The 115,343-nt window shown below is 63.7% G+C and carries 96 protein-coding genes (2 of these 96 running past the window's edge); 60 read left to right on the top strand and 36 right to left on the bottom strand.

Annotated elements, in window-relative coordinates; genetic code table 11:
- Nucleotides 1-376, bottom strand: the 5' portion of a protein-coding gene (locus U5782_RS19070; protein WP_322045417.1) for a LysR substrate-binding domain-containing protein. The gene continues 566 nt to the left of window position 1, outside the view; the window shows 376 of its 942 coding nt (coding positions 1-376); its start codon is at nt 374-376; its stop codon lies off the left edge, out of view.
- Nucleotides 377-631: 255 nt separating this feature from the next.
- On the opposite strand from U5782_RS19070, the gene U5782_RS19065 reads away from it, so the two are divergent.
- Both U5782_RS19065 and U5782_RS19060 read left to right on the top strand, forming a co-directional pair.
- Nucleotides 632-1,690 (top strand): porin, encoded by a 1,059-nt coding sequence (locus U5782_RS19065; protein WP_322045416.1) that lies wholly within the window; start codon nt 632-634, stop codon nt 1,688-1,690.
- 151 nt (nt 1,691-1,841) lie between these two features.
- The gene (locus U5782_RS19060; protein ID WP_322045474.1) at nt 1,842-2,507 is read left to right on the top strand and encodes a GntR family transcriptional regulator; all 666 of its coding nucleotides are present in this window, start codon (nt 1,842-1,844) and stop codon (nt 2,505-2,507) included.
- A gap of 84 nt (nt 2,508-2,591) precedes the next feature.
- On the opposite strand, the gene U5782_RS19055 is transcribed toward U5782_RS19060, so the two are convergent.
- The 8 genes from U5782_RS19055 to U5782_RS19020 form a co-directional block, all read right to left on the bottom strand.
- Nucleotides 2,592-3,731 (bottom strand): porin, encoded by a 1,140-nt coding sequence (locus tag U5782_RS19055; protein ID WP_322045415.1) that lies wholly within the window; start codon nt 3,729-3,731, stop codon nt 2,592-2,594.
- Between the two features lie 121 nt (nt 3,732-3,852).
- Nucleotides 3,853-4,437: a flavin reductase family protein gene (locus tag U5782_RS19050; protein ID WP_322045414.1), complete on the bottom strand. Its 585-nt coding sequence runs from the start codon at nt 4,435-4,437 to the stop codon at nt 3,853-3,855.
- 37 nt (nt 4,438-4,474) lie between these two features.
- Nucleotides 4,475-5,149, bottom strand: a complete 675-nt coding sequence (locus tag U5782_RS19045; protein ID WP_322045413.1) for a 4-carboxy-4-hydroxy-2-oxoadipate aldolase/oxaloacetate decarboxylase — start codon at nt 5,147-5,149, stop codon at nt 4,475-4,477.
- The gene (locus tag U5782_RS19040) at nt 5,146-5,823 is read right to left on the bottom strand and encodes an RraA family protein (protein ID WP_322045412.1); all 678 of its coding nucleotides are present in this window, start codon (nt 5,821-5,823) and stop codon (nt 5,146-5,148) included. The genes U5782_RS19045 and U5782_RS19040 overlap by 4 nt, the downstream gene beginning before the upstream one ends.
- A 3-nt stretch (nt 5,824-5,826) precedes the next feature.
- A complete protein-coding gene (locus U5782_RS19035; protein WP_322045411.1) occupies nt 5,827-6,489 on the bottom strand; it encodes an RraA family protein in 663 nt (220 codons plus the stop codon).
- 16 nt (nt 6,490-6,505) lie between these two features.
- On the bottom strand, nt 6,506-7,510 hold the full coding sequence (locus U5782_RS19030; protein WP_322045410.1) for a protocatechuate 3,4-dioxygenase: 1,005 nt from the start codon (nt 7,508-7,510) through the stop codon (nt 6,506-6,508).
- A gap of 25 nt (nt 7,511-7,535) precedes the next feature.
- A complete protein-coding gene (locus U5782_RS19025) occupies nt 7,536-8,549 on the bottom strand; it encodes an amidohydrolase family protein (RefSeq protein WP_322045409.1) in 1,014 nt (337 codons plus the stop codon).
- A 62-nt stretch (nt 8,550-8,611) separates the two neighbouring features.
- A complete protein-coding gene (locus U5782_RS19020; protein ID WP_322045408.1) occupies nt 8,612-9,574 on the bottom strand; it encodes a PDR/VanB family oxidoreductase in 963 nt (320 codons plus the stop codon).
- A gap of 305 nt (nt 9,575-9,879) precedes the next feature.
- Between U5782_RS19020 and U5782_RS19015 the strand changes: the two genes are divergently transcribed.
- The 15 genes from U5782_RS19015 to U5782_RS18945 all read left to right on the top strand — a co-directional run bounded on the left by U5782_RS19015 (nt 9,880) and on the right by U5782_RS18945 (nt 24,819).
- Complete coding sequence (locus U5782_RS19015; RefSeq protein WP_322045407.1) at nt 9,880-11,019, top strand: glycosyl hydrolase; 1,140 nt, start codon at nt 9,880-9,882, stop codon at nt 11,017-11,019.
- Nucleotides 11,020-11,140: 121 nt separating this feature from the next.
- A complete protein-coding gene (locus U5782_RS19010) occupies nt 11,141-12,370 on the top strand; it encodes an acyl-CoA dehydrogenase family protein (RefSeq protein ID WP_322045406.1) in 1,230 nt (409 codons plus the stop codon).
- Between the two features lie 14 nt (nt 12,371-12,384).
- Nucleotides 12,385-12,723, top strand: a complete 339-nt coding sequence (locus U5782_RS19005) for a hypothetical protein (protein WP_322045405.1) — start codon at nt 12,385-12,387, stop codon at nt 12,721-12,723.
- A gap of 67 nt (nt 12,724-12,790) precedes the next feature.
- Nucleotides 12,791-14,044, top strand: coding sequence for a Rieske 2Fe-2S domain-containing protein (locus U5782_RS19000; protein WP_322045404.1), 1,254 nt, complete (start codon nt 12,791-12,793; stop codon nt 14,042-14,044).
- Nucleotides 14,045-14,051: 7 nt separating this feature from the next.
- The gene (locus tag U5782_RS18995) at nt 14,052-14,846 is read left to right on the top strand and encodes an amidohydrolase family protein (RefSeq protein ID WP_322045403.1); all 795 of its coding nucleotides are present in this window, start codon (nt 14,052-14,054) and stop codon (nt 14,844-14,846) included.
- A 35-nt stretch (nt 14,847-14,881) separates the two neighbouring features.
- Nucleotides 14,882-15,985, top strand: coding sequence for a medium chain dehydrogenase/reductase family protein (locus U5782_RS18990; protein ID WP_322045402.1), 1,104 nt, complete (start codon nt 14,882-14,884; stop codon nt 15,983-15,985).
- A 50-nt stretch (nt 15,986-16,035) separates the two neighbouring features.
- Entirely contained in the window at nt 16,036-16,884 is an 849-nt protein-coding gene (locus U5782_RS18985; protein WP_322045401.1) for an amidohydrolase family protein, read from the top strand.
- 1 nt (nt 16,885) lies between these two features.
- Entirely contained in the window at nt 16,886-17,608 is a 723-nt protein-coding gene (locus tag U5782_RS18980) for a GntR family transcriptional regulator (RefSeq protein ID WP_322045400.1), read from the top strand.
- A 179-nt stretch (nt 17,609-17,787) separates the two neighbouring features.
- Complete coding sequence (locus U5782_RS18975) at nt 17,788-18,837, top strand: aromatic ring-hydroxylating dioxygenase subunit alpha (RefSeq protein ID WP_322045399.1); 1,050 nt, start codon at nt 17,788-17,790, stop codon at nt 18,835-18,837.
- Nucleotides 18,838-18,868: 31 nt separating this feature from the next.
- Complete coding sequence (locus tag U5782_RS18970) at nt 18,869-20,440, top strand: FAD-dependent oxidoreductase (RefSeq protein WP_322045398.1); 1,572 nt, start codon at nt 18,869-18,871, stop codon at nt 20,438-20,440.
- 68 nt (nt 20,441-20,508) lie between these two features.
- The gene (locus tag U5782_RS18965; protein WP_322045397.1) at nt 20,509-21,882 is read left to right on the top strand and encodes an MFS transporter; all 1,374 of its coding nucleotides are present in this window, start codon (nt 20,509-20,511) and stop codon (nt 21,880-21,882) included.
- 70 nt (nt 21,883-21,952) lie between these two features.
- Nucleotides 21,953-23,125 carry a mandelate racemase/muconate lactonizing enzyme family protein gene (locus tag U5782_RS18960; RefSeq protein WP_322045396.1) on the top strand — a complete coding sequence of 391 codons (1,173 nt, stop codon included), beginning with the start codon at nt 21,953-21,955 and terminating at the stop codon, nt 23,123-23,125.
- Nucleotides 23,126-23,291: 166 nt separating this feature from the next.
- The gene (locus U5782_RS18955) at nt 23,292-23,798 is read left to right on the top strand and encodes a hypothetical protein (protein ID WP_322045395.1); all 507 of its coding nucleotides are present in this window, start codon (nt 23,292-23,294) and stop codon (nt 23,796-23,798) included.
- A gap of 14 nt (nt 23,799-23,812) precedes the next feature.
- Nucleotides 23,813-24,001, top strand: a complete 189-nt coding sequence (locus U5782_RS18950) for a hypothetical protein (RefSeq protein ID WP_322045394.1) — start codon at nt 23,813-23,815, stop codon at nt 23,999-24,001.
- Between the two features lie 32 nt (nt 24,002-24,033).
- On the top strand, nt 24,034-24,819 hold the full coding sequence (locus U5782_RS18945) for a GntR family transcriptional regulator (RefSeq protein WP_322045393.1): 786 nt from the start codon (nt 24,034-24,036) through the stop codon (nt 24,817-24,819).
- A gap of 21 nt (nt 24,820-24,840) precedes the next feature.
- On the opposite strand, the gene U5782_RS18940 is transcribed toward U5782_RS18945, so the two are convergent.
- On the bottom strand, nt 24,841-25,821 hold the full coding sequence (locus tag U5782_RS18940; protein ID WP_322045392.1) for an aliphatic sulfonate ABC transporter substrate-binding protein: 981 nt from the start codon (nt 25,819-25,821) through the stop codon (nt 24,841-24,843).
- 329 nt (nt 25,822-26,150) lie between these two features.
- Between U5782_RS18940 and U5782_RS18935 the strand changes: the two genes are divergently transcribed.
- The 3 genes from U5782_RS18935 (at nt 26,151) to U5782_RS18925 (ending at nt 29,879) form a co-directional block, all read left to right on the top strand.
- Complete coding sequence (locus U5782_RS18935) at nt 26,151-27,653, top strand: sugar ABC transporter ATP-binding protein (RefSeq protein WP_322045391.1); 1,503 nt, start codon at nt 26,151-26,153, stop codon at nt 27,651-27,653.
- Nucleotides 27,654-27,664: 11 nt separating this feature from the next.
- Nucleotides 27,665-28,723, top strand: a complete 1,059-nt coding sequence (locus U5782_RS18930) for an ABC transporter permease (RefSeq protein ID WP_415914364.1) — start codon at nt 27,665-27,667, stop codon at nt 28,721-28,723.
- A 160-nt stretch (nt 28,724-28,883) separates the two neighbouring features.
- Nucleotides 28,884-29,879, top strand: a complete 996-nt coding sequence (locus U5782_RS18925) for a substrate-binding domain-containing protein (protein ID WP_322045472.1) — start codon at nt 28,884-28,886, stop codon at nt 29,877-29,879.
- Nucleotides 29,880-30,052: 173 nt separating this feature from the next.
- On the opposite strand, the gene U5782_RS18920 is transcribed toward U5782_RS18925, so the two are convergent.
- Nucleotides 30,053-30,964, bottom strand: coding sequence for a LysR family transcriptional regulator (locus tag U5782_RS18920; RefSeq protein WP_322045390.1), 912 nt, complete (start codon nt 30,962-30,964; stop codon nt 30,053-30,055).
- A gap of 108 nt (nt 30,965-31,072) precedes the next feature.
- Between U5782_RS18920 and U5782_RS18915 the strand changes: the two genes are divergently transcribed.
- From U5782_RS18915 to U5782_RS18870, 10 genes are all read left to right on the top strand, one after another.
- A complete protein-coding gene (locus U5782_RS18915; protein ID WP_322045389.1) occupies nt 31,073-32,353 on the top strand; it encodes a CoA transferase in 1,281 nt (426 codons plus the stop codon).
- Nucleotides 32,346-33,485: an acyl-CoA dehydrogenase family protein gene (locus U5782_RS18910; protein WP_322045388.1), complete on the top strand. Its 1,140-nt coding sequence runs from the start codon at nt 32,346-32,348 to the stop codon at nt 33,483-33,485. The genes U5782_RS18915 and U5782_RS18910 overlap by 8 nt, the downstream gene beginning before the upstream one ends.
- A 37-nt stretch (nt 33,486-33,522) precedes the next feature.
- The gene (locus tag U5782_RS18905) at nt 33,523-34,272 is read left to right on the top strand and encodes an electron transfer flavoprotein subunit beta/FixA family protein (RefSeq protein WP_322045387.1); all 750 of its coding nucleotides are present in this window, start codon (nt 33,523-33,525) and stop codon (nt 34,270-34,272) included.
- A gap of 14 nt (nt 34,273-34,286) precedes the next feature.
- Nucleotides 34,287-35,219, top strand: a complete 933-nt coding sequence (locus U5782_RS18900; RefSeq protein ID WP_322045386.1) for an electron transfer flavoprotein subunit alpha/FixB family protein — start codon at nt 34,287-34,289, stop codon at nt 35,217-35,219.
- A gap of 103 nt (nt 35,220-35,322) precedes the next feature.
- A complete protein-coding gene (locus U5782_RS18895; protein ID WP_322045385.1) occupies nt 35,323-36,756 on the top strand; it encodes a cytosine permease in 1,434 nt (477 codons plus the stop codon).
- A 348-nt stretch (nt 36,757-37,104) separates the two neighbouring features.
- Nucleotides 37,105-38,298 carry a non-hydrolyzing UDP-N-acetylglucosamine 2-epimerase gene (gene wecB / locus U5782_RS18890; RefSeq protein ID WP_415914363.1) on the top strand — a complete coding sequence of 398 codons (1,194 nt, stop codon included), beginning with the start codon at nt 37,105-37,107 and terminating at the stop codon, nt 38,296-38,298.
- Between the two features lie 161 nt (nt 38,299-38,459).
- Nucleotides 38,460-40,781 carry a cellulose synthase gene (locus U5782_RS18885; RefSeq protein ID WP_322045383.1) on the top strand — a complete coding sequence of 774 codons (2,322 nt, stop codon included), beginning with the start codon at nt 38,460-38,462 and terminating at the stop codon, nt 40,779-40,781.
- Between the two features lie 62 nt (nt 40,782-40,843).
- On the top strand, nt 40,844-42,955 hold the full coding sequence (locus U5782_RS18880; protein WP_415914369.1) for a glycosyl transferase family protein: 2,112 nt from the start codon (nt 40,844-40,846) through the stop codon (nt 42,953-42,955).
- Nucleotides 42,952-45,453 carry an NfrA family protein gene (locus U5782_RS18875; protein WP_322045381.1) on the top strand — a complete coding sequence of 834 codons (2,502 nt, stop codon included), beginning with the start codon at nt 42,952-42,954 and terminating at the stop codon, nt 45,451-45,453. The genes U5782_RS18880 and U5782_RS18875 overlap by 4 nt, the downstream gene beginning before the upstream one ends.
- A 14-nt stretch (nt 45,454-45,467) precedes the next feature.
- Nucleotides 45,468-46,376, top strand: a complete 909-nt coding sequence (locus tag U5782_RS18870) for a hypothetical protein (RefSeq protein WP_322045380.1) — start codon at nt 45,468-45,470, stop codon at nt 46,374-46,376.
- A 72-nt stretch (nt 46,377-46,448) separates the two neighbouring features.
- Here the strand turns inward: U5782_RS18870 and U5782_RS18865 are convergent, their stop codons facing one another.
- Nucleotides 46,449-47,249: a phosphodiesterase gene (locus U5782_RS18865; protein ID WP_322045379.1), complete on the bottom strand. Its 801-nt coding sequence runs from the start codon at nt 47,247-47,249 to the stop codon at nt 46,449-46,451.
- 216 nt (nt 47,250-47,465) lie between these two features.
- Nucleotides 47,466-48,620, bottom strand: coding sequence for a porin (locus tag U5782_RS18860; RefSeq protein ID WP_322045378.1), 1,155 nt, complete (start codon nt 48,618-48,620; stop codon nt 47,466-47,468).
- A 256-nt stretch (nt 48,621-48,876) separates the two neighbouring features.
- Between U5782_RS18860 and U5782_RS18855 the strand changes: the two genes are divergently transcribed.
- The 3 genes from U5782_RS18855 to U5782_RS18845 all read left to right on the top strand — a co-directional run bounded on the left by U5782_RS18855 (nt 48,877) and on the right by U5782_RS18845 (nt 51,441).
- A complete protein-coding gene (locus U5782_RS18855; RefSeq protein ID WP_322045377.1) occupies nt 48,877-49,074 on the top strand; it encodes a hypothetical protein in 198 nt (65 codons plus the stop codon).
- A gap of 285 nt (nt 49,075-49,359) precedes the next feature.
- Nucleotides 49,360-50,193, top strand: a complete 834-nt coding sequence (locus U5782_RS18850) for a hypothetical protein (protein ID WP_322045376.1) — start codon at nt 49,360-49,362, stop codon at nt 50,191-50,193.
- 315 nt (nt 50,194-50,508) lie between these two features.
- Nucleotides 50,509-51,441: a hypothetical protein gene (locus U5782_RS18845; RefSeq protein ID WP_322045375.1), complete on the top strand. Its 933-nt coding sequence runs from the start codon at nt 50,509-50,511 to the stop codon at nt 51,439-51,441.
- Nucleotides 51,442-51,482: 41 nt separating this feature from the next.
- Here the strand turns inward: U5782_RS18845 and U5782_RS18840 are convergent, their stop codons facing one another.
- Entirely contained in the window at nt 51,483-52,790 is a 1,308-nt protein-coding gene (locus U5782_RS18840) for a helix-turn-helix transcriptional regulator (protein WP_322045374.1), read from the bottom strand.
- Between the two features lie 41 nt (nt 52,791-52,831).
- Between U5782_RS18840 and U5782_RS18835 the strand changes: the two genes are divergently transcribed.
- From U5782_RS18835 to U5782_RS18820, 4 genes are all read left to right on the top strand, one after another.
- Nucleotides 52,832-54,310 (top strand): MFS transporter, encoded by a 1,479-nt coding sequence (locus U5782_RS18835; protein ID WP_322045373.1) that lies wholly within the window; start codon nt 52,832-52,834, stop codon nt 54,308-54,310.
- Between the two features lie 245 nt (nt 54,311-54,555).
- Nucleotides 54,556-56,916 (top strand): TonB-dependent hemoglobin/transferrin/lactoferrin family receptor, encoded by a 2,361-nt coding sequence (locus U5782_RS18830; RefSeq protein ID WP_322045372.1) that lies wholly within the window; start codon nt 54,556-54,558, stop codon nt 56,914-56,916.
- A 31-nt stretch (nt 56,917-56,947) separates the two neighbouring features.
- Entirely contained in the window at nt 56,948-58,024 is a 1,077-nt protein-coding gene (locus U5782_RS18825) for a hemin-degrading factor (protein ID WP_322045371.1), read from the top strand.
- A gap of 254 nt (nt 58,025-58,278) precedes the next feature.
- Nucleotides 58,279-58,749, top strand: coding sequence for a Fur family transcriptional regulator (locus tag U5782_RS18820; RefSeq protein ID WP_322045370.1), 471 nt, complete (start codon nt 58,279-58,281; stop codon nt 58,747-58,749).
- Between the two features lie 25 nt (nt 58,750-58,774).
- Here the strand turns inward: U5782_RS18820 and U5782_RS18815 are convergent, their stop codons facing one another.
- Nucleotides 58,775-59,803 (bottom strand): GNAT family N-acetyltransferase, encoded by a 1,029-nt coding sequence (locus U5782_RS18815; RefSeq protein ID WP_322045369.1) that lies wholly within the window; start codon nt 59,801-59,803, stop codon nt 58,775-58,777.
- Between the two features lie 169 nt (nt 59,804-59,972).
- Nucleotides 59,973-60,689 carry a CerR family C-terminal domain-containing protein gene (locus U5782_RS18810; protein ID WP_322045368.1) on the bottom strand — a complete coding sequence of 239 codons (717 nt, stop codon included), beginning with the start codon at nt 60,687-60,689 and terminating at the stop codon, nt 59,973-59,975.
- A 127-nt stretch (nt 60,690-60,816) separates the two neighbouring features.
- On the opposite strand from U5782_RS18810, the gene U5782_RS18805 reads away from it, so the two are divergent.
- The 3 genes from U5782_RS18805 to U5782_RS18795 are packed head-to-tail and all read left to right on the top strand — an operon-like array spanning nt 60,817 to nt 65,023.
- The gene (locus U5782_RS18805; protein WP_322045367.1) at nt 60,817-61,953 is read left to right on the top strand and encodes an HlyD family secretion protein; all 1,137 of its coding nucleotides are present in this window, start codon (nt 60,817-60,819) and stop codon (nt 61,951-61,953) included.
- Nucleotides 61,954-61,969: 16 nt separating this feature from the next.
- Nucleotides 61,970-63,544: an MDR family MFS transporter gene (locus tag U5782_RS18800; RefSeq protein ID WP_415914368.1), complete on the top strand. Its 1,575-nt coding sequence runs from the start codon at nt 61,970-61,972 to the stop codon at nt 63,542-63,544.
- An 18-nt stretch (nt 63,545-63,562) separates the two neighbouring features.
- Nucleotides 63,563-65,023, top strand: a complete 1,461-nt coding sequence (locus U5782_RS18795; RefSeq protein WP_322045365.1) for an efflux transporter outer membrane subunit — start codon at nt 63,563-63,565, stop codon at nt 65,021-65,023.
- A 70-nt stretch (nt 65,024-65,093) separates the two neighbouring features.
- On the opposite strand, the gene U5782_RS18790 is transcribed toward U5782_RS18795, so the two are convergent.
- On the bottom strand, nt 65,094-67,070 hold the full coding sequence (locus U5782_RS18790) for a secretin N-terminal domain-containing protein (protein WP_322045364.1): 1,977 nt from the start codon (nt 67,068-67,070) through the stop codon (nt 65,094-65,096).
- On the opposite strand from U5782_RS18790, the gene U5782_RS18785 reads away from it, so the two are divergent.
- The 7 genes from U5782_RS18785 (at nt 67,069) to gspK (ending at nt 73,559) form a co-directional block, all read left to right on the top strand.
- Complete coding sequence (locus tag U5782_RS18785) at nt 67,069-67,527, top strand: hypothetical protein (protein ID WP_322045363.1); 459 nt, start codon at nt 67,069-67,071, stop codon at nt 67,525-67,527. The genes U5782_RS18790 and U5782_RS18785 overlap by 2 nt on opposite strands.
- Before the next feature lie 324 nt (nt 67,528-67,851).
- Nucleotides 67,852-68,184: a hypothetical protein gene (locus U5782_RS18780; RefSeq protein ID WP_322045362.1), complete on the top strand. Its 333-nt coding sequence runs from the start codon at nt 67,852-67,854 to the stop codon at nt 68,182-68,184.
- Entirely contained in the window at nt 68,111-69,841 is a 1,731-nt protein-coding gene (locus tag U5782_RS18775) for an alkaline phosphatase family protein (protein WP_322045361.1), read from the top strand. Before U5782_RS18780 ends, U5782_RS18775 begins: the two co-directional genes overlap by 74 nt.
- A gap of 108 nt (nt 69,842-69,949) precedes the next feature.
- Entirely contained in the window at nt 69,950-71,383 is a 1,434-nt protein-coding gene (locus tag U5782_RS18770; protein WP_322045360.1) for a cytochrome-c peroxidase, read from the top strand.
- Nucleotides 71,364-71,801, top strand: coding sequence for a type II secretion system minor pseudopilin GspI (gene gspI / locus U5782_RS18765; RefSeq protein ID WP_415914362.1), 438 nt, complete (start codon nt 71,364-71,366; stop codon nt 71,799-71,801). Before U5782_RS18770 ends, gspI begins: the two co-directional genes overlap by 20 nt.
- Nucleotides 71,779-72,459, top strand: coding sequence for a type II secretion system protein J (locus U5782_RS18760; protein WP_322045359.1), 681 nt, complete (start codon nt 71,779-71,781; stop codon nt 72,457-72,459). Before gspI ends, U5782_RS18760 begins: the two co-directional genes overlap by 23 nt.
- A gap of 2 nt (nt 72,460-72,461) precedes the next feature.
- On the top strand, nt 72,462-73,559 hold the full coding sequence (gspK, locus tag U5782_RS18755) for a type II secretion system minor pseudopilin GspK (RefSeq protein ID WP_322045358.1): 1,098 nt from the start codon (nt 72,462-72,464) through the stop codon (nt 73,557-73,559).
- Nucleotides 73,560-73,586: 27 nt separating this feature from the next.
- Here gspK and U5782_RS18750 read toward each other — a convergent pair whose 3' ends face one another.
- Nucleotides 73,587-74,195: a VC0807 family protein gene (locus U5782_RS18750; protein WP_322045357.1), complete on the bottom strand. Its 609-nt coding sequence runs from the start codon at nt 74,193-74,195 to the stop codon at nt 73,587-73,589.
- A gap of 278 nt (nt 74,196-74,473) precedes the next feature.
- On the opposite strand from U5782_RS18750, the gene U5782_RS18745 reads away from it, so the two are divergent.
- Nucleotides 74,474-74,905 (top strand): hypothetical protein, encoded by a 432-nt coding sequence (locus U5782_RS18745; RefSeq protein WP_322045356.1) that lies wholly within the window; start codon nt 74,474-74,476, stop codon nt 74,903-74,905.
- A gap of 214 nt (nt 74,906-75,119) precedes the next feature.
- A complete protein-coding gene (locus U5782_RS18740; RefSeq protein WP_322045355.1) occupies nt 75,120-76,247 on the top strand; it encodes an aminotransferase class V-fold PLP-dependent enzyme in 1,128 nt (375 codons plus the stop codon).
- A 55-nt stretch (nt 76,248-76,302) separates the two neighbouring features.
- On the opposite strand, the gene dinB is transcribed toward U5782_RS18740, so the two are convergent.
- Entirely contained in the window at nt 76,303-77,460 is a 1,158-nt protein-coding gene (dinB, locus tag U5782_RS18735) for a DNA polymerase IV (protein WP_322045354.1), read from the bottom strand.
- Between the two features lie 387 nt (nt 77,461-77,847).
- Here dinB and U5782_RS18730 point away from each other — a divergent pair, with 387 nt between their 5' ends.
- Complete coding sequence (locus U5782_RS18730; RefSeq protein WP_322045353.1) at nt 77,848-78,750, top strand: LysR family transcriptional regulator; 903 nt, start codon at nt 77,848-77,850, stop codon at nt 78,748-78,750.
- Here the strand turns inward: U5782_RS18730 and U5782_RS18725 are convergent.
- Entirely contained in the window at nt 78,747-79,928 is a 1,182-nt protein-coding gene (locus U5782_RS18725; RefSeq protein ID WP_322045352.1) for an iron-containing alcohol dehydrogenase, read from the bottom strand. The two genes, U5782_RS18730 and U5782_RS18725, sit on opposite strands and share 4 nt — an antisense overlap.
- Before the next feature lie 188 nt (nt 79,929-80,116).
- Between U5782_RS18725 and U5782_RS18720 the strand changes: the two genes are divergently transcribed.
- Nucleotides 80,117-80,761, top strand: a complete 645-nt coding sequence (locus tag U5782_RS18720; RefSeq protein ID WP_322045351.1) for an MAPEG family protein — start codon at nt 80,117-80,119, stop codon at nt 80,759-80,761.
- A 77-nt stretch (nt 80,762-80,838) separates the two neighbouring features.
- Here the strand turns inward: U5782_RS18720 and U5782_RS18715 are convergent, their stop codons facing one another.
- The 7 genes from U5782_RS18715 to U5782_RS18685 form a co-directional block, all read right to left on the bottom strand.
- Nucleotides 80,839-81,957: a polyamine ABC transporter substrate-binding protein gene (locus U5782_RS18715; RefSeq protein WP_322045350.1), complete on the bottom strand. Its 1,119-nt coding sequence runs from the start codon at nt 81,955-81,957 to the stop codon at nt 80,839-80,841.
- Between the two features lie 223 nt (nt 81,958-82,180).
- Nucleotides 82,181-82,498 (bottom strand): hypothetical protein, encoded by a 318-nt coding sequence (locus U5782_RS18710; protein ID WP_322045349.1) that lies wholly within the window; start codon nt 82,496-82,498, stop codon nt 82,181-82,183.
- 67 nt (nt 82,499-82,565) lie between these two features.
- Nucleotides 82,566-82,928 (bottom strand): cupin domain-containing protein, encoded by a 363-nt coding sequence (locus tag U5782_RS18705; RefSeq protein WP_322045348.1) that lies wholly within the window; start codon nt 82,926-82,928, stop codon nt 82,566-82,568.
- A 99-nt stretch (nt 82,929-83,027) separates the two neighbouring features.
- Nucleotides 83,028-83,246, bottom strand: a complete 219-nt coding sequence (locus tag U5782_RS41655) for a hypothetical protein (RefSeq protein WP_415914361.1) — start codon at nt 83,244-83,246, stop codon at nt 83,028-83,030.
- Between the two features lie 76 nt (nt 83,247-83,322).
- Nucleotides 83,323-85,794, bottom strand: a complete 2,472-nt coding sequence (locus U5782_RS18695) for an NfrA family protein (protein WP_322045346.1) — start codon at nt 85,792-85,794, stop codon at nt 83,323-83,325.
- Complete coding sequence (locus tag U5782_RS18690; RefSeq protein ID WP_322045345.1) at nt 85,791-87,974, bottom strand: glycosyl transferase family protein; 2,184 nt, start codon at nt 87,972-87,974, stop codon at nt 85,791-85,793. The genes U5782_RS18695 and U5782_RS18690 overlap by 4 nt, the downstream gene beginning before the upstream one ends.
- The gene (locus U5782_RS18685; protein WP_322045344.1) at nt 87,971-90,205 is read right to left on the bottom strand and encodes a cellulose biosynthesis cyclic di-GMP-binding regulatory protein BcsB; all 2,235 of its coding nucleotides are present in this window, start codon (nt 90,203-90,205) and stop codon (nt 87,971-87,973) included. Before U5782_RS18685 ends, U5782_RS18690 begins: the two co-directional genes overlap by 4 nt.
- Nucleotides 90,206-90,986: 781 nt before the next feature.
- Here U5782_RS18685 and bcsA point away from each other — a divergent pair.
- The 3 genes from bcsA to U5782_RS18670 are packed head-to-tail and all read left to right on the top strand — an operon-like array spanning nt 90,987 to nt 98,402.
- The gene (gene bcsA / locus U5782_RS18680; protein WP_322045343.1) at nt 90,987-93,305 is read left to right on the top strand and encodes a UDP-forming cellulose synthase catalytic subunit; all 2,319 of its coding nucleotides are present in this window, start codon (nt 90,987-90,989) and stop codon (nt 93,303-93,305) included.
- Complete coding sequence (locus tag U5782_RS18675) at nt 93,302-95,650, top strand: cellulose biosynthesis cyclic di-GMP-binding regulatory protein BcsB (RefSeq protein ID WP_322045342.1); 2,349 nt, start codon at nt 93,302-93,304, stop codon at nt 95,648-95,650. Before bcsA ends, U5782_RS18675 begins: the two co-directional genes overlap by 4 nt.
- Nucleotides 95,631-98,402: a cellulose synthase subunit BcsC-related outer membrane protein gene (locus U5782_RS18670; protein WP_322045341.1), complete on the top strand. Its 2,772-nt coding sequence runs from the start codon at nt 95,631-95,633 to the stop codon at nt 98,400-98,402. Before U5782_RS18675 ends, U5782_RS18670 begins: the two co-directional genes overlap by 20 nt.
- Nucleotides 98,403-98,477: 75 nt before the next feature.
- Here U5782_RS18670 and U5782_RS18665 read toward each other — a convergent pair whose 3' ends face one another.
- The 3 genes from U5782_RS18665 to phnX are packed head-to-tail and all read right to left on the bottom strand — an operon-like array spanning nt 98,478 to nt 101,995.
- Complete coding sequence (locus tag U5782_RS18665; RefSeq protein WP_322045470.1) at nt 98,478-99,929, bottom strand: MFS transporter; 1,452 nt, start codon at nt 99,927-99,929, stop codon at nt 98,478-98,480.
- A gap of 60 nt (nt 99,930-99,989) precedes the next feature.
- On the bottom strand, nt 99,990-101,114 hold the full coding sequence (psrA, locus tag U5782_RS18660) for an iron-containing alcohol dehydrogenase PsrA (protein WP_322045340.1): 1,125 nt from the start codon (nt 101,112-101,114) through the stop codon (nt 99,990-99,992).
- On the bottom strand, nt 101,111-101,995 hold the full coding sequence (gene phnX / locus U5782_RS18655; protein ID WP_322045339.1) for a phosphonoacetaldehyde hydrolase: 885 nt from the start codon (nt 101,993-101,995) through the stop codon (nt 101,111-101,113). The genes psrA and phnX overlap by 4 nt, the downstream gene beginning before the upstream one ends.
- Before the next feature lie 181 nt (nt 101,996-102,176).
- Here phnX and U5782_RS18650 point away from each other — a divergent pair, with 181 nt between their 5' ends.
- On the top strand, nt 102,177-103,052 hold the full coding sequence (locus U5782_RS18650; RefSeq protein WP_322045338.1) for a LysR substrate-binding domain-containing protein: 876 nt from the start codon (nt 102,177-102,179) through the stop codon (nt 103,050-103,052).
- 603 nt (nt 103,053-103,655) lie between these two features.
- Here the strand turns inward: U5782_RS18650 and U5782_RS18645 are convergent.
- Nucleotides 103,656-104,315 carry a glutathione S-transferase family protein gene (locus U5782_RS18645; protein WP_322045337.1) on the bottom strand — a complete coding sequence of 220 codons (660 nt, stop codon included), beginning with the start codon at nt 104,313-104,315 and terminating at the stop codon, nt 103,656-103,658.
- Nucleotides 104,316-104,574: 259 nt separating this feature from the next.
- Here U5782_RS18645 and U5782_RS18640 point away from each other — a divergent pair, with 259 nt between their 5' ends.
- Together U5782_RS18640 and U5782_RS18635 are read left to right on the top strand one after the other, a co-directional pair.
- The gene (locus U5782_RS18640; protein ID WP_322045336.1) at nt 104,575-105,945 is read left to right on the top strand and encodes a polyhydroxyalkanoate depolymerase; all 1,371 of its coding nucleotides are present in this window, start codon (nt 104,575-104,577) and stop codon (nt 105,943-105,945) included.
- A gap of 76 nt (nt 105,946-106,021) precedes the next feature.
- A complete protein-coding gene (locus U5782_RS18635; RefSeq protein ID WP_322045335.1) occupies nt 106,022-107,245 on the top strand; it encodes a GGDEF domain-containing protein in 1,224 nt (407 codons plus the stop codon).
- Nucleotides 107,246-107,252: 7 nt separating this feature from the next.
- On the opposite strand, the gene U5782_RS18630 is transcribed toward U5782_RS18635, so the two are convergent.
- On the bottom strand, nt 107,253-108,014 hold the full coding sequence (locus U5782_RS18630; protein ID WP_322045334.1) for a YkgJ family cysteine cluster protein: 762 nt from the start codon (nt 108,012-108,014) through the stop codon (nt 107,253-107,255).
- 314 nt (nt 108,015-108,328) lie between these two features.
- Here U5782_RS18630 and U5782_RS18625 point away from each other — a divergent pair, with 314 nt between their 5' ends.
- The 3 genes from U5782_RS18625 to U5782_RS18615 all read left to right on the top strand — a co-directional run bounded on the left by U5782_RS18625 (nt 108,329) and on the right by U5782_RS18615 (nt 111,793).
- Complete coding sequence (locus tag U5782_RS18625; RefSeq protein ID WP_322045333.1) at nt 108,329-108,763, top strand: phosphate-starvation-inducible PsiE family protein; 435 nt, start codon at nt 108,329-108,331, stop codon at nt 108,761-108,763.
- A 306-nt stretch (nt 108,764-109,069) separates the two neighbouring features.
- Complete coding sequence (locus U5782_RS18620; RefSeq protein ID WP_322045332.1) at nt 109,070-110,020, top strand: choline ABC transporter substrate-binding protein; 951 nt, start codon at nt 109,070-109,072, stop codon at nt 110,018-110,020.
- Between the two features lie 117 nt (nt 110,021-110,137).
- On the top strand, nt 110,138-111,793 hold the full coding sequence (locus U5782_RS18615; RefSeq protein ID WP_415914360.1) for an APC family permease: 1,656 nt from the start codon (nt 110,138-110,140) through the stop codon (nt 111,791-111,793).
- A 243-nt stretch (nt 111,794-112,036) separates the two neighbouring features.
- On the opposite strand, the gene infA is transcribed toward U5782_RS18615, so the two are convergent.
- The 4 genes from infA to betB all read right to left on the bottom strand — a co-directional run.
- Nucleotides 112,037-112,306 (bottom strand): translation initiation factor IF-1, encoded by a 270-nt coding sequence (gene infA, locus U5782_RS18610; RefSeq protein WP_322045469.1) that lies wholly within the window; start codon nt 112,304-112,306, stop codon nt 112,037-112,039.
- A 462-nt stretch (nt 112,307-112,768) separates the two neighbouring features.
- The gene (locus U5782_RS18605) at nt 112,769-112,972 is read right to left on the bottom strand and encodes a cold-shock protein (RefSeq protein ID WP_065064791.1); all 204 of its coding nucleotides are present in this window, start codon (nt 112,970-112,972) and stop codon (nt 112,769-112,771) included.
- Nucleotides 112,973-113,239: 267 nt separating this feature from the next.
- On the bottom strand, nt 113,240-114,961 hold the full coding sequence (gene betA, locus U5782_RS18600) for a choline dehydrogenase (protein ID WP_322045331.1): 1,722 nt from the start codon (nt 114,959-114,961) through the stop codon (nt 113,240-113,242).
- 32 nt (nt 114,962-114,993) lie between these two features.
- Nucleotides 114,994-115,343, bottom strand: the 3' end of a protein-coding gene (gene betB, locus U5782_RS18595) for a betaine-aldehyde dehydrogenase (RefSeq protein ID WP_322045330.1). It continues 1,120 nt past the right edge of the window; only the last 350 of its 1,470 coding nucleotides appear in the window; its start codon lies off the right edge, out of view; it ends in the stop codon at nt 114,994-114,996.

Here is a 115,343-nt window from a genome sequence, read left to right as displayed (position 1 = left end):
GGCTTTCCACGATGCGCAGCCGCACGTCGGGATAGCGCTCGCGCATGGCCTTCATGAAGGACAGGCCGAGTACGCCCGCGGTGCTGGGCGCCATCCCCACGCTTACGTGGCCCGAGAGACGGGCCTGGCGTGCGGCGTGGGCCGCATCGTCGACGTGACGCAACGCCAGTTGCGCCTGGCGCCAGAAGGCGAGTCCTGCATCGGTTGGCACCACGCCGCCGGAGGTGCGCTGGAGCAGGCGGGTTGAAAGCTCGCTCTCCAGGCGGCTGATCTGCTGGCTCAAGGCCGACGTCACCACGCCGAGTTCCAGCGCGGCCTTGCCCATGCTCCCGTGCTCCACAACGCTCACGAAATAGCGCAGTTGTCGAAGTTCCATTGAATGTCTCTGCGTTGAAAGTGCCGATGACGGCACGCGCCGGCAATCGTATGAAGACGCGCCTGTGCGAGCGACCGGCGTAAACCACTACGCGCGTGATTCTCCATTGACCCGTCAGGCCGGTTTGACTACGATTAAAGTATTCAAAAAAGAATACTTTCTAAAAGTATGAACCGCTGGTGTCACGGAGCGGGCTGTCCTTTTGATCGACGTGACGTCCAGTGTCTGACAAAAGTTTGGAGACAGGAGACGGAATTGCACAAGAAAATGGCGGGATGCATTATCGGCGCGCTGCTTCCCTGCGCCGCGTACGCGCAGTCGAGCGTGACGCTCTACGGTGTCGCCGATGTCTTTTACGGCTACTTCAAGAACTCGACCACGAGTGCCAGCAGTCTGAATTCGGGCGGCGCGGGCGGCTCGCGTTGGGGGCTGCGCGTGAAGGAGGATCTCGGCGGCGGGTTGTCCGCGATCGCCGTGCTCGAGAGTGGCTACAACATCAACAACGGGACGTCAGGAGAGGGCGGTCGACTGTTTGGCCGCCAGTCGTATGTGGGTGTCGATAGCCCCTACGGATCGTTGATTGCCGGGCGTTTGCAGACCGAAGGCTATACGTGGGGCGTGACCTTCGATCCCATCTTGATGGCCGCGGGGTCAGTGCTGGGTTCGATGACAGGAGAGGAGCCCAGGCCGTGGATCTTCAACCCACTGCTCGACCCCGCGCGCGAGGACAACGCGCTGCAGTACGCGTCGCCCACCTGGCACGGCATCAGCGGCACCTTGGGCTATTCGTTCGGCTCGAATCAAGGTGCCGCAACCAATACGAAGTACGAGATCGGCACGCTCTGGTACACGAACGGCGGGCTGGTCGCCAGCTATGGTCTCGGCCGCAGTCTCACGGTGGCGCCCGGCGCCGACAGCAACACGCTCGAGCAGGCGCTCGGCCTGAAATACAGCTTCAAATGGGTCTCGCTCTACGGCACCTATCAGTGGCGGCGCAATAACCCGGGCTACACCGACAAGGCGTGGCAAGTCGGCTTCAACGTGCCGACCGGGACGGTTGGAGCCCTTGGCGTTGCCTATGGCGGACTGAGCGACGAAAACGAGGCAACGCCGGGCAACTGGAGTCTGCGCTCGTTCGCGCTCAGCTATACGTACTACCTCTCGAAATCGACAACGCTCTATGCCTTCTACAAGAAACTCCTGAACGGCGGCGTGGCGACGCAGTCGATCTATCCGCCCGGCGGTCTGCCACGGCCGACGATGCGCGACGAAAACGTCTCGGCATTGGGCATCGGCATGCAGACGCGTTTTTGAGCGACCTGTGAGCATCGGCGCTGCGTCGGGATTCTCCGACGCAGCCAGCCGCGATGCCATCGTGTGCCGGGCGTCATACAAAAGAAATCCTGCCGCCCGGCAATCCAGATATAATTCCAGATTGTATAAAATTTCGGGATTGACGGGCATCGTGGCAACTGCAGAGCTCAACGGGATCGACCTCCCGTCCCAGATCGCGGCGGAAACCCGCAAACTGATCAATCGCGGCACCCTGGCGCCGGGCCTTCAGTTGCGTCAGTCCGATCTCGCTGATCGTTTCGGCATCAGCCGCGTGCCCGTGCGCGAGGCGCTCAAGCTGCTGGCGGCCGAAGGCATCATCGAGCACGACGCGAATCGTGGCTTCTTCGTCGCGCAACTATCGAGCGACGAAGCGCGTCAGCTTTACCGCATGCGTCATCTGCTGGAAGCGGAACTGCTTGCCACCGTCGTGTGGCCGACCCCGGCGCATCTGAAGCTGCTCGAGGCGATGGTGGAGGAACTCAACCACCTGCTCGCCACGGGCTCGCGCGACGCCTGGATCGAGCGCCACCGCGCATTTCACGACGCCATTTTCGATCTCTCCGAAAACAAGGTCCTCAAGCGCGAGGTGCTCAGGCTCATGCGCCTGACCGATCGTTATCGCTCGTTGGCGACGGATATTACCTCTCAGGGCGCGCACCTCGACGCGCACATCGAAGAGCAGTTGATCAAGGCATTGGCCACGCAGAACCGGCAATTGCTGCTGGACGCCTACGACAAGGGCCGCTCCATCGTCCTGACGGGGCTTATGGCGGTGTTGCAAGCGCGCGGCGTGTGACGGCACTCACGGCACTCTCGGCGCAGCCGCGCTGTTCCTGCACGAGGCGCGAAACCGCGCCTCGTTTCCCGCAATTCCGCAACTTCAGAACCGCACCAGCATCCCCAACGCGATCACCGACTGGATATTGCCCGCCGCCACGGTGTTGCCGATTTCAGCCGCATAAGCGCCATTCGTGCGCTGAAACACGCCAGTCAGATAGATCGAAGTGAGCTTCGAGAGCGCGTGCGTCAACTGCAACGCCGCCTGATTGACGGTCACGTTCTTCAACTCGCTATTGCCGTTGGAGTACGTGTACGCCGCGCCCAGATTCCAGTCGAACGCGAAGTCGTAGCCCACGCCCGTCGCCAGCGCATAGATTCGCGCGCCGGTGTAGGTATTGCGCGCCTGGCTGTACATCGCAGTCAGCTTGAAATCGGCGATGCGGGTGCGTACGCCCGCGATCAGATTGGCGATGCCGCCATGACCATCGTTCACCGGGCTGAAGTTCTGCTCGGTGTAGACGACCGCGGCGCGCGTCTCGTGTGCGTGCCAACTCAAGACCGCGCTCTTGCCGGAGCCGTTCGAGAAGTCGCCCGCCACGCCGCCGAAGCTGTACATCGCGCCCACTGAAAAACCGGCGTATTCGTCCGATACCACCTTGACGGCATTGGACATGCGCTCCCCACCTACACGGTCCCAGTTGATCGCGCCGAGGCCGGTCGGCACACCGTTGGTGATGATGGGCGCGTACGGGCCGCCAGAGATCGCCGCGCCGATCTGCGCCGGTCCTTTGACCCCCAGCAGATCCGCGCCGAAGCTCCCCGTGCGGAAGTTCAGCATGCCGCCCGCGATGCCGGTGGCTGGGTCGATACCGCCTATCAGGAAGTAATCGAAGCTGAAGTCGTTCTGCTGTCCCATGCGGATGCTGCCCAGGCCGGTCTGCCGCAAGCCGACCCACGCGGAGTTCTCGAACAACGCGCCATGCGATTGCGGCGACAGGCTGCCATTGCTCAGTCCGATCATCGAATCGAGGCTGAAGTTGGCGCTGAGGCCGCCGCCAAGATCATCGGCGCCGCGGAAAAAGATCTTGGTGGGAAAGATTGCGGAATCCTGCATCTGGACGAGGCGCGAGCCATTCGAATCGCGGTAGCCGGCTACGCTTTCGTCCAGAAAGCCGCCGATTGTGTACGTTGCTTGCGCACGCGCCGCAGGCACGGTGACAGCGATTACGCTTGACATCATTAGGATGCCTGAAAGTGGATGATGCCTCCACATGCCTTTCCGAAACATGGTGTCTCCTCACTTTGTCTTTCGCTTTATGTCGTGATTGAAGTCGTGTGCCGGTTTTGTCGATGGTTCTTGTCTACGGCACGGCGGTGTGTTGCCATGAATCGGCAACGGGTGATGCATCGGGATCCCAGTTCGAGATCCAGAGCAGATCGGCAACGGGCAAGGTTTCGGCTGAAGCGAACGAGCCGTAGCCGCCATGCGCGTAAAGCAACGGTGGCTGTTCCGCATGAGCGATTTGAACGGCGCTGATGGCGCCGAACAACACCAGATGGGTGCCTGCTTCGATCACGCGGTCGACGCGGCAATCGAAGCTGGCCAGCGCCTGAGCAAGCACGGGCGCGCCGGTATCGAGCGTGATCCAGCGGCCTTCGGCGAACTTGTCCTCGGGCGCGAGCGGACTGGCGAAGCGATTGGCCAGCGCCGTGCCTGCTTTCCCGAGCACGTTGACCGCGAAACGCCCCGCCTCGCGAATCGCGCCGGCCGACGCGCTGCTGCGGTTCACGCAGACCAGCAAGGTGGGCGGCGCCGCACTCACCGAGCAAACGGCGGTGGCGGTCAGCCCACTGCGCTGGCCGTCGCCGGAGCAGGTGGTCACGAGGCAGACGTGCCCGGTGAGGCAGCGCATGGCCGCCTTGAATTGCGTGATGTCGATGGTCATGGTCGGTTCCGGCCTTACGAAATGCTGCAATGTGACGTCATTCCCAACCGAAGATGCCGAGCGTTGTCTCGCCCGCCTTGAGGCGGCGAAGTTGCCCGGCTTCTGCGGCTTCGCGCGCGTGGCCCGCTTCGATAGCACGGGCCGCATCCTGGCGAGCGATACAGACCACGCCGTCTTCGTCGCCGACGATCAGATCGCCCGCGTGCACGGTGACGTTGCCCAGGCGCGTCGGCGCGTTGATCCAGCCGCGCGCGCCAAAGTCTTTGCCCGTGCCCTGGATCGACAGGCCGCGCGCGAAGACCGGGAAGCCGATCTGTTCGAGCAGGCTGCGATCGCGCACGCAGCCGTCGATCACGAGTCCGCCTAGCTGGCGGACCTGGCTAGCGGTCGACATGACCTCGCCCCAGTAGCCATATTCGTAGGCATCGGCCACGCAGACGACGAGCACGTCGCCGGGCTGGGCGGCGTAGATTGCACGATGCAACCAGAGGTTGTCGCCGCCGGGGGCATGGACGGTGACGGCCGGGCCGCAAATCCGGAAGCCGGGCGCAACCGGCTTGATCGCCGCGGGCAGGGCGCCGCGCTTGCCTGCGGCTTCGTGCAGCGTGGCGCTTGGCAGCGCGCGGGCGGCCTCGATCAATTCGACGGCAACACGCTGGATATCGCGTTGTGTCGTCTGCGCGGGATCGAAACGCTGAAGATCGGCACTCATGCGGCCTCTCCCTGCGTACGCGTTTGCAGCTGGTGATATTTGTGCTGGCGGCGTGCCTCGTCCAGCCGCATGCCCGACGCCACCGCCGCGCGGATCGCATTTTCGGCGGCCTCGATTTCTTCCGCAATGGCGAGAATACGTTCTTCGTGCTCCTGAGCAATGGCCACGAGCCCATCGGCGTCGCCGCGCAGCAGATCGCCAGGCGCCACCCGCACATCGCCGATATTGACCGGCACATTCACGCCTTCGACCTGCACGCGATCCTTGCCGGTGCGCATCCAGTGATCGCGCGAATACACCGGGTAGCCGAGCGACAGACACAGATGCACGTCGCGATTGATGCCGTCGATCACCGTTCCGGCGACGCCACGGCGATGCGCGATCTCGGTCATGATGTCGCCCCAGACGGTCGCGTCGGTGCGTCCGCCGTTGTCGAGCACGACCACGGCGCCCGGCGGCACATCGTCGATAAAGTCCCCCACGGTGCCCGGCGGCGTGGCGGCGGGGCCGTAGAGCACCGTGAATGCGCGGCCCGCCATCCTGAACGCGCTATCGCGCGGCTTGATCATGCGGCACTGCCCGTTGATGCCCAGGCGGTCCATGGCGTCGCTGAGCGTTGCCGTATCGAGCCGCGCGGCACGCGCGACGTTCTTGTCTTCCTTGATCGCTTCCATGGTTCAGTCCTTGAGCATGAATTCGTAATTGCCGCCCATCACCTGGCTCATGGGCGTATGCGCCAGCACGGCCTTGGCCATGCGGGCTTCGCGTGCGACGATGGCTTCCGCCGTTTCCAGTACGCGAGCGATGTCCGCCGCGCGGATGAAGATGACGGCACTACGGTCGGCTACGACGTAATCGCCTGGCGCGACGGCCACGCCGAACGCCTCGATCGGCACATTGGTCGCTTTTTCGACGATGCGCCCGCGCGCGGTGCGGGCCGTGAAGGCATTGGCGAAAACCGGAAACTGCATCTCGCGGGCTTCGTCGATGTCGCGAACCGGACCGTCCGCGATCACGCCTGCAATGCCCTTGACCTTCGCGCCGAGCGACAGCAGGCCCCCCCAGCTTCCCGCTTCGATGCCGGTGCGCTGTTCGACGACGATCACGTCGTCCGGCCCGCCGATCTCGATTGCCGTGGTGCCAAGATGGCGCGGCTCGCCTGGTGCGGGTGCGCCGGTGCCGAGCTTGACGGTGATGACGCGACCGGCCACACGCGTGTCGCCCGCGGCTTGCTGAACGCCGCTCACCACGCCGCCCAGTTCCAGTTTGTCGAGCGCATCCGAGACGGCGCAGCAGTCGAGCCGCCGCAGACGCCGGACGATTTCGTTTTCTTGTGTCATAGAATGTGGTCCTCGATCAGAGCGGCTGTTGTGGACGCCAGCACGCGAAGCCCATGGCATTGCCGGTGCCGGCTTCGGTGCGATAGCAGGGGATGTAGTCGACCACTTCCATGTCGAAGCCGAGTTCATCCATGGCGCCTGCAACCGGGATCCAGTTCTTGATCTCCGATGTGCCAGCCTGGAAGATGGCTTCGCCCAGGGCCTCGACGGGTGCGGGATCGTGCGCCTTCATGGCTGCGAGAATTGCGTGGTCCACGCGTTCGTCGATGACGAAGTGCGTGAGACCGCCCGAGGCGATCACCGCGACGCGCCGGTCGCTGTCCCACGACGCGATGGCTCGCCCGAGCGCCCGTCCAAAGTCATAGCAGCGCCCAACGCCCGGCTGGTTCGGGGGATAGAAGGTGTTCACCAGCACCGGGACGGTGGGCACCACGCGGTCCTTCATCAACTGGCGGAACACGAAGCCGAACGCATGCGGCGTTTCCGTTTCCGAGAGCCGCTTGAGCGCGGCCACATCGAACTGCTCGGCAATCGTCGATTCGATGATGTGACGTGCGAGCGCCGGCACGCCGTCATACGTCGCGGCTGGCGGCATGTAGCCCGGCATCGCATGCGCGACGCCCAGCGGCAGCCTGGCGAGTTTTTGCTCGCTGATCATGTTGTTGACGATGGTTTCGCCCCACATGACGCTGAACGCGGGCACGCAGGTATCGTCGAAGATTTCCATCTGATCGTTGCCGACGATCACCACGACATCCGGACGCGCCTCGGCGAGAATCTGCGACATGCGCTCGATCGCGGCGAGACAGGCGGCGTGACGTTTGCTCCACATCACGGGCGTGATTTGTTCATGCAGGTTTTCTGCGCGCCGGTACTCGACGAGTTCGTCGAACTGCCACTGCCGGCCTTCGAAATGGTGCGTGCTGCGCCGGTCGTCGGGCACGCGCGAGCCCCACGTGTGCGGCGGCGTGACGAGCATGGGGCCGTGCGACGTGCCCATGCCCAGGACGATTTTTGCCATTGACAAGCTCCGTTGGGTGGGCCGCTTAGCGATACGCTGCGAGGTCGAGGTTGAACAGATCGCGCGCGTTGCCGAAGAAAATCGCGTCCTTGTCTTCGGGCGACAGCCAGTCGAAGCCCTGAATGAATGGCTTGATATCGTCGAACGTCTTGCCCGTGGCGGGATTCACGACCGAGCCGACACCCGGACATTCCGCGCCGAACAGGCAGCGGTCGGCACCGACCGTCTTGATCAACAGGCGCAGCGATTCTTCGGAATACAGAACGGTGTCGTAATAAAGATTGCGCATACCGGCCAGAAAATCGCGGCCCGCGCGCGCCGCACCCGACTGGAAGCGGCCAATCTGGTAGGGAACGGAGCCGCCGCCGTGCGACACGAGGATCTTCAGCTTCGGAAAGTCCTTGAAGACGTCGGAGTTGACCAGACCGAACACGGCGATGGTTTCTTCGTTGATGAAGTGCACGGTGTACGGCGAGCGGGCCGAATGCGAGCCCGTGGCGTGAATGTGCGCGGGCACGTCCAGTTCGCAGAGCTTTTCGTAGAGGGGATACCAGTAGCGGTCGCCCAGCGGTGGAGCTTCGCTGCCGCTGTTCTCGAACGGATCAGGATTCAGCAGCACGCCCCGAAAACCCAGTTCTTTGACGCAGCGCGTCAGTTCGGGAAGTACGCCTTCGATCGGCTCGCCGGCTACTTGCGGCAGACCGCCAATGCCGATAAATCGTTTGGGCAGCAGCTTGACGGTACGCGCGATGATGTTGTTCGTCTCTTCTGTGAACCAGTGCACGAGCTTGCCCGGCTTCTGGCTGTGCATCATCTGGAAGGGGCGCGGCGAGAGCAGTTGCACGGTGGTGCCGACGCGATCGAGCATGTCGATGTGGCCAGCCGGGCCCATTTCCTTGCGATTGGCGTAGTGAAGGATCTCTTCGTCGCTGACTTCCGGCATCTTGCGGCCGTGTTCGCCGCGATGCGACAGGATATGCGCCTTGTAGACCCACAACTCGGCGGGCGGGCTGACGTGGCCGTGGCAATCAATGATCATCTGATGTCTCCTTGGGAAGGTAGGGCGTGCGGGTCCTTTGCGGGCCTCGCGTGCCAGGTTCGTTAGAGGTCGAGGACCAGCCGGTCGCCCTTGCATCCGGAGCAACAGATGATCATCGTGTTGTTGGCGGCTTTCTCCGGATCGGAGAGGATGGCGTCGCGGTGATCGGGCCGGCCTTCGAGCACGCGGGTCTCGCAGGCGCCGCATACGCCTTCTTCACACGAGTAGGCGACGTCGATACCCGCTTCGCGCAGCACGTTGAGGATGGTTTTTCCGCCTGGTACTACGAACGATTGGCCGCTGCGTCTTAGCTCCACTGTGTAGCCGCCGTCGAGCGCCGCTTCCTGTTTCGCCGTGAAATATTCGACGTGCACCTGCGCGCGCGGCAGCTCGCTCGTGGCGGCTTCGAAGGCCGTGAGCATCGGGCCTGGGCCGCAACAGTAGAAGTGGGTGCCGGGCGGTTGATCGCGGGCGATGGCGGCAATGTCGAGCACGCCGCCGGCTTCGGCGTCGACGTGCAGATGCATGTCCGCGAAACCTTCCAGTTCATCGACGAAGGCGGCGTCGACGCGCTCGCGGCACGAGTAATAGAGCGACATCGACCGGCCGAGCGCTTTCAGGCGGCGCGCCATGCACAGAATCGGCGTAATGCCGATGCCGCCGCCGATCAGGACCGTGTGTCCGGCATCTTCATCGAGTGGGAAGTTATTGCGCGGCGCTTCGATCTGCACGAGATCGCCGGGGCGCAATTGCTCGTGCATGTACTGCGAGCCGCCACGGCTTTTCGCATCGCGCTTGACGCCCACCTGGTAGGAACGGGGATTCGTGCTGCCGTCGAGCAGCGAGTATTGCCGCACGAGGCCGTTGGGCAGATGCACGCCGATATGCGCGCCGGGCGCACCTGAGGGCAGCGGTGCGCCGTCCGGGCGCTCGAAGGCATAGGCCAGGGTATCGCGCGCCAGATAGTGAATCGACGCCAGACGCAGCGTCATCAAATCGTCAGCACGGGCTAGTGGGGCATTCATGGCTGTCTCCATTTCCAGTGGTCCGTTTCGAACCGCTCGACGGCGCCGACCTCTCTAACGTCGGTCATCGCGCGTCATCTCGTTCCCTCCCTCGCTTAAAACCGCTACTGGTTTTCGCTGAGTCGGGTTTGTTGACTCGAAATTCTTTTTTGCATATTATTTCGACTAACACGAAAAAAGTCAAAGACTCCCGGCAAGGGAAATCCCGAGGATCCCTGAACGGGTCCAGTCGGGAGCCAGTCCGGGGTAATCGCGGTTTGGCGGGGGCGAGCCTCGTCGGGGCGCATCCATAGGAGGAGAAAGAATTGATCGCAATCCTGTCTTGTAACGGCGGCACCGTGACCCACGGCGAAGGTCCGGCCACAACGCTGCTGGTTGCGACCTTGCGGGGCATGCAGGTGTTCGAGCGAGCGAGTGCGCACGAAGCGTGGCGCCTGACGCGCACTGCACTGGCGCATCTGCATGTGAGCGCGTTGCTCTATGAACCCGGGTCGAGGTTGTTGTTTGCTGGCGCGCATGGCGCGGGCGGCTTGTGGGTCAGCGAGGATCTCGGTGTGACCTGGACGCCGCGCGGCGAGGGCATCAAGAGCGCGCACATCTACACGCTGGCCGCGCAACAACGTGAGCAAGGGATCGTTCTGTATGCCGGCACCGAGCCGTCCGCGCTGTATCGCAGCGACGACCTTGGCCGCCAATGGACGGAAATCGCCGAGATGATGGGCGTGCCAGGCCAGGACAAATGGACCTTTCCGCCGCCGCCGCACGTCGCGCATGTCAAGAACATCGCCTTTCATCCCGACGAGCCGCAAACGCTTTATGTCTGCATCGAGCAGGGTGCGCTGCTCAAGACGGTCGATGACGGCCGCACGTGGACCGAGCCACGCAGCTACGAATCCGCGCAAGACAAGTTCTATCACGACAATCACCGCGTACTGATCCGCCGCTCGGACCCCGCGCAGCTTTTCATGTGCGGCGGCGAAGGACTGCACTACAGCGCGGACGCGGGCGAAACGTGGACGCATCTCATGACACGCGCCGACGCGATCGGCTATCCCGACGCGATGTTTATCGATCCGCGCGATGAGAACGTGCTGTATCTCGGCGGCCCCGGCAATGCGCCGCGCGAATGGGCCACGCGGCGCAGCGCCGACGCGAAGGTGCTGCGCAGCACCGACTCTGGCGTGACCTGGCAACCCATCCGCAATGGTTTGCCGGACGAGATCGTCGGCAACATCGAAGGCATGGGCCTCTATCACTGGGGCGACAGGATCATGCTGCTCGCCGGCACCGCGACCGGCGAGGTCTATGCGAGCGAGGACGACGGCGCGAACTGGTACGCGGTGGCGACCGGACTGCCGCCGATCTCGAAGGGCGGCCACTATCGCTGGTTCCTCGACGTGGCTGCTCGCGAGAAAGTCGAAGACAAGATGCGCGCAGGCGAATAACGATTTATCCAGATCGATAGGTAGTCCTGTTTAAACAAAGAACTTATGCAGCACGGTTGTTGACGGCGGGGCGTCGTGCCCCGGCCGCTACGTTCCAAAGCGCTCACCAAGGAGACAAACTGTGAGTACATCCCCCGCGACCCCCATCGCTCACGACGAGGCGCTCACGCTGCCTCGTCTCGCCAGTCATGATGAAGCCGTCGCCGTGGCGCGCTCGATGCACGAGCGCATTCGATCGCGCGCCGGGCGCACCGAAGCCGAGCGCATCGTGCCGGCCGAGACCATTGCCGAATTGCGCGAGTCGGGTCTGTTCAACGTCGTGACGCCCAAGCGCTTCGGCGGCTCCGAACTCGGCTTCGCGACCCTTGTGGAAGTGACGGCAGAAATCGCTTCGGCCTGCGGTTCTACTGGCTGGGTCTATGGCGTGCTCGCCGGCCACAGCTGGATGCTCAATCTGTTCCCGCTCGAAGCGCAGCGCGACGTGATGGGCGACGCGCGCACACTCACGGCCACCGTGTTCCGCCTGGGCGGAACCGTGACCGAAGTGGAGGGCGGCTATCGTCTCGTCAACGGTGACGGGCGCTTCTGCTCGGGTATCGATCACGCGCAATGGGTGATCGTCGGCAATGCCGTGCAGCGCGAGAACGCACCGCCGGAGCCGCGCTTTTTCGTGGTGCCGCGCGCGGACATCGAGATCGTCGATGACTGGCATACGGCCGGCATGCGCGGCACCGGCAGCCGATCGATCCGTATCGCCGAAGCGTTCATTCCCGCGCATCGCTCGGTATCGGTAAAGGAAATGATGTCGGGACAGGAACCGGCCGCTGGGTCGGTGAGGGCGCCGATCTACCGCATGCCGTTCCAGAACGTGACGCCTTTCTCCCTGATTGGCGCGCCGTTGGGCATGGCGCGCGCCGCCGTTCGTTCGTTTTCCGAAGGGCTCTCGCCGCGCCTGAAATCGTTCGACAGCGAACAGATGGCCGAGCAGTCCGCGACGATGGCCCGGCTCGCGGTGTCGGTCGCCGAACTCGATGCCGCTTTCGCGCTGGTACGCGAGGACGCGCGACGCGTCGATACGGCGGAGGACCCGAAGGCCATCACGGCGCTCGAATGGGCGCGCGTGCCGCGCGACTGGGCCTACGCGGCCCAGACAGCGCGCAAGGCCGTCAATGGTCTGTTCGAGGCGGCGGGCGGCACGGGGATCTACAACACGTCGGAATTGCAACGGGTCTGGCGCGATACGAACTCCGCGGCGCAGCACTTCGCTTTCACGTGGGATAGCGCCATGACGAACTACGGCCGCGCCGCGCTCGATCTGCCGCCGTCGAAGTTCGGTCCGAAAGGCCGATAAGGACGAACACGGCCATGACGCTTCACGACCTCTACACGGATGCAGCCATGCACGCCGACGACCTCACTTCCATCGACGACTACTCGGCCGCGACCTTGCGCGCGTTGGCCGAACGCATCGCTGCGTCAACGGAAGTCGAACACATGATCTACCGCGAGTCGGAACTCGACGAAGTCTGGCGGCTGCTCGACGCCGACGTGGCCGCGGCCGCACGCAACGGTCTGAACGACGCGCAATTACAGCGCTTGCTGTCGTTGCGCGAACTCGTTATCGAGGCGCACGACCTGGTCGGCAACGACTCTGATACGCGAGGCGCCTGCGAGCGGCTGGCGCGGGCCATCGCCCTGGTTTGACCGCGCGCGTCGACACGCATCGACGGCGTTCCCCACATCCCCAATTGAATGCAGGCAGGAGACAAACATGCTTTCTCGCGAAGACAACACCCTTCTCACGCAGGTTAGTCGCGGCACGCCGACCGGCGATCTGATCCGTCGCTTCTGGATTCCGGCGCTGCTGGCCTCGGAGATTAGCGAGCCGGGCGGCAAGCCGGTGCGGCTGCGCCTGCTTGGCGAAGATCTCGTCGCGTTCCGCGACACAGACGGCAAGGTTGGACTGCTCGACGAGCAATGCCCGCATCGGCGCGCCTCGCTCGCACTCGGCGACAACTCGGAAGGCGGCCTGCGCTGCCTCTATCACGGCTGGAAGTTCGCCACGGATGGCACTTGCCTGGATACCCCCACTGAGCCTGCGGGTTCGGCATTCTGCTCGCGCATTCGCGCGCTCGCTTACCCGACGCGTGAAGTCGCAGGCGTAATCTGGACGTACATGGGCGACGCGGCGCACGTTCCGGCATTCCCGGAATTCGAATTCCTTGCGTATCCGGCGGAAAACGTCGTGCCGTTCAAGGTGCTCGAAGACTGCAACTACGCTCAGGCGGTGGAAGGCACCATCGACTCGGCGCATGCGGGCGTGCTGCACCGCGAACAGCCGTGGAGCGCGCCGGCGAAGTACGACCACGAGCGTGACCTTCAACCGAAGATCGAAGTCGAGTACACCAAATACGGGCTGCGCTATGCGGGCGTGCGCAATTTCCGCGAGGAGGGCAAGCTGCACGCGCGCGTGACCGAGGTCGTGTTGCCGTTCTTCACCTTGATCCCGCCCGATGGATTCGGTGTCCGAAAGAATCGCCGCATGGCGAATGCCTTCGTGCCGCGCGACGACGAATCGACGTGGCACATCCAGTGGTTCTTCGACGAGACGCAGCCAGTCGATGTGGCTTACCGCATCGAGGAAGGCGGGCATTGGGTCGATGAAAACTTCCGCAAAAAGCTCAACATCGACAACTGGTACGAACAGGACCGCGAAGCCATGAAGACCGCATCGATGTCGGGCATCAAGGGCATTCTCACGCAGGACCATGCGGTGAGCGAAACGCAGGGTCGCATTCTCGACCGCACGAAGGAGCATCTTGGCACCTCGGATGTGGCGGTCGTCGCGTGGCGCAGGCAAATGATCCGCACCGCGCGGGCGCTGGCCGAGCGCAACGAGGTCCCACTCGTGCTGAGCGCGCCGATCCCGTGGCAGCAGATTCGCGCGGCAACCGTGATTTTCTCCAACGAGCGGACGTGGAAGCAGGAAGTGCCGCTCAATCCCGATGTGGCCTTGACGGCCTGAGGCGGCGATGGTCGTCGATAGCCATGCGCACGTCTCGCCGTGCTGGTACGAGCCGGTCGAGACGTTGCTGCATCACATGGACCGGCACGGTGTCGAAACCGCCGTGCTGACGCAGCTGATCGGGCAGGCCGACAACAGCTATCAGCAAGCGTGTGTCGAGCGTTACGGCGCGCGATTCGTGAGCGTGGTGTGGGTCGATGCGCAAGCGCCGGACGTTGGCGCAATGGTCGAGCTCCTGGCGCACGCGGGCGCGGCGGGCGTGCGCTTGCGTCCCGGCTCCTGCCTGCCCGATGGCACCTTGCCCGAGGTCTGGCGTGCCGTGCAGTCCTGCGGGTTGCCGGTGAGTTGCGTGGGCTCGGCAGAAACATTCGCCGCACCCGCGTTCGCCGGATTGCTCGCGGCTCTGCCGGATGTTCCGGTCGTGCTGGAGCATCTCGGCGGCACGAGCGCACCTGTCGAGACCGACGCAGCGCTGGCGCTGCGTCAGGAAGTTTTCCGGCTCGCGCGTTTTCCGAACGTCATGGTGAAGCTGCCGGGCCTGGGCGAACTCATGCCGCGCGCGGCGACCGCGCTGCGCGACGGCGAGGCGTTCGGCGGCCAGAGCCATCCGCTGGTGGCGCAAGCACTGGCGGCGTTCGGGGCACACCGGGTGATGTGGGGCAGCGACTTTCCGGTGGTGAGCGCGCGCGAGGGCTATGGCAACGCGCTGAAGTTGGCCCGGGCGAGTCTCGCGGGACAGCCTGCAAATGTGCAGGACGCCGTTTTCTGTCGCAACGCGCTGCGGGTATTTGGTGCGCGTTGACGTCGGTACAGATCATTCAGGAACGGAGACAAACGATGACAAAGAAAGTTTGGGCGGCGGTCAAGACTGCCGCGGAGACCACGGAACTGCGCCAGTTCGATTATCCCGAACTGAAACCGGATACCGGCATTCTGCGCGTGGAAGCGAGCGGGGTGGGCGGCAGCGATCCGGAGGTGTACCGCAAGCCGGATCACGCACCCGTGATCATGGGCCATGAAAACGTGGGGACGCTGGAAGCCGTCGGATCGATCGCGGCGCGGCGCTGGGGGGTGAAGGCGGGCGACCGCGTGGCGCTGCATGAATATCTGCCTTGCTGGCACTGCGAATGGTGCATGAAAGGCGACTTCCGCCTGTGCATGGAAGTCGACTTCTTCAACGTCAAGGACCGGCTGAACACACTGCGCTTCGGTATGTCCACGTGCGAGATCGCGCCTCATCTGTGGGGTGGCTACGCGCAATACATGCATCTACCGCTGAACACGGTCATGCACAGGATTCCTGACGACATGCCCGCGAATCACGCAACGCTGGCCGTGCCGTTCGGCAATGGCGTGCAGTGGGCCTGCAACGATGGCGGTGCGGGTCCGGGCAAGACCGTGCTGGTGTTCGGCCCCGGCCAGCAAGGGCTAGGGTGCGTGCTTGCGGCCAAGGCGGCAGGCTCGTACACGGTCATCCTCGCTGGCATGACGCGCGACCGCAGCCGCCTCGACCTTTCCTTGCGCATGGGCGCCGATCACGCCATCGACGTGCAGGATCAGAACCTCGAAACCGAGGTCATGCGCATCACTCAGGGTCGCGGCGTCGATGTAGTGGTCGATACCACGGGTGACCCCGACGGGACGGTCGCTGCGCAGGCGATCGCGCTCGCAGCCAAGGGGGCGTATCTGAGTCTCAATGGTTTGCAGCAGCAAGTGCCCATCGGCGAGATCAAGAAGCGCTACCTGACCGTGCGCGCGCCGCGCGGCCGCAGCTACGGCGCCGTCGAGCTTGCCCTGCGTTACATCGCTTCGGGCCGGTATCCGCTCGATGAAGTGTGCTCGCACACCTTCGGTCTCGCGCAGACGCACGAGGCCATTCTGGCCACGGCTGGACGCGGTGTCGAAGGCGCGGTTCATGTCTGCGTGGACCCGTGGCGGTAAGCCGCCAGACATCGCATCGACAACCGCATAGACAACACATAGGATTGCAAATGATTGACAGTCACGCCCACCTGATTGCTTCTGACCCGGCGCGTTATCCGCCATCGCCTTTGAGCGGCACGCTCGAAGATGGCGCGCTCGATAATCCGGTCACCGCCGAGCGCCTGATTGCGTTGCTCGACGCTCAGGGGATAGAACGTGCACTCGCCGTGCAACGCGCCCATATCTACGGTTTCCACAACGACTACGTCTGTGATGCCGCCGCCGCTTACCCCGATCGTCTGCGCGCGCTGTGCATGGTCGACGCGCTTGCGCACGACATCCGCGAAACGGTGCGCTATTGGTTGCGCGAACGCGGCTCCGTGGGCATCCGGCTGACCGAGCCGCACAAGGGCGCGGATACGAGCTGGTTCGCGTCGAAAGCGGCCTTGCGCGCATGGGAGACAGTCGCCGAACTGGGCGGCTCCGTGCGCCTGCATTTTTATCGCTGGAATCGCGAGGCCGCGTTGCAAGCGCTGCTGCCGGTGCTCAAGTCGTTCCCGGATACACCTGTCGTGCTTGACCATTTCTCGAATATCGCGGGCGAGTCGGGCGCGCCGCACTACGGCGTGGACGAGGCGTTGCTCGCGCTCGACGACGAGCCGAATGTCTATCTGCTGTACTCGATGATCAATCTCGGCAAGCTGGCTTCGCTGGACCTTCCGGCGGCGCCCGTGGTCGAGCGGGTGGTGCGGGCGTTTGGCGCGCAGCGGGTCATGTGGGGCTCCGACGTCGCCCAGTCGAAGGGGAACTACGCCGATATGGTCTCGCTGGCCAGGGCCTCGGTGGCGTCGTTATCGGCGGCGGAGCAGCAACACGTGCTGCACGACACGGCGAGCGCCGTGTACTGGGAGCGCTGACATGCTGCGCGGCGCACGCGTCGACGGCGAGGCGGCGGACTGGGTTGCGGCGGTCGAGGTGGCGATCTTGCCCGATCGCCGCACGCCCGACCTGCCGTCGCAGATTGCAGCGGGCATCCGCGAGATGATCAACGACGGCCTGATCGCACCCGGTGCGCCGCTGCCCCAGCTTCAACTGGCCGAGCGCTTCAACGTGAGCCGTGCGCCGGTGCGCGAAGCCTTGAAACTGCTCGTGGCCGAAGCCGCCGTAGAGCATGACCCGAATCGCGGCTTCCAGGTCGCGCTACTGTCGAGCGTCGAAGCGCGGCAGATCTACCAGATACGCCGTCTTCTCGAAGCCGAGTTACTACTCACGGTGCGTTGGCCGACGCATGCGGAGCTGACCGTGCTGCGGGACGATCTCGGCATCCTCGATTCGGGCCTGGCCGTGGCGGCGCGAGCCGACTGGTTGCGCGCGCATTGCCGCTTTCACACCTTCGTATTCGGGCTATCGCCGCAACGCGTGATCGCGCGGGAAGCGATGCGCCTGATGCGCCAAACCGATCGCTACCGGGCACTCGCACCCGCATCGTCATGGGGCGCGGGCTTCCCGGCCACACCTGAGCATCACATCGTCGAGGCCCTCGCAGCGCAGGATCGCGAGGCCTTGCTGGCCCACTTCCATACGGATCGGCGCGAGGTCGAGCGGCATCTGCTGGCCTCGCTCGAAGCGCGCGGCCTCTGAGCACCATCGAGTTGCGGGTATACCCCCCGGCATGAGTTCTTGTGTCGTGCTTTGACTCCGCATAACATGATGAATACTAAATTGAATACTATTTGACGGATTCGAGCATTGCCCGGTCATCGAGCTGGGCCCCAGATACGCCGGCCAGTTGGCCGCATCAATCGAACAGGAGACAAACGATGTTCCTTCGGAATTGCTGGTACATGGTGGGGTGGGCGGCGGACTTTTCCGCCGACGCGATTGTGCCGTTCACCGTGATGGACGAGCCGCTCGCGATCTACCGCAAGTCGGACGGCACGCTGGCCGCGCTGGAAGACCGCTGCCCGCATCGCCTCGTGCCGCTGACGGTCGGCCGCAAAGAGGGCGACGAACTGCGCTGCATGTACCACGGCCTGAAATTTGCCGCCGATGGCCGTTGTACCGAGATTCCCGGCCAGGAGCGGATCTCGGCCAAGGTCTGCGTGCGTGCCTATCCGATCGAGGAGCGCCATGGCGCTGCATGGGTCTGGATGGGCGACCCGCAAAAGGCCGATGCCGCGCTGATCCCGCCGATCATCGGACCCGACAACGCGGATTGGGCGATGGTCTGCGCGAGTTTCGACATCGACGCCAACGCCGAACTCATCGCGGACAATCTGCTGGATCTCTCGCACGCCCCCTTCGTGCACGAATCGACCTTCGGCGGCAGCGACATGAAATCGCTCAAGCTCATGAAGGAAGGCGAAACGAAACGCGGCATGGCGGTGCTCGAACGCGGCGTGCAGGCGGACCGCTGGCACGCAGGCCGCCAGGCCAACCCGTACTTTGGCGCCGTGCCTTCCGACGACCGCGTGGTCAGCACCTTCCTCGTGCCGGGCGTGTTTATTCTCACGATTCACTCGTACGCCCCCGGCATCCAGACGCGCCTCGTCGATGGCGACGCCACGGAAGCGCCGATCTTCGCGCGTTGCACGAACCAGATGATCACGCCGGTCAGCGCGACGAAGTCGAAGTTTTTCTACAACTTCGGCCCGTGGGCAAATGCGGCCGACCTCAAGGCGCATTGCTTCGGCATCGCCGATGCGGCGTTCCAGGAGGACAAGGCGATCATCGAAGCGCAGCAGGATCTGATCGACCGCTCGCCTGGCAGCAAGATGATCATGCTCGCCATGGATGCGCCGGTGCTTCGCTACAACGAAATCTACAACCACCTGCGTTCGGCCGAGCAACCGGTCGCCGAAACCGCGTGAGTGTACCTGGCCATTCGTAGCGAGAGAGTCGATGCAAAACAATGAACTGACGGTGACGTGGTCCTCGCCCCGCTGGGATCTGGAAGCCGATATGGTGGTCGTGGGCTATGGCGGCGCGGGCGCGACCTTCGCCCTGAGCGCGGCCGAGCAGGGCGCCGACGTGCTGGTGCTCGAAAAGGGCGAGCGTGGCGGCGGCAACTCCGTGTGCGTCGCGGGCGGTCTGATCATGACGTCGAACGACGAGCAGGCCACGTTCGATTACATGAACTGGCTGTGCGCCGGGCAAACCGAAGAGAGCGTATTGCGGCACTTCGTGGCTGGCCTGAAAGCGATTCCCGCGTTTCAGCACAAGCTTGGATTGCCGTTGAAGGACAACCCGAAGCCCTTTAGCGCGCCGGGATTCTTCCCCGAGTTTCCCGGTGCGCCGGGAAGCGAAAGCGTGCAGGGCATGAGCGTGGTGTCGGCGCCAGGCGGCGCAGGCCTGTACAACGCGATCGCGGCCGTTGCCGAGCAGCATGGCGCACGCGTGCGCTGCAACACCACCGTGAAGCGCCTCGTGCAGCATCCGGTGACGCGGGAGATTCTCGGTGTCGAGGCGCGCACGGCGGACGGTGAAACGTTGGCCATCAAGGCGCGCAAGGCAACCGTGCTAGCGAGCGGTGGCTTCGAAGCGGATGATGCGATGTGCCGGCAATTCATCACGCCATGCCCGATCTATTTCCTCGGCAGTCCGAATCTCACCGGCGACGGCATTCGCATGGCTCAGGCCGTGGGTGCGCAGCTTTGGCACATGAACGCGGTGGCAGGCCCGTTGAGCTGGGGCATCAAGTCGAAGCGCGGCCATGTGTACGTCACCTACGACCTGAACCGCATCGCCGGGTTTGGCTACAACTCGGGGGCGTTCAAGGATGGCGGCAGCCTGCTCTGGGTGGATCGCAACGCCCGGCGCTTTCATAACGAAACGACCGACACGGCAGAAGTGCGCCACGGCCTCGCCAACCGCGACACGTGGCTGGCCACGACGGCGGACGTGCCGGAATTCAGTCACGTGCCGGTGTTCCAGATCTTCGACGAGAAGGTCAGGGCAGGCGGCGCGGCGATGACGACGCTGAATTCCCGAACCCCTGCCTGGAGCGCGGACAACCTCGCGGAACTGGAGGAAGGGTCGATTGTGCGCGCGGAAACGCTGGAGGAACTCGCGCTCAAGTGCTGCTGGCCCGATATTCCGGGCGTGGCGCGCGCGGGACATCTCGACGCGGAAGTGCTCAAGGACACCATCGTGCGCTACAACGCGCAATGCGCGCAAGGCGAGGACCTGGACCATGGGCGCAGTACGTTTCTCGTGCCGCTCGACAAGGGGCCGTACTACGCCATCGGCCCGATGTTCCCGACGTATCTCAACACGCACGGCGGTCCGAAGCACGACGCGCATCAGCGCGTGCTGGACCACGAAGACCGGCCGATTCCGCGCCTCTATGCGATTGGCGAATGCGGCTCGCTTTGGGGTCCTTACTACAACTCGATGGGCGATATTGCCGAGTTCATCGTATCTGGCACGACTGCGGCGCACGCGGCGCTCGAAGAGCGAGAGTGGGACCGCTAGGCATCCCCCGGCATTCCCCACACAAGAAGCAGGCGACACAAAAGAACACCGCTTCAAAGGAGACAGCAATGTACGAGAACCCGACGGCGCACGACGCGCCGTCTCGCTCCGCCGATCGCCCCGGCGACGCTCATGCAGCATCAGCATCAGGCCGCCATGCCGTCGCCGCAGGCGGCTGGCCGCTGCTCGTGATCCTCACGATCGTGTATGTCGTGTCCTTTATCGACCGCGGGGCTATCTCGCTCGTGGTCGGGCCGATCAAGCAGGATCTCGGCGTATCGGATTTGCAGGTGAGTTGGTTGCTGGGGCTGTCGTTCATGCTGCTCTACAGCGTGCTGGGCATTCCGGCGGGCTACCTCGTCGATAACTGGCGCCGCAAGCGTCTGCTCGGCGGCGCGATGCTGCTGTGGTCGACGGTGCAGATTCTGTGCGGATTGAGCCAGACCTACGCGCTCCTGTTCCTCACACGCATCGGCCTGGGTGTGGGCGAAGCGGTGTTGCCGCCGGCCGCCGCGTCGATGATCCGCGACGCGTTTCCGCCCGAGCGGCGCGGCCTCGCGTTCGGCATCTACAACATCGGGCCACTGCTGGGCACGGGCCTCGCCCTCGTACTCGGCGGCTATCTGTTGAAGTTCGCGGCGGCCGGGCATCTCGCCGGAATTCCGCTGCTGGGCATGCTCAAGCCGTGGCAATTCGTGTTGGTGGTGCCGGGTCTGCTGGGCATACCGCTCGCGCTCATGCTCTGGCTCGTGCGCGAACCGGCGCGCCGCGATGCCACGAGCGTCGATAAGGTCAGCTACGGCGATGCCCTGCGTTTCGCGTGGGCGCACAAGAGCGTCTACCTGCCGCTCTGGATGGCGATCTGCCTGTATGGCATCGCCATCGGCAGCCAGATGGCGTGGCTGCCGGAAATCATCGCGCGCACGATGGGCTATAGCCGTCCCGCGATCGGCCAGACGCTGGGCGCGGTCGGGTTGATCGCCTCTCCCGCGGGACTGCTGTTGTGGGGCAGCGTGGCCGATCGTCTGCGCAAGCGCGGCATGGTCGATGCGCCGGTGCGCGTGGCGATTGCATCGACGGCCATTGCCGCGCTCGTCACGGCCGCGTTCCCGTGGATCCAGTCGGCGCAACTGGGCATCGTGGCGTATGCCGCGCAGACCTTCTTCTTCGCGGTGTTCGCGGTGGCGGGCGGCGCGACGATGGCGAATCTCACGCCCGGCAACATGATGGGCAAACTCACCGCCCTCTATTACCTCGTGACGAACCTGTTCGGGCTCGCGCTTGGGCCAACCGTTGTCGCCCTCGTGGCGCGCGCGCTGTTCGTGGGACCGAACGCGCTCGGTCATGCCTTCGTGGCCTGTTACGTCGTGGCCGTCGCGTTGGCGATTGTCATGCTGATACGCGTGAGCCGATCCATTCGCCTACGTGCTGCCGTTGCCTGAGTGAACCGTCGTGGCGCGCGGCCTCGTTGCGCGTGCCACCGCCATGCAAATCCAGTTCTTCTTTTTCGCCATGAAAATTACCCGAGTCGAATGCATTCCCCTGTCGATGCCGCTCAAGAAGCCGCTTCGCCTGCCGAACGTGACGATCACCTGCCTGAACACCGTACTGCTGCGCCTTTATGCCGATTCGGGCCTCGTGGGCGTGGCGGAGTCCGGCGACACCTCGTCCTGGTATCGCGGCGAAAGCCAGGCGTCGATCGTCAGCATGATCTGCGACGTGTTCGCGCCGCGCATTCTGCTAGGCGAAGATCCGCACAACATCGAAAAGATTGTCGGCGCGATGGACACGCTGGCGCGCGACAACAACCAGGCCAAGGCACTGGTCGATTGCGCCTTGCACGACCTCAAGGGCAAGGCGCTGGGCGTGCCGGTCTATGACCTGCTGGGCGGGCGCACGCGCGAAGCGGTGCCGCTGGGTTGGGTGTTGTCGGCGGGCGAACCGCAGCAGGTGGCCAGCACCGCTGTCGCCGGCAGAGAGGCAGGGTACTCGGCCTTCAAGCTGAAGGTCGGGCGCGGCACGTTCGACAACGACATCGCGACCGCGGCGGCCGTGCGCGAGGCGCTGGGCGACGGCGCGCGCATCATGCTCGACGCCAACGGCTCGTGGAACTACGAAGAAGCGCTGCGCACGATACGCCGGCTCGACCGCTATCGGCTCGACTTCGTCGAACAGCCGTTGCCGCATTGGGATCGCGATGGCATGTCGCGTCTGCGCGAGCGCGTCGAAACGCCGTTGTATGCCGACGAGGGCGCGCAGGAACTCCATCATCTGCGCGAAATCGCCGAGCGGCGTAGCGCCGATGGCGTGATCCTGAAAGTGCAGAAGGTCGGCGGCCTGCTCAAGGCCCAGCGCTTTCTGGCCGTGTGCCGCCTGTACGACTTGCCGGTGTTTTGCAGCACGCTGATCGGCTCGGGCGTCGAGGCGTGCCCCAGCACCCATCTGTGGGTCGCCAATCAGTGGGCCTGCCAGTTCATGAGCGAGAGCGCCGGGCCGCTGGCCGTGCACGCCGCCTGGAATAGCGAGGACATCCCGCAGGGTGAGGACCTCGCAGTGGGCGGGCAACGTTTTCAAGGCGGCTACGCGTATCCGAACGATCGCCCGGGCTACGGCGTGGAGATCGACGAGGCGCTGCTTTCGCGCATCCGCACGCCGGGACGGCCAGCGGTCAGCGTGGGGGAGTAAGTGTGCAACCCGGTTCGTTGGGAAGCTGGACAGCAAGGCCCGGCTTTCCACGCGCGCTCTACCGGCGTGAGGCTTCGCAAGTGGCACTTACGACCGGCGTTTCCAGCAACACAGGTTTTCAGACTCAGGTTTTTAGACTCACTAACGAGCAATCAGGAGACATAGCATGAACAGCGCCAGCACCTCGCCATGGAAGTACGTCGTCATGTGGCTGCGGCTTTACTTCGGAGCCCACCTCTTTTTCTCGGGCATCCGCTATATCACGTCGGGTTACGTGCCGCCTATTCCCGGCGCCGGCGGCGCCTACGTGGCGGCGGCCACCACGATCCATTTGTATCCGGCCGTCAAATACATGGAGTTCGTGTTTGGCACGATGCTGCTGACGAACCGCTTCGTGCTGCTCGCGCTCATTCTGGAAATGCCCACCACGGTCACGATCTTCTGGCTCAACACCTTCGTCGTCGCCACGCCGAGACAGCTTTTTTCGGGGCCGCAGGAACTGTTGATGAACGGCTTGTTGCTGCTGGCTTATAGCGGGTACATGGCATCGGCTTTTCGCCCCACGCTCAAGCCCATGTGGCTGTGGGACGGCTGGAAAGGCTATTTCCAGAACGACGCAAGCGGCCAGACGCTCAGCCAGCCGCTTCCTTCCGCACGACATGGCAAGGCTTGAATCAGGAGATCGAGATGAAAAAGGAAACGGGAATCGCGGTGGGGATTTGCTTGCTGCTGACGGCAGCGGCGTGTATCGGATCGACGGGGCTTGGGTACGCCGACTATCGACCGCTGCGCAATTTCGACTATTTCGGGCTTGGCGTGTCGTGGCTGATGTTCATCATCTTCCTGATCCGCGATCGCCGCGCGGGTATTGCTTGATGTCGGCCCGATGTTGATCTGATGCACGCTTGATGCAGCGCCTGTCCGCAGATCGTCGCGCCTTGCGGACAGGCGTGATTAAGCCGCCCGCCAATAGCGGCGGTAAAATGCGGATATCGATGCATTCAATGGCTAAAGAGACGACGACATCCGTGAGCAAAATCGAATTGAAGGACATCGATATCCCCGCGCAGGTGGCCGAGGATATCCGCAAGCTCATCAATCTGGGCACGCTCTCGCCAGGACAGCAACTGAGGCAGTCGGAACTGGCCGAGCGCTTCGAAATCAGCCGCGTGCCGGTCCGAGAAGCGTTGAATCTGCTCGCGGCGGTAGGCGTCATCGTGCACGACCCGAATCGCGGCTTTTTCGTGGCCCCGCTGTCTTCTGGTGAAGCCGCGCAGCTTTATCGCGCGCGGTTCCTGATCGAGCGCGAGCTGTTCCTGTCGATGGACTGGCCGGACAAGGCGCAGACCGCCACGCTCGACGCGATGCTGGCGAAGCTCGACGAATACTTGAGCGGGCGGCAACGGGCGGCGTGGATCGAGGAATACTACGCGTTCTATGCCTGCCTGTTCGACTTGTCGCCGGAGAAGATCATCCGTCGCGAAGCGTTGAGGCTGATTCGCCTGACCGATCGCTATCGCGCCCTGGCGACCGAAGCCAGCCGCCCGGACGAGGCCATGCACGCCCACCTCGAACGGGCCTTGCTGAATGCCATCGCAAAGCAGGATCGCGAGCAGTTGATGCAGACGTATTCAGTCGAGCGTGAAGGGATCAAGGATGCCGTCATGACGGTGCTGATCGCGCGCGGACTGTAATTATTGCCGCATTTTCGACGCTTAAACAAACACCTCGGGATAAACGAAGCGCGCGACATCGACGCGCTCCTTCACGAGCCCGAGTTCATAAAACGTCTCGACGATATCCTGTTGCTCCTTCACGATATCGGGCGTCACGGCAACGGTCGTATAGTGGCGGCGTTCGGTCGAGAGCTTGAGCACGTCGGGGCGCACGCCTAATTGCGGCGCGAGCAGGTTCGCGGTTTCCTGCGGATGGCTCTGCGTCCACGTATTCGCCTTCGCCAGTTCCTGGAACAGTACGCGGATCACCTGCGGGTTCTGCTTGACGAACTCGGGCCGCGCCAGATGGAAGGTGCGGTTGTTCGACAGACCCGTGCCGTCACGCAGCAGGCGCGGCGACGTGGCCAGTTGCTGGCCCGCGAGAAACGGGTCCCAGAGACCCGCCGCATCGACATTGCCCGAGAGATAGGTCGCGCTTACATCGGCTGCGCTCGTGAGGTAGACCGGCTGGATATCGCCGTACTCCAGACCCGCCTCGCGCAGCGCACGCACCAGCAGATATTGCACATTCCAGCCGCGCCCGATCGCCACCTTCTTGCCTTTCAGTTCGCGGATCGAGTGAATCGGCGAATCCGCCGCCACGAAAATGCCGATGCCCTTGGGGTAGGGCTGCTCCGCGCCCAGATAAACGGCGTTCACGCCTGCGGCATTCGCGAAGGCGGACGGCGCATCGGCGGCGTGGCCGAAGTCGAGTGCGCCTGCGTTGAGCGCTTCCGTGAGTTGCGGTCCCGCCGCGAACTCGGCCCAGCGCACGTTCCAGCCGAGCGGCTGCAAGGCGTGTTCCAGACTGCCGGTGCCCTTGAGAATATTGAGCGTGTTGAACTTCTGATAGCCGATACGCAAGGTTTGCGTCTCAGCCGCTCGCGCGTTCGTGACGAGCGCGGGGACCGAAGGTAAGGCGATGGCGCCCAGCGCGGTCGCGCCAAGCCGGTGAATGAACTTGCGTCGGTTCTGTTGCATGACGTAGCGATAATCGGTAAGGGATGAAAGGCGCTGCGGCCTCTCAGACTGGCATCGGCGGAGAGTGGCGATTAATCATTCGCATGGCTGATTAAATGACCGGACCAATGAACAGGCTTTTGACTGCCTTTACCGGATTCTAGGGACGGGCTGCGCGCAAACGAACCAAGCGATTCGCATAACCATATCGGATCGCCCGCAAAGGCGGCCGCAAGCGCCTTAGCAAAAGCGTGCGCATGGATATGAGCATCGCTTCGTTGGGGGCGCAATGGCGGCTCGCTACGATGGTCGCTCCCGTTCGCTGCCGTCTATCTGGAGCCGCTGCCCTCATGTCCGCCCCCGTCTTTACCGCCCATGCGATTGCGAAGCGCTTTGGCGCGACCGTCGCGCTCGCACGGCTGGACCTGTCGATTCATGCGGGCGAAGTCGTCGCGTTGATGGGCGCCAACGGCGCGGGGAAATCGACGTTCGTGAAGATCGTGAGCGGTGTGCAAAGCGCCGACGAAGGCGCGATGACACTGAGCGGCCAGGCCTACGCGCCCGGCTCGCCGCTGGCCGCGAGGCGCCAGGGCGTGGCGACGGTCCATCAATCCATTGCCGACCTGGTGGTGCCCGATCTATCGATTGCGGACAACCTGCTGCTCGATGAACTTTGCGGCGGCGTGACGACACTCTGGACGCCGCGTGCGCGCCGCCATACTCGCGCCCGTGAACTGGCGGCCCGCGTGGGTCTCGACGGGGCTGATCTGGGGGCGCCACTCGGCTCGCTGTCACTGGCGGCGCAGCAGCGTGTGGTGCTGGCGCGCGCGCTCGCCACCCGCCCGCGCCTGCTGATTCTCGACGAACCCACGGCCAGTCTGTCCGCCGCCGAAGCCGAACGTCTCTATACCTTGATCGACGGCCTGCGCGACGAAGGCGTGGCGGTCCTGCTGGTCTCGCACCGTCTCGCCGATCTGCGCCGCCTGGCTTCACGCGTGGCGGTGGTGCGCGACGGCCGCATCGTCGCGGCACAGGACGCGCCAATCGACTTCGACGCGGCGCTCGAGACCATGATCGGCCGGCCTTTGCCGAAGCCTTCGGCCGGCACGCGCGAGACGATCGCCAACGCTGTACCCGCACTGGAACTGCGTGGCCTGCAACTCGGTCCGCAGTCCGAACCTTTCGATTTCGATGTGCGCGACGGTGAGATCGTCGCCGTGGTCGGCCCGGTAGGAGCGGGCAAGACGCGCCTGTCCCAGGTGATCTTTGGCGCCGCGCGCGCACGCGCGGGCACGATGCGCCTCTACGGCAAGCCCTGGCGGCCCCGCACGCCGCGCGAGGCGATTCGCGCCGGGGTCTTTCTCGCGGGCGAGGACCGCTGGCGCAGTTCACTCTTTCCGGACACCGTGCCGTTTGCCTCCGTTGCTGGCACGATCGGCTTTCCGTTTCTGCCGCGCTGGAGCCGCTCGGGCGTCGTCCCGCGTGCGAAGGAGCGCGAGGTTGCGTCGAAGGCGATCGACACCTTCGGAATCCGCTGCGCCGGTCCTGAGGATCGCGTGGCGCGTCTCTCGGGCGGCAACCAGCAGAAGGTGCTGCTCGCGCGCTGGCACGCCGAGCCCGCGCGCCTGTTGCTGCTCGACGAACCGTTTCAGGGCGTCGATGCCGGGGCGCGTGCCGATATCGCCGCAACCCTGCGCCGCCGCGCCGCCGGACGAGCGACGCTGGTGTTCGTGAGCGATCTGGACGAAGCGCACGAAGTTGCCGACCGGATCGTCCATTTCGATCGAGGCACGATCGAGCCCGCCAACGAAGTCAGCACCGAAGTCTTTACCGACGTCCTTATCCCGACATGAGATCCAGCATCGTGAAATCCGCCACGCCGACACTCGCCGCCGAGCACGCAGCAACCCGTGCCGATGCGCCCTCGCGCCGCCGCGCCGCGCTCGCCTGGCTCGAACGCGTCAGCCTGCTGGCCGTGCTCGTCGCGATGAGCGTGCTGTTCGCCGTGCGTGAACCGGCCTTTGTGAGCGTCGAGAACCTCTTCAGCATCTTGCAGGCCGTGTCGATCGTGGCGCTGCTCGGCATCGGCGTGACGATCACGCTCGCGGCAGGCGGCTTCGACCTGTCCGTGGGCAGCGTGGCCGCCACGGCCCAGATGGCCGCGAGCTACGTGCTGGTGGTCTGGCACGGCAACGCGTGGGAGGCGGCTGCTGCCTGCCTCGTGCTCGGCGTCGCGGCGGGCCTCTTCAACGGCGTGCTCATCACGCGCCTGCATGTGCCCGATCAACTCGCCACGCTCGGCACGTTGTTCCTGCTCGCGGGGTTGCAACTGATCCCCACGGGCGGACGTTCGCTCGCAACCGGGTCGATCCTGCCCGATGGCAGCGAAGCGAGCGGCGCCTTCCCGGACGCATTTCTCGCGCTGGGTCGCGCGCGCCTGTTCGACATCGTGCCCGCGCCGGTCCTGGTGCTGCTCGTGCTGACCTTGCTCGTATCAGCGGTGATGGCGCTCACGCGCTGGGGCCGAGTGATCTACGCGATCGGCGGCAATGAAACGGCGGCGAGGCTGGCGGGCGCGCCCGCTGCGCGCTATCGCGTCGCGGCCTACGTGGCGTCGGGCGTGATTGCGTCTATCGGCGGCTTGCTGATTGCGGCGCGGGTGGGGCGCGGCGACGTCAGCGCGGGCCATTCGCTTTTGCTCGATGCCGTCGCGGCGGCGCTGGTGGGCTACGCAGTGTGGGGCGTGAAACGGCCCAACGTGCCGGGGACCGTGATCGGTGCGGTCTTCGTGGGCGTGCTGCTCAATGGCCTGACGATGCTCAACGCGCCGTATTACCTGCAGGATTTCATCAAGGGCGCACTGCTGGTGGTCGCGCTGGCATTCACGTTCAGCATTGGACATCGTGGCGGCGCGCGTAGCTGACGCCTGACGCCAACCATGAAAATAACCAGGGAATCCTGACGATTCAAGACGATAGGAGAGGAGCAACATGAAAGCAGCGAAGCACGCATTGAAGTCCCCATCGAAACGTCGTAGCGCCTGGTCCCGCGCACTCGGTACGCTCACGCTTTGCGCGGCGGCGATGCTGGATGCGGGTGTTGCTCACGCAGCCGCACTTAAAGGCGCGCCGGCGCCGTTCGATAAAGGCGGCGTGAAGGTCGCACTGGTCAACTACCTCTCCGAAGGCGACTTCTTCCAGGCCTACGAAGCGGGCGCGCAGAAGCAGGCCAAGGCGCTCGGCATCGACCTGCGCATCTACGAAGGCCGCCAGGACGCGGCGCAGCAGCGCGACCAGATCCAGCAGGCCATCAACCTTGGCGTGGCGGCGATCATCGTCAATCACGGCCTGCCGGAATCGCTCAAGGACGTGGTGCAGCAGGCGCTCGACAAGGGCATCAAGGTCGTGGCGTTCGACGTCGATCTCGCCAATCCGCGCGTGCCGCAGATCGAGCAAAGCGACCGAGATCTCGCCTCGTTGCTGCTGCAGCAGGCCGTGAAGGACAACGGCGATGCGTTTTCGGCAGGCTATGTCTATGTAGCGGGCTTCGCGCCGCTCGATCGCCGCGACGCGGTCTGGCAGGCGTTCAAGAGCGCGCATCCGAAGGTGCGCGAGCAGGCGCGCTGGGGCACCGTGGATAACCCGATCGCGCAGTCGGTGGCGAATCAGGCCTCGGCGGCGTATCGCGCCCATCCGGACATTCGCGTGGTGATCGCGCCTTACGACGAGTTCGCGCGCGGCGCGAGTCTCGCGGCGGGCGAAGCGAATCTCACGAACAAGCTGCGTATTTATAGCGCCGATATTTCGACGGCGGATATCGAGGCGATTCGCGCGCCGAACAGCGCATGGGTCGCGACGGCGGCCACCAATCCGGCCGTGGTGGGCGCGGTGTCGGTGCGTGCTGCCGCGCTGGAAGTGGCGGGGCAACCGCTCGATCACCACATCGCCGTCAAACCCGCGCTGGTCACGCGCGACGATCTCGTGAAGAACGATATTCACACCATCGCCGAACTGGGCGCGAAGTTCCCGGCGTTTCGCGTGAGCGATGCGGCTACGGCGGCGTGGATTCCGGTGGAATAAGGACGGATGGGTAGCGGCTGGCGATCTGCCTTAGCGCCGCTGGCATGGTCCGTGACAACGAAACCCCCTATGGCTTCCGGCTGTAGGGGGTTCTTTGTTGATGCCTTAGAGTAGGAGAGTTCACGGTGTAGGGCTTGACCTGGCCTGCTGCGTCATCCCTGAAACGATCCCCATCACCGGCTCGCCCGGGCGCGCGTCAACTCGGCAACGGCGTCGCGCACGCAAATCGCCGCGCATTCTGAAGCGCGGGTGAGCGCTGCGCGCGCCGGTCGCGCGATGACCAAGGGCTGAATGACCGTGGCTTCGCGAATCGGGCACTCCACCACCAGCGGCGACTGCGTGACCACCGGACTTTGCGTGATCAGCAGCGATACGCCCAGACCGCTTGCCACCATCGCGCGCACGAGTTCGATCGACGTGGCGCGATAGCGGACATTCGGCGACAGCCCGCATTGCCAGAACGGCGCCATCAGAAAATCGCGGCTTTGCGGCAGGTCGATCAGGATGAACGGCTGCGCGGCGAGATCGTGCAGCGAAATCGCGCGTTTGCGTTTCGCCAGCGGCGAGCCGGCCGGCACGAGCCCGTAGGGCCGCAATTCGGCGAGGCATTCGCGCTCGATGTCGTCGGGCAGGCCCACGTCGTACATCAGCGCGAAATCGATCTGCCGCTTGTGCAGCGCTTCGTCGAGTTGCGCGAGATCGCCTTCGATGAAGCGGATCGAGAGCCGCGGGTGACGCGCCTGCGCCAATTCCAGCGTGCGCGGCAGATAAACGGGCGCGATCGTGCGAAACACCCCGATCTGGACGATGCCGGATTCCTCGTCGCCGATGTCCTCGGTCGCGAACGCCGACGCCGAGGCGAGCAGCTGCCGCGCCTCGGCGAGCTTGCGTTCGCCGAAGTGTGTGAGCGTCATGCGCGTGCCCGCGCCGCGCGCGAATAGCGGATCGTTGAAGAGCAACTCCAGCTCGCGGATGGCGACCGAAATCGACGGCTGCGACACGTTGAGTTGAAGCGCCGCGGCGGTCGTGCTGCCCGCCTCGACCGCCGCGACGAAATAGCGGAGCAACCTGAGCGACAAAGCCATACGAAAATCCTATAGCCGTTAATTTATTCCGATATTTTATCTAATTGCTGCGCTCGACCAGAATCACTGCATCGGCCAACCCGGCCAGACGTTCAGGAGAAAGATGCCGTGACTCAGTCCAGGCTGCCGCTAGACGGCATACGCGTAATCGATTTTTCGAGAGTCCTGGCGGGGCCGCTGTGCTCGGCGCTGCTAGGCGATCTGGGCGCCGACGTGATCAAGATCGAATCGCCGGATGGCGACGATTACCGGGCGATCGGCCCGTTCGCCAATGGGGAAAGCGGCCTCTTCGGCGCGATGAACCGCAACAAGCGCAGCGTCGTGATCGATCTCAAGACCGAGGAGGGGCGCTCGCTCGCGCAATCGCTGTGCGCCCAGGCGGACGTCGTGGTTGAGAACTTCCGGCCTGGTGTCGCGGATCGGCTCGGGATCGGTTATGCGACGCTTTCGGAGCACCACCCGGCGCTCGTCTATGCGAGCGTGTCGGGTTTCGGGCAAACCGGCCCTGAATCGCACCGTCCCGCGTACGACATCATCCTCCAGGCGATGTGCGGTTTGATGGAGGTAACCGGTGCACCCGACGGCGAGCCGACGCTGGTCGGTGATTCGGTATCCGATGTAATCAGCGGGATCTTTGCGTCGTGGGGCGTGCTGGCAGCGCTGGTCGATCGCCTTCGCACGGGCAGGGGCACGCACGTCGACGTGTCGATGTTCGATGCCACGTTGAGCCTGACGGCCACGCTCGTTGCGCGCTATGCGACCACAGGCGTCGCGCAGCAGCGAGTCGGCAACCGGCATCCCACCTCGGCCCCTTTCGGCGCCTATCGTGCTGCGGATGGGCACTTTGTCGTCGCGGTGCTCAACAACAAACTGTTTGCCCGGCTTGCCGCGACGATCGGCCAGCCCGCGCTGTGCGACGACCCGCGTTTTGCGAACGACACATCGCGTTGCACACATGAGTCGGCGCTGCGCGCACATATCGAGCACTGGGCTTCCACGCGCTCGGTCGCCGAGGTCAATGCCGAACTGAGCGCGGCCGGGATTCCGGTCGCGCCGATCCAGAACGTGCAGCAGGCGCTCGACGGCGAGCAGGCGCGCGAGCGCGGCTTGCTCGTCGACGCGACCACGGCCGATGGCGCAACGGTGCGCCTGCCGTCCCAGCCGCTCAAATTCTCGGCCTATCCGCAAACACGAACCACGCGTGCGCCGCGCCTGGGCGAACACACGCGAACGGTGCTCGAACAGTTGCTCGGTCTCGATCCCATCAGGGTCGCCTCGCTGGCGGCGAATGGCGTGGTGCACATCGGGCGTGCCGATCCCACGCATGGACAGCACGAATTCGATCAGGACATCAAAAAGACCATGAATCAGGAGATGAACGATGCTTAAAAGACTGGGCGTAAACGACGCCGATCTCGAGATTGCCGATGCGATCCGCCGCTTCTCGCAAGCCGAACTGGCGCCGCACGCGGCACAGGTCGACCGCGACGAAACCTCGACCACGCGTTACGTCCCGGCCCTGGCCGAACTGGGCGTGATGGGGATGAACCTGCCCGAGCGCTGGGGCGGTATCGGCGCATCGCCGGCCGCGATCATTCTCGCGCTGGCCGAGATTGCGCAGGCGTGCGCGGCCACTTCGTCGATGATCGGTGCGCACTACCTGGCAACGGACTCGATCCTGATCGGCGGTGACGACGCCCAGCGCGAACGCTATCTCCCCGACGCCGCGAGCGGTGCGAACCTCGGCGCCTTCGCGCTGACCGAACCGCAAGCGGGCTCCAACCCTGCCGGTATGACGACCCAGGCCGTGCGCGACGGCGAGCACTACCACATTCGCGGCGTCAAACACTTCATTTCGAATGCCGACGCCGCGCAGTTCATCGTCGTCTATGCGAAGACCTCGCCGGAGCAAGGTGTGCGAGGCATCAGCGCGTTCGTGGTCGATCGCGAGACGCCCGGCGTGTCGGTGTCGCCAGCCGAGAAACTGATGGGGATTCGCGGCGCGCCCGCGCACGAAGTGGCGTTGGACTGCGTCGTGCCGGCCGCAAACCGTCTGGGGGCCGAAGGCAGCGGCTTTCGCACGGCCATGAAGGTGCTGGACAACAGCCGTCTCGACGTCGCCGCGACGAGCCTTGGCATCGCCGAAGCCGCGATGGGTGATGCCGTCGAGTGGACAAGGCAGCGCCAGGTTGGCGGCGAGCCGCTCGCGAACAAGCAGGGTTTGCAATGGGTGTTCGCGGACATGAAGACGCGTCTCGAAGCGGCATGGCTGCTGACGTTGCAGGCCGCCGCGCGTCGCGCTACGGGCGAGCCGTTCACGGACGCGGCGTCGATGGCGAAGCTGTACGCGACGGAAATGGTCGCGTTCGTGACCGATGCGGCGCTCCAGATGCACGGCGGTTACGGCTTCACGCGCGAGATGCGCATCGAGCGCCTCGTGCGCGACGCGCGAATCCTGCGGATCTATGAAGGGTCGTCGGAGATTCAGCGCACGGTGATCGCGCGCTCGGTATTGGCGTGACGATCGGCGAAAGACAGAGCGAACCAGGAGGCGAACAGTGAAAGTGCTTGTGAGTGTGAAGCGCGTCGTCGATGCGAACGTGAAGGTGGGCGTGAAGGCCGACCGCAGCGGCGTCGAGATCGCGAACCTGAAATTTTCGATGAACCCGTTCGATGAAATCGCGGTGGAGGAGGCCGTGCGCTTGAAAGAGGCGGGCGTGGCGACGGAAGTGATCGCCGTCTCGTGTGGCGTTGCGCAGGCGCAGGAAACGTTGCGTACCGCGCTGGCGATTGGCGCGGATCGCGCTGTGCTGATCGAGTCGAATGACGAATTGCAGCCGCTGGCCGTGGCGAAGCTATTGAAGGCGCTGGTCGACAAGGAACAACCTGCGTTGATCGTTCTCGGCAAGCAGGCCATCGACGACGATTCGAACCAGACCGGTCAGATGCTGGCGGCACTGGCGAATCTGCCGCAAGCGACGTTCGCTTCGAAGATTACGGTGGCCGATGGCCGTGCCACTGTCGCGCGTGAAATTGACGGCGGCGCGCAAACCTTGTCGCTCAAGCTGCCCGCCGTGGTCACGACGGACCTGCGTCTGAATGAGCCGCGCTACGTCACGCTGCCCAACATCATGAAGGCGAAGAAAAAGCCGCTGGAGACGATCAAACCCGCAGATCTGGGCGTCGATGTCGCGCCGCGCCTGAAAACGCTGAAAGTCGCGGAACCTGCGAAGCGCAGCGCAGGCGTGAAAGTCGCCGACGTTCGTACGCTGGTCGAGAAGTTGAAGACCGAAGCCAAGGTGCTATGAGGAGCGATGGGAAAATGACGAATCTGGTTATTGCTGAACACGACAACGTATCCCTCAAGGCAGCGACGCTGAACACGGTTGCAGCGGCGCAGAAGATTGGCGGTGATGTCCATGTGCTGATTGCAGGCCACAACGCGCAAGCTGCGGCGGATGCAGCCGCGAAGATCGAGGGCGTCGCGAAGGTGCTGCTTGCAGACGCGCCGCAACTCGCGCAGGGCTTGGCTGAAAACGTCGAAGCGACGGTTTTGAGCATTGCTCAGAACTACTCACACATTCTGGCTTCGGCAACCGCAGCGGGCAAAAACGTCACGCCGCGTATCGCGGCGAAGCTCGACGTCGCACAGATCAGCGACATCACCGCAGCGCACAGCGCCGATACGTTCGAGCGTCCGATCTACGCGGGCAATGCGATCGCGACAGTTCAATCCATCGATGCCATCAAGGTCATCACGGTGCGCACGACGGCATTCGATGCAGCGGCGGCAGAAGGCGGCAGTGCAACGATCGAAACGATCGAAGCGCCGGCAGACACCGGCCTCACGCAGTTCGTTAGCCTCGAAGTCACGAAGCTCGACCGCCCCGAACTCACGGGCGCGAAGATCATCGTCTCGGGCGGCCGGGGTCTGGGCAGCGGAGAAAACTACGCGCAGGTGCTGGAACCGCTCGCGGACAAGCTCAACGCGGCCCTCGGGGCATCACGCGCAGCGGTCGATGCAGGCTATGTCCCGAACGATTACCAGGTCGGTCAAACCGGCAAGATCGTCGCGCCGCAGTTGTATATCGCGGTCGGTATCTCGGGTGCGATCCAGCATCTGGCCGGCATGAAGGACTCGAAAGTCATTGTCGCCATCAATAAGGATGACGAAGCGCCTATTTTCGGCGTGGCCGATTATGGCCTGGTCGGCGATCTGCACGACATCGTTCCGGCACTCGCCGCCACCATCTGAGTTTCACCCCCCATCGGGATCGTGCGATCCCTTGCGCGTCGTCGGCGCCGACCGACGTTAGCGCCACCACCCAGTGCAGTTTTCCACCGGTCAGGAGCCGAGCATGGAACGGACTACTTCATCTGCCGGGAACGTTTCGCTGATCGAGCGCCGCTCGATCGACTACATTCCCGACGCCGAGCGCCACGGCAATCTATTCAGTCAATTCACCCTCTGGTTCGGCGCGAACCTTCAGGTGACGGCGGTCGTCGTCGGGGCGCTCGCGGTCGTGCTGGGCGGTGATGTGTTCTGGTCGCTGATCGGCCTGCTTGCGGGCCAGTTGATCGGCGGGGCGGTCATGGCGCTGCACGGTGCGCAAGGGCCGCGCCTGGGCCTGCCGCAGATGATCTCGAGCCGCGTTCAATTCGGCGTCTACGGCGCGATCATTCCGCTCGTGCTCGTCTGGGTCATGTATATCGGCTTTTCCGCGGGCGGCACGGTGCTCGCCGGACAGGCCATCGCCGAGTTGCTGGGCGTCGATCACACCGTCGCCATTCTGATTTTCTCGGCGCTGGTGATCCTGATGACCGGCCTCGGCTATCGCACGATTCACGCGATGGGGCGCGTGTCGAGCATCGTCGGCACGCTTGCGTTTCTCTACCTGTTCGCGAGCCTGCTGCACGGACACGCACTGGCTTCGCTGCTCGCCAACCGCCATTTCACCCTGGCGACATTCCTGCTCGCGGTGTCGTTGTCGGCCTCCTGGCAGATTGCGTACGGGCCTTATGTTGCCGATTATTCGCGCTATCTGCCGAAGTCGACTTCGGTGGGCAAGACCTTCCTTGCGGTGTTCGGCGGCACGGTGGTGGGGGCGCAGGTGTCGATGACCTTTGGCGTTCTGGCAGCGGCACTGGCGGGCGGGCGCTTTTCCGGGCACGAGGTCGCGTTCATCGTGGGCCTTGGCGCGACGGGCGCCATCGCCAGCGTGCTGTATTTGACGATCGCGCTGGGCAAGCTGACGATCACCACGCTCAATGCCTACGGCAGCGTGATGTCGGTTGCCACGATACTCACCGGCTTCGGCGGCCGACGCGAAATCGGCAGCCGCACCCGGCTCGCCTTCGTGCTGCTTTGCGTGGCCGCGTCGAGCGGGCTGGCGTTGACGGGGCAACATTCGTTCCTGAAAGTTTTCTCGTCGTTCCTGCTGTTTCTGCTGGTGTTTTTCACGCCGTGGAGCGCGATCAATCTCGTCGATTACTACTGGGTCACGCGAGAGCGCTATGACGTGCCGGCCCTGTTCGATCCGAATGGCCGCTACGGCCGCTGGAACCTCACTGGCATCGCCGTCTATGCAATCGGGGTGCTCGTGCAGATGCCGTTCGTCGCGACGGGGTTTTACACCGGGCCGTGGGTGGCCGCGCTCGGCGGGGTGGACATCTCGTGGCTTGTCGGCATCGTCGTGCCGGGCTTGCTGTATTACGCCGCCTTGCGCTTCGCGCGATCGAGTACGCCGCCGGAACAGATCATCCTGCCCGAACCTGTTGCCGACGCGGAGTGACGGCACGACACGTGCTGGCAAGTCCACGATTCGGGGCCTTTCACGGCCCCGAATCCGCGTAGCGCGTTTCAATCGCGTAAATAATGAAGGGAGAAATTGCAACGCTGCGAATAATCGACACGAAATATCCATACGCGTCACTCAAGCGTCTGCCGGCCTGCATTAAATGAGCAGATACAGTACGCGCTCCCCGTAATCCATATAGCCTGTGCCGGACGTTCGGTGAATGCGGGGCGGCACATGTCCGCTCATCGCTGCAAGGACGTCGAAACAGGGGGCGTCGCGCAGGCTACATCATGTCGGCAGTTCGCCGCGACGCCAAGGCCAGCCATAACCGGAAGCTTGCCCGTGCGTATCCTGTCCATATTCGGAACGCGGCCCGAGGCCGTCAAGATGGCCCCGCTCGTGAAGCGTCTTGAAGCGGAGCCGGGTGTCCAGTCGATCGTCTGCGTGACCGGCCAGCACCAGAGCATGCTGCAACAGGTGCTCGATCTGTTCGACATCGTGCCGGCGCACAACCTCGGCGCGATGACCACCAACCAGACCTTGAACGGTCTCGCCGCGCGCCTGTTCGCCGGGCTCGACGAAGTGCTCGCCGCCGAGCAGCCCGAGCGCGTGCTCGTGCATGGCGATACCCTCACCAGCATGGCGGGCGCAATCGCGGCGTTTCACCGGCGCATTCCCGTCGGGCACGTCGAAGCCGGGCTGCGCACCGGCAATCTGTTCGAGCCGTGGCCCGAGGAGATGAACCGGCGTGTCGTCGATGTGGTCAGCGATCTGCTGTTCGCGCCCACCGCGAGTTCGCAGGCCAATCTCGAAGCCGAAGCGCTTACCGGTCGCATCGTGGTCACGGGCAATACCGTGATCGACGCACTGCACCTCATGTGCGCGCGGCTGGAGCGCGACGCCGCGATGCGCGAGCGCATCGACGCGCAATTCGACTTTCTCGAACCCGAGGACTCGGGCCGTCCGTTGCTGCTCGTCACGGGGCACCGGCGCGAGAGCTTCGGCGAGGGCTTCGAGCATATCTGCGCGGCGCTCGCCGCGCTCGCGCAGACCGGCAAGATGCAGATCGTCTATCCCGTGCATCTGAATCCCAACGTGCGCGGCCCGGTGCTCGCCACGCTCGGCAACGCGCCCAATGTGCACTTGACCGATCCGCTCGACTATCCCGAGTTCGTGCGCCTCATGCAGCGCGCGTCCATTGTGCTCACGGATTCGGGCGGCGTGCAGGAAGAGGCGCCCGCGCTCGGCAAGCCGGTGCTGGTGATGCGTGATGTGACCGAGCGGCCCGAAGCGCTCGCGGCGGGCACGGTGAAGCTGATCGGCACCGAGCGCGAGGCGATCCGGCAAGCCGTGCTCGAACTGGTCGACGACGAGGAAGCGCGCCGTGCCTTTGCGCGCCGCGTGAATCCCTACGGCGACGGTCATGCGTCGGAGCGCATCGTCGCGGCGCTGGTGGGCAAGCCCTTCACGCCGTTTGCGAGCCAGGCGTTGCCGGGCTATCAGCATCCCGTGCTGGCGGCGCGCGCCGCAACCTAGCGCGCGCGTGCCGCCGCTTTGAGCGCGGACCGGGCGCGGCCGGAGTTTAGCCCGCGTGTAGCGCTGTTCCGCGCCGACAACATGAGGCCTGTGACGTGATATCGAATTCGACTTCGGATCGTGTAGGCAAGCGGGTGAGCAACGGTGTGCGCGAGGCCCGCGTGAGGTCTCTGCGGTCGGGCGCGGCGCAGGCGCTGTGCGTGGCGCTCGTTGCCGTGTGGTGTATGTCGGCGCAGGCCGCGCCGGGCGATCTGGCCGGGGCGTTCGCGCAACTCGGCGCGGGGCGCATGGAGTCGCGCACGGTGTCGCTCGCCGATCTCGGCGTGCGCGAGCCGGTCGTGCTGCACGCGCCCGACGCGGCGCAGGAACTCTATTTGCCGGTCCCGGCGAACCTGCCGATCGACAACGCCACACTGCAACTCGACGCCAGCTATTTGCGCGGCAATGGCGGCCGCACGACTTTCGTGCTTTCGCTCGACGGTTCGCCGGTGCAGGCGCGCACGCCTGCCGACGGGCAGGGCGACGGGTCGCTCAGCATCGGCGTCGATGGCGCACCGCGCGCATCGGGATTCGTGCGCGTGGGGCTGCAATGGTCGTCGGTGCTCAACGACGCGGTCTGCACCGACCAGACCGCCATCGCCAATCTCTGGCGCGTTGCGCCCACCACGCACCTCACGTATCAGTTCGATACCTCGACGATCAACGACGTGCGCACCGCGTGGAGCGCGCTGCCGGCCAAACCCGTGATTGCGGTTGGCGCAGGCAAACTCGACGCCGGTGCCTACGACGTGGCCTGGCGGCTCGAAGCGCTGCTCATGCGCAATGGCGCGACGCCCGTCACGCAGATCGTGCCTGCGGTGGGCGATACCGTGCATCTGGGCAGCGTGCAGGTGCCAGCGGCTTTGCAGGCGGTGCCCGCGTTCGCCGCGCTCGCTGCGGGCGGCGATCACAAGCTCGCGAACCCCGCGGAACTGGGTGCGCTGATCGCGCTTGCGCCTGCCGGTGTGTTCGCGCCGAACGTCGTCGTTGCCGATCAAGCGTTGCGCACTCGCGCGGGCGAGGCGTTCGACGCGTTGCGCGCGCAGGTGCAAGCCGTGTCGGCCGATGCGGCGGGCGCGTTCGATGCGTGGCGCGCGCGTGCGGGCGGCGCGTTGTTGTCGGCCCCTGGCACGCCGCCACAGAAAGGCGAACTCGCGCTTGCGCATCTCGGCGGTCTGCCTGCTGTCGTAGTCGGCGACGATCTGGGCGTGACCGCGCTGTCGCGCGTGTGGAGCGGCGTCGATGTTTCGAACCGGCTCGTCGTGCATGAACTCGCGCCGTCGCCGAACCTGAGCGCGGGCGGCAATAGCGACCGGCTCGCGCTCTCGCTGATCGGCGGCACGCCCGGCACCGTGAACGTTTTGACGAGCGCGGCATGGGAAGCGCATTTCGATCTCGCCGCCGTGAGCGGCAACGGCAAGATCCCGCGCCGCGTGGTATTCGATCTGGCGGCCGCGCCTGCCGCCGACCGCAACGGCCAGACGGCGTCGATCTTTTTCAACGGCGTGCTGATCGGCTCGCAGTTGCTCGATACCGACGGGCACGCGCAACGCGTGAGCGCCGATATTCCGGTGTACGCGCTCGGCACCACCAACACGCTGCGCGTGCTGTTCCAGCGCCAGCCCGCCGGCGGCTGCCGCCCGCGCGAGCAAGGCTATCCGGCGGCGGTGCTGCCGAGCAGTTATCTGGTGCTCGGCAAGGGGCCGCTCGCCGAGGACTTCACGGGCATGGTCGCGCGCTTCTCGCAAGCGGCGAATGTGTTCGTGCCGCAGAGCTATCTCGCCGATCCGGGTGCGAGCCTGCCGCGCGTCGCGCGACTTGCCAACGCGACGGGCGTATCGCCCACGCGCGCGACCTTGCAGGTTGTAGCGGACGGCCAGGCCGCGCAACCCGCCGGCCCGTTCCTCGCCGCCGACGTGCCGCTCGACAAGGAAGAGGGCCACACGAGCTTCGCCGACGGGCGCATCACGCTCAAGGGGCGCGGCGGCTCGACGCTCGTCGATATCTCGGGGCTCGCGCAACTCGGCGTGATCGAAGTGACACGCGCGGGCAGCACACCGGGCGTGCTGTATCGCAGCGTGGGCGCGCCGCCGGTGCTGCCGGCGAGCCTGCAACTGCTGCAGGGCGATGTGGCGATCGTGGACGGCTCGGGCGTCGTCAAGCAGTTCGATACGCAATACGCGGGGGGCGTGCCGCCGCTCGACGACCAGCGCGCGTGGCTCACGCGTCACTGGGCAGGCTGGGGCGTACCGACCATCGCCATCGTGCTGTTGCTGTTGTTGCTGGTCGCGGCCGGCTGGGCACGCAGCCGGGCACGCGCACGAACGGCGGCGGCCGCGGCGGCGCAAGCGGCGAGTTCCAGCGCGAACGCGAGCGGCGGCCCCGACGATAGCGGATCGGGCGGCGGGCCAGGCAACCCCGGCGGCACGAACCCGCAAGGCTGAGCGTGAACTGGACCACGATCGACTGGTGGCTGAACTATGCCGCGGGGCGCTACTACCAGGGCATGGAGTACCTCGCGGCGACGGTGGCCGTCATCATCCTGCTCTCCAGCGTCGATGACCTGTTCATCGACGCCTGGTACTGGGTGCGCCGCACGATCCGCCACTTCACGGTCGAGCGGCGCTTCAAGCCGCTGCGCGCCGAGCAGCTTTACGAGCGCGAGCAGCAATGGCTCGCGATCATGGTGCCCGCCTGGCGCGAGGAGGACGTGATCGCGGCGATGGTCGAAAATGCCGTCAAGGTGCTCGACTACCGCAACTATGTGATCTTCGTCGGCACCTATCAGAACGACGCGGCCACCATCGGCGAAGTCGAGCGCATGCGGCGGCGCTACAAGCAGTTGCATCGCGTGGAAGTGCCGCATGACGGCCCGACCTGCAAGGCCGATTGCCTGAACTGGATCGTGCAGGCGATTTTCCGCATGGAGGCCGAAGCGGGCATCGAGTTCGCGGGCGTCATCCTGCACGACAGCGAAGACGTGATGCATCCGATGGAGCTGCGCTTCTTCAACTACCTGCTGCCGCGCAAGGACATGATCCAGTTGCCGGTGGCCTCGCTCGAACGCGAGTGGTACGAGCTGGTCGCGGGCACCTACATGGACGAATTCGCGGAATGGCACGCGAAGGATCTCGTGGTGCGCGAGAGTCTTGCGAGCGCGGTGCCGTCGGCCGGCGTCGGCACGTGTTTCTCGCGGCGCGCGCTGGCGGGGCTCGCGGCGCAGACGAACAATCAGCCCTTCAATACCGAAACGCTCACCGAAGACTACGACGTGGGCGAGCGTCTGGGCCGCATGGGCATGCAATCCATTTTCGCGCGCTTTCCCGTGCAGTTCGCCACGCGCCGCAAGTCGTGGTTCGGGCTAGGCCCGGTGCGCGAGTTCACGCTTACCATGCCGCTATGCGTGCGCGAGTACTTTCCCGATACGTTCCGGACTGCGTATCGTCAGCGCGCGCGCTGGACGCTGGGGATCGGGCTGCAAGGCTGGGAACAGATGGGCTGGGTGGGCTCGCTCGCGAACCGCTATCTGCTCGCGCGCGACCGCAAGGGCATCGTGACGGCATTCGTCGGCATTCTCGCGTATGTGCTGCTGGTGCAATTCCTGCTCTTCACGTTCGCCGATATGCTCGGCCTGCGTCCCGATCTGATCGCCTCGCCGTTTGCCAATTCGCGTTTTCTCACCATCGTGTTGTGGGCCAACGGCATCGCGCTGCTCATGCGCGTCGCGCAGCGCGTGTACTTCGTCTCGCGGCTCTACGGCTGGGAGCACGGCGTGCTCTCCGTGCCGCGCATGGTGATCGGCAACTTCGTCAATTTCATGGCCGTCTCGCGCGCGTGGAAGATGTACCTCAACTATCTGGTGACGGGCAAGCGTCTCGTGTGGGACAAGACCATGCACGACTTTCCGTCGTCGGATGGCTTCAAGGACCGGCGTCAGCGGCTGGGCGAACTGCTGGTGTCGTGGCAGGCGATTGCGCCCGAGGAACTCCAGAAAGCGCTCGCCGAGGAGCACGCTCAAGAGGCGCCGCTCGGCCGCGTGCTGATGGCGCATGGCTGGCTCGACGAGGAAACGCTCGCGGAGGCGATCGCGTTTCAGGCGGATCTGCAACGCGCGCCGCTCGACCGCGCGAAACTCCTGCACGCTGCGTCGAGCCTTCCGATCGAGCTGGCAGTGCGCTATCGCGTGCTGCCACAAGGCAACGATGGCGCGGGTCATCTGGTGGTGCTGTGCGCGAGCCCGTTGACGGACGAGGCGCTCGCGGCGCTGCGCGCCAAGTCGGCGTTGCCGGTCGTGCAGCGCATCGCGCGAGAAGGCGAGATCGCCGACGGCTTGCGTTTGCTGCGGGGCGTGCCGGCGGCGCAGCCCGAGGACGACGTAAGAACGCCTGACGCGAAGGGTTCTCAGGTTGCGAGCGTGCCGCTGCTCGGCGATTTGCTGATCGAGCGCGGCGCGGTGCGGCGTACTGATTTCGAAGCCGCGATGCAGCGCTATCGTCCGGCTGAGCACGGGCGCATTGGCGACTACATGGTGGCGCAGGGCGTGATCTCGCGCGAAGCGCTGGCGCAGGCGATCGCGGAGCAGGAGCGCTTACGCAGCGAGGCGGCGGCCCATTCATGAAAAGGTCTCCGAACTATCTCCCGATGCCGCGTGCGCTGGCGCTGGCGGCGTTCTGGCTGAGTCTTGGCGCGGGTGTGCCTCTTTGGGCGCAAGCGGCCGAGCCGCTGCCGCTCTCGGGCGCGGCTTATCGGGTCGCGCAGCAGGGCTACGATGCGTTCGCGCGTCACGACTATGCGGCGGCGCAGCGCTACGCGCGTGAAGCGATTCGCCAGCGGCCCGATGTGGCGTCGCTGCGCCTGCTGCTCGCCAATGCGGAAGCCGCACAGGGCGATTGGCGCGCGGGCAGGAATACGCTAACCCAGGCGATTGCCCAGATCGGTCCCGATCCGTCGCTGGTCGCGCGGCGTCAGGCGTTCGATACGCAGATTGCGGCGGCGCAGGCTCCGTCGACGGCTTCAGCGAAGCGCGGCGTGCGCGCAGCGCGTCCCGCGCAGCCGGGCCAGGGCTCGCCCGACAATCTCACGGGACGCGCGTTCGTACTCGCGCAGGACGCTTATCGCGCCTATGACGCGAAGGACTATGCGCGCGCGCTAAGCGAGGCGAACGGCGCGATCGCGTTACGTCCGGATGTGCTGCGCCTACGTTTGCTAGCCATCGACGCGGCGATGGCGGCAGGGCACGACGACACGGCGTGGCAGCTCGCGCAGGACGCCGCGCCGCGCTTCGGCAACAACGCCGAGCTACGCGCAAGGCGGCTTCAGGCGGGGGCGCGGCTCGCGCCGAAACTCGCCGCCACCGCACAGGCCGAGCGACAGGGCGGCGATCTGGCGAGCGCCGCCGCGCACGCGCGCGAGGCGATCGGTTATGCACCGGACCGTATCGGCTATCGCTTGCAGTTGTTCGGCATCCTGATCGATCAGCACGACATGAGCGGGCTCGAAACGGCGGCTGGCGATGCGCTCGACGCGAAGGTCAAGCCCGCGCTCATGCTGTACGTGATGCGCGGTTACGCGCGTGCGGCGCAAGGACAACCGGCGCAAGCCGATGCCGATTTCGCGCAAGCCTGGCAAACGGGCGACGGCACGCCGCGCGAGCGACGCGTGGCGCGCGTGATCGTGGCCGACGTGTGGACCGCGCAAGGGCAGGCGCAGCGTGCGCTCGACCTGCTCGCGCCGCTTGGCCCGCAAGGCGACGATACCGATGCCCTAATCGCCGCGCGCCGCTACGCGGCACGTGAGGCGCTGGCCCAAACCGCGCCACAGAGTGCAGCGAACGTGGCGAACGATGCGCGCCCGATACTCGATTGCGCGGTGGATGCGAGCGGCGCGGCCTGCGATATCTATGCCGCGGATGCAGGCTTCGCCGCGCGGCGGGCTTCGATTCTCGCCGCGCAGCGCGGCGACAAGGACGCGGCGGTGCAATACGCGCGCGCGGCGGTGGAGGCCGCGCCGCGCAACCCGCAGCATCGCGTCGAACTGATCGACGCGCTGGTCGCAGCGGGCGACACGCAAGACGCACGCCGCGAAGCGCGCGCCGCGCTCGACGCGGGGCTGCTCGATGCCATGCCGCCGCTTCCGGCTGCCTATCTCGCGCAGCGTGCGGGCGCCGACCGGCGCGCCTCCGAATACTTCGCACAGGCCGATGCTGCCAGTCAACTGCCACCGCAGGCCACGGGCGACGCAGGCTACAGCGCTTATCGCGCGTGGTTCGACGAGGCGGCCGCGGGTTATTTCGAACGCGCGATCGACTACGGCACGGCGCCGCCCGACGGCGTCGCGCCCGCCACCTTGCTGCAATTGCAGGACCTGCGCAACGCCCACGCCGACGTCACGCGCGACTGGGGCTTCATCGCCTCGGTCAACTATCGTGGCGCGGGATTGCAACCGGGCGTGGCGACGGGCTCGGTGCCGGGTTCGTACAACAACTGGCAAATGGGCCTCGAAGGCTACTGGCGACCGTTCGGCTCGCTGGGCGACCGCAATTTCGAGGTCTATGCGCGCGCGTACCAGGACGTCGGCGCGAAGGGCGACGCGCCTAGCGGCATCTCCACGGCGCTGGGCGCGGTGGGCGTGCGCGCGAAGCCGTTCGAGTCGATCAATGCCGTGATCGCGTTCGAGCGCCTGATTCCGATCGGCTCGCATGCACCCGCCGACTGGCTCGTGCGGCTCGCCTATTCGGGCGGCTTCGGCACCGAGCGCCGCCTCGACGTGCCGTCGTGGTGGACGGTTCAGGATTACGGCGAATTCGGTCATTACCTGAGCAACGGCTGGAACTATGCGACCGGCTATCTCGAAGCGGGCCGCACCTGGCGGCTCGACCGCATCAGTCCGAAGCTCACGGTGTTCCCGTATGCCGTGGTCGGCATGGACTACGATACGAGCATCAATCACAGCGTACCGGTGGGCATGGGCATAGGTGTGTCGTCGCGCTACTGGTTCCGCGACAACTTCGACGACGCGCCGCGTTCGTACGTCGATGTCTCCGTGCAATACCGCTGGCGCCTCACGGGCGACGACCGCGCGGGCGGCGTGTTCTTCGGCGCGGTGTTGTCCTATTGAAGGAGTGGCCGACGATGGCTTTAAGCATCACCCAGCCAGGCGACACGCGCCTCGCGTTTTCGATGCGCCGCTACGCGCGCGCGGCGCTGGCGGCGCTATGCACGCTCGCGGCGGTGGGCTGCACGCTGCAGGTGCCCGCGCATGCCGATGCGCTCGCGCAAGGCGTGGTCTGGCAGCCCGACAACGACCATCTCGACCTGCACGGCGACTGGGACAAGCTTGGCGTCAACGAACTGCTCGTGCAGTGGATCGCCGTGGACGACGTGGCCTATATGGCGGGGGCGGGCTTGCCCGCGCCGCGCGTGCCCGACTGGGTGCGCATTGCCAATGAGCCGTGGGCGCGCGGCGTGATCGTCGGGCTTGCGGGCTATGCGGACGAGAAGAAGGCGCGCGCGAACATGGAGGAACTGGTTGAACGTTCGCTGCGGCTCGCGGCTGTGCGCCCGCCCGTGCATATCACCGGCTGGTATTTCCCGGTGGAAGCGGACCCCACATGGGCCGACGCGGCACGCATGGGGCCATTGCTCGAACGCTTGCCCAAGCCCTTGTGGATCAGCGTGTACGACACCAGCAACATCGGCGGCAAGGCGTTTGCTGCCTGGCTGGACAGCTGGTTGCCCCGCGATGTGGGCGTGCTGTTGCAGGACGGCTGCGGGGTCTATGCGCGCGGGCCGGCGGCGGCGCGCGAATACGCGGATGCGCTCGCGGCGCATCTGGGCAAGAAGCGCGTGCGGATCATCGCGGAGGCGTTCAGGCCGAAACAAGGCGGCGGCTTTCGCGCGGCCACGGCCGCCGAGCTCGCGCCGCAACTGGAGGCGTATCACGGTTATCGCGTCTATGTGTTCGACGGGCCGCACTATCTGTCGCCGCAACTCGTCGACGGGCTGCTCGCGATACGGCACGGTGCGGGCAAGGTCGAATGATCTCATTGACCTCGTGATCGCACAGCGAATGAAGCACGCGGACGATGTTTGGCGCGATGTCTGGCGCGACGTTCAGGCAAATGGCAACGGGCCATCGAACTCGCCGATATAGCAAAGATGCGAGACGGCGCTGCCTCGATGGCCGTCCCAGCGATGCAGCATGAAGGCGGGCGGCTCGATATACGACGCGGGCTCGGCGTCCGGTCTGAGGCGCAGTGCAATCTGCGTGGTCGTGCTGGGACAGGTGAGTACAGGAACCGCGCCAAGGCGCGTATGCATCGCACGATGAACGTGCCCGGCGATGATGCAATCGATATTGCCGTGCTGGGCCAGGAGATCGCGCAACGGCGCAATCTCGTGCAGGCCATAGAGATCGAGATAGGGTATCCCGGTGCTGAAAGGCGGATGATGCATGGCGATGACGACGGGTCTGCCCGCGTTGGCGGCAAGCTCGCGTTCGAGCCACACAAGCGTAGGCTCGCTCAATTCGCCGTGATGAAATCCCGGGACCGACGTGTCCAGCGCAAGCACGCGAACCGGGCCGACATCGAGGCCGAAGTTGAGTTCGCCCTCGAGCGGCAGCCAGGGCTGGTCGCGGAACGCTTCGCGCAAACAGGCGCGGTCGTCGTGATTGCCGGGCAATACCGCGTAGGGATGCTTCAAGGGCGCGAGCAAATCGCGCAGCATGGCATATTCCTCGGGCGATCCTTCATCGGTCAGATCGCCGGTGATCAGGACGAGTTGGGGTTCCGGGTCGAGGCGATTGAGCGTATCGACCGCCGCCGCGAACATCGCGTTGGAGTCGACCTGATCCTGATACAGCAGGCCACGCGGCCGAACATGAATATCTGAAATCTGGACGATGACGGTCACGCGCACTCCCTGTTGGTCGATTGGCTCGCCGACTGGCGCTTCAGTATCGCAGCGAAATTAATCGGCCAAAAATCGAGGGTTGGGTGTGCGCGCACAAAAAAACGCCCGCAGCGCGCAGGCGCTCCGGGCGTTCTTTGGCGAATCGCTGGCATCGACCCGCGAGAGCGGATCGTTGCCGATGCAACCAGATGACTCTGGTTGCGCGTTCAAGCTCGATTAGAAGCGGTGACGCAGGCCGAGGTTCACCATCGTCTGCGAGCCCGTGCCGCTGTAGCCGTACGAGCCGATCGACGCTTGCGCCGATTCCACATCACCGTCCTGGTCGCGCGTCGTGCCGCTTGCGTGCTGGTAAGCCGCGGTCAGGTAGACGTCGGTGCGCTTCGAGAGGTTGTAGTCGCCGCCGAGCGAGAACTGATGATAGTTCGCCGAGGTGTCGCCGCTTGCGTGCGTGTAGCTATAGCCCGCGCCAACCAGCAGTGCCGGGGTTGCCTGGTATGCGAGGAAGCCCTGACCCGTGTTGTACTTCTGCTTGGTGCTGTACGTCGAGTCCGCGTCCGGTGCGTATTGCGCGTTGCTGTAGCCCAGGCCGAAGATGAACGAGCCGAGCGTGTATTGCGCAGCCACGCGTGCGATCTGCAGCGAGTGCGCCGTTACGTAGCCGTTGTTGATGGCGCTATCGAACGTGCCGCCGTCCGACGTGCTCGTCCATTTGCTGCGTGCGCCGGCGCTGTTGGCGGCGTAGTAGTAGCCAGCCGCGACAGCCAGCGGGCCGTTGTTGTACGCGAGCGCTGCCGAGTACGACTGCTCTGCACCCGTCGAGCCGGCGACGCCGCCGAACGAGTACATCACTTCAGCCTGCAGGCCGCGATAGACCGGCGAGGTGTACTTGACGGCGTTGTTCACGCGGAAGCTGTTGTCGTAGTTGTCGACGTCGCCAGCGGTAGCGAACACCGAACCGAAGTAGTTGTCGGCGGTGATGCCTTGAATCAGGTCGACCAGCGGGTCGTATTGACGGCCCAGCGTGAGCGTGCCGAAGCGATCGCTCGACAGACCAACGAAGGCCTGGCGGCCGAACAGCGCGCCGCCCTGGCCCGATGCGCCCGTCGACGGATTGAAACCGCTTTCCAGTTGGAAGATTGCCTTCAGGCCTGCGCCCAGATCTTCCGAACCCTTGATGCCCCAGCGCGAACCGGCCAGGTTGCCGTAGCTGCTGTTGCCGAGCGCCCAGAGGTTCTTGCTGCCGTCTGCGTGGCTGACGTAGGTGAGCGAGGTATCGACGACACCGTAGAGCGTGACGCTCGACTGGGCGTGAGCAACGCCAGCGATGCCGAATGCGGCAAACGCGGCGAGGGTAAGGGCGCGTGAATTCATCTGTAACTCCGTTTGTTGTGGAACTGCTTTCTTTTGAGGCCCGAAGGCTATCGCGCGTATGGATGCGGGCGCAACGGCATTAAAAAATTCGTAGCAAAATTGTGACAGCTAGAGAGAATTCAATGCAATGCGATGTATTTTTTGGAAAGAAAGAATTCGTTTTATTAAATCAATGACTTGTAATTGAAATCACGTTTTCTCTCGGAATTTATTACGCGTCGGGAAGATTTGGATTCGGCGAGCAGGATCGACGCCCATGCTGGGCATGGATGGTGTGGCGTGCGCAGGAGCGGCAGGTGAGGAAATGGCGGAAAATCGCCTAAAAGAAGCCAAAGCGCGACGAATGTGCGCAATGAAAAAAAGCCCCGCTGCAAGAGCGGGGCTATCAAGCGTGGATAACTGTCTGAAACTTAAACAGTTGGGCGCATTGTATGGCAAGCCAATCTGCGCTTGAATTCGTTTTTGGCAATAATATCGTGATGAATTTGCGGTGGCGCGCAATGGAAAATTGTGCGTACCGGGTGGCGATTGTCGATCAAAATCCTGTCTTCGCGGTATTTCAATCGTCGCAATGGAGCCGCGTGCAGGCGTCCCTATGAAGCTGATGAAACGCGCGGCTTTCCGTATCTCACGCGAGGTAAGCGTTGGTCCACAGGTGCCGCTTGTTCCGGGTATCGGCGAGTCTTGCAAGCGGTGAGAATGGGCGGCTCCTGATTCTCTCCCGTGGAATGGCTTCACTGTGACCCGATTGATCCACTTTTCCCGCGCTGGTCTGCTGGCGTTGATGAGCGCGAGCGCAGCAGGTCTCGCGCATGCCGACGACACGATCGTCAACGCCAATAACCAGTTCTCGCTCTCGGTGGGCGGCCATCATCTGAGCTATACGGAACATACGGACCAGTACGATCCGCTCGACTCCGAAAATGGCACCCAGGCCGCGTTTGAGGCGAACTTCGTGCGCCAGGGCTCGGTGCTGGGCGTGAGCGATATCTATTTCAATGCCTCGGTGGACTATGCAACCGGCACCACGGCCTATAACGGCTATCTGGAGTCGGCATACAGCCCCGTGATGATTCCGTGGCAGTCCACGACGCACGACAAGACGATCGATGTGAACGTGAAGCTTGGCCGTGCATTCGCGTTGACGCCACAGCGCGATCTGCAACTGATCCCGTATCTCGCGTATGGCAGCCACAACTGGATTCGCGACATGAGCGACTCCAGTTACGGTTATTACGAGCACTACCGTCATCAGACGATCAGCGTCGGCTTGCTGGGCCAGTACGCGATCCTGCCGGGCCTGACCGCAAGCGCCGATTTCCACGTGGGCAAGATGCTGGGCGCGAAGATGACCGCGAGCGACGTCGTGGGCACCTTCCAGATGAGCAACAAGCCCGTGCTGGGCGGTGGCCTGAGTCTGGACTACGCGTTGACGCGCCATCTGCATGTGAGTGCGAAATGGCAGATCGAGCACTTCCAGTATGGCGCGTCCAACGTGATCGACAACGAGTATGAGCCGGACTCGACCACCACCGAACAACTGTTCATGGTGGGCGTGGGTTACGCATTCTGACCTGGTACGGAGTGCCTGGCATGGTGCTGGCGGGCGTCGCCGCCGTCTGCCGGCCAGTGGCGCGCGGCTAGTGGCGCGCGGCTAGCGGCGCGCGCAGCGGCCTTCGCCCGAGCCGTGCGCAAGTAACAATCGGTAAAGGCCAGGGCAGGTCTGGTAAAGCGCCGTAAAACACTTGTCGGCTCGATGAAAACGCCGCGCCGTAGAATCAGGCGGCTTCTTTTTCTTTTCTCAACGATGCTTCGTTTTCTCGAAACCCGGGCGCGGCGCGGTACACGCTGGCTGACGGTCGCGTTCGCGCTACTCGCGAGTGGCGGTATGCAACTCGCGCATGCCGATTGCCGCCCAACCGGCGAGCCTGGCGTGCTGGTCTTGCCGCTTTCGCCCGTGCACGTCGCGGTGCCGAAGAACGCACCGGTGGGCGCGCTGCTCGGCTCGGCCCACGCGGCCATCGTCCACGATGTCCCGTTCACGTGCAGCGGTTCGGACAACGCGCGCGAGTTGCGCGTGCGGGCTCCCTTGGACACAGCGGCGGGATTGGGCAACGTCTACGCGACCAACGTGCCGGGCATCGGCTTTCGGATCGTCACGCGTGGCGGCAGTTTCGCGGGCATCGACGACGGTCCGCGCAACGCCGCCTATCGCGTCAAGCTGCCGCCTCACGCCGAGCGCCTCACGGGTTTTGCCGTCGATATCGACTTCGTCAAGACCGGTGAAGGTCAAGGCGGCGTGCTCGCGCCAGGGAAACTCGCCAGCCTGTCGCTGGGCGGCACGGAATTCGTCGACGTGGCCGTGCCGGACGGCGGCGTGGTGTTCGACGCCATGCAATGCGCGCCGGTCACGGTCGGGGGCGAGATGTCGGCGGGCGCGGGGACGATGGGGGCCTTCACGCAGGAGGCGGTCGTGATCAGCACCGGTTGCGCAGCGTCGGGCGTTAGCGTGGCCATCGGCGTGGAGCAGGGCTATGTCTATGGCTCGCATCCGTCGCTGAGCGTCGATGCCGCGCCGAAGCACGCCGCGCACGACGCCAGTGGATTTGCCGCGCTGGGGTCGGCTCATGCTGTCGGTAGCGCAGGTGTCACGGTGACGGGTAATCGCAGCAACACGCGGCGTTCGTTGCTCGATGACGGCGGTTCCGACACGAGTGAATCGGCAAGCGCTCTGGGTTCGACCAGTGGCGGATGGTCCAGTAGCGGCCTGGGTTCGGGCAGCGGGATGAGCAGCGGAATGGGTGGCGGAATGCGCCATTGAGCGGGCTGGCGGGCCAGTTTCCCATCACCAGGTTATCCTGATCAACGCGCAATTTGCAGCCCGCCACGTAGCAGCAGCGACACCAGTTCGGCCTGCCGGTGCGTATCGGTTTTCGACAGAATCTGCTTGAGATAGCCGCGTGCCGTACCGATTCCTATACCGGATAGCGCGGCTGCTTCGGCCAGATCGGTGCCCCGGGCGAGTAGCGCGGCAAGCGATGCCTCGCGTTGCGTGAGATGAAACGTCGCGACGAGCACCATGGGATCGATCCGCACGGGCCTGTCCAGTTCAGTCACGAACAGCGCCGCTCGCGTGGCGGCGCTGATGCCTTCCAGCGTGTCCGACGCATTGACAGGCAAGACGCGAACGACGAGCGGCAGACGCGGCGGTCTGCGGGACAAATAGCAACGCATCGACATCTGAGGCCGGATAGCCGCTTCGCTGGCGTCCCGGCACGCTTTATTCAGGCTGATGGCGGTGGCGATCATGTCGCCCAGATTTTTGGCGTCGGCAGGGCGCGAGGCCGATACGCCTTTTCCGGTGAGCAGCAAGCCATCGCAGGAACGTGCTAACGCCTCAGCGCAACGGTTCGCAAATATTGGGCGCATTGCCGCATCGACCAGCACAACGCCGATATTCAAATGCGTCATCACGTCGTACGCGCCCTTCGCTCGTAGGTCCGCAGCGCCAAGACGATTTCGTACACGGAGTGCCGTCGTCAAATGCGGCACGATCAGATTGATCGCATCGAGATCGTCCTCGCTGAAGTTCGCCTTGCCCAGATCACGCCCCATCGAAAAAAGGACCCGTTGATCCGCGTTGCGAATGAGCGGCGCGACGATGCCATAGAAGCCGCCGGCCGGTTTCACGGCTTCCCTGTAGATATCCGAACGTTTGAAGTCGTCGTCCGATATGGCCGAAGTCTGGCGCAGAGCGTGGCCTTCGGGAATCGCATTGACCCAGTCTGGCAGGCGGTTTTCGATCTCTCGTTGCAGGCGACTGGCGCTCTCTGCATCAAAGCCAACGGAGATCGCAAGACCGCGCGCCTCGTTCGCCTCGTTCACCTGGACATGCAGCATCGCCTTGTACGCCTCGCCAACCTGCGCGACGCAGGCAATGGCGTCAGGCCATCCGTTGGGCGTGAGCGCGGCTTCATAAACGTGTCGAATCGCTCGATGGATGATCTCGACGCGCGTCATGCCCGCTTCCTTTCGAGGCAACTTTCCCTCCCAAATGGGAGTGTCGGAGGTATGAAAGTAAGACGAAAGTATAGGCAAATATTCCGGCTTCGTCTGGCTTGAATCGTTGCCCGCCGTGCAGCTATTGCCGCGCAATGGGCCAGCGCGCAAGCGGCGTCGTAGTTTCGCCCTGCACCGTGCGGAGAACGCAAATGGGACGCTCCGAAGAGACGTTCGGCCCCTCTCGATACGTGGGCAACGACAGGCTCATCGCCGGCATTGTGCTGGCGGTCGTGACCTTCTGGCTGTTCGCGCAGACGACGCTTAACGTGTTGCCCGCCATGCGAACCGAACTGCGGATCAACGATGGCACCAGCGATATCGCCGTCAGCATTACCGCGCTGTTTTCCGGGGTTTTCATTGTCGTAGCCGGCGGACTGGCCGACCGTTTCGGTCGCGTGAAAATGACCTATGCGGGGCTCGCGCTGAGCGTCGCCGGATCGCTGCTGATCGCCGCCTCGCCCTGCGGCACGGCGATATTCCTGATGACCGGTCGCATCATTCAAGGCGTGTCGGCGGCCTGCATCATGCCGGCCACGCTGGCGTTGATGAAAGCTTACTTTGACGGCGCGGCGCGCCAGCGGGCGCTCAGTTTCTGGTCGATTGGCTCGTGGGGCGGCTCGGGCCTGTGCGCACTGCTGGGCGGTCTGGTCGATGCGACGATGGGATGGCGCTCGATCTTCTGGATGTCGATTATCGTGGCGACGCTAAGCTGGACGCTCATTCGCGGCACGCCGGAGAGTCGGGGCGATGCGCAAGAGACCGCGCTGCCGTTCGACTGGACAGGTTTGACAGCACTACTAATCGCTATGGTGGCGTTTAATGTCGTGGTGGGGCAAGGCGCAACGCTGGGTTGGCTCAATCCGGTCGTGCTCGCGCTGACGAGCGTGTGTGCGCTGGCGTTAATCGTGTTCGTTCGGACTGAACGGTGTTGCCGTCATCCGTTCGTCGATTTTCGACTGTTCGACAATGCGATATTTCTGGGCGCCACGTTATCGAATTTTCTTCTGAACGGTGTAGCGGGCGCGTTGCTGATTGTCCTGGTGCTGGTGCAAAAAGCGTATGGACTCTCGTCGCTTCAGTCGGGCCTGATGACCACGGGTTACCTCGTCGCGATCCTGTTGACGATTCGCGTAGGCGAGAAGTTGCAGCAGCGTTGCGGTGGACCGCGACGCCCCATGTTGATGGGCTGTGCGGCAACGGCGGCAGGCATTGCGCTCACGACTTTCACGTATGTATCCGCGACGCAATACGTCGTTATCGCGGTTATTGGCATCACTCTGCTCGGCGTTGGATTGGGTCTCTATGCGACGCCGTCCACCGATGCCGCGCTATGCAGCGTCGCTCACGCGAGGTCAGGCGCGGCGTCGGGCATCTACAAGATGGCGTCATCGCTCGGCACTGCGTTCGGCATCGCGATATCGGCTGCGATCTTCACCGCATTGACGACAGCCGATGGCTTCCCGCCGATGAAATCGCTTGCCGTCGGTCAGCCTGACCAACTCCGCTTCGCCGCTGCCGTAGCGTTGTGGTTCAACGTCGCCATGGTGCTGCTCGCGGCGTTGGCCATCAAACTTGCGATGCCGAAGCAAGGCGACGTAGTCGACGACGCGGTGATATCGAACGCGTAAGAACGCGTGAATCGCGGCACCGTTTGCCACTCGCGACGCAGGCCAGCCCGGCGACGCTGATCCGTTGGGCGCCTGCTTCCGTCTACTGCCTCCTCTCTTCCGCGAGGCATGTCCCCCTCTACGAAACATGGCGAAACATTCCGTAATCTGCCTGGATGTAAATGAGAATGCTTCTCATGTATATTCAGCAACATTACGAAATGGGCTGATCCACGCGGCACAAGAACGCGTATCAATAGGGGAAGATGTTGTTTCAGCGAAAGATTCTGGCAATCCTGATTCCGGTGGCGCTCGCGGAATTGGCGGGCTCGCAGGGCGCATGGGCGCAGGCGGCGACTACGGCAACGACCACCGCAACGACCACAGCGGCGACTGCCGCGTCGGGCACCGCAGCGGCAAAGGCGCCGGCTGCGAAGACCACCACGGGCGCATCTTCGCGCGTGGAAAGCCAACTGAACGTGGTGTCGGTCACGGCGAGTCGTATCGGGACGACCGACCCGACCCGATCGGCGGCGACGGTGTCGGTCATCACGTCCGACGACATGGAAGAGAACAACGCCAAGGACATCAAGGACGCGCTGAAATACGAGCCGGGCGTCGCGGTCAACCGCCAGGCCTATCGTCCGAGCGGCATCGGCGGTTCCACCGGCCGAGCCGGTAACGACGGCATCAATATTCGCGGTCTCGAAGGCAATCAGGTGCTGTTGCTGGAAGACGGCATACCGCTGCCTCAATCGTTTTCCTTCGGTTCCGGCGCGGCGGGCCGCGGCGACTACCTGAATACCGATCTCTATGAGCGCGTCGAGGTCCTGCGCGGACCGGCGTCGGTGTTGTACGGCAGCGATGGCTTGACCGGCGCGGTGAATTTCGTGACGAAAGACCCGTCGGACCTGCTCGCGATCTACGGCAAGAAAAGCTATTTCTCGGTGCGATCGGATTACGACTCGAGCGATCGGAGCTGGGGTGGCACCGCGACCGCAGCATTTAGTACGCCAAACGGAGTCGTGGAAGGCCTGTTGATGCTGTCCGGGCGACACGGGCATGAACTGGACAATCACGGCAGCACGGGCGGCACCGGCGCGAATCGGGACGAAGCCGATCCCGCGACGTACAACAACCGGTCTGCGTTGGCCAAGCTCGTGTTCAAGCTTTCGCCGACCGACAAGGTCAAGCTGACCGCCGAAACCCTCAACAACGACAGTTCCGTCGACAGCTTGTACGAAATTGGCAACTACACCGCCAACACCACTTCGTATAACACGACCAACAACGTCACGAGCAATCGCGTCAAGCTCGAATGGGATCACGACGACGAAACCAATCGATGGGTCCAGCACGTCAAGAGTTCCGTGTTCTATCGCAACGCCGCGACCGATCAGTCCTTGCTGATCGGCGAGACGACGACCGATGTGACGCGCTACAACCACTATGGCGAGAGTATCGTCGGCGGCAATACGGTCGCTGAAAGTTCGTTCAATACCGGACCGCTTTCGCATAAGCTGGTGTACGGTCTCGACCTGAGCGTGTCGCAATACAGCACCGATTCGAACGGCAATACGGCTGACGCGACCTCTGGCTATCTGGAGACGTTCCCCAAGACGCAAACGCTCAATCTGGGTGCGTACATGCAGGACAGCATCAGCTGGAACAAGCTGACGTTCGTGCCGGGGCTGCGCTTCGACTATTACCATATGACGCCGGACGCCGACAGCACGTACACGTCGGCCGCGAGCGCCTCGACGCAGCCGCTTTCCAACTCCAGCGGTAACGCTTTGTCGCCACGCCTGGCATTCCTCTATGAAATCAGCCCGGCGATGGTGCCGTACGTCCAGTACGCACGCGGCTTCCGGGCGCCTTCGGCCAATCAGGTCAATAGCTACTACGGCGGCGGTGTTGCGGCTTCGCAATATCACACTTATTACGAGCAGGTCGGCAATCCGAACCTGAAACCGGAAACCAGCAACTCGTTCGAAGCGGGTATGCGCGGCAAGCTGGCATTCGGGACGAATCGTGTGTCGTATAGCGCGTCGGCGTTTTATGGCCGCTACAAGAACTTCATCGACTCCGAAGTGGTCGGCGGCAGCCTCACTTCGGCAACCGATCCGGAAAAATTCCAGTACATCAACTTCAGCAAGGCAACGATCAAGGGTGTCGAGGCGAAGTTCGACTGGTTTGCCGGCGACTCGGTCGAAGTCAAGGGCGGTGTGGCCTATACCGACGGCAGCGAACAGAACACGGATGGCACCAGTAGCGGGATCATGTCGATTCCGCCGCTCGCAGCGGTGCTCGGGATCAAGTATCGCGGCGACGATCGCTGGTTCGTGGGCGCCGACGTCACGTACAACTCGCGCCGCAATACGAGCGACGTGAATACCTCGTCGACCAAATATTTCTCGACGCCGTCGTACACGATTGTCGATCTGCACGCTGGTTACAAGATCACCCAGCACGTGAGCCTCACGGCCGGCATCAACAATCTCTTTAACCGCAAGTACTGGCGCTGGAGCGATGTGCGCGATCTCTCGGGTAGCTCGAGCTACGCCACGCTCAATGCCTATACCGCCCCGGGGCGCAACTTCAATGTCGGGATGAAGATCGACTTCTGATCGTCGTCGCCCACCCAAACAAAGGACCGTAGTGAATTCAGTCGATTTTTCCAATGACCAGGCCCGCGCACAGTGGCGCGAGTCCTGGCTCGCCCTCAAGGCGGCGCAAAAACTGCGTCAACGTGAGGCCGCCGCAGCGATGCAGGTTAGCGAGGCGCAGGCCGTGGCGGCTTTCGTCGGCGTCAACGTCGTGCGTTTGAAGCCGGATTTCATGGGGCTGATCGCTCAAATGCCGAGCCTCGGGCCGGTGATGACGCTCACCCGCAACGAGGCGGCCGTACACGAGAAAGACGGCACGTTCGAGACGGTGAGTGCACAAGGGCACGTCGGTCTCGTGCTCGGCGCCGACATCGACCTGCGTGTCTTTCACCGGAGTTGGGCCTTTGCGTTTGCCGTTCGCGACGCATCGCCCAATGGGGAAATGAAGAGCTTCCAGTTCTACAACGGACAAGGCGAAGCGGTTTTCAAGGTCTATCTGCGCCCGCATAGCGATCATGCCGCGTTTGACGCGTTGGTGGCGCAATGGGCGGACCCGGTGCAATCGTCCGTGCTCGCGCTGACGTCGGCCGAGCCTACGCAGCCTGCGCGTGAGGATGCGGCAATCGACGTTGCCGGCTTTCATGCGGCGTGGGACGCGATGCAGGACACACACGACTTTTTCCCGTTGCTGCGCAAATTCGGACTCGCGCGCACGCAGGCACTGCGGCTGGCCGAGCCGCGCTACGTGACGCGACTGGCCGACGATGTCGTTGAAGCGTTGCTGGTCGAGGCGGCTCGCACCCAGGTGCCGATCATGGTGTTTGTGGGTAACCCCGGCATGATCCAGATTCATACCGGGACGGTGACGAACGTACGCACCCTGGGCACCTGGGTCAATGTGCTGGACGAGCGTTTCAACCTGCATTTGCGTGCAGATCTGGTCGCGAGCGCGTGGCTCGTGCGCAAGCCGACCTGTGACGGCATCGTCACCTCGGTGGAACTGTTCGACGCGCAGGGCGAGAACATTGCCATGCTGTTCGGCGCGCGCAAGCCCGGTGCGCCGGAGCTTGCATCGTGGCGTGAACTCGTCGATTCCCTCGTGACCTATGCAGAGGCCGTTGCCGCTTGACGCAACCTCTGCCGGCGCGATGCCGTAGGGTAGATTCGTCAGCAACGCGTTGCTGAAAACGGGGAGGGTGGCGCAACGGCTCGCCACCTTCCCTCGTCTCAAGAATTGTCTTTGTGAATTGGCGGCGTTGATATCCGCCAATTATCGCCATCCCAAAGCGTCGTTCGACGGCGGCAATCCCGGTTCGCCCACGGTGCTTTCTAAAAAGAATCGATCCTCTGCATCGGTTGCTTAATGCAGCTTGGAATTTCAGTGTGAAAAAAATTGACCCTCGAAATCAGGATGGTCCTCGTTTCTCTGACTCAGCCATTCAATCCATGCAGGAGACGGGTGTTCGCGTTACGCCGGCGCGAATTGAAGTCCTGATTTCATTGTACGAAATGGCGGGTTCTGCCAAAGCGGACGAGATTTACCGTCATGCGGCAAAACGGAAGAAACGGATAAGCAAAGCGTCGATCTATCGGGCTCTGGTTGAATTCGAGCGAGTGGGCATTGTGATCCGGCGATGGGTTTCAGGCAACACAGGCGCACGTGCCGTCTTCGCTCTGCAACGCGCAGACGATGCCGAAAAAATGCACGTCGTTGTGTGCAAGCAGTGTGGGCGACGCGCGAGTTTTCCTGACTCGGGACTCTTTGAAATGGTTAAGGAAAGCGTGGACGCCGATTTTTTCGGATCGTCGAGAAAATATTTCACGATGATGGCCGAGTGCGCGATTTGCGAATGACAAAGCAGCGCCATTTTGTCGACGCTCAGAGCGTGGTCGTGAATTGCGTGTTCGGTGCAATCCGCCGTTTGAGCGCGCGGGCTAACGAATAGCCGGTGCCCAGGCGCTCGACGGCCAGGCGCTGCCGCAGCGTCGCCCCGAAGGCGTTGAGGAAGTGAAACGTCGAAGGGCTGGCGAAGCCGTCAAAGTCGAACGTGAGCTTGCAGGCCAGGGCACGCTGGATGCCCACCCAGAGCAGCAGGCTGATCGAGCCGCAGTGCGCGTCCCGCACACGCGACGACAGCAGATAGTACGCCGCGTGACGATCCCACACGAGGCCAATCGCCGCAACGAGCCTGCCGTCTGTTCCGTATGCCCCGAGCAGGGTGCCCGCCTTGCGTTCGACGAACGCATTCACAAGCTGGCGCATGACCTCCGGCGAGTAGGCGTTGGTGCGCGAGCGGGACGCCAGATTGGATTCGTAAAACTCGATGAACTCACCCGGCGTCGCGATCGGCGCGATCGTCAGATTGCGCTGGGCACCACGGATCACATTGCGGGTCTTGGTGTCGAGACTCGCCCAGGCATCGTCGATCGAGCAGTTCGCGTCGATCTGGAAGGTATAGCGTGCCGACACCGAAAAGCCTTGCAGCGCAAAGGCAATGGCATCGTCGATGCGCGGATCGAATACCTGGAAAAAGCTGTCGCAATCGGGAAGCTGGTCGATCAGCTTCGCGGTGACATCGAGATGATGATGCCGTTGACACGCGGCGCTGCCCGTCACCGGTTTGATCACCGGGCCGAGCGTGCGCGTGAGCGGCGGGAGATGCGATACGCGCCACAGGCTCAGGCGCGTCGGTGTATAAGGCATTTCCCCGATGACCTGGTTGTTGCGCTTCACCGTGGCGAGCTTCCAGTTACCCTGCGTGGCGATATCGAGCCACCAGGGTTCATGGAATATCGAAAGCGCGGTGCTGCTCGATGATGGGGAAAACGGTGCAATCGTTGAGGGCGCAATGGTCTCGCACGTCATTGCCCGCTTGCCGAGTGAGGCAATATTATTGTCGCGTTTCACCGGTGACTCGCTTGTCGTTCGCTAATGGCAACCAACCTGGCAGCCAGGGCCTGTTCGTTATGCCAATAACATACTTGACCGGCTACGTGAGCGCAGCGGATTTTGCAGCCGTTTTCCCGTGCTATTCCGCCAAAATCACATGACGCCGAATCGCCCAGGCCGAACGCAGCTATTCTTTTGACGCCCGCTTCTTGTCATACCAATGCTTGAGCAACACGCGCGTTTGATCGCCGATGGCCGCCTTCAGGAAGGCGGCTTTCTCGACATCGATTTCGCGCCATTCGAGCATGGAGAGCGTCGACTCGCGTGCGAAATGGAACAGCAGAAATTGTCCATAGAGGCTGAACGTGCGCACCACGGTGAGCGGATCGTCCTCGGACATGCCGGCAATGTGCGCGAGCAGCGCGACGGTCACCTGATTGAGCGGGTCACGCATGCGTTCGCGCAATATCTGGGCGCCCATTTCCGGCTCGCCGCCGCCTTGCTCCCGTGCGAAGAAGAGCCGCTTGTCGGTATCGTCGCCTTTCTTGAACATCAAATCGGCCACCGCGTTTTGAAGCTGAATGAAAGCTTCAATCAATTCGTCGATTTTGCCGTGGCGCTCAAGCAGCGCCCGCGCATTCTGCACTTGCGGCTCGATGGCCGACCACGCGTCGTCGGCGAGTGACTCGGCGCACGCGCAATAAAGCCCTTCCTTATTTTCAAAGTAGTACTGCAACGCGGGGGCGTTCACGCCCGCTCTGGCCGCGATATCACGTGTGGAAGCCCCCGCAAAGCCATGCTGGCCGAACAGGTGGATCGCGGCGTCGATGATCTTGCGGCGCGTTTCGTCGCCGCGTGCGTAGCCGCCTTCGGTCGGGCGGCGGGGTCGTCGGGTCTCGCTCATAGGGTTCCTGCCACAGGGGGCACTCAGATCTTCCAAAATATAACACTTGACACAAGTTTATCGAATGGAATAATTTTTCCACTCGGAACACTTTGTCCATTCGGTATAGATTGAGGCTTTCAAAAATATGTCAACGACAGCAGAAGCGCCCGGGCGCGTAGCAGCAGGTGAAGCAGTGAATACGGAGAAGCGCGGCTCCAAACGTGCCATTCTGCTGGGACTCGGTCTCGTCGCGCTCATTGGCGGGGGTGTCTGGCTCGGCCAATGGTGGTTCGTCGGGCGCTTCATTGAAACCACGGACGATGCCTATCTGCAAGCGGATAGCGTGACCATCGCCCCTAAGGTCAGCGGCTACGTGACGGACGTTTTCGTCGCCGACAACCAGGCGGTGAAGGCGGGCGATCCCCTCGTCAAGCTGGATACCCGCCAGTATGCGGCGGCTCTCGACCAGGCCAACGCCACCATCGACGCGCGCAACGCCGATGTCGAGCACGCCCAGGCGCAGCTCGTCCAGCAGCGCGCCAACATTGCGCAAACCGTGGCGCAGGAAGAGGTGGCGCGCGTCAGTCTGCGCCATGCGCAGGACGAGGTGAACCGCTACACGCCGCTCGCCGCGTCGGGCGCGGAGACGACGGAGCGGCTCGCGGAACTCAAGAGTACGCGCGACCAGGACCAGGCGACGCTCGCCGCCGATCATGCCGCCGTGGAATCGGCCCAGTCGCAACTGGGCGCGTTGAATGCCCAACTCGTTCAGGCGCGCGCGCAGCTCGAAGCAGCGCGTGCGAGTGCCGCGCAGACGAAGCTCGACCTCGACCACACGGTCATCACGAGTTCGATCGCGGGCCGCGTGGGCGACCGTAGCGTGCGCGTTGGCCAGTATGTGCAGCCGGGCACGCGCATGTTGTCCGTCGTGCCGGTGCAGGACACTTACCTCACGGCGAATTTCAAGGAAACGCAGATCGGCCAGATGCGCAAGGGGCAACCGGTCGAAGTATCGGTCGATGCGCTCTCGGGTCATACGCTGCACGGCGTGGTCGATAGCTTCTCGCCGGGCACGGGGTCGCAATTCGCCTTGCTGCCCGCCGAAAACGCCACGGGCAACTTCACCAAGATCGTGCAGCGCGTGCCGGTGCGCATTCGCCTCGAAACCGGGCCTGAAACGCGCAAGGTGCTGTTGCCGGGCATGTCCGTGACCGTCAAGGTGGACACGCGTTCCGCCCGCGACGCCGACCGTCGTATCGACGCCGAGAATCATCGTGGCTAATTCTTCCGCCGTTTCGATGGCCGCACCCGCGCAGCCGCACGGCGAGCGCGCCAGCGCGTCGGACTGGATCGCGGTGGCCGCGGGCGCGCTCGGCGCGCTGATCGCAACGCTCGACATCTCGATCACGAACTCGGCGCTGCCGCAGATTCAAGGCGAGATCGGCGCGACCGGCACGGAGGGGACGTGGATTTCCACGGGCTATCTGATGTCGGAAATCGTGATGATTCCGCTCGCCGCGTGGCTCACGCGCGTGTTTGGCCTGCGCAATTTCCTGCTCACCAACTCGGCGCTCTTTATTGCGTTCTCGATGATGTGCGGCTGGTCGCATTCGCTCGGCGTGATGATCGCGGGCCGCATCGGCCAGGGCTTCACGGGCGGCGCCATGATTCCCACCGCGCAGACCATCATCCGCACGCGCCTGCCGCCTTCGCAGTTGCCGGTGGGCATGACGGTGTTCGGGCTCACTGCGCTACTGGGACCCTTGCTTGGGCCAGTGGTGGGAGGATGGCTGGCGGAAAACATTAGCTGGAGCTGGTGTTTCTTCGTCAATCTGCCGGTCTGTCTCGCACTCATCGCGCTGCTGCTCTACGGGCTCGAAGCCGATCGTCCGCACTGGGAAGCGTTTTTCAAGGCCGACTGGGTGGGCATCGTCGGGCTTGCGATCGGTTTGAGTTCGCTGACCGTGGTGCTCGAAGAAGGACAGCGCGAGCGCTGGTTCGAATCGCACATGATCGTTTCGCTCTCGTGGGTCACGTTCGCGGGGATGGCCTTGATCGCCATTTCGCAATTCACCGCGAAAAAACCAATTCTGCGCCTGTCACTCATGCGCAACGCGCGCTTTGCGAGCGTGAACATCATCGTGTTCGTGGTGGGCGCGGGTCTCTACGGCATTTCCTATCTGCTGCCGCAGTTCCTGAGCCAGGTGGCCGGTTACAACGCGGAACAGTCGGGCGTCGTGATGCTGCTTTCAGGGCTGCCCGCGATGTTGACGATGCCATTTCTGCCGCGTCTGCTCGACAAGGTCGATATTCGCGCGCTGGTGGTGATCGGGCTGCTCGCGTTCGCGTGGAGCTGCATGCTCGACACGACGCTGACCGCGCTGAGCGTAGGCCACGATTTCACGTGGTCGCAGCTGATTCGCGGCGTAGGGCAGATTCTCGCGATGATGCCGCTCAACCAGGCCGCAATGGCCGCCGTGTCGCGCGAAGAGTCGGGCGATGCCGCCGGGCTCTACAACATGGCGCGCAATCTGGGCGGCTCGGTGGGGCTGGCGATTATCGGCACCTTGATCGACCGACGCGAGACTTTCCACACTGCCGTGCTGCGCGACTCGATCACGAACAATTCGCTGATCGGTCAGGAGCGCATCGGCGCGAGTGCGGCCAGTTTTTTCGCGCAGACCGGCGACATGGCGTTCGCGAAGATGCAGGCGCTGGGCCAGATCGCCGCGCAGATTCAGACGCAGTCGATGGTCATCACGTACTCCGAAACATTCTGGTTGCTCGGTATCGCGCTGCTCGCGTGTGTTCCGCTCGCATTCCTGCTCAAGAAACCGCAACGTGGCGCGAGCGCCCCGTCCGCAGGTCACTGAAGTTCTATTCATACGACCATGAAGGCATTTAGCTCCATTCGTCTCACTCCGTTCGCGTTGGCCGCCGCGCTCACGGGCGCACTGTGCGCCTGCACCGTGGGCCCCGACTATCGCGGCGCACCCGTTGTGGCGCCCGACGCCACCAGCGCCGCCAACTTCGTGCGCACGCCCGCGCAGGGCATGTCGAGCGCGCCCGCGCCGAGCCAATGGTGGCTCGCGCTCGGCGACGCGCAGTTGAATACGCTGATCACCGCGGCATTCGCGCACAACCCGGATCTGCGCGCTGCACAGGCCCGGCTGCGCGAATCGCGCTCGCAAATCCAGCAAAAGCGCGCGAACGAGTTGCCGAAAGTCTCGGCAGACGCCGCCGCGCTGCGCATGCGCGAACCCGACCTGAGCGCGTTGTCGTCGGTCGATTCGAGCGCGGGCTCCTCGGGGCGCGGGCCGTTGTCGCTGTACACGGCGGGCTTCGACGCGTCGTGGGAAATCGATCTGTTTGGCGGCACGCGCCGCGCGGTGCAGGCGGCCAGCGCGCAAGCCGACGCGGTCGATGCCGATCTCGCTGATACCCAGGTGTCGCTCGCTGCTGAAGTCGCGCAGGCCTATATCGAACTGCGCGACGAGCAGCAGCGCCTGGCCATCGCGCAGCGCACGGCCGATCTGCAACAGAAGATGCTCACGCTTACCGAGCAGCGTCGCGCAGGCGGCACGGCCGCCGATGTCGATGTCGAACGCCTGACCACCCAGGTCGAGAACACGCGCTCCACGCTCACGCCGCTCGCGGCTCAAGTCGAAATCTCGCTCGACCAGTTGGCGGTTCTGACCGGCAAGGCGCCGGGCACGCTCGATGCCGAACTCGCGGCGCCGCGGGCGCTGCCGTCGTTGCCCGCCAATGTGGCGATCGGCGATCCGGCGACGATGATGCAGCAGCGTCCGGATATTCGCGCGGCAGAGCGCCGTCTCGCGTCGAGTAACGCGGAAATTGGCGAGCATATCGCCGACTTCTTCCCCAAGCTCACGCTCTACGGCGACCTCAGCTATTCGGCCGCCGATCCGGGCCACTTGTTCCGCAAGCAAAATGCGACGTGGCTCGGCGCGCCGTACCTGTCGTGGAACGTGTTCGACTTTGGCCGCACGCTGGGCGCGGTGCATGGTGCGCAGGCGTCGCGCGACGAAGCCGAGGCGAAGTACGAGAAGGCGGTGCTCGGCGCGTTGCAGGATGCGAATGACGGACTGTCGCGTTTCGGCTTCCAGCGTGCGCATCTGGCGACGCTGGAGAAGGTGCAGAAGTCGGCGGAGCATTCGGCCGATCTGACGCGTCAGCGCTATCGCGCGGGCACGACGAATCTCGTCGATCTGCTCGATACGCAGCGTGCGGAATTCTCCGCGCAGCAGGACGTGATTTCAGGCCAGGCGGAATTGCTCAAAGACTTCGTGTCGCTGCAAAAGAGCCTGGGACTGGGCTGGCAACAGTCGTAATCGCATAGCAGGACATCAAGAAAGCAACAACGCCGCACACGTGTGCGGCGTTGTTGTTTGTGCGGGCCGCTTATTGCGCCACCGCTGGCGACACGGCGGCTTGCCGCACGTGAGTCAGGTCGATGAGCTCTCCGGAGTTGCCGTTGAGGGCTGGGAGCGTGGGCGAAGTGCTGTCCTTGATCATCCAGTTATCCGACTTGTAGTTCCGCGACTTCGCCTGCATGTACCCATAGCGATCGGCGGCAATCGCCTGAAGCGTCGCGCCGTCGCGCACAATAACGGGCCTGAGGAAAATAAGCAGATCCTTCTTCTCGCGGCTCTTCGTTTCATGCCGGAACAATGCGCCAAGCACGGGAATCTTCGAAATCCACGGCGTGCGCGTATTGCCATTCGTATAGCTATCGCTGATCAGTCCACCCAGCGCCACGATTTGCCCGTCGTCCGCCAGAATGGTGGTCTGCAACGACCGCTTGTCGATGGTGTAGCCCCCCGACTGATCGCTGGTGCCACTTTCCACGCTGGAGTCTTCCGAGTAGACCTGCATGGTGATGGTTCCCCCTTCGTTGATCTGGGGCTTGACGTTCAGGATGATGCCGACGTCGGTGCGCGAGTAGGTGTTGAACGCATTCGCCGAGGTAGAACTCGATGAACTCGTTGCATAGGAGCCCGATTCGATCGGCACGTTGCTGCCCACCAGAATACGGGCTTCGTGATTGTCGAGCGTGACGAGACTGGGCGTCGACAGGACATTCACATCCGAGTTGGTCTGGATCGCGCGGAACAGGCCTTTCGTGCCGAGGATATTCCCGAACCCGGCGACAATGCCCACGTCCGTGGTCGATTCGGCAAGCGACTCCAGACCCGATGTCGTCATCCATTCAATGCCGAATTCGCCGTCCTTTTCGGAGGTGACTTCCATGATCAGCGATTCGATATAGACCTGAACCTTGCGCTGATCGAGCCGGGCGATGACCGTGCTGAGATTTCTGAACACGGGCTCTGGCGCCGTGATAATCAGTGAATTCGTCGAGGTGTCCGCGACGATCTCACCGTTTCCTTTGCCATCCTGATCGTCGCTGGCGCCCGATGCGCCCGCGCTGCCGCTCGCGGAACTGCCGGACGTCGACGACGTGGTGCTTTTCGTCGATGAACTGTCCGACCCGCTGCTGCTCGGCAGCGGCGGCAACGAACCATTGCTGTTGGGCAGGCCCGATGAGCTCTGGCCGCTGCTGCCAAGCGCACTGGCCAGTGAATCGCTGCCGCTCGATTGCCCGAGGATCTGACGCAGCGTTTTGGCGACGTCGGTCGCATCGGCGTTGCGCAAGGTGACGATATGGATATTGCCTGGCGCGCGCGTGGGCGTGTCGAGCTTGATGATCAGCGACTGCGCCTCATCCAGCCGGGCGGCGCTGCTCGAACGCAGCAAGACCGCGTTGCTGCGTGTGTCCGGCGTGACCACCACTTTTTGGGTCGGGTCGCTATTGCCTATGCCGTTCAGATCCAGGACTTTCGCGGCCTGTTGGGAAACGTCCGTCGCATCGGCATAGTTCAGTTGAACGACCGCGATATGCGGGGCGGACGCCGCTTCCATCCCCGCAATGATGGCGGCGATTCGCTGCACGTTGTCCGCATAGTCGGTCACGACCAGCGTGTTATTGCTCGCGTTGGCGGTAATGGAATTGTTCGGCGAGATGAGTTGGCGCAGTGTTGGCTGTAGCGTGGTGGCGGATTCGCGATGAAGCTGGAACACCTGCGTAATGATCTGGTCGCCACGGGCGACGGGCTGGTTGCCCACGTAGGTGGGCACGCCGTTATTCTTTGCGTCGGCCTCCGGTACGACCTTGAGCACGCCGTGATCCTGGAGCAGCGAAAAGCCTCGCATACGCAAGGCGGACTGCAAGGTTTTGAGCGCTTCGTCTTCCGCAACAGGGGTGGCGGAAACCAGGTCGATCTGACCTCTCACACGCGGGTCGACGATGATGGTTTTTCCCGTCGCTTCGCCAATGGCATGCGCCACATCGCTAATGTCCGCGTGCGCGAAGTTCATGACCACGGACGCGGCGGCGACCCGCGAACACAAGGCGAGCCACGCGCCAGCGGCTAGCAGCGGGGTCTTGATCGTCAATGGCGAACGAGGGGCGAGAGAACGCGAGGCACACATGCGGGCGGCTCTTGTTATGGCAAACGGATTCATGTCAGTGAATTTCGACAGGCGCCAAAGCACCTTCGAAATCGGGCGGCAGATGATTCGTGTTGGGGATGTTCGCGTGATGCGCAATCGGCGACGCGATATAGAGGCTTGCGACAAAGCGATACGGACGCCTGTTCCCGGCGTCCGATGTGTATTCCTTGAAACCTCGAAAAGAGAAAGGCGCAGTAGCTGGCCGAAATCGCTAAAGCGTTGCAGTCTATTTTTCCAACGTTGCCGAAACGTGACGATTCAAGCTGCGATCATTAAGAAATATTTCAATTCGACCGCCGCTTTTCTTTTTGAATCAGGGTGATAAGCCTTCGAGCGGGATAGGTGCTGTAAGACTGCGCCTGGCAATGTTGCATGGCCCGGTTAGCGGCAGTCCGGCGGCGGGCCGTCAGGAGGCGACCCGTCTGGATGCCCCGGTGGCGGGTATCCATTCATCGGCGGCGGCTCTCCGTTGGCAAACGGAGGATGGGCGGGAGGCGGGCCGTTGTGGTGATCGCCGCAGGGCGGGTGGGGCGGCGCGCCCGCGGAGCCGTCTGCCGGGGTAGGCGGATTCCCCGTGTACTGCTGGGCAAGCGCGCACGACGCCGCGCATCCCAACAAAACGAGTGCAGCGAGGGCTTTGAATTTCATGAGTCGATCCACGGGATTGAAAACGCCGGCCAGTATTGCGGAGAAGTGTTACAGCCAGCTTCGTCAGATCCTGCTTTCAAGTGAGTATTTTTTGGAAAGTATTTTATTGGAAAAGAAAAGAAATAATTGCGCTCGTCGTTGGAGTTATCCCTACGTGGGGACGTCACATTGGGCATGCATGATTCCGGCGCTGGAAAAAAGCAAAGCAATGGCATTCCAAAAAAAGCAGGAAATCAACGTAAAAGAAGGGGATTCTGATGCGCCGAAAAGTTTTGACAGCCATATCATTGGCTGCGCTCGCAAGCTGGCTGGCTGCGTGCGGCAGCAGTAACACGACCTCTACGGTAAGCGCGCAGGATGCGCTGACCACGGCAACGCCGATCAAGCATCTGGTGGTGATTTACGGAGAGAACGAGTCATTCGATCACTACTTCGGGACCTATCCGAACGCGGACAATCCGTCTGGCGAGCCGGCATTCACGGCGGCCTCCGGAACGCCCACCGTCAACGGTCTGACAACGACACTGCTGACGGACAATCCCAATTCCTATAACGCCACGAACCTGACCATCTCGGGTATCACGGCGGCCTATCTGGAGCCGTTCCGGATTGACCGCACCCAGGCGAATACCGCGTCGCAGAACCACAATTACAGTCCGGAACAGGAAGCCGAAGACAACGGCGCGATGGACGAGTTTCCGTACTACACCGGTAAGGCGACGACGACCGGCTCAGGCGTGTTCGACACGAAGGGCATGGTTATGGGCTACTTCGACGGTAATACGGTCACGGCGATGTGGAACTACGCGCAGCATTTCGCGCTGAACGACAACGCTTATACGGGCACGTTCGGTCCGTCGACGCCGGGCGCGCTCGAAGTCATCTCGGGGCAGACCAACGGCGTCACACTGACGACGGGCACCAGCACCAACAGCACGACCATCTCCAGCGGCACGTCGCTGAGCAGCGTGGCGATTGCCGATGGCGCGGACGGTTTCTCGCTGATCGGCGACCTCGACCCGACCAACGACCAATGCACGATTGCGAACGACACCAGCAGCACGGTCACGGCGGCCATGTCGTCGTCGAACAAGAATATCGGCGATCTGCTGAATTCGGCGGGCATTACGTGGGGCGGCTTCATGGGCGGCTTCAACCTGGAAACGACCAACGCTAACGGCACGACGGGTTGTAACCGCAGCACCTATTCGTCGGTGCTGAACTCGTCCATCGTCGACTACGTGCCGCACCATGCGTGGTTCCAGTACTACACGACGACCTCCAACCCGGCCCATACGCGTCCGACCTCGACGGCCTATATCGGCTATACCGAGCCGAAGGACAGCACGTCGACGCCTGTGCATCACCAATATGACGTCAATGACTTCTATACCGCGGTGAAGGCTGGCAATTTCCCGTCGGTGAGCTTCCTGAAGGCGCCTGCGGTGCAGGATGCCCACGCGGGTAATTCGGACCCGCTCGACGAACAGGCGTTCGTGACCAACGTCGTGAACTTCCTCGAGGAGCAACCCGACTGGAAGAACACGGCGGTCATCATCGCCTATGACGACTCGGATGGCTGGTACGACCACCAGTACATCACGCCGACGAGCGCGTCCTACTCGTCCAGCGACTATCTGAACGGAACGAGCACCTGCGGCACGGGCACGGCGCCGCTGGGCGTGACCGGCTCGCCGGTCAACGGACGTTGCGGTCCGGGCACGCGCACCCCGTTCCTCGTGATCTCGCCGTGGGCGAAGAGCAATTACGTGGATAGCACGGCGATCACCCAGGCATCGGTCACGCGCTTCATCGAGGACAACTGGCTGGGCGGCACGCGTATCGGCAGCGGCTCGTTCGACGCTTCCGCAGGCAGCATCATGAACATGTTCAATTTCAGTGGCAGCGGCAATAACTCCGTGCTGTATCTGGACTCGAACTATGGGACCAAGCTGTCGTCGGCCCCGGCCATCTCGACAACCAACTAGCGACGCTGAATTGCTCGCCTGCACGTGTCGCGCAGGCGAGCGAATGTCGGATGAGTGGCTGAATCGCCGGGTCGATTCAGCCAGCTTTAACTTCTCGTTGTCGTCATCATGAACTCTCGCTCGAATGTTGTTCCATCGTCGACCGCGCCAGTCGACAAGTCTGCCGCCGGGCGGCCCTGGCGTCGTGTTGTTCTCTGGAGTGGGCTGGCTGGCCTGCTCATGCTGGCCGCGTGCGGCGGCTATGCCTTTACGCATCCGGAGCGCATGCCGGAATCGGTGGGTGACGCGCTGGAAGACCAGTTTGGCGTGAATCCGCATCCGGTCCATCTGATGAAGCCGCAGAATGGGCAATTGAGCCTGATGGCGCAGATCGGCAAGGAGATTTTCTACGACAAGTCCTTGTCCGCATCCGGTACGCAGTCCTGTGCATCCTGCCATAGCCCGGATCACGCTTACGGGCCGCCCAACGCGCTTTCGGTGCAGCTCGGCGGCGCGCAGATGAACCAGGCGGGTTACCGGCCACCGCCGTCGCTGGCCTATCTGTACCGCCAGGCGAACTTCAGCATTGGCCCCGATCCGGTGGATATGGATACCGCGCCCGTGAGCCTTGCGCAGACCGCGCAACAGGCCCAGGGGGTAGCGCGTGCGCAGAAGAACGCCGGTGTGGCGCCCGCCGCGCCCGCGATGGTGCCGCAAGGCGGTCTGTTCTGGGACGGCCGCGCCGATACGCTACAGGCGCAGGCAATGGGCCCGCTGTTTAACCCGGTGGAAATGGCCAACACCAGCGAACACGAAGTCGCGCTCAAGCTCGCGCGCGCAGGCTATGCCGACAAGCTGAAAAAGCTGTTTGGCGCGGGCGTGGTGCGTTCGCCGGTGATGCTGGTCGACGAGGCGATGTCCGCAGTTGGCCGCTATCAGGTCGAAGATGCTTCGTTTCACGCATTCAACAGCAAATACGATTACTGGCTCGAAGGCCGCACGCGTCTGAGCGCGGCGGAATTGCGCGGCCTGCGTCTGTTCAATAATCCGGACAAGGCGAACTGCGCCGGCTGCCACTTGAGCAAGCCAGGCCGCGATGGTCTGCCGCCGCTCTTTACCGATACGCAATATGAAGCGCTGGGCGTGCCGCGCAATACGGAACTGGCGCAGAACAAGGACCCGAAGTTCTTCGACATGGGCGTATGCGGGCCGTATCGCAAGGACATTGCGGAGCAGACGCAATACTGCGGCATGTTTCTCACGCCGACCCTGCGCAACGTCGCCACTCGCCAGGCATTTTTCCATAACGGCGTTTATCACGACCTGAAGCACGTGATGGACTTCTACAACCTGCGCGATATAAGCCCGGAAAAGATCTATCCGCGCGATGCGGCTGGCAAGGTGCAGAAGTACAACGATCTTCCCGCTAAATACGTGGCCAATATCGATGTGGCGGACGCGCCTTTCGATCGAAAGTACGGGGATAAACCTTCGATGTCGGCGCAGGATGTCGACGACATTATTGCGTTCCTGAAGACGCTCAATGACGGCTACAAGCAATAAGCCGCGTCCCGCTGGCTCGACCGGCGGCACGTACCGCGCGTTCACTGCCGCGCGCGGCTTCACGATGATCGAGGTGCTTGTCGCCCTGGCCATTATCGCGGTCGCGCTCGCGGCGTCGCTGCGGGCGGTGGGCAACCTCGCGACGAGCGACGCGCAGTTGCACGAGCGCCTGCTTGCAGGCTGGAGCGCCGACAACGCGCTGACCCAGTTGCGCCTCGTGCATGCGTGGCCGCAACTGGGCGAGCGGCAGTTCGACTGCTCGCAGGGCAATCTTGCGCTGGTGTGTACCCAGCGCGTGAGCACGACGCCCAACCCGCTTTTCAGACGTGTGGAAATCTCGGTGACGACGCCGGGACGCAAAGGTATTCTGGCGCAATTGATGACGATGTTCGACGATGAAAGCAACCGCTCGCTGTAGCCGCCGCGGCGTTTCGCGCGCGCGTGGCTTCACGCTGATCGAGTTGATGGTGGCGGTCGGGATACTCGCGGTGGTCGCGGTACTGTCGTGGCGTGGGCTCGACGCGATCGCGCGAGGCCGCGATACGATCTCGCGCAACATGGCCGACGAGCGTGTGTTCGCCCAACTATTCGAGCAGATGCGCACCGACGCTCGGCTCGCGGTATCCGACGACGAAACCGGCGGCAGTGCGATTACCGCCGATCGTTCCGGACTGCAAATCGTACGGACGTTTCCGCTTGCGTCGGGGCAGGCGCCGCGTCTGGAGGTCGTGCGCTATCACGTTGCCGAGGGCCGGGTGATCCGCTGTGCGTCGCCGCCGATCGGCAACTTTGGTCAGCTACGCCGCGTGATGCGCAGCAGCGAGGACAGCACGTGGAGTTCGGTGGCGCTCATGGGCGGTGTGGGCGAGATCCAGGTCCGCATGTACGTGCCGCAAACAGGCTGGACCACGCAGATGGCGGACGTGCGCAGCGCGATTACGACCAACGACAATAACCTCACGATTCCGCAACTCGCCACGATGCCGCTGCCACGCGCAGTGACGGGATTTCAGGTCAGCATTCGCGCGACATCGCTTGCGCGCCCCATCGACCGCGCGTTTCTGGTGGGAGAGTGAGCATGCGCGCACGAATCCAGCCAGCGTCGATTCAACGCGAGCGCGGTGCCGCGATCATCACCGCGCTGCTGGTGATGGCGCTTTCGGCCATACTGGTGTCGAGCATTCTCTGGCGCGAGCAGGTGCAGGTACGGCGCATCGAGAACCAGCGCTTGCTGGTCCAGGCGCAATGGGTGTCGCGCGGCGCGCTCGACTGGACGCGGCTCATTCTGCACACGGAAGCCGACACGCTGCCCACAGCCACGTATCTGGGCGGTTTGTGGAGCACGCCGGTTGCACGCACGCGGCTGAGCCATTTCCTTGGCGGCATGGACGGCGAGGGCGGACAACAGGTCGGGTCGACCTGGCTTTCCGGCACGGTCGAAGATGCCCAGGCGCGCTTTAATCTGCGCGATCTGGTCTCCAATCCCTCGCCTGGCGTGTTGCAGGTGAACACTACGCAATTGCAGGCGTTCCAGCGTCTTCTGCAACTCGTCGGCATCAATGGGCAACTAGCCAGCAAGACGGCGTTGTATGTGCGCGCGGGTCTCTCGCATTCCGCCACGCGCTTCGAGAACGCAAATGGATCGACTGCGTCGACAGACGCCACGCAGAACTCGCAGGCGCAGGGAGACGACTCCACCTTCACCAATCAACCGGGACTCGACGATGATAACGACGGGCGCAGTTCGGTGGCATCGTTGCTGATGACCGATGTCGATGCGCTGCTCGACATTCCCGGCTATACGCCAGCCGCGGTGGCGAAACTGCGTCCGTTCATCACGGTGCTGCCAAACGCGACGCCAGTGAACATGAATACCGCGAGCGCCGAGGTGCTCACGGCCATCGTTCCGGGGATGACGCTCGCCAAGGCGCAGGCATTCGTTGCGCGGCGCCAGACCGTGTTTTTCCGCAATATGAGCGACGTGACGCTGGCGCTATCGGCGGCGGATGTGGAAGGCGTGTCGCTCGATTCGTCGCTGTATGACGTCACCACCAGCTACTTTTTCATTCACGGACGCGTGCAGCAGGATCGCGCGGAGGTGGATCGCACCACGCTCATATGGCGCGATCCGCTGGCCCATAAGACCCGCGTGGTGCGCGTGCAGGATGCGTTCTGACGTGCGGTGGGACGTGCGATCGTCGGCTTACTGCCGCTTGATGTAGGCGTGCCGGTACAGGATCGACCACGCCATCAACGCAGCATAGGTTCCGTATCGGACCCACGCGGAGAGTCGAACGACGTCGTGACTAACCAGGTGCCCGGCAATATAGAGTCGGACAGCGTTTTCGCCCACAAGGCCGACGCCCCATACGACGGTCATGAGCCGGATCGATTTCGCGAGTGCCGGGCGGGATTGCCACATCGCGTCGAATTCGCGTTCGCGTCCCTGGTGCTCGCGCGCGAGTGTCGATCTCGCGAGATAGAACACAAGCGGGCGTCTGGCCGCCAGGGACAGGAGAAACAGCACGCCCGTAAAGCCGCCCACTAGCGGATCGCGTATTTCGCGCAACCATTGGCCCGCGGGAGACATCAGCAGGAGCAGCGACAGTGCCAGGCTCGCCAGGACGATTGCGCTCAAGGCGTCGAAGTGCCTGAAACGCGCGAAATCGAACGTGATCCAGGCGAGCAATGGGATGCCCGATGCCATCAGCGCACCCAGCAGCCCGCAGTGGGGAAGCGCCAGGCGGTAAGTCACGGTGGGTAGTGCCACGTTGACGACGAACGCGAGAGCGTAGCGGGCTGAGGGAATCATCGTGGGCCACTTATGGCTGGCTGTCCGCGCTCCGATTGATCGGAACAACAGGTTCGATCTCGTTGTGTGTCAGGCCAAATTTCGCTCCTTTTCCAGCCCAACGATCCGCCGTTTACGTCAAGGGATGGGCATCGGTTGCGTCTGTCCCTCGCTCTCGATGCCAGGCGTTGGGCTAATGGGGTTGCACGAAATATTCCCTGAAAGTATAGGTCGCCGGCGGCGGATCGACAGACTGCCGACCTTAACGGTTATCCTCCTTGTTAGCTCAGGAGATCGACATGACGGACACATGGCAATTCCAGATTCGGATCACGGTCGTACCCGAACTGGCCGATGCGTTGCGCTCGCAAGGACAGGACGAGCGGCGCGAGTGGCTCGAAGCGGTGCTGCGTGAGCGCCATGCCTCGTTGATGTGCCAGTTCGATGCATTCGCCAAATACGTCGAAGAAGCGCAGAGGGTGGGGCAGGAGCAGTACCCGCTCTATCAATGGACGAAGGATACGATCGAGAACGCCGAGAAAAAGGCGAAGTATCTGAAGTCGTTTACGGTCTACGTGGATGGCGAGCCGGTCTACGACAGCGAGACCGCCGACTGGCTGTATGCGCGGCTCTCCGCCCTCGCGGATAAAGCGGGCATCGAAAGTGTGAGCCGCTTCGACACCAACCCGGCGAACAATCCGCAGCCGCCCGCATCACAAAGCGCAGACTGATTCTTTTGCGTCGCACCATTGTCCGTTCGATGCCCGGTTTGGCGACCGCTTCGGTTCGCACTGGCGCTGCATATCGCCCGAAAATATGTGCCAGGTCGAACACGGCTTTCGTTAGAATCGGCTTTCGTCGGGGCAAAAAGCCTATCTTCACGGTGGCAGCAGTATCGGATTAACCCTTACTGCTCACGTAGTTCATCCAATACTGGAGGCGAGCGTGCCAGGTTTACTTCCCAATGTCGACCGCGATGGTCTTCTCGAATATTCAGTGGTTTACACCGACCGTTCGATCAACCATATGTCGCAACGCTTTCAAGGCGTCATGCGCGATATTTCGGACGGCCTCAAGAAAGTCTATAACGCGAAGTCGGTCGTAGTCGTTCCGGGCAGCGGCACCTTCGGCATGGAAGCCGTTGCCCGCCAGTTCGCGACGAACAAGAAGTGTCTCGTGATCCGCAATGGCTGGTTCAGTTTCCGCTGGACGCAGATTTTCGACATGGGCAGCATCCCGTCCGAATCGGTTGTGCTGAAGGCACGTCCGGTCGAACCGGGCAGGCAGGCCGCTTATGCACCGGCTCCCATCGAAGAGGTGGTCGCGGCGATCAAGGAAAACAAGCCGGACTTCGTCTTTGCGCCACATGTCGAAACCGCATCGGGGATGATGTTGCCCGACGCGTATTTGCGCGCGGTGGCCGACGCCGTGCATGCCGTCGGCGGCATGTTTGTGCTGGATTGCATTGCCTCGGGCACGGTCTGGGTCGATATGCAGGCCACGGGCGTCGACGTCCTGATCAGCGCGCCGCAAAAAGGCTGGAGCGCGTCGCCTTGCTGCGCCCTGGTGATGCTCAGCGCGCTTGCCCGCGAAAGAATCGACGCTACCACCAGCACCAGCTTTGCCTGCGATCTGCGTAAATGGCTGCAAATCATGGAAGCCTACGAAGGCGGCGGATTCGCCTATCACGCTACGATGCCAACCGACAGTCTCGCGACGCTGCGCGACGTGATCAAGGAAACCGAAGCCTACGGTGTCGAGAAGGTGATGGCCGAGCAGATCGAACTGGGCAAGCGGATTCGCGCGCTGCTGGTTAGCAAAGGTTTTAGAAGCGTGGCGGCCGAAGGTTTTCAGGCGCCGGGCGTCGTGGTCAGCTATACGGACGACGATGGCATTCGATCCGGCAAGAAGTTTGCCGATGCGGGCGTGCAGATCGCGCCCGGTGTGCCCTTGCAATGTGACGAGCCGGAAGACTTCAAGACCTTCCGCATTGGGCTATTCGGTCTCGACAAACTGCATGACGTCGACAGTGCGGTCGCCAGGTTCGAGAAAGCGTTGAACACCGTGCTTTAAGTTGTTTGGCGATGCAAGGGCGCACGATGCGCTCTCGCATCGCAACTGCACGTCATCAATCGAACGGCAACTCCCACTGTGTCGGTAGTGGCGCCGGAGCTTGATCGCTGGCGGATTCGAGCGAGCCAATGCGCACGCCAATCAGGCGGATGCGTCGATCCAGCGTGACGCGCTTCAGGCATTCGCCCACTGCGCGTCGAATCGATGCAGCGTCGGCCACGGGCTCCGGCAGCGAGAGGTCGCGGGTCACGATCTTGAAGTCGGCGAACTTGATTTTCAGACCTACTGTGCGGCCCCGATAACCCTTGCGTTGAAGATCTTCGGTGACCCGCTCGCAAAGACGTGTGAGTGCTGGCGTCAGCGTGGCGCGGTCACGGGTCACATGCATATCGCGCTCGAACGTGGTCTCGCGACTCATGGACTTGGGCTCCGAAGACACCACCACGTCACGATCGTCGAGGCCTTGCGCGATTCGGGCCAGCCACGCGGCGTAGGTGCGGCCAAAGTGCTCCTGCAACAGGCCGAGGTCCGCCGCGGCCAGGTCTCCCACTGTGGCGATACCCAGGCTGGCCAGGCGGTCGTTCGCACGCGGCCCGATGCCATTCACCTTTTTCGCCGGCAGCGGCCAGACACGCGACGCAAGATCCGCCATCGTAAGTAGCGTGAGACCGTTTGGCTTGTCCAGTTCAGAGCCGATTTTGGCGAGCAGCTTGTTTGGCGCAATGGCGATCGAGCAGGTGAGGTTGGTCGCCTCGTGCACGGCAGCCTTGATGCGTGTGCCCAGCTCGCTGGATTCGCCCTCCACGTCCGTAAGGTCGATGTAGATCTCGTCGATACCGCGGTCTTCGATCTGGTCCGTGAAGGTGTGAACCGCGTCCTTGAACAGCCGCGAATAGCGCCGGTATGAGTCGAAGTCAGTCGGCAGGAGAATGGCGTCGGGCGCGAGTTGCGCGGCCTTCATCATGCCCATTGCAGAGAACACGCCAAGTGCGCGCGCCTCGTAGGTCGAGGTCGTGACCACGCCCCGGCCCACGTAGTCGCGTAGCCGTGCGAAGCGGCGCGTGCCATCGGGAAGCGTCTCCGGCGTGGCATTGCGGCCACCGCCGATCACGACGGCGCTGCCGCGTAGCTCGGGGTAGCGCAGCAGTTCGACGGACGCATAAAAAGCATCCATGTCGAGGTGAGCAATCCGGCGCGGGCGGGGGCTTGTCACGCGGCGGTTACCCGGAAATGGCCAGCGCAACCCATGAGCGCTTACGCTGTAATGCCGTGCCCGCGCGAGTGTTCATCTGTTTTTTCCAATCAGGATTCGTGGTCGGAAGGCTGCCAGGCAGTACGCCATTGGCGTTCGGGCGCGACTTTCCGGATACTGTATATATCTACAGTATTCTACCGCATGTGCCAGCGAATGGGATTGCTACGCTCGAATGGGCCTGACAATGGGAAACGCCTATGTCTGATTTATTGAAAGCCAGCATTCAAAATTAAAGAGCTATGGCCGGTCGCGCACCGCCGATGCCAGCGAGTGTTTTGTTCATAATGTTGGGCAGAATGCGCCCCGGGCTAGAATGCTCGTCCCCTTTTTTTGAATGTCCATCCCATGCTGAGGAATGTCACCGATCTCGACCTGCGGCTTCTGCGCATTTTTGCCAGCGTGGTGAAATGCGGCGGGTTCAGTGCAGCTCAGGCCGAACTCAACATCAGCCAGTCGAATATCAGTACGCAGATCAGCAATCTCGAACAACGCCTGGGCTACCGGCTTTGCGAGCGGGGCAAGGGTGGCTTTCGTCTGACCCCGAAGGGCCAGCGCATCCTCGACGCTTCGCGAAACATGTTCGATGCCATCGGCTCGTTTCGCGACCAGGCGCAGGCGCTTTCGGAGAGCCTCGTCGGAGAACTGTATATCGGGCTCGCCGATAACGTGGTGACGCTGCCGCAAGCGTGCTTCAGCGACGCCCTGGCGCTGTTTCAGAAGCGCGATCAGGATGTGCATATCAACCTGTTCGTCAACTCTCCTAATGAACTGGAACTGGCGGTGATCGACGGCCAGCTCGATCTGGCGATTTCCTATTTCAGCCGCTCGCGCCCGCCACTCGAATATCGGCCGCTTTATACGGAGGAGATCGGCGTTTTCTGTGGCGATCGTCATCCGCTGTTTGGCGTTGCCGATCCCGGCATGGACGCCATTGCCGCGGAAAACTGGGTGCTTCATGGCTTCCTGCCGGAAGATCAGGAATTGCCGTTGCGCCCCGAATCCAGCAGCGCCACGGCCTACCATATGGAGGGCGTGGCGCACGCGGTGCTGGCCGGCACGCACCTGGGCTATCTCCCGCTTCACTATGCCCAGACGTGGGTGGAGCGTGGGCGCATGCGGGCCCTGCTGCCCGAGCAATTGCGCTATGACGTGACGCACAGCATGGTCACCTACGCAGGACGATCGCGTAGCGAAGCGGCACGCGCCTTCGTCGACGATCTGCTGAGCGTTCATGGCCTGACGGGCTAATTCAAGGTGCCGTCCACCGCATTGCAATAGATGCGCGTGTAGTCGGCTGCGCTCAGTGGCATCGCATTGGTATCGGACGACGAGATATCGGCCAGCGCCTGCTCGCCAACCCAGACGGCATCCTCCTTCGTCAGACCCAGATCGGCAAGACGAGGCACGATGCCGATCGTCTTGCGCAATTGGAGGACCCAGTCGAGCAGGCCGTCAAAGCTCGTGTCCGCCAGATCGAGGTAGCGTGCGAGGCGGCTCGCGGGTTCTTCGATCGCGCGGCGATTGGCGACGAGCACATAGGGAAGCAGGACAGCGTTAAGCAGACCGTGGTGCAGATGATGGCGTGCGCCGAGCGGGTGAGCGAGCGCATGCACACCGCCGAGGCCTTTCTGAAACGCGACGGCGGCGCTGGCCGAAGCGACGAGCATACCCTCGCGTGCTGCGAGGTTCGTGCCGTCCAGGACCGCTTGCTCGAGATTCGCATGTACGAGACGCACGCCCTCGATCGCAATCCCCGCCGACATCGGATGGCAAAGCGGAGAGAACAGCGCTTCGAGGTGATGCGTCAAGGCATCCATGCCCGTTGCCGCGGTTAGCGCCGGTGGCAGGCCGAGCGTGAGGACTGGATCGAGGATCACGGTGTGCGCAAGCAGTTCGGGATGGCCGACGACCTTCTTGATACCTCTCTCCTGATCCGTGAGCACGGCCTCGCGTCCGAGTTCCGAGCCGGTGCCTGCGGTCGTGGGGATGGCGATGAGCCGTGGCAGGTCCAGACGCGGGAAATCAGCGAGCGTAGGGTAGTGCGCGAGGAGTTGCGACCATTCGAAGCGCTCCAGCCCTTGCGAGTCGCGGCTGAGCAATGCAATAGCCTTGGCGGTGTCCAGGGCGCTGCCGCCGCCAATGGCAATCAATGAATCGTGATCGCCCGCCTCGAAGGCGGCTGCGCCCGCGCGCGCTTCGTGCATCGCCGGATTGCTGGAAAAGCCGTGAAAGATCGAATATTCGATGTGCGCGGTATCGAGGCAGTCACGCAACTGCGCAAGCGGGGCGAGATTCAACATCCCCGGGTCCGTCACGATGAGCGGATTGCGTATGCCCGCTGCCGCGCAGCGTTGAGGGAGCACAGCGAGCGCATGCGCGCCGCAGAAGATTTCAGTGGGGTAATTCCAGTAGTGTATGTTGGACATTGTCTTGAACCCGGATAATGCAATGGGCGTGCGGGGCCCGGTGGAAACAGACCATCATTGGTCGATACCGGAGAAGCGTAGGGGAGCGGCCACGCCGCAAAAATTCACATTTTGGAAAGCCGGCTTCAGGCTGCGTGAATAGATAAGCGCGATGCGATGACAACTGATCCAGATACGAGAGACCTTCCATGAGCGATCCCACACGAAACGCGCCTGATTTTCGCCAGCAGCGCGCAAGCGGCATGGCGGCCATCGCCGTGGCTGGGTTGTTCGCATTGGGACTCTGGCTTGCCGTCGACCGCTTGATGCCGTCGATGCCGGGCATGGACAGCCTCGCGGCCCGCATGCTGTTAACGCTCAAGTGCTATTGCGTGGCCGTGTTGTTTTGCCTCGTCACAGGCGTCGAAGCCGTGGCGCACGAACGATTGACCTCGCCCGCGTTCGATCCGTTGGCGCGCTTCGAGACCCGCCGGTTGCGCGTCAATCAACGCTACCTGCAAAACACGGTGGAGCAGATCATCGTGTTCGGCGTGGCGTTATTCGGGCTGGCGGCTTATTGCGCCGATGGTCTGGCGATGCGCGCCGTGGTGGCGACCACGGTGGTCTGGATCGCGGCACGAATCGCGTTCTGGCTGGGCTACCATCGCAGCGCGGCGCTGCGTGGGCTTGGTGCGCCGGGCATGGCGCTCAGCATGATCGTGCTGCTGTATGTGGCGAGCCGGTTTGGCGGTGAAATCGCGGGCACGACCGGGGCAGTCGCGCCAGTTGCGGCGTTCCTTGCGATCGAGGGCGTGCTGTTCTGGGGAACGCGACCGCAGAAGGCTGACGATTAATGAACACGCAAGTCTGGCTGTGCGCGCGAATTCACGCGGCGCAGCCAGACTCAATGGACTTAAGCTCGCCCAGTCGATCACGTTCCCGATTTCAACTGCGCCCACAAGCGATTTTGCAAGCGCATGATCGCCGGCGGTTGCGGACGCATGACCGTCATCTTGTCGAGCGTCTCGTCGGACGGGAACGTAATGGGGTCCTTGGCGATGGTCGATTGCACGAGCGTGAGCGAGGCGCGATTCGCGGTGGGATAAAACACTTCGTTGGTAATGGCCGCGCTCGTTTTGGGATCCTCAATGAAGTTGATCCATTTGAGCGCCGCTTCGGGGTGCGGGGCGTCCTTCGGGATCGCCATCATGTCGAACCACACCAGACCGCCTTCCTGCGGATTGACGAAGGCGATCTGATAGCTGCGTTTGGCCTCCTCGGCGCGCCGTCGCGCGATACCGGCGTCACCGGAATAAGCCACGGCCACACAGACATCGTTGTTGGCCAGATCGTTGATGTACCCCGACGAGTTGAATTGCGTGATGTAGGGCCGCACTTTCTTCAGGACCTCGTACGCGGCCGTGTAGTCGGCGGGATTCGTGCTGTTGGGGTTGCGGTGCAGGTATTGCAGCACGGCAGGAAAGACATCGGACGCGGAATCCAGGAACGACACGCCGCAGCTCTTGAGCTTCGCGAGGTTGTCCGGGTCGAACACCAGCGCCCACGAGTCGGACGGCAGCGAGCCGCCCAGCGCCTTTTTCACTTCCTGAGTGTTGTACGCGATGCCGTCCGTGCCCCATGCCCACGGCACGCCATACTGATTGCCTGGATCCGCGTCGCTGACCAGCTTCATGAGATGCGGGTCGAGATTCGCGAGATTCGGCAGCTTTGATTTATCGAGCTTCTGATAGACGCCCGCTTCGATCTGCCGGGCCATATACGCCGATGAAGGCACGACGACGTCGTAGCCTGAACTGCCCGAGAGGAGTTTGGCCTGTAACGTGTCGTCGCTGTCGTAACTGTCGTAGCGCACCTTGACCCCGGTCTGCTTCTCGAACGTGGGGATCGTGTCGTGCGCAATATAGTCGGACCAGTTATAGACATTGACCTGGTTGTCGTCCGCGATGGCGGGCTGCACGGCGGCAGCAAGCAGCAGGGCAACGGCAATCGAACCGGCGAGCGCGTAGTGGTTTTTTCCGTGATGTTTCATCCTGCTTCCCTATGGAATGGTCGAGGACGGCATGCGCGTCCCCGCGCCCGGCGTCTGTCGAAATAGACGAGGCGTACTGATTGGCGCTCGAGTCGGTCCAGCGCGAACGCAACGCGCAGCCGCGATGGGCGCGCACGCGGGACAGGCGAGAGCGGGCCGCCGCGTGCCAGATGATGTCCGGTTCTACGCGGCTCGATGTCAATCGAAGGGGAAAAGCAGCAGGCTAGGGCTTGGGGAGCAAGGAGGCGATTTCATCCTTGCGAACGCCGATGAAATCGCAGGTCATGGCCGAATGGTGCCGGCGCACGGAGCGAATGGAGAGGACGGTGTCGATCGAGAAGTAACAGCAAGGCCTGGCCTGCTTGCCCAGGCCCGCAGAAATCGCGCTGCGCATGGCGAGAAATCCGCCATGTCCTCGATCGTACTGTATCAAGGGGCCACGAAATTTCATGATCCGGGGTGCACGGGTAGGAAGCGTATGAGCGTCGGACTGCTTACTGGGTTGCCGGTTCGCGCAGCGCGCTTGAACCGGCGGATTCATGGTACCTGCGCCAATAACCCTGTCAATGGGGGCATGCGCTCGTCGCAGGCATCGTCCGTGATGGGACTCAGCCTTTGAACTCGACCGCAACGAATACCTTGCGGCATCGCTCGACGACTTCCCATGTTCCCTTGAAGCCTGCGGGGATCAGGAAGCGATCGCCCTTGCGCACGGTTCGCTCCGTGCCTTCCTCGTCGCGCAGCACCGACACGCCTTCGAGGATTTCGCAGTACTCGTTCTCCGTGAAGTTCACGGTCCACTTGCCGCACTCGCTTTCCCAGATGCCCGTTGACAGCTGACCGCAAGGGCTCGTGAAGTGCATGTGAGCGGCCTGGTGCGGTTCGCCGGAAATGATCGCCTCGGGCTTCGGCAACCATTCGAGGGTCTCTTTGGCGGGCTGCGAGTAATCGACGATGTCCAGAATGCGCATGATGATCGGGAGAGTGGAGGGTCTTGTGTGATACCCCGACAAAATGCGGTTGGCAAGCGTTCTCGTGCGCGCTCGCGTTACTTGTTGCCCATAGAGCGGTTAGAGTGCAACGGTATCCACGCGAGCGGGAGCCTTTGCGCCATGCAGGAAGAATACCGATTCGATGTGTTTGGCCGCAGGATGGCGATCGTCAGAAACGATGGCATGTGGGCGGCGTTTCATCTCGGCGTGGAAGGCAAGCGCAGGCGCGCGGCGTTTGAGATTCCGGCTTTCATCAAAGCCGACGAACTGGCGCAATATCTCGACGATCTCTTTCATGAGGATGCGAGCCCGCAGCGGCCGAGCGTCGTGGCGCTTTAAGGTGGGCAGTGGTGAGTTTTCAATTCGCGTGCCATCAATACGAGAACGTCGCGCCGAAAAACACCCCCTTCGCACGGTCATCACCCGCCACTCGCACGCGATACTGCACCGACACATCCACGAACGAGCGCGGCGCATCATAGCGTGAGCCGCGGAACCAGAAGCGTGCCGCTACGCCCGCGCCGATGCCCACCGGCACGCTATGGTCGATCGCCGAATCGTAGTCTGCGCCCGCCACCAGATGCGGAAACACGGTAAGACGCGGGTCGATCGCGTCGATCCGGAACGTGCGGCCGAAACGCGCATTGGTCGTCGCATAGGTCGACGGATGCTCGATGTAGTGGCCCATTTCGCCATAGGCGACACCGGTCCACCAACTGGTCGTGTCTTCGCGCAACGTCGTGCCAAAGCCATCCGACCATGCCGCGCGGGCGAGCCAGTCGCCGCGCACGCTGGAACCGATCGGCAGGATGCGTTCGAACGCGAAGATCGCATTGGTCGAGGTGAATGGTTTCACGCGCGCGCCCAATGCCGTCTGCAAGGTTTGCACGCCCGAGGGCGAGTCCCCTTTCACGCCAAAGTTTTCGTAGCCGCGCGCATAGAGTTCGAAGGCCCGCTCGCCGAGGCTGCCGAACGGGCGCCAGTAGGCCTCGGTGCCGGCTTGCCAGTTGTTGGCGATGCCGGGCGTCGGATTGCTGACGAGGCCGTTCTGGATGCCGCCGCCGCGATAGTTGAGCGTGGCGTTGAAGCCCCAGTTGCGCGTCGCGTCCGCGTGGGCGCTGCGGGCGTCGGCGAGGGCCTGCGGAGTCATCGTTGCATTCGTGTCGGCGTCTTGCGTGCCGTGGTCGATGGCGCGTTCCAGCCACGTTGCGCCCTGGGCGTTGTGATGCGTTTGCAAGGCGGCGTAGCCCGCGTCGCCGGTTGCGCTGGCTGGGAGCGTGCCCGCTGCATCGGCTTGCGCGAAGGCGCCGTAAGCGCGTGGCGTATCGCCCGCACGCTGTGCAAGATACGCGACCTGGAGCGGCTCCATGCCGTCTGTCGCGCCGCTGGCGAGCGCGTCGCGCGCGGCGGCGCGCGCTGCACGGTTGTCACCATTGGTGACGAGCGCGTCGATCAGTTCGAGGCGAGGCTGCGGATCGTCGGGCACGGCAGCGATGGCCGCGCGCAATGCCGTGATAGCGGCCGCATGGTCGCCGCGCGCCGTGGCGTCGCGCGCGGTGCGCACGTCTGCGAAAGCAGGGTCGGCGGCGTAGAGATCGCACGAAGCGCCGAAGCGGTCGTCGTGACAGTCGAAGAGGGGGCGGGCGAGCGGGTCGATATCGACGGGAGACTCGCCGGGATCGTGCATGGCGAGCATGCGCCGCGCACGCTGGCGGCGCAGTGCGATGACCGCGTCGGTGTCGTCGTGCGCCACGCCGAGCGGTGCGAGTACATCGAGCGCGTCTTGTGGGCGATGCTGTGCAAGCCGCACATCGGCGATGATCGCGCGCGCCGTGCGAGCGCCGCGGGTGGCTCGTCTGCCGTCGTCGCTTACCTGGTTATCCATATTATTTGACGACAGGGCGATGGCGCGCGCAAAGTCGTCGTCCGCGCCGCTTTCATGTTGTGCGGCGCGGGCATAGCCGCGTAGCGTCCACGCGAGCGGATTCAGACGATCCTGCTCAACGGCTGCGCTGGCGGCGGCCTCAGCGCCTGCCATGTCGCCGCGCGCGAACAGCACGTCGAGCAGTTGAATGTTGAATGCGCTGCGCTCCGGCGCATACGCGATTGCCTGTTGGGCGAGGCTTTGCGCTGTGTCCAGATCGCCGCGCTCGCGTGCGTCGTAGGCCGCAATCGAGGCTTGCGGGGCGAGCTTTGCGCCAATGAACGCGCGTCGCGAGCGCAGCGCCGACGTGTCGCCAAAGCGTGCCACGGCGTCCTGTGAGGCAGCCCACGCGTCGTCGTCGCGGCCCGAAGCGGAAAGCGAGTCGATCAGCAAATAACGCAGTCGCTCCACCTTGGGCGCGATTGCAATCGCCTGGCGCGACGCGTCGATCGCGTCGTCGTAGCGCTTGTGCGCGTAGGCATCGTAGGCGTCGCGCGCGGCCACGCCCGCGCGGCCCGGCAGATCGCTCGCCGCGCCTTCACCGGCTGCCGCGATCTGCGCGCGCCGCGTGACGAGGGCCGGGCTCGGGCCGAGATCGCGGATCGCACCGCTCAACTCACGCTGGGCCAGTGCGCGATGGCCGCCCGCTGCGAGCGCATTCGCACGCAGCACACGCAGTTCGACCACATCGGGGCGTTGACGAATCGCCTCGCTGGCCAGCGTCGCGCTCGCGTCGTAACGATGCGCGTTATAGGCCGCATACGCCTCGTGCGCAACGCGGTACGCAGCGCCAGAAAGTTCGAGTGGCAGGGGATGATCGGCGACGGCTTGCGGCGCATGCAACGCAGTGAGCGTGGCCAGCAGCCAGGCGGCGGCGCTCGCGCGCGGCGCGCGGCGTGGGTTGAAAACGGCGCGCGTCATCGGCCTCCCGTTTGTGCGCTGCGCAGTTGCTGTTGCGCGGCAACGGCACTGTGCAGCGCCTCGCTCGAAATGATGCGACGCGCCACCATGAAGTCGCCGATGCGGCCGTCGCGCTCAGGACGATATTCCTGCAAGGCTGCATCGAATTTCACCCTTGAAACGAGGCCCATTTCGATCAGCAGGTCGCCCAGCAGCGGCACGCCGCGCGTCGCGCCCACGTCGGCGGGCGACATGACGACGACTTCGCCGTCCGCGCCCACGAGCAGCGGTTCTTCTACGCGGCGCAGGATTCGCAGCCCCGCCGTCACTTCGCTTTCGCGCACGATATGCAGCGCTACGGTGCGCTGCGTGAGTGCGTGCAATTCGTCGAGCGCGGCATCGGCGAGCAGGTTGGCGGCGACGAACACCGCATGGCCGTTCTCGTCCAGCCCTTGCGGCAGCGTGCGCAGGCGCACGAGCACGTCGACCGGTACGGCGTTGTCGGGATCGTCAAGTCGGGCAGGCACGAATTCCCCGCGCGGCAGGTCGGTTTGAAACGCCACGGCTTCAGCGAGCGTTTCTTCGTCTAGCCAGCCGTTGGCCATTAGCACGCGCCCAAGCGGCGCTTCGCGCGCGTGCTCGTCGTGTAGCGCGCGCTCCAGCGTGGCCGGGTCGATCGCTTGCCACGACACGAGCAATTCGCCCAGGGTCTGCCGTGTATTGCGCAGGCCGCTCGCGCTCGGAAAATCGTGCATGGTCTTGTCCCAGGTGAGGCGCTTGCCGGTGAGCAGGTGAATGAGAAAGAGCCGCCACGCCCGCAGCGCCGCCAGAAAATTGATGAAGTTGCTGATGACGAGTCGCGGCACGGCAAGCACGCCGTGTTCCCAGCCATAGAGACGCGTCGTGAAGATCACACGCTGCACCACGCGCAGCGTGAGTGCAATGAAGTTCGCGGTGAGCAGCGTATTCATCCACGGCGAGTCGACGAAGGGCGAGGGAAACAGATCCGGCGTGAGGCCGAGCAGCGAGGCGAGCGCGAACAGCATGAACTGGATCACCAGCAGATAGCCCACCATGCCCACGAACGAGGTCACGATGCCCTTGCGGTCACGCAGCAACAGATAACGGTTGGCGATCGAGCCGGTCCAGCCCGTGAGCGTCCAGCCTTGCAGGCCGATGCCAAGCGTCCAGCGCGCGCGTTGACGATAGGCAGTGCGAAGCGTGTCGGGGAAATATTCACGCACGCAGAGCGGCATCATGGTGGTGACTTCGCGCTCGGGTCCAAGACCGAACCAGGTCGTGCGTTGCGTGACGAACTGCACGGGAAAACGCGCGAAAATCGATTGCATCCCCATACGGCCGATGCGCTCGCCCACGTCGTAATCCTCGGTGAGGCTTTCGGTGTTGAAGGGCTGCGACTCGGTATCGGCGATCAGGGCGAGCATGGCGCGACGCGAGAAACAGGTACCCACGCCCGCCGAGGGCACCGAACCCACCAGGCTTTCGCGCACCACGAGGTCCTTCGCATGCCACTCGGCGAACTCGTCCATATAGGTGCCCGCGACCAGCTCGCACCATTCGCGCTCGAGCGAGGCCACGGGCAACTGGATCATGTCCTTGCGCGGCAGCAGATAGTTGAAGAACTTCAGTTCGAGCGGATGCAGCACGTCTTCGCTGTCGTGCATCACGATACCCGCGAACTCGGTGCCCGCCTCGAACTCGTAGCGAAAGATCGCCTGCACGATCCAGTTCAGGCAGTCGGCCTTGCAGGTCGGTCCATCGTGCGGCACCTCCACGCGATGCAGATGCTTGTAGCGATGGCGCATGCGTTCGACTTCGGCGATGGTCGCCGCATCGTTCTGATAGGTGCCGACAAACACGCGATAGGCGCGGTAATCGAGTACGCGCACGAGGTCTTCGATCATCGCTGCGATCACATCGTGTTCGTGCCACGCCGGCACCATGATCGCGAGCGGCTGCTCGGCGCGCTGTTTCAGTTGGGCGACGGTGAGCGGCTTGTGCTGCCGCTTCACCGTGAAATGGCGCACCGTTTCGCGAATCCAGTACCAGAGGTCGATGAAGAGATCGTCGAGGCTCGAAATCAGGATGATGGCCGACACGATGATGGCGGCATGTTCGAGCCACTGGTAATACTGGGCGAGCGCAATACGCCCGTAGAAGCCGAGCGTGGCGAGGATCATGGCTTGTCTCGCGGTGGCGTGTCCGGACTGTTCTTGTCGACCGGCGGTTGCTGGGCGGCGGCGCGGCGTGCTTCGCTCGTTTGCACCGTGCGACGCTTGCGGGCGATCTGTGCGACGACGATCAGCGCGAGCAGCAGCACGATCAGCACGAACGGGATGCCCCAGCGCGCCCAATGGTGCGTGACCCACGCGGTGCTGTCCGCGCCGGTGTCGGTGAGATCGTCGGGGTTGACGGTGTCGAAGCGCTTGAGCACGCCCGTGCCGTCCACCACGGCGATATTGCCGCGCGAAAGCTGGAGCTTGTCGGTAAGAACAGGCGCGTTGCCGGTGGAGCGATAGACGATGCCGTGCGCGTCGCCCGAAGTGCCCACGCTCAGCACCGCGAGGCGCGAGAGGCCGGAGACGTCGATCAGTTTGTCGCCACGCGTGGAAGTGAGTTGCAGGCGCGAGGGCGAAAAGGCGACCGGGTCGCGCTCGTCGGCGAGCGCGACGTCGGTGGCGAGGAACGGTCCGGCGGGCCGCGCGTCCTGACCCGCGGCCACGACCTCGAAGCGCGCGGGCAGCGGCGCCACGCCCGCTGCGCCCGTGAGCACGGCGAGGCGCGGCACGCTATGCAGTGCGTCATCCAGATACGCTTGCGGCACGATCACCGTGGCCGAGGATGCAAAGCGCGCGGCCATGCCGACGAAGTCCGCACCGGGCGTGCCGTCCGCAAGCTTCAGATAGCTGCTCGGCAGTACCGCGACGGGATAGGCCTGGCGCGCCTGGCAACCTGCGTCCGGTTGACGGCGGAACGTGACGCGCAGATTGTTGGTGCGGGCGAGCGCGTAACGCGGGATCTTCAGGCGCAGGCGTTCGCGATGGCCGTCCACGTCGAGCAGCTTGGCGCCGATCATCACGTCGTTGAAATAGACCGTGGCCGTGGCCGCGCCGTTCGAGAGCGTGGGCGAGGCCGCGAGATCGAGCACGACTTCGTCGGGCAGCTTCTTTTCACCGGACGCGGCGGCCAGGTCGAAGCTCGCTTCCCATGAGTCGATCGAATGGACGTCGACGCTGCGCGGCTCGCCGCCAAGGTCCGAAAGCGGGATGGTGTCGCCGTGCAGACGCGCGCCGGAGTCGATGTGATGGACCACCACGCGCTGCGATACGTCGATGGGGCGCCAGCTATGCGCGAGCACGCTCGCGCCCGCGTTGTCGCCAACCACGATCACAGCGCGGCCGCCGTAATGCGCCACGCGCGCTTCGCCAGCCGCGAGCGGCGCGACGATCTGCGCCGCCGTGGTCGCTCGCCATGCGTCGAAGCCTGGCAACTGTCCCGCTGCGCTTGTGGCTACCTGAGCGCGCAGGGCGTCGAGTGCGGCGTTCAAGCGCGTGCGCAAGGCCGCGTCGGCGAGCAGCACATCGGGGCCGAAGGCGTTGCGCGGCGCGAGCGCGAGTAGCGCGCCTAGCTCGGCGTCGTCGGCGATCACGTGATGGCTCGCGCCGGGCGCGCCCGCGGCCGTTGCGAGCGCATCGAATGCGGGGATCGCGCGCAGCGCGGCGGGCACGTCGAGGCCGCTCACGTCGGCGGCCTGGCCGACTGTGGGCACGGCCTGCATGGTGGGCCGCTTGCCGTCGCGCTGAAGCAGCGCGTCGGTACGCCATGCGGTGTCGAGCGAGGCGGCGTCCAGATGCGCGCCCGCGACCGTGAGCACCGGCGCGTAGGGCAAGGCGCTCCACGCGGTACGCAGATCGTGTACATCGGCGGGATCGAAGCGATAGCTCAGACGCGTGGACGGATCGACGCGCAGCACGTTGCCGATAGCGGTCTGGTCGGTACAGACGTTGTCGTTGATGACCGATGCGTAACCGAGCCCGAGCCGCACGAAGCCGACTGAGCGCGCCGCGCCGTCCACGCCCAGATTTACGTTCACGCCGCCCTCGGGCTTGTCGAGCGCGCGCGAGGCGACCGGCGAGCCATCGAGCGAGAGCAGCATGGTCGTGCGGCCGCCGTCTCCGCGCACATAGCCGCCGTCGAACTCCAAGGTGGCGTCGCTGATCGGCACGTCGGCGGGGACGGGCAGGAAGAATTCGCGGCGCGTATCGGGCGCCGTGAGCGTGACCGCGCTCAGCAGGCCGAGTTCGCGCAACGTGACCACACGCGTGACAGGCACGCTGCGGTTGAGTTGCGCAAAGCCGTTGTCGCTGACGGCATTCGCCTCGGCAGCGAAGGCAGGGGCATTCGTCAGCATGCCCAAACAGGCGACAATCGTCGTAAGTGCGTTGAAGACAGGCGCGCGTGGCGCGCAATAGCGTGGCGTGCAGGCGTTCAAGGGCGGCTCTCTTGGGACGAGTTGGACCAGCGCCGGACCACGGGGCCGTCGCAGGGATCGAAGCGTGGCGCGTGCGCTGACGCTTCCCGAATCACGCAGGGATCAGCAGCAGGCGCAGGGTGGTGCGATGCCGCTTGAGTGGATGTGAAGGCGCGCCTCCCGACGGGGGAGTCTGCGCGCGAGGTAATGCTGACTTACAGAATGCGACCGCGTTTTGTTGTTCATTTCGCCGCCTTGTCTTATTCGTATTGGGTCAAATCTTAAATGGCGATGAATGGAGGCTGCCGTAAGAATATGTAAAAATTTTTTTCGTAATTGAAGGGAATTTATTCCGATTTTATTAATGCGGAAATTTTTTCTTTGAAAAATCGGTCGCTTTTTCTTAATGACATCGGTGGTCAGAAAAAGATACTGCCCCAATTAAAAGTGGTAATCGAAATGCATCAATAAGTGCCTATAAAATCTGAGGAATGGGACGGCCAGAAAGCGTGGTTTTCCCGCTGCATAAGGCATGGCGATCGTGCCCCCAGGGTTGCGCTCTACGTATAATCCGGTTTAAATTTTTCGCGGACGCTGCCGTAAACCTGTCATGAGATCGTGTGAAAGTAATTGAAAGGATTTTCACCCGTTATCCTTTTCCGCGTTGCGTGTCGTTGTGCTAGTATCGCGCGCATTTTTACTGCTGTATCCGAATACCATCGTGGAAGAACTCGTCGATACGGCATCGAGTACACGCGCGCAAAGCGAGCCAAAAGTCCAGGCGCAAAAAGCGCACCCGCGTTTTACCTTGCCGTCGTGGAGCATTGCGCTCGCATGGGGGCTCACGCTTGCCGCCGTGACGCTGATCGTGGCCGTCAAGGTCGATCTTTCGGCGCAGTTCACGCTCTCTTATGCTGTGCTGGGGGTGATGATCCTGTTGCGGCGCACGGGCCGCTTCGAGCACGTTCGCCTCTTCTTTCTGCTCTGTTCTGCATTCCTTACGTTTCGCTATCTATACTGGCGCACGACCTCGACGCTCACTTATTACGGACTGGCCGATTTCACGTTCTCCCTGCTCCTGTACGGGGCGGAGATCTATGGCATCGTGGTGGCGTCGATCGGCCTGTTCGTCAACAGCCGCCCGCTCGATCGCAAGGTCGCGCCGCTCATCACTGGGGCGGGGCCGTTACCGTCGGTGGACGTGTTCATCCCCACCTACAACGAGTCACCGGAGTTGCTGGAGACGACGCTGCGCGCCGCGCTCGACATGCGCTACGCGCAAGGGCGCTTTCATGTCTATCTGCTCGACGATGGCGGCACACAGCAAAAGCTCAACCAGGCCGACGCCGCAAAGGCCGCTGAAGCGCTCGCACGCGCGCAGGCATTGCGCGAGATGTGCGCGGCCCACGGCGGCCACTATTTGACGCGTGTGCGCAATGAACACGCGAAAGCGGGCAATATCAACGCCGCGCTCGCGCAGACGCAGGGCGATCTCGTGGTGATCTTCGACGCCGACCACGTGCCCACTGCCGACTTCCTCGAAAAGACCGTGGGCTTCTTCCAGCGCGACGAGCAACTCTGTCTCGTGCAGACGCCGCACTTCTTCACGAATCCCGACCCGCTCGAAAAGAACCTTGGCCTGTTCGGCAAGATGCCGCCCGAAAGCGAGATGTTTTACTCGGTCATCCAGCCGGGCCTCGACTTCTGGAACGCGTCGTTTTTTTGCGGCTCCGCGGCGGTTCTTCGTCGCCGCTGCGTGATGGAGATCGGCGGCATAACGGGCCAGTCGATTACCGAAGACGCTGAAACCGCGCTCACGCTGCACGCGCGCGGTTACAGGAGTCTGTATCTGAATGAGCCGCTTATTTCCGGCCTGCAACCGGAAACGTTTGCGAGCTTCGTCGTGCAGCGCGTGCGCTGGGCGCAGGGGATGATCCAGTTGCTCCTGCTGCGTAATCCGCTGGCGATGAAGGGACTCTCGCTGCCGCAGCGCATCTGCTATTTCTCGAACGCGTTTTTCTGGTTCTTCTGCTATGCGCGCGTGGTGTTTCTGGTCGCGCCCGCCATGTATCTGCTGTTCGGCTTGCAGTTCTATCACGCGACGATTCCGCAGTTCTTCGCCTACGGTCTGCCGCAGATGATCGGTGCGATCCTGACTACCGACTATCTGTTTGGCCGCCACCGCTGGACGCTGATCTCTGAAGTCTATGAACTATTGGTGTCGATGTTCTCGCTACGCGGCGTGATCTCCGTGCTGGTGAAGCCGCGCGCGCCCACCTTCAATGTCACGCCCAAGGGCGAGCAACTGGAGCAGGACTCGATCTCGCAACTGGCCGGGCCGTTCTATGTGGTCTACCTATGCGTGCTGGCCTCGGCCGTGGTGGGCGTCTGGAAACTCGTGCACGGCGCGCCGCACGCGGACGTGATCGGCGCGTCGCTCGGCTGGAGCGTATTGAATCTCGTGTTGCTGAACGCCTGCGTGGGCGTGCTGTACGAGCGCAAACAGCGTCGCGCGACGCCGCGCATTCCCACCGACCTCGTCGCGAAACTGCATGTGGAAGGCGCGGACGCCGGCCTCGACTGCCGGATCGTCGATATGTCGGCGGGCGGCGTGAAACTCGCCTTCGCCGCCGACGTACAGACACCGCTCTCCACGAGCGCTGACGCCGTGCTCGAAGTGTTCAACGCGGCGCCCGCGCGCACGAGCCATATTCCGGTTTCGCTGCGGATGATCTTCGCGTCCAACGACGGTACGCGCTCGGTGGGCGCGCAGTTCACCGACACGAGCGTCGAGGGGCTTTCCGAGCGCGTCGCGCTCGTCTTCGGGGATAGCGCACGCTGGCGTGCATTCCGCGAGAGCCGCAACCGGCGCATCGGCATCCTGCGCAGCCTCGCGATGGTCGTCTATCTCGGCACGGTGCACGCCTTCGGTCATTACCGTTTCTTCTTTGCCGGCATGGTGTCGTTCGTGCTCCGCCAACTTCGCGCCTCGTCGCGCGCGCTTCGAACCTTTCTTTCCTCGCGCCTGTCTCGTTCATGACGCTCACTTCTTCCTTGCGCACCTTCGCGTGCGCCTGTTTCGTGCTCGCGGCGGCCGCCGTGTTGCCGGTGTCCGCAGCCACGGCATCGGCCACCGCGCCGGCTCCTGCGAGCAGTAGCGCGGCCGCGACGGTCGCGGTAGCCGCAACGCCTTCTGCCGCGCCCACGGACCAGCCTATGACGCTCGCGACGCTGGGTAATCTGTCCGGGCCGGTGCGACTCGTGGGCGAGTCGAGCGTGCGCTCGCTGAGCCTACCGATCTCGGCGCGCGAGAAGGTGAGCTCGGTGGTCCTCCATCTGGTCGCCACCAATTCGGTATCCTTATTGAGCGACCGGTCCGAGCTTGCCGTGCGCGTGAACGACCGCACGATCGCCCAGATGCAACTGTCGTCGCGCCAGCCCGAACTCACGGCCGACGTGCGCGTGCCCGTCGACCTGCTGCGCCCCGGCTACAACACGCTGAGCTTCGCGGTCGCGCAGCATTCCACGGATGACTGCGAAGACCCGAACTCGCCGGAACTGTGGTCCGAGATCGACACGAACGCCTCGACCCTGCAATTGCAGACGGAACTCAAGCCGCTCACGCCGCAACTGGCCGATCTCGCGGACCTGATCGATCCGAAGCAGCAGCACGGCCGCGCATTGTCGATCGTCGCGGCGACCCATCCCGCCAACGATGCGCAACTTGGCACGGGCGCCTTGCTGGCCGAAGGCGTGGCGCTGCGTCTGCGCTATCTCTCGCCGTCGCTGCATGTGCAGGACGCGCAGGCGGGCACGGGCGGCGGCGTGCTGCCGGGCCTGTCGTTCGCCAAGCTTGCCGATACCGACGTCCTGCTGTTCGGCACGCGCGACGCGCTGCGCCCGTATCTGGCTGCCGATGTCGCCGCGCGCATCAAGGGCGCGTTCCTCGGCATCTATCCGAAGCCGGACGATCCGCGCCGCTTCGTGCTGGTCGTGAGCGGCGTCGACGACGCGCAGGTCCAGCTCGCGGCGCGCAGCTTCGCGCACCCGGAATTCGCCCAGCCGCACCTCGCGGAAATGACGATCAACTCGCTCGACGAGGCGCGTATCGCCAGTTACGCCGCGCGGCGCACGCTCACCGGCACGCAGCCGCACACGTTCCGCTCGCTGGGCTTCACATCGCGCACGCTCGGCGGTCAGGACCGTGTCGATCTGGACGTGACGCTGCCCGCCGATATCTACGCGCCCGAAGACGCCCAGGCGACGCTCGACCTCAACTTCACCGAAGGCGCGAAGATGCGCCAGGATTCGGTGCTCAACGTCTATCTGAACAACCGCTTCGAGCAGGTGATCGCGCTCGACCAGCAGCAGGGCGCGGTGCTGCGCCACTATCGCGTGAATATTCCGCTGCGCAGCTTCCGGCCGGGCGCGAACGTGCTGTCGCTGCGCCCCGTGCTGGTGCCGTTGATGACCGATCGCTGCATGCTGCGCGAAACGCGCAACCTGCTGCTCACGGTGTTCGACGATTCGTCGATCACGCTGCCGCCTGCCTCGCACTACACGGCGATGCCCGATCTGCGGCGCTTCGCGCAAAGTGGCTTCCCGTACACGGTGAGCCCGGACGGTTCGGGCCTCGCGCTGCAAGTGGGCGCGTCGGACAATCACACGATTGCGGCCGCGTGGAACCTGATGGGCAAGCTCGCGCAGAATCAGGCGTGGCCGTTGACCGCCGCGCAGGTGACGGCGGGCAACCCGGATACGGGCCGCCAGACGATTCTGGTCGGCAGTGTCAGCGCGATTGCGCAGACCGCGTGGCAGGGTGCACCGTGGCAGCCTGGCCATGTGATGACGCTCGCTTATCACGCGGAAGATGCGGATTCCCCCGCGCCGCGCGCGCGTGACAACCCGCGCGACAACTTCGGCACGCTCGGCCAGTTGCTGCGTGCGGGCTTTGGCGGTCGCTCTGGCGACACCGCCACGCCGCCCCCGACTTCGGTACTCAACGCCGACACCCCGCTTTCGCGTCAGTTGCTGGTGATGCAGTACAAGGGCAGCAATGGCAACACGGTCACCGCGTTCACGGCGGCCAATGCCGGCGAACTCGCGGACGGCGTGCGCCGCTTGATCGAGCCGAATTACTGGGACAACCTCGACGGCGACGTGAGCCAGGTGAGCTTCGATAGTCCCGACCTCTGGACGGGCCGCAGCGGCGCGCGCTACGACCTTGGCAGCCTGAATGCCTATGATCGCGTGGGCTTTGAAGTCTCGCGCCATCCTTGGTGGGGCTATGCGGTCCTGCTCGGCCTGCTCGCGCTGTTGGCCGTGCTGACCGCCATGCTCCTGCGTCGACGCCACCGGAAACACCATGACGGTTCGCCGGACTGACGCGCGCGTGCGGCGCGCCGGCGGCGGGTGGAAGCGGTGGGGCGTGGCGTTGGCGGTTGCGTCGTCGTGTGTCGCGCATGCCGGGCAGGAGAATCTGCTCGGCATCGACCAGAGTGCCGCCCAGGGCGCCTCCGCAACGGGCGTGCAAGGCGGCGCGCACGCGGCGCAGCAGGCCGTCACGCGCGAGCACGCGCAGCCGGACAGCGTGCGCGTGGAGCGCAGCGAACAGCAGAGTCTGATCGTGCCCGCGCTGCCCGCGAGCGCAGTGGTGGTCGACGCCAACGCCAATGCCGGCGGCGCGCCGACTGCGCCTGCTGCGCCCTCCGCACCGGACGAGCGACCGCTCTGGGCGCTGCTCAAGGCCGACCGGCTGGACGCTTACGATGCGCAGGTCGCGCGCCTCGAGAGCCAGTTCGCGACGTGGCGGCCCGCGTCCGCACTGGTGGCGGAACGCGCGCGCCGGCAGCAGGCGAGGGACATCGACACCGCGCTAAAAGGCGACGTCGGCCAGCTACGCCTGATGGTTGCGCGCGCACCGGATGAATTCGGCTGCGCCCATATCGACCGCGCATGGCGCGCGGCAGAGGTATTCGCCCACGCGGGCGACCGTGATGCCGTATTCGCCCTTTATCGCCCGTTGATTCCTGCCTGCGAGCCCGCGCGCAACCGCCTTGCGACGCTCTATCTGGCGCAGCGGCAATTGCCGGCGGCGCAGGCCGATGCACTGATCCAGCTTGAAGCGCGGCAGGGCAAACGCGATCGCGATACGGATCTTGCTTTCCAGCGTCTGCAATACCAGCGCGCGCTCACCGCGCTCGCGGCGTTGCCGCCCGACGATCCCACCATCGACGCGCAACTGGCTGCCTTCGCGCCTGCCATCCGCGCGAATCGCGATGCAAAAGCCGCTACCCAGGCGGGTTGGATCACGTTCGCGCAGCATCGGCCCGACGCCGCCGCGACGTGGTTCGAAACGGCATTGGGCTTCGCGCCAAACGATGTGGACGCAACGATTGGTCTCGCGCAAGTGCGTCTTTCGCAAGGCGACGTGAAGGCTGCCGACGCGTTGCTCGCGCCGCCGTCCATAGCCGCCGACGAACGTGCGCGCAAGTTGCGCGGCCAGATTGCGCTGGCCCGCGCCAACGACGCCTACCGGGAACATCGCTACGACGAGAGCTTGCGGCAACTCGATATCGCGGCTTCGCTCGGAGTCGACGAGGCCGCAACCGGCGTGCTGCGCGGCTGGACCCTCTATGGGCAGAAGCAGTATGCGCAGGCCGAGCGCATTTTCCGCGAACGCTATCTGCAAAGCCACGATGACGATAGCGCCGAAGGCCTCGCGCTCGCCCTCAATGCGCAGGGCAAGAGCGTGCAGGACGCGTTGCCCGGCACGCATGGGCCGTTGCACGCGTACGGCCATGCGCTCGCGGCGCAGCGGCTCTATTACGACAAGGCCTTCATCGCCGCGAAGGCGGAACTTGACGCCGCCAGGCAGGGCGCGACGGACCCGCAACGCATCGCGCGCTACGTGCCCGCCGATCTCACGGGCATCGACTCGCCTTCGGTGGCAGCGGGATTGACATGGTCGGACCATGTCGGCGCGGCGGGACAGGGGCGGCTCAATACCGTCGCGCCCGAATTGCGCGCGGAATGGATCGACGGCACGCAGCAGTACGAATTGCGCTACCGGCAGCTCTTTCTGAATTCCGGTAGTTCATCGCTGAGCCAGCGGTTGCCGGGCAAGCTCACGCCGGATCAACTCGGCGGCTATGCGGGCATACCGTTCGGTGGCTCGGTGAGCGGCGAGGAAGTGCAGGGGATGATGGCCGATGTCGTGCGTTTGGGCGGTGATCGGCGGCTGGACTGGAGCGCGTCGCTCGGCGCGACCGACGGTCCGCCGACGGGCGTGATGCTCGACGGCCAGGCGCGCGTGGGGCAGCAAGGGCCGTGGGGCGCGTGGAGCGCGTGGGTGGGCGTCAATCCCGTGCGCGACTCGCTGCTGTCGTGGCGCGGCCAGACTTTGCCCAATTCCGATTGGTCATGGGGCGCGGTGCGCCGCATGGCGAGCGGCGCGACGGCGCGCTGGCAAATCTTGCCGCGCTGGAGCGTGAGCAGCGGGGCGGAGTTCCAGTGGCTGACGGGCACCAACGTGGTGGGCAACGAAGGCGCGTCGGCGGATCTGTCGGCCGACTACGATCTGCGCGTGCCGGGCTTCGATTACTTCAGCGCCGGGCCCGCGTTCCACTACCTGGGCTATCGCCGCAACGAGAACTTTTATGTGCCGGGCCAGGGCGGCTATTACAGCCCGCAATGGTCGGTCGCCACGGGCGCGGCGGTCCATATGCTTTCCGAAGAGGGGCGCAATTTCCAGTGGCGCGCCACGCTGGAAAGCGGCTGGAACGATAGTGTGCAGGACACCGTATCATGTTTCCCCAGCTCGTCGATTGCGCTCCAGGCGGCAGCGGCGGCCGGACTCGATGCGTCGGGCGGGCAGTCGCTGCTCGGCGCGAGTTGCGCGGGAAGCCATGACCACGGCCCTTACGCGCACGCGCAGATCGCGGCCACCGTCAAACTCTCGCCGCATGCGCAGGCCGGCGCGTTGGCCGACGTGAACATCACGCCGGGCCGCGACAAGCAGATCGCCGTCATGGCCTTCCTGCGCTTCTTCTTCGACGCGCGCTCGCAGGTGTTCAGCCGCGATGTCGCGCATACGACGCGCGACTTCTACATGCAACTCGACGACGATCACAACTAAAGCGGCGCGGCGCCGGTCCCTTTCGGAATCCGGCGCCGCGCGGCACTAACAAGCCCTACACAACAGTGTCCTGCATCAGGCCACGCGCGGTAGCGCTTCGGCGCTCACGCTGAAACCATCGTCGACACTGCCTTCTTCGAGGGAGACGTTGCGCGTTTCGCGTCCCATCATCCACCATGCCGCCGCCGCGATGGGGCCCGGCAGCGCGAGCAGCAGCAGACCGACCAGCGCAGCCGAGGGCGTGCCCGATGCCGCGTACACATTGGTCAGCATCAGCGGTGCGATCACGGCGCCAAGGCGACCCACTGCCACGGAGATGCCGAGGCCGGTGGCGCGAATGCGCGTCGGCAGGATTTCCGAGGACACCACGTAACCCGAGATATACGCCCACGTCACGCCGAACTGGATCAGGCAGTAGCCGATCACCATGCCAGGCAGCGTATGCATCGCGTAGATCACCACGATGGCGAGCGTCGTGAAGGTGTAGCTCACGAACAGCGAGGCGCGGCGTCCCCAGGCCTCGACCAGCACGGCGGCGGTGAGCCCGCCCGCAAGCGCGGCGGCATTCCCGTAGACGTAGTAGATCGGCATGTCGGCGGCCGAGACCTTCATGTACGGCAGGATCACGAGCGCCATCAGCGAGAGCACGCCATAGACCACGGCGGCCTGCGAGAAGTTGAGCGCGCTAGCCAGCCCGCAACGCATGCGGTAAGCGCCGAACAATTCGCGCACGTTGCGCCAGAAGGCGGGGTGCATCGGCATGAGCTTCGTTTTCGGATAACGCTTCAACGCAAGGGCGCGGTCGGCCGGCGTGAGCTTGCTGTGCGCGGCGCTGGCGGCGATGCTGTCGACGATTGCCTCGGCTTCGCTCACACGGCCTTGTTGCAGCAGCCAGCGCGGCGATTCCGGAATCACGCGGCGAATCCAGAAGAACAGCAGCGCCATCGTGGTGCCGAAACCAAAGCCCACGCGCCACGAGATAGCACCAGGCAGATGGTTGAGCACGAGGTAGGAGATCGCCGCCGAAATCAGCGCGCCTACCGGGAAGCCCGAGAGAATCAGCGAATCGGTGCGGCCGCGATGGCGCTTGGGAATGAATTCGCCCATCGTGGCGGTGACGGCCGAATACTCGCCGCCCACCGCAAGCGCGGTCATGGCGCGGAAGAACAGGAACGACTCGTAGTTCCACGAGAACACCGTGGCGACGCTGAAGAACGCGTACCAGAGCAGCGTGGCGAGAAAGAGCTTCTTGCGGCCATAGCGGTCGGCCAGATAGCCGAAGCCGATCGCGCCCACCAGCATGCCGAACACCCAGATGCTGACGGCAAGCGACCCTTGCGCGGAACTCAGATGCCACTGGCTCTTCAGGACACCGAAGACACTGCCGATGATATTGGTCTCGAACGAATCGAGCGCCCAGCCCACGCCGAGGGCGACGAGCATCAGCGTATGAAAGCGCGTCCAGGGCATGTTGTCGAGGCGCGCGAGCGCGTCGGTTTCGACGGCGCGCGGCGCGGAGGTTTGCATAGTCACGCTGGAATCTCCTGAGCGGTGAGTATCAATGAGCGTTAAGGGCGTTGTTCAGGGTCAATGCACGACGGCTTGTGCGTGCGCTGCGAAATCGATGTGGGGAAAGCGCGCGCGCTGGCCGATGAAATTGCGCCCGCGTGCGCCGTCGAAGGCGTGATCGACGATGGTTTCCCATTGCGCCGCGTCCACGCCGTAGGCCGACGGATGGCTGGAAACACCCAGCGAATCGAGCAGATCGGCAAGACGCGCGGGGGCCTGCTCGACATCGCCGAAAATCTCGGCGAGCGCGGCGTCGCACTCCGGGTCCACGCCAAGCGCGGCTTCCATCACGGCGGGCAGGCAGAACGAGCAGGCAATGCCATGCGCGACGCCGCGCGAGAGCGTGATGGCGTACGAGATGTTGTGGGCGAGCGCGGTGCGCGTGTTCGAGAACGCGAGGCCCGCGCGCAGCGCGCCCAGCGCCATTGCGCCGCGTGCTTCGAGGTCCTGAGGATTGGCGCTTACGCGTTGCAGGCCCGAGATCAACTCGCGCGCAGCATGGATGGCAAGACCGCGCGTGACGGGACTAGCATGCACGTTCCAGATGCTTTCGAGCGCATGCGAGAGGGCATCGAGACCGCTGGCGATAGTCGGCTGCATCGGCAGACCCAACATCAGGCTCGGATCGACGATCACCGCTTCGGCGTACAGGTCTTCGCGCGAGAGCGAGAGCTTGCGATCGTTTTCGGGGTCCCACACCGTGGCCCAGCAGGTCACTTCGCTGCCGGTTCCGGCCGTGGTCGGAATCGCGATGATCGGCAGAGCGCGGCGGCCGGTGGACGCGGCGCCTTCGAGGTAGGCGAGCACGGGGTCAAACGCGCCATGCTCGGCGGCCAGCACCTTCGCGCTGTCCATCACCGAGCCGCCGCCGAGTGCGATCAAGACTTCCGGGGCTTCGTCGAGTGCCGCGAGCTGGTCGCAGGCGCGGCGCAACATCGGCACCGAAGGATTGGCCTCGACCGAATCGATGCGTGCAAGCGCGGCGCCGTTGCGCGCCTCGATACGATCGGCAAGCTCGGCGAACAGGGCGTCGGGATAGGTGACGATCACGTAGCGACGGCCTGCGATGGCCTCGCCGATCTCGTCGAGCGAACCTGCGCCGAAGCGCACGCGCACGGGGTTGTGAAAATGCCAGCCGCTCATGCTGCTTCTCCTGCGGCCATTGCGCGCTCGATGGCGTCGATCACGGCGGGCAGTTCGGCGATGCTGTCGATGAGGAAATGCGCGCCGGTGCGGGCGAGCTTGTCGCGAGCGGGTGCGAGCAGCGCTTCACGTGCGGGCGCGTCGAGCGCCAGCCACTGCGCAAGCGAGAGGCCCACTTCATTGCCGGTGGCGACGATGCCCACCGTCCACATGCCGGCGGCGAGACCTGCTTCGAGACCCGTGGGGCTATCGTCGACCACCACGCAGCTCTGCACGTGCGCCGCGCCCAGCGCGAGGGCGTTGGCGAGGCACATATCGGGCCACGGACGGCCGCGCGCCACATCGCTCACCGTGCAGCAAAAGTCGGGGGCATAACCGTGCGCGGCGGCGATCGGTTGCAGATTCTTCATCACTTCGCGCGGATAGCCCGTGGTGCTGCCAATCGCGATGCCGCGAGCGCGCAGCGCAGCGATTGTTTCCAGCGCGCCGGGAATCAGCGCGCTGTATTTGGCGACGTTGACCTCGTCGATGCGCAGGAACGACGCATAGAGTGCATCGATATCGTCCTCATTCGAGGCACGGCCGAACTGCGCCTGCCAGCGCGCTTGCACGTTGGCATCGCGCAGGATCAACGCGATGTGCTCGCGCTTGGCGGCGCCCATCGGCGCGCGCGCTTCCTCGACGCTGATCGGCAATTGCGCGAGGTCGAAGGCTTCGCAGAACGCCTCGACGGGTGCGATGCAACCGAAGTCCAGCACGGTGCCGGCCCAATCGAAAATCGCCGTGGTGACGGGGCCGCGATAAGGCGCCGCGCGACGCGGATTGACGGCCTTGGCGGCGTCGTTGAGGGAGTGAACGTGGATGGCAGGGGAAGTCGTCATGCTCGCACCAATGGGGTCGGGGTGTGGGCCTCACATCAGACGAATCCGGCGATTCGCGATGTATTCAGGCCCGGTGTGAGCAACAGAATAGTTTTGACACATGACGCCGCTATGATCGAAATACCCGTTGAGATTCGATGCATCCACCGAATAATTCGATCGATCCCCAGGATGATTGCCTATGACCTTGACCCAGATCCGCGCCTTTATTGCGGTCGTTCAGCATGGCGGCTTCACGGCGGCTGCGCGCGCGCTCAACATGAGCCAGACCACCGTGACCTCGCAGATCCAGGCGCTCGAGCAGGAGCATGGTGTGCAGCTGTTTCATCGGCGTGGGCGGCGTGTGGAGCTTTCCGAAGTGGGGCTCGATTTGTTGCCGATTGCCCGGCAGATCGGCGGCCTGGAGAACGATGCGATTTCTCTGCTGCGCGATAGTGGGGCGCTGACGCATGGGTCATTGAAGATTGGCGCGGTGGGGCCGTTTCATGTCACCGAGATGATCGAGGCCTATCACGCGCGGCATCCGCATATGCATCTTTCTGTCGCGCTTGGCAATTCGGAGCATGTGATGCGGGAGCTTGATGCTTACGTGTGCGATGTGGGTGTGGTGGCGCGGGCTTCCGACGATGAGCGGTATCACATGCAGCTTTATGCGCGGTATCCCGTGGTGGTGTTTGTGCATGTGGGGCATCCGTTTGCGCGGCGCGATTCGGTTGGGCTTGCTGAGTTGGCCGGCGAGCGGTTGCTCATGCGCGAGGCGGGGTCGACTACGAGGCTGGCGCTAGAAGAAGCGCTGGCGGGGATCGGGGCCGCGCCGCGGGTGGCTATGGAGATTGGTAGCCGCGAGGCGTTGCGGGAGGCTGTTGCCCGTGGGCTTGGTGTCGGGACCGTGTCGGAGTCGGAGTATGTGCCCGATGAGAGGCTACGGAAGGTGCGGATTGTGGGGGATCCTATTTCTACTCACATTCATGTTTGCTGTCTTAAAGAGCGGAGGGATAGTCGGTTGGTGGCGTCGTTCTTTTCTGCCGTCAAGGGGTTGTGTATGGGGGTTTCATAGTTCGCTCCGCTGTTTTAACAATTGGCATTTTCTTGTTTTCTTGTCGGTCTATTAGCGTTGCCCCTGTGCGGGGCGGCACCTACTTTTCTTTGCCGCGGCAAAGAAAAGTAGGCAAAAGAAAGCCGCTCAAACCGCGAGTGTGACGAAGTCGGCAAACCGCCGTTTATGGGGAAAGGTATAGGAGCATCCGTCTATTCGCACCACGAAACAAAGTGACAAGGCCGTCATACATCCGGGGGCGCTGCGCGCCCCGTGGGGCATAGCGGCAAACCGCAGGTTTGCCAGGGATTGCGAAAATGCCTTTAGTACAGGGGTTTCCCGTGCATACCCAACCGCTGCGCGCGTAGCGAGCAGCGGGATGAATGAGTGCTTTGTCACTTCGTTTGGTGGTGCGAGGTGGCAGACGCTCCTATACCTTTCCCCCTAAACGGCGGTTTGCGGACTTCGTCACACTAGCGGTGTGAGCGGCTTTCTTTTGCCTACTTTTCTTTGCCGCGGCAAAGAAAAGTAGGTGCTGCCCCGCACAGGGGCAACGCTAATAGACCAAAAAGAAAACAAGGAAATGCCAATTGTTTAAACAGCGTAGAAATATCGAAGAAAAACTCAGAACTCCATATCAAGCTCATCGATATCGACATTTTCAGCCTGCGCAGCCCCAATCCACTCGGCGACAAACGCCTGCTTAAGAACGCGCATGCAATACTCGCCGATATCGGCATCAATGGGCACCTCATAGGTAAGAAGCCGCGTAACGACCGGCGCATACATGGCATCGGCGGCGCCGATCTCCCCAAAAAGCCAGGGCCCGCCATATCGAGCGAGACACTCGCGCCAGATGGTAATGATGCGCTCGATATCATCCTGCGCCCGCGACCAGATCCGAAAATTCGGAAAATGCCCGCGCAAATTCATGGGCAAAGCAGACCGCAGCGCACTAAACCCCGAATGCATCTCACCACACACAGACCGGCAATGCGCACGAGCCTTCCGATCGACGGGCAGCAATTTCGCTTGAGTGCAAATCTCATTGAGATATTCGCAGATCGCCAGCGTATCCCAGATCTCATTCCCATCGTGCCGCAAACAAGGCACAAGAATGGAAGGTGAAAGCAACAAAAGCTCGGCCCGCGCAGCGGCATCATCGACCGGCACGGTAACCGTCTCGAATTCGAGCCCCGCGAGCTTCGCAAGCAGCCAGCCGCGCATCGACCACGATGAATAGTTGCGGCTGCTGATCGTGAGGCTCGTATTCGTCTGATTCATGCAGGTCTCCTGATCACGATGATCACGGTAGTCGCGATAGTCACGATAGTCACATACGGCGCGCACACGTCTCGGGCGCAACGCACCGCAATCGCCGCCACCGTGCACTACGCTGAAGCACGCGGGCCTGCTCACGTGGCATGCCACGGCGCGCGGCCGTATGCGCATGTCGATCCCGGTGCAAGGCCCATGCCAATGCGGATCGCGCTGGCATAGCTATTGCCTGCCATGCAGGCACTTCGATCGTATGACAGCCACCATGAATATGCTTGCCTATCCCGCGTATCAGGCGTTCGCGGACCTCATGCGTCCCTGGCGCGCCGCCGCCACGCTCACGCGCGAGGCGCTGGCGGCGTGGCCCGCGCTCGCGGCAGGGTTCGATGCGCGCGAGCTGGACGCCTGGTGCGAATTGATCGAGATGGCCGGCCTCACGCATGCGAGACCGCCGTTCGGCATCGATTCGGTGGAAGTGAACGGCGAGCGCGTCGCCGTCACGGAAGAGGTCGTCAAGCGCACGCCGTTCGCCACGTTGCTGCGGTTTCGCAAGGAGGCAATGGGGGAAGCAGGCGAGAGCGTGTCGCAGCCGCGCGTGCTGCTGGTCGCGCCCATGTCCGGGCACTTTGCGACCTTGCTGCGCGGCACCGTGCGCACCATGCTCGCCGATCACGATGTCTACATCACGGACTGGCACAACCCGCGCGATGTGCCGCTCGCGGCCGGGCGCTTCGGTTTCGATGAGTATGTCGAGCACGTCATGAGCTTCATTCGTCGCATCGGCCCCGATGCGCATCTGGTCGCGATTTGTCAGCCCACCGTGGCCGCGCTCGCGGCGGTCGCGTTGATGGCCGCCGACAACGATCCCGCGCAGCCCGCAAGCATGACGCTGATGGCCGGTCCCATCGATTGCCGCGTGAATCCCACCGCGGTCAATGATCTGGCCAATAGCAAGCCAATCGAATGGTTCGAGAACAATCTGATTGGCGCAGTGCCAGGTGGTTTTCCCGGCGCGCATCGGCGGGTGTATCCGGGCTTCGTGCAATTGAGTGCGTTCATGTCGATGAATCTCGAACGCCATCTGGCTTCGTTCGCCGAGATGCGTCGCGAGCGTGCCCAAGGCGATGCCGCAAAAGCGCAGGCGATCCGCGTCTTTTACGAGGAGTATTTCGCCACCAGCGATCTCACGGCGGAGTTCTATCTGGAGACGGTGCGCTCCGTGTTTCAGGAATACGCGCTGCCGCTGGGCAAACTCAAGGTGGGCGATCGGCTAGTCGAGCCGCATGCGATCCGGCGCACGGCGCTGCTCACCGTCGAAGGCGAAAAGGACGATATCTGCGCGGTGGGGCAGACCGTGGCGGCGCAGGAGCTGTGCTCGGGGCTGCGCCCCTACATGAAGACCCATCATGTGCAAACCGGCGTTGGGCACTATGGCGTCTTCAACGGCAGGCGCTGGGATTCGCAGATTTATCCGCTGGTGCGCTCGACCATCCACGCGCACGAGCCGCGCGCACGGCGTATCGGCGCGGCATCCGATGCGGGCGGGTCCAGTCAGGTGACGTTGCGCGCGCTGCTCGAAGCGGATGCGCATGCGGCGGCTGCGATCGCCAAGGCCGCCGAAACGCAGCCGAAATAAGCGATTCGCCGGTGTCCGGCTAAAGGATTACGCATAAATTGCCGATAAGCACGGCGTATCCACATCCGGTGCACCTGTGACCGAATCGACTTCCATCGGCGAGCGCCTGCGTTCGCTCGTGAACACCGTCCAGCACAACGAACGTGCGTTGCAGCGGTTTCAGCAGATCGAGCTGCGTCTGATCGAGGCCGAGGATTTTGCGGCGTTTCTCGACATCCTGACCGGCGAACTGGTGCAGGTCTTCGATCTCTGCGCGGCCACGCTCTGGCTCGACGATGGCGCGCGTCTGGCCGCCGAGTTGCATGCCGCAGTCGCGCTCTCCGCGCCGGCGAGCGATCATCTGCGCTGGGGCCGTACCGCCGATTTCGATCTCTCCGATGCCGCGCCCTTGCTTGGGCCTGTGGCGGCGTTGAGCGATGACGCACGCGCGGCGCTGCTCGGCGAGACGGCGGATTCGGCGAGCGCCGCGATCCTGCCGTTGCGGCACCGCTCGGGTTTGCTCGGCTATCTGAGTCTCGTGAGCGGAAGTCACGATCGCTTCGCCGAGGGCATGGCGACCGATCTGCTCGCGCGCTTTGCGGGTTTCGTGAGCGCGGGGCTCGTCAATGTGGCGCAGCGCGAGCAATTGAAGCATCTGGGCATGACCGACGCGCTCACGGGCCTGCCTAATCGGCGCTACTTTGAAATGCGGCTCGAAGAGGAGTTGCAGCGCGCCGCGCGCAATACGGTGCCGGTCGCGTGTTTATTCATGGACCTCGATCACTTCAAGCAGGTGAACGATACGCATGGTCACGCGGTGGGCGATCGCGCGCTGGCCGCGGTGGGTGCGTGCATCCGCTCGGCGGTGCGCCTGGGCGAAACGGTCGCGCGTTTCGGCGGTGAGGAATTCGTCGCCGTGCTGCAAGGTGACCGCTCGAATGCGACCGTGGTGGCCGAACGCGTGCGCCGCGCCGTGCAGGCGCTCGTCGTGCGCGACAACGAGGGCGCCGAAGTGCCGGTCACGCTGTCGATCGGCGTGGCCGTTACGCCGGGCTCCTCGGCGGACAAGGGCGCCGCAGCGCGTGCGCTGATCGACGCTGCCGATCGCGCGCTCTATCGCGCGAAGCGCTCGGGGCGCAACCGCATCGTGTTCGCGGGCGAGGACGAGGACGAGGATGGGGCCGGAGCCGAGTCGAGCGCCGACGCTGGCGAGCACACGCCGACTCCATCGGCTCAATCGGCTCAATCGGTTCAATCGGCTCAATCGGCTCAATCGGCTCAATCGGCTCAATCGGCTCAAGCCGCCGAAACGCCCTCTTGAAGTGAGCTTACAGGCCGATGTACTGGAACGCGTTGCGGCTGGCTTGCGTGTGCATCGCGCCGAGCGCGCCCACTTCGATCAGGGTGTCCACCGTCGCGCGTCGGTTCGAGACGAGCGTCCACGCAGTGTGCGTCGCGTTCTGTGCTTGCGCGTCCTGTTGCACGTCCAGCAGCGCGGCGAGCAGGCGTTCGCGTGCAGGCGAAATAATCACGAACCCTTCGTTGGTGACCGAGGCGAGGTCGATCCCCAGGCGCTCGCAAAGCGCGCGCTTCATGCCGACCGACTCTTCGTCCGCTCGCCGGCTTGCGTCGATCGCATCGCGCGTGACGGCGTCGATCATCTTGCCGTTGATGGCGAACGGCGTAGGCGCCTGCCACGCTTTATCGGGGCAGAGCTTGAATTCCGGCCTTAATGCATAGAACGGATTGATCTCGGCGGGATAGACGCGGCACACGAGCGGGCGCTCGGCATAAATGCCGCAGCGCATGGCGTCGCCCAGATTCGGGCATGGCCCTGTGAAGGTGGCGGCCAGCGTCACGCCCACGCGGATCGGCAATTCGCCGCTTTTGCCCGCAAAGGTGCGTTGGCGTTTGTAGGCGGCGAAGGCGTTGTCCGCCTCGGGCTCGACGGGCCACGCGATGGCCTCGCAGAGCAGGTCCACCTGGCCGCCGCGTTCGAGCCAGCCGATGGCTTCGGCAATCGTGAGGGGAAGGCGCAGGTCGGTGCAGCAACGGCCGCATTGTGCGCAATCGAAATGGGTGCTGTCCAACGGTGAGAGTCCTTGTAGTCGCGCAGGTGACTTTCGATGCGCGGATCGCGCTTGCCGATCCGCCGCGCCCGCAAGCCGCTTCAGCCTGAACGATAGCGTGGCGCATGGCCTCACGATGGCGGGATCAGTGGCTGCGTTGCGCTCCAGTTCGGCGAATTCGCTTTACAGCCTTGTCAGCTTTTGCATCCGGCCTTCTCGCGCCATCTCATAGCGCTCGTCGCTCCCTTACAACACGATTTCATCGACATTTTCTTGCGTTCATATTCTCGCGCTACGATTACCCGTTCCGTTTGTCTCGAAGGAACTCAGGGAATATGAAATACGAAAACGCGCTGCAAAAAGGGATCAAGGTGCGGCTCGAGCGCGCGATGGAACTGGCGGAACTGTTCGGCCTCTTTATCATCGGCATCGGCACGGTGGCCGCGATGGTGCACCTCATCTGGCGCATGGTGAATTCGGATGGCGTGTCGCTGACCGACCTGCTGCTGATGTTCCTCTACCTCGAAGTCTTCGCGATGGTCGGCCAGTACCTCAAGGCGGGCCAGTTGCCGGTGCGTTTTCCGCTCTACATCGCGATGGTGTCGATCGCGCGGGACCTGATCCTGCGCGCGGGCATGAATACCGAATTGCATCTGCTCGCCTCCGCGGGCGCCATTGTGTTGATTGCGCTCGGCGTGCTGATGATCCGCTATGGGCAGTTCAAATACCCCAGCGATACTGTCGAACATAAGGCCGAAGGCACGAAGTAAGCCGCGCAACCATCCTCATTCAAAAGGCCGCATGCGTGAGCGTGCGGTTTGTCGACTCCCTCGCGTCACCTCACGCCCCCACACGCAAAGCGTCAGCTTTTCGTAACCCCGGCGCAGGCTTTCGCCGCCTGAAAGCCGTCTTTTCCTCCCTTGTCGTTTCAGCGCAAGTCGTCGTCGCGTTTGCTACGTTCGCGCGCATTTTGCCGCGCGACGATTAAGCATCGGATGGCCATGCCGCGCACGTCGCGAGCATCGCCGCTGACCCACACGTTAGCGATCGACACTATGAAACCCGAGGAGAACAAGATGGCCCGTTTCAGGAAAGTCCCGGTTTGCGCTGCCTTGCTGGCGGCGTTCGCGTGTTCCAGCGCTTTCGCGGCCGATCCGGCCATGTGCAAGAGCGTGCGCTTCGCCGATGTCGGCTGGACCGATATCGCCGCGACCACGGGGCTCGCCTCGACCATTCTCGCGGGCCTGGGCTATGCGCCCACCACGACGATGGCTTCGGTGCCCATCACCTTCGCGGGCCTGAAGTCGAAGCAGATCGATGTGTTCCTCGGCTACTGGTCGCCGACGATGGACCCGATCATCGAGCCCTTCGTGAAGGCCGGTTCGATCAAGGTGCTCAATACGCCCAATCTCACCGGCGCGAAATACACGCTCGCGGTGCCCGATTACGTCTATCAGGGCGGTCTGCATTCGTTCCAGGACATCGCGAAGTTCGCGGACAAACTGCAAGGCCGCATCTACGGCATTGAACCCGGCAACGACGGCAATGCGCTGATCCAGAAGATGATCGGCGCGAACCAGTTCGACCTCGGCAAATTCAAGCTGGTGGAGTCGAGCGAGGCGGGCATGCTCGTACAGGTCAATCGCGCGATCCGCGACAAGCAGTGGATCGTGTTCCTCGGCTGGGAACCGCATCCGATGAACGTGCAGATGAAGATCGACTATCTCACCGGCGGCGATGCCGTGTTCGGCCCGAATTACGGCGAGGCGCGCGTGCTCACCGCCGTGCCGCCCGACTACAGCGCGCGCTGCCCGAACGTCGCGAAGTTCGTCTCCAATCTGCAGTTCACGACTTCGATCGAAAACCATCTGATGGTGCCGATCATGAACAAGGAAGACCCGGAGAAGGCGGCCGCCGCGTGGCTCAAGAGCAATCCGCAGATGCTCGACAAATGGCTCGCGGGTGTGACGACGCTGGACGGCAAGCCGGGTCTGCCGGCCGTGCGCGCGTATGTGGGCGTGCAGTGACCGTGCAGTGATTTGCCGGGGGATTTCTGGCGCCGAAGCGTTAAGCACCGGAAATCCCGATAGGTCCCGATAGGCCCGGCAATTTTGTTCGATTAGGGTGGACAGAGGAGGAGACAGATGGAGCAGGCGGGAATCGGAGCAGGTCACACAGGGAGCGCCGAACAAGGGCGTACTGGCGAAAGTCCCGGATCGGGTCTGCGGCGAGGCCTCACCTGGAAGGACGCCTTCTGGGTGACGAGCGGTGTGCCCGCGGGCGTGTTGTTCACGATTGGTGGCGTGTGCGCGACCATCGGCCAGCCCGCGTGGGCGATCTGGATCGCGTCGATCGCGATGGGCCTGATCCAGAGCGCGACCTACGCCGAGATTTCCGGGCTTTTTCCGCACAAGTCGGGCGGCGCCTCGGTCTATGGCGCGATTGGCTGGGTGCGCTACAGCAAGCTGGTGGCGCCGGTTTCCGTGTGGTGCAACTGGCTCGCGTGGTCGCCCATGCTCGCGCTAGGCTGCGGGCTGGCGGCCAACTATGCGCTGGCCACCCTGTTTCCGCCCGAGGCGGCGGTGCGCCAGTGGCACTGGACGCTCGCCAATCTGGGTTTCATCCAGCATGGCCTCACGCTGCGCATCAACGCGACGTTTCTGATCGCGGCGGCGTTCCTGCTCTTCACCTTCCGTCTGCAACATAGCGGCGCTTCGAAGGCGGCGCGCACGCAGAAAATTCTCGGCATTGCTTCGCTTACGCCGCTTTTGATCGTCGGCATCGTGCCCTTCGTCACCGGCGATGTGCCGGCGCGGCATCTGTTCCCGCTGCTGCCGCTCGGTCACGACGCGCGCGGCAATCTCACGGCGTCGGTGTTCGGCGCGTGGAACGGGCAGGGCGTGGTGATGGCGCTCGGCGCGATGTTCATGGCGGGCTGGGCGTCGTACGGTTTCGAAACGGCCGTGTGCTACACGCGCGAATTCCGCGATCCGCGCCGCGATACGGCGCGCGCGATCTTCTGGTCCGGCGCGCTGTGCCTCGTGGTGATGACGCTGGTGCCGCTCGCTTTCCAGGGCGTGCTCGGCACCCAGGCCATGCTGGACCCGAGCATCGGCGATGGCACGGGCGTCGGCACGGCGATGGCGTCGATCGTCGGCGGCGGAGCGTGGGTCGGCAATGTCGTGGTGGTCATGCTGATGCTCTCGATCCTGCTGATCGTGATGACGTCGATGATGGGTTCGTCGCGCACGCTCTATCAGGCATCGGTCGATGGCTGGCTGCCGCGCTATCTCTCGCGCGTGAACGAGCACGGCGCGCCCACGGCGGCGATGTGGACCGATCTCGGCTTCAATCTCGTGCTGCTGGCGATGTCCGACTACATGACGGTCCTGTCGATCTCGAACGTCTGCTACATGCTGTTCGTGTTCCTGAACCTGCAATCGGGCTGGATTCATCGCATGGACCGGCCTTCGTGGCATCGACCGTTCCGCTGCCCGTCGTGGCTGCTGGCGGCGGGCGCGCTATGCGGCTATGGGAATCTGGTGTTCGTGGGGGCGGGCGCGAATCTGCAAGGCGAAAACACCTTGCGCGATGGCCTCTTTGCGGTGCTGCTGATCGTGCCCGTGTTTGCGTACCGCCATTACTGGCAGGACCGCGGTCGCTTCCCGGCGGGCAGCGCGCATGACATGGAACTGGAGGTGACGGTGCGCAGCCGCTGGAAATCGCTGGCGCCTTATGGGGCACTGATGCTGGCCGCGCTGACGATCGCGGGGTCGCATTACTTCGCGGCGCGCGTGTAAGCCGGAGTGGGGCCAGGTAGTTGAGGCGGCGTGACGTTTGACCGGGAGCCCGGTTACGTGTCGCGCCGCCAGTGTTTTTTCCGGCAGGGAGAACAACAAAGGTTCTTCGTGGATTGCTGTGAAGGATGGGCGATATCGGCAGACGCTGACCATAAGGCTTGGGCCTATGATCGGTTGCGCGAAATCAGCGACATTCGAGCGGCGCTGCCGCCCTTCATCCAGAGCAATCCAGCCGGATTCGCCTTAGCGGCGGCGCGGAGCGGTGGGTCGCGGCGCGGAGCCCGACGAACGCTCGTCCTTGTGCCGGAAATTGATGCGGCCCTTGGTCAGATCGTAGACCGACAACTCGAGCGTGACCCGGTCGCCAGCAATAATGCGGATGTGATTCTTGCGCATGCGACCCGAGGCATAGGCGTTCACAACGACGCCATTCTCGAGGGTCACGCGATACTTGCTGTCGGGCAGCACTTCATCGACAACGCCGTCGAGTTCAAGCAGTTCTTCCTTCGCCAAATCCATTCCTCCTGAAATACGCAACGCCGCGCCAGTGCGGAGTGCGGACCAATGCCCAACGTCAACGGCTGATTCCTCGTGCCCCACTTCCTGCCAGGGATTGCACAAGCAATCACGAGGTACAGTCGGGAACCGGAAACAACGAAACCCTCAGCGTACCGGAATCGAGCGATCCATCACAGCGGCAATTCTCCGCCGATTTGCGGGGCATTGCATGCTCTTGATGAGCCAAACGGGTACGCGGATTGTCGGCAGTCGCCTGCAAATCCGCAGAGACGAGCATCGGGGGCGCGTGCACGCAACGTGTTCAAGCTGCGGGCGCAGCGAACAACGGATACGGGAACACGCACGAGATACGCGTGGCAGTCGATAACAACATAACGCCACGGTCTGAGACAAGACATTCGCGCCCACCCAGAGGGCGGGCGCGATGCAAACAGCCTGAAGCTTAAAACCTACAGCTTACAGCGGCGTGATGTTCGAAGCCTGGAGGCCCTTCGGGCCGCGCTTCGTTTCGTAGCTGACCTTTTGGCCTTCTGCGAGGGTCTTGAAGCCCGTGCCACGCACTTCCGAGAAGTGAGCGAACAGGTCGTCGCCGCCCTTGTCCGGGGTGATGAAGCCAAAGCCCTTGCTGTCGTTAAACCACTTGACGGTACCGGTTTCCACTAGAAAATCCTCAAAAAAACAAACAAAAATACACGCGCCCGAAATAAAGCGCGAATCAACACTCAAGCGGGATAGGTCAACAAGAGCCGCGGTAGCGGCAAACGATGAACAGACACAGCAAGAAGATTAACTGTCAGAGGGTACGCTGTATCGGCTATCCGGTCAAGCAGTTTCTTGCGCCACAGTTCTGCCGAACTGCCGCGGCTGGGGCTGGCAGCGCCCGGCGCACCGCCGCCGGACGTGCTTCTGCGGCTATTCTGCCCCCACTTAGACTGCGGCAGTCTGCCGGTTACGCTGGTTGAGCGGGGCGGGCGGCACCACGCCGCCGCGCGCAAGCGCGCCGTTCGCCACGTAATAGGGCGTCTGAACCCGGGCCAGCGCCGCGCGTCCGCGAATCCGGTCGGCGATCTTCTCGGCCATCATGATGGTCGGCGCATTGAGGTTGCCGGTGGTGATGAGGGGCATGATCGACGCATCCACCACGCGCAGGCCGTCGAGGCCGTGCACGCGGCCCTCGCTATCTACCACCGCCATGTTGTCCTCGCCCATCGGGCACGAGCAGGACGGATGAAAAGCGGTCTCCGCGCGGCTACGCACGAAGGCGTCGATCTGCGCATCGGTCTGCAGATCGGCTCCAGGATTCAACTCGCGGCCGCGGAAGCGATCGAGCGCGGGCTGCGCGATGATCTCGCGCGTGATGCGGATGGCGTCGCGGAACTCGCGCCAGTCGAGCGCCTCGGACATGTAATTGAACAGGATCGACGGATGCTGGCGCGGGTCGCGCGAACGCAGTTTCACGCGCCCGCGGCTGGGCGAGCGCATCGACCCCACATGCGCCTGGAAACCGTGCATCTCGATCGCATTGCTGCCGTTGTAATTGATCGCGACGGGCAGGAAGTGGTACTGGATGTTGGGCCAGAGATCGTCGTCGCGTGTGCGGATGAAACCGCCTGCCTCGAAATGATTGCTCGCGCCGAGGCCGGTGCCGCGCAACATCCACTCAAGGCCGATAGCCGGCTGGTTACGCAGCTTCAACGCCGGGTAGAGCGAGACCGGCTCCTTGCATTCGTACTGCATGTACATCTCCAGATGATCCTGAAGATTGCGGCCGACGCCGGGCAAGTCGAGCACGACGGGGATGTCGAGCTCGCGCAGCCACTCGCCGGGTCCGACGCCGGAGCGCTGCAGGATCTGCGGCGAAGCGATCGCGCCCGCGCATAGCAGCACCTCGCGGCGTGCATGACGCGTCACGCGCGCGGGACCATCCATGAAGACCACGCCACACGCGCGCTTTCCGCTGAATAGAATGCGGTCGGTGACGGCGTGCGTGACGATGTCGAGATTGGGCCGATGGCGCGCCTGGTCCAGATAGCCGCGCGCGGTGCTGGCGCGTCGCCCCTTCGCCGTGACGGTGCGGTCCATCGGGCCGAAGCCTTCCTGGCGATAGCCGTTGAGATCGTCGGTGCGCGCATAGCCGGCCTGCACACCCGCTTCGACCATCGCTTCGAAGAGCGGATTCACGCCGGGCTTGCTGGTCGTCACATGGACGGGCCCGTCGCCGCCGTGATAGTCGTTGGCGCCGATGTCGCGCGTTTCCGCCTTGCGGAAGTACGGCAGGCAGTCCAGATAGCTCCAATTTTCAAGGCCTTTTAGCGCGGCCCAGCCATCGTAGTCGAGCGCATTGCCGCGGATATAGCACATGCCGTTGATGAGCGACGAACCGCCCAGCCCCTTGCCGCGCCCGCACTCCATGCGGCGGTTGTCCATATGCGGCTCGGGATCGGTTTCGTAGGCCCAGTTGTAGCGCCGCCCCTGCAAAGGGTAAGCAAGCGCCGCGGGCATCTGCGTGCGAAAGTCGAAGCGATAATCCGGCCCGCCCGCTTCCAGCAGCAGCACCTTGACGTCGCTATCTTCGGTGAGGCGCGTGGCGAGCACATTGCCCGCCGATCCCGCGCCGATGATGATGTAGTCGTACTCTTGCGCGGCCATATGCGGTTCTCCCTCTGCGGCGCTCTTTCAACTTAGAAAACAGGCTGATACGGTCCCAGCTCGACCTGAACGGACTTGATGCGCGTGTAGTGCTCGAGCGTGGTCAGACCGTTCTCGCGGCCCACGCCCGATTGCTTGTAGCCGCCCACGGGCATTTCGGCGGGCGACTCGCCCCAGGTGTTGATCCAGCAGATGCCCGCTTCGAGCCGATGAATCACGCGATGCGCGCGCGAAAGGCTTTCCGTGACCACGCCAGCGGCGAGACCATAGAGGGTGTCGTTGGCGCGCTCGATTACTTCGGCTTCCTCATCGAATACGAGAATGCTCATGACCGGGCCGAAAATTTCCTCGCGCACGATTCGCATGTCGTCGCGGCAATCGG

It is taken from the genome of Paraburkholderia sp. J67, assembly GCF_905220265.1.
GTDB lineage: Bacteria > Pseudomonadota > Gammaproteobacteria > Burkholderiales > Burkholderiaceae > Paraburkholderia.
This window is presented reverse-complemented; position numbering and strand designations above follow the sequence as displayed.

Bases quoted from the DNA above. Each gene is read 5' to 3' on its own strand.
- U5782_RS18980 (WP_322045400.1), top strand. From the start codon at position 16,886: ATGCTGCGCGGCGCACGCGTCGACGGCGAGGCGGCGGACTGGGTTGCG.
- U5782_RS18925 (WP_322045472.1), top strand. From the start codon at position 28,884: ATGCTGGATGCGGGTGTTGCTCACGCAGCCGCACTTAAAGGCGCGCCG.
- U5782_RS18675 (WP_322045342.1), top strand. From the start codon at position 93,302: ATGACGCTCACTTCTTCCTTGCGCACCTTCGCGTGCGCCTGTTTCGTG.
- U5782_RS18870 (WP_322045380.1), top strand. From the start codon at position 45,468: ATGGCTTTAAGCATCACCCAGCCAGGCGACACGCGCCTCGCGTTTTCG.
- U5782_RS18810 (WP_322045368.1), bottom strand. From the start codon at position 60,689: ATGAGCGAGACCCGACGACCCCGCCGCCCGACCGAAGGCGGCTACGCA.
- U5782_RS18760 (WP_322045359.1), top strand. From the start codon at position 71,779: ATGAAAGCAACCGCTCGCTGTAGCCGCCGCGGCGTTTCGCGCGCGCGT.
- U5782_RS18785 (WP_322045363.1), top strand. From the start codon at position 67,069: ATGACCACGGACGCGGCGGCGACCCGCGAACACAAGGCGAGCCACGCG.
- U5782_RS18805 (WP_322045367.1), top strand. From the start codon at position 60,817: ATGTCAACGACAGCAGAAGCGCCCGGGCGCGTAGCAGCAGGTGAAGCA.
- phnX (WP_322045339.1), bottom strand. From the start codon at position 101,995: ATGACGACTTCCCCTGCCATCCACGTTCACTCCCTCAACGACGCCGCC.
- U5782_RS19005 (WP_322045405.1), top strand. From the start codon at position 12,385: ATGACGCTTCACGACCTCTACACGGATGCAGCCATGCACGCCGACGAC.
- U5782_RS18725 (WP_322045352.1), bottom strand. From the start codon at position 79,928: ATGTCCAACATACACTACTGGAATTACCCCACTGAAATCTTCTGCGGC.
- U5782_RS18900 (WP_322045386.1), top strand. From the start codon at position 34,287: ATGACGAATCTGGTTATTGCTGAACACGACAACGTATCCCTCAAGGCA.
- U5782_RS18790 (WP_322045364.1), bottom strand. From the start codon at position 67,070: ATGAACTTCGCGCACGCGGACATTAGCGATGTGGCGCATGCCATTGGC.
- gspI (WP_415914362.1), top strand. From the start codon at position 71,364: ATGACGGCTACAAGCAATAAGCCGCGTCCCGCTGGCTCGACCGGCGGC.
- U5782_RS18985 (WP_322045401.1), top strand. From the start codon at position 16,036: ATGATTGACAGTCACGCCCACCTGATTGCTTCTGACCCGGCGCGTTAT.
- psrA (WP_322045340.1), bottom strand. From the start codon at position 101,114: ATGAGCGGCTGGCATTTTCACAACCCCGTGCGCGTGCGCTTCGGCGCA.
- U5782_RS18720 (WP_322045351.1), top strand. From the start codon at position 80,117: ATGAGCGATCCCACACGAAACGCGCCTGATTTTCGCCAGCAGCGCGCA.
- U5782_RS18715 (WP_322045350.1), bottom strand. From the start codon at position 81,957: ATGAAACATCACGGAAAAAACCACTACGCGCTCGCCGGTTCGATTGCC.
- U5782_RS18955 (WP_322045395.1), top strand. From the start codon at position 23,292: ATGAACAGCGCCAGCACCTCGCCATGGAAGTACGTCGTCATGTGGCTG.
- U5782_RS18620 (WP_322045332.1), top strand. From the start codon at position 109,070: ATGGCCCGTTTCAGGAAAGTCCCGGTTTGCGCTGCCTTGCTGGCGGCG.
- U5782_RS18970 (WP_322045398.1), top strand. From the start codon at position 18,869: ATGCAAAACAATGAACTGACGGTGACGTGGTCCTCGCCCCGCTGGGAT.
- U5782_RS19050 (WP_322045414.1), bottom strand. From the start codon at position 4,437: ATGACCATCGACATCACGCAATTCAAGGCGGCCATGCGCTGCCTCACC.
- U5782_RS19000 (WP_322045404.1), top strand. From the start codon at position 12,791: ATGCTTTCTCGCGAAGACAACACCCTTCTCACGCAGGTTAGTCGCGGC.
- U5782_RS18860 (WP_322045378.1), bottom strand. From the start codon at position 48,620: ATGAATTCACGCGCCCTTACCCTCGCCGCGTTTGCCGCATTCGGCATC.
- U5782_RS18650 (WP_322045338.1), top strand. From the start codon at position 102,177: ATGACCTTGACCCAGATCCGCGCCTTTATTGCGGTCGTTCAGCATGGC.
- U5782_RS18830 (WP_322045372.1), top strand. From the start codon at position 54,556: ATGTTGTTTCAGCGAAAGATTCTGGCAATCCTGATTCCGGTGGCGCTC.
- betA (WP_322045331.1), bottom strand. From the start codon at position 114,961: ATGGCCGCGCAAGAGTACGACTACATCATCATCGGCGCGGGATCGGCG.
- U5782_RS18665 (WP_322045470.1), bottom strand. From the start codon at position 99,929: ATGCAAACCTCCGCGCCGCGCGCCGTCGAAACCGACGCGCTCGCGCGC.
- U5782_RS18775 (WP_322045361.1), top strand. From the start codon at position 68,111: ATGCGCCGAAAAGTTTTGACAGCCATATCATTGGCTGCGCTCGCAAGC.
- U5782_RS18795 (WP_322045365.1), top strand. From the start codon at position 63,563: ATGAAGGCATTTAGCTCCATTCGTCTCACTCCGTTCGCGTTGGCCGCC.
- U5782_RS18745 (WP_322045356.1), top strand. From the start codon at position 74,474: ATGACGGACACATGGCAATTCCAGATTCGGATCACGGTCGTACCCGAA.
- U5782_RS18965 (WP_322045397.1), top strand. From the start codon at position 20,509: ATGTACGAGAACCCGACGGCGCACGACGCGCCGTCTCGCTCCGCCGAT.
- U5782_RS18845 (WP_322045375.1), top strand. From the start codon at position 50,509: ATGCAACTCGCGCATGCCGATTGCCGCCCAACCGGCGAGCCTGGCGTG.
- U5782_RS18640 (WP_322045336.1), top strand. From the start codon at position 104,575: ATGAATATGCTTGCCTATCCCGCGTATCAGGCGTTCGCGGACCTCATG.
- U5782_RS19035 (WP_322045411.1), bottom strand. From the start codon at position 6,489: ATGACACAAGAAAACGAAATCGTCCGGCGTCTGCGGCGGCTCGACTGC.
- gspK (WP_322045358.1), top strand. From the start codon at position 72,462: ATGCGCGCACGAATCCAGCCAGCGTCGATTCAACGCGAGCGCGGTGCC.
- U5782_RS18685 (WP_322045344.1), bottom strand. From the start codon at position 90,205: ATGCTGACGAATGCCCCTGCCTTCGCTGCCGAGGCGAATGCCGTCAGC.
- U5782_RS18975 (WP_322045399.1), top strand. From the start codon at position 17,788: ATGTTCCTTCGGAATTGCTGGTACATGGTGGGGTGGGCGGCGGACTTT.
- U5782_RS18705 (WP_322045348.1), bottom strand. From the start codon at position 82,928: ATGCGCATTCTGGACATCGTCGATTACTCGCAGCCCGCCAAAGAGACC.
- U5782_RS18770 (WP_322045360.1), top strand. From the start codon at position 69,950: ATGAACTCTCGCTCGAATGTTGTTCCATCGTCGACCGCGCCAGTCGAC.
- U5782_RS19020 (WP_322045408.1), bottom strand. From the start codon at position 9,574: ATGAATGCCCCACTAGCCCGTGCTGACGATTTGATGACGCTGCGTCTG.
- U5782_RS18920 (WP_322045390.1), bottom strand. From the start codon at position 30,964: ATGGCTTTGTCGCTCAGGTTGCTCCGCTATTTCGTCGCGGCGGTCGAG.
- U5782_RS18800 (WP_415914368.1), top strand. From the start codon at position 61,970: ATGGCCGCACCCGCGCAGCCGCACGGCGAGCGCGCCAGCGCGTCGGAC.
- U5782_RS18945 (WP_322045393.1), top strand. From the start codon at position 24,034: ATGCAGCGCCTGTCCGCAGATCGTCGCGCCTTGCGGACAGGCGTGATT.
- U5782_RS18940 (WP_322045392.1), bottom strand. From the start codon at position 25,821: ATGCAACAGAACCGACGCAAGTTCATTCACCGGCTTGGCGCGACCGCG.
- U5782_RS41655 (WP_415914361.1), bottom strand. From the start codon at position 83,246: ATGAAAGAGATCGTCGAGATATTGCGCCAGTTCGTCGGCTTTGATGAA.
- U5782_RS18780 (WP_322045362.1), top strand. From the start codon at position 67,852: ATGAGTCGATCCACGGGATTGAAAACGCCGGCCAGTATTGCGGAGAAG.
- U5782_RS18950 (WP_322045394.1), top strand. From the start codon at position 23,813: ATGAAAAAGGAAACGGGAATCGCGGTGGGGATTTGCTTGCTGCTGACG.
- U5782_RS19040 (WP_322045412.1), bottom strand. From the start codon at position 5,823: ATGGAAGCGATCAAGGAAGACAAGAACGTCGCGCGTGCCGCGCGGCTC.
- U5782_RS18670 (WP_322045341.1), top strand. From the start codon at position 95,631: ATGACGGTTCGCCGGACTGACGCGCGCGTGCGGCGCGCCGGCGGCGGG.
- U5782_RS18730 (WP_322045353.1), top strand. From the start codon at position 77,848: ATGCTGAGGAATGTCACCGATCTCGACCTGCGGCTTCTGCGCATTTTT.
- U5782_RS19045 (WP_322045413.1), bottom strand. From the start codon at position 5,149: ATGAGTGCCGATCTTCAGCGTTTCGATCCCGCGCAGACGACACAACGC.
- U5782_RS18695 (WP_322045346.1), bottom strand. From the start codon at position 85,794: ATGACGCGCGCCGTTTTCAACCCACGCCGCGCGCCGCGCGCGAGCGCC.
- U5782_RS18690 (WP_322045345.1), bottom strand. From the start codon at position 87,974: ATGATCCTCGCCACGCTCGGCTTCTACGGGCGTATTGCGCTCGCCCAG.
- U5782_RS18710 (WP_322045349.1), bottom strand. From the start codon at position 82,498: ATGAATCCGCCGGTTCAAGCGCGCTGCGCGAACCGGCAACCCAGTAAG.
- U5782_RS18625 (WP_322045333.1), top strand. From the start codon at position 108,329: ATGAAATACGAAAACGCGCTGCAAAAAGGGATCAAGGTGCGGCTCGAG.
- U5782_RS18750 (WP_322045357.1), bottom strand. From the start codon at position 74,195: ATGATTCCCTCAGCCCGCTACGCTCTCGCGTTCGTCGTCAACGTGGCA.
- U5782_RS18935 (WP_322045391.1), top strand. From the start codon at position 26,151: ATGTCCGCCCCCGTCTTTACCGCCCATGCGATTGCGAAGCGCTTTGGC.
- U5782_RS19030 (WP_322045410.1), bottom strand. From the start codon at position 7,510: ATGGCAAAAATCGTCCTGGGCATGGGCACGTCGCACGGCCCCATGCTC.
- U5782_RS18880 (WP_415914369.1), top strand. From the start codon at position 40,844: ATGGAGTACCTCGCGGCGACGGTGGCCGTCATCATCCTGCTCTCCAGC.
- U5782_RS18855 (WP_322045377.1), top strand. From the start codon at position 48,877: ATGCTGGGCATGGATGGTGTGGCGTGCGCAGGAGCGGCAGGTGAGGAA.
- U5782_RS18895 (WP_322045385.1), top strand. From the start codon at position 35,323: ATGGAACGGACTACTTCATCTGCCGGGAACGTTTCGCTGATCGAGCGC.
- U5782_RS18875 (WP_322045381.1), top strand. From the start codon at position 42,952: ATGAAAAGGTCTCCGAACTATCTCCCGATGCCGCGTGCGCTGGCGCTG.
- U5782_RS19055 (WP_322045415.1), bottom strand. From the start codon at position 3,731: ATGATGTCAAGCGTAATCGCTGTCACCGTGCCTGCGGCGCGTGCGCAA.
- U5782_RS18960 (WP_322045396.1), top strand. From the start codon at position 21,953: ATGAAAATTACCCGAGTCGAATGCATTCCCCTGTCGATGCCGCTCAAG.
- U5782_RS18615 (WP_415914360.1), top strand. From the start codon at position 110,138: ATGGAGCAGGCGGGAATCGGAGCAGGTCACACAGGGAGCGCCGAACAA.
- U5782_RS18910 (WP_322045388.1), top strand. From the start codon at position 32,346: ATGCTTAAAAGACTGGGCGTAAACGACGCCGATCTCGAGATTGCCGAT.
- U5782_RS18995 (WP_322045403.1), top strand. From the start codon at position 14,052: ATGGTCGTCGATAGCCATGCGCACGTCTCGCCGTGCTGGTACGAGCCG.
- U5782_RS19025 (WP_322045409.1), bottom strand. From the start codon at position 8,549: ATGATCATTGATTGCCACGGCCACGTCAGCCCGCCCGCCGAGTTGTGG.
- U5782_RS18990 (WP_322045402.1), top strand. From the start codon at position 14,882: ATGACAAAGAAAGTTTGGGCGGCGGTCAAGACTGCCGCGGAGACCACG.
- U5782_RS18645 (WP_322045337.1), bottom strand. From the start codon at position 104,315: ATGAATCAGACGAATACGAGCCTCACGATCAGCAGCCGCAACTATTCA.
- U5782_RS18835 (WP_322045373.1), top strand. From the start codon at position 52,832: ATGGGACGCTCCGAAGAGACGTTCGGCCCCTCTCGATACGTGGGCAAC.